At 40.8% G+C, this 115,343-nt stretch carries 116 protein-coding genes, 3 pseudogenes and 3 other annotated features (1 of these 122 running past the window's edge); of the genes and pseudogenes, 13 read left to right on the top strand and 106 right to left on the bottom strand.

Going from position 1 to position 115,343, the window contains the following annotated elements:
• The 25 genes from B7695_RS10015 to ybeY form a co-directional block, all read right to left on the bottom strand.
• Positions 1–164, bottom strand: the start of a protein-coding gene (locus tag B7695_RS10015) for a glycosyltransferase family 4 protein (RefSeq protein ID WP_084891488.1). Its footprint begins 1,162 nt before the window's first position; 164 of the gene's 1,326 nt are visible here — the first part of the coding sequence; it begins with the start codon at positions 162–164; its stop codon lies off the left edge, out of view.
• 15 nt (positions 165–179) lie between these two features.
• On the bottom strand, positions 180–1,223 hold the full coding sequence (cpoA, locus tag B7695_RS10010; RefSeq protein ID WP_239822283.1) for an alpha-galactosylglucosyldiacylglycerol synthase: 1,044 nt from the start codon (positions 1,221–1,223) through the stop codon (positions 180–182).
• A gap of 115 nt (positions 1,224–1,338) precedes the next feature.
• The gene (locus B7695_RS10005) at positions 1,339–1,668 is read right to left on the bottom strand and encodes a metal-sulfur cluster assembly factor (RefSeq protein ID WP_000331929.1); all 330 of its coding nucleotides are present in this window, start codon (positions 1,666–1,668) and stop codon (positions 1,339–1,341) included.
• Positions 1,669–1,682: 14 nt separating this feature from the next.
• Positions 1,683–2,792 carry an RNA polymerase sigma factor RpoD gene (rpoD, locus tag B7695_RS10000; protein WP_000201905.1) on the bottom strand — a complete coding sequence of 370 codons (1,110 nt, stop codon included), beginning with the start codon at positions 2,790–2,792 and terminating at the stop codon, positions 1,683–1,685.
• A gap of 2 nt (positions 2,793–2,794) precedes the next feature.
• Entirely contained in the window at positions 2,795–4,555 is a 1,761-nt protein-coding gene (dnaG, locus tag B7695_RS09995) for a DNA primase (protein ID WP_084891487.1), read from the bottom strand.
• 89 nt (positions 4,556–4,644) lie between these two features.
• A complete protein-coding gene (locus B7695_RS09990; RefSeq protein ID WP_084891485.1) occupies positions 4,645–5,403 on the bottom strand; it encodes an ABC transporter ATP-binding protein in 759 nt (252 codons plus the stop codon).
• Complete coding sequence (locus tag B7695_RS09985) at positions 5,400–6,266, bottom strand: ABC transporter permease (protein WP_084891645.1); 867 nt, start codon at positions 6,264–6,266, stop codon at positions 5,400–5,402. The genes B7695_RS09990 and B7695_RS09985 overlap by 4 nt, the downstream gene beginning before the upstream one ends.
• 75 nt (positions 6,267–6,341) lie before the next feature.
• A complete protein-coding gene (gene trpX / locus B7695_RS09980) occupies positions 6,342–7,337 on the bottom strand; it encodes a tryptophan ABC transporter substrate-binding protein (RefSeq protein ID WP_000792149.1) in 996 nt (331 codons plus the stop codon).
• Positions 7,338–7,447: 110 nt separating this feature from the next.
• Positions 7,448–7,665: a binding site (T-box leader), on the bottom strand.
• 94 nt (positions 7,666–7,759) lie between these two features.
• Positions 7,760–10,456 carry a phosphoenolpyruvate carboxylase gene (gene ppc, locus B7695_RS09975; protein WP_084891483.1) on the bottom strand — a complete coding sequence of 899 codons (2,697 nt, stop codon included), beginning with the start codon at positions 10,454–10,456 and terminating at the stop codon, positions 7,760–7,762.
• A 24-nt stretch (positions 10,457–10,480) separates the two neighbouring features.
• The gene (gene ftsW / locus B7695_RS09970) at positions 10,481–11,704 is read right to left on the bottom strand and encodes a cell division peptidoglycan polymerase FtsW (RefSeq protein WP_084891481.1); all 1,224 of its coding nucleotides are present in this window, start codon (positions 11,702–11,704) and stop codon (positions 10,481–10,483) included.
• Between the two features lie 160 nt (positions 11,705–11,864).
• Positions 11,865–12,803, bottom strand: a complete 939-nt coding sequence (gene prsA / locus B7695_RS09965; RefSeq protein ID WP_084891479.1) for a peptidylprolyl isomerase PrsA — start codon at positions 12,801–12,803, stop codon at positions 11,865–11,867.
• 66 nt (positions 12,804–12,869) lie between these two features.
• Positions 12,870–13,583, bottom strand: coding sequence for an O-methyltransferase (locus B7695_RS09960; protein WP_084891477.1), 714 nt, complete (start codon positions 13,581–13,583; stop codon positions 12,870–12,872).
• A gap of 1 nt (position 13,584) precedes the next feature.
• Positions 13,585–15,387 (bottom strand): oligoendopeptidase F, encoded by a 1,803-nt coding sequence (gene pepF / locus B7695_RS09955; protein WP_084891475.1) that lies wholly within the window; start codon positions 15,385–15,387, stop codon positions 13,585–13,587.
• A gap of 18 nt (positions 15,388–15,405) precedes the next feature.
• The gene (gene coiA, locus B7695_RS09950; protein WP_084891473.1) at positions 15,406–16,359 is read right to left on the bottom strand and encodes a competence protein CoiA; all 954 of its coding nucleotides are present in this window, start codon (positions 16,357–16,359) and stop codon (positions 15,406–15,408) included.
• A gap of 72 nt (positions 16,360–16,431) precedes the next feature.
• The gene (gene tehB / locus B7695_RS09945; RefSeq protein ID WP_084891471.1) at positions 16,432–17,292 is read right to left on the bottom strand and encodes an SAM-dependent methyltransferase TehB; all 861 of its coding nucleotides are present in this window, start codon (positions 17,290–17,292) and stop codon (positions 16,432–16,434) included.
• 19 nt (positions 17,293–17,311) lie between these two features.
• On the bottom strand, positions 17,312–17,779 hold the full coding sequence (gene smpB / locus B7695_RS09940) for an SsrA-binding protein SmpB (protein ID WP_001051750.1): 468 nt from the start codon (positions 17,777–17,779) through the stop codon (positions 17,312–17,314).
• Positions 17,742–20,096 carry a ribonuclease R gene (rnr, locus tag B7695_RS09935; protein ID WP_084891469.1) on the bottom strand — a complete coding sequence of 785 codons (2,355 nt, stop codon included), beginning with the start codon at positions 20,094–20,096 and terminating at the stop codon, positions 17,742–17,744. The genes smpB and rnr overlap by 38 nt, the downstream gene beginning before the upstream one ends.
• 101 nt (positions 20,097–20,197) lie before the next feature.
• Positions 20,198–20,431, bottom strand: a complete 234-nt coding sequence (gene secG / locus B7695_RS09930; protein ID WP_000282517.1) for a preprotein translocase subunit SecG — start codon at positions 20,429–20,431, stop codon at positions 20,198–20,200.
• 39 nt (positions 20,432–20,470) lie between these two features.
• Complete coding sequence (gene rpmG, locus B7695_RS09925) at positions 20,471–20,620, bottom strand: 50S ribosomal protein L33 (protein WP_001809104.1); 150 nt, start codon at positions 20,618–20,620, stop codon at positions 20,471–20,473.
• A complete protein-coding gene (locus tag B7695_RS09920; protein WP_084891467.1) occupies positions 20,620–21,819 on the bottom strand; it encodes a multidrug efflux MFS transporter PmrA in 1,200 nt (399 codons plus the stop codon). Before B7695_RS09920 ends, rpmG begins: the two co-directional genes overlap by 1 nt.
• Positions 21,806–22,411 carry a dephospho-CoA kinase gene (gene coaE, locus B7695_RS09915; RefSeq protein ID WP_084891465.1) on the bottom strand — a complete coding sequence of 202 codons (606 nt, stop codon included), beginning with the start codon at positions 22,409–22,411 and terminating at the stop codon, positions 21,806–21,808. Before coaE ends, B7695_RS09920 begins: the two co-directional genes overlap by 14 nt.
• Entirely contained in the window at positions 22,411–23,235 is an 825-nt protein-coding gene (gene mutM / locus B7695_RS09910; RefSeq protein ID WP_084891463.1) for a DNA-formamidopyrimidine glycosylase, read from the bottom strand. Before mutM ends, coaE begins: the two co-directional genes overlap by 1 nt.
• 48 nt (positions 23,236–23,283) lie before the next feature.
• Positions 23,284–24,183, bottom strand: a complete 900-nt coding sequence (gene era / locus B7695_RS09905; protein ID WP_084891461.1) for a GTPase Era — start codon at positions 24,181–24,183, stop codon at positions 23,284–23,286.
• A gap of 16 nt (positions 24,184–24,199) precedes the next feature.
• Positions 24,200–24,595: a diacylglycerol kinase family protein gene (locus B7695_RS09900; protein WP_084891459.1), complete on the bottom strand. Its 396-nt coding sequence runs from the start codon at positions 24,593–24,595 to the stop codon at positions 24,200–24,202.
• Complete coding sequence (gene ybeY / locus B7695_RS09895) at positions 24,576–25,073, bottom strand: rRNA maturation RNase YbeY (RefSeq protein WP_000275156.1); 498 nt, start codon at positions 25,071–25,073, stop codon at positions 24,576–24,578. Before ybeY ends, B7695_RS09900 begins: the two co-directional genes overlap by 20 nt.
• A gap of 104 nt (positions 25,074–25,177) precedes the next feature.
• On the opposite strand from ybeY, the gene pavA reads away from it, so the two are divergent.
• Positions 25,178–26,833: an Rqc2 family fibronectin-binding protein PavA gene (gene pavA, locus B7695_RS09890; protein WP_084891456.1), complete on the top strand. Its 1,656-nt coding sequence runs from the start codon at positions 25,178–25,180 to the stop codon at positions 26,831–26,833.
• Between the two features lie 60 nt (positions 26,834–26,893).
• Here the strand turns inward: pavA and B7695_RS09885 are convergent, their stop codons facing one another.
• From B7695_RS09885 to B7695_RS09735, 30 genes are all read right to left on the bottom strand, one after another.
• Entirely contained in the window at positions 26,894–28,606 is a 1,713-nt protein-coding gene (locus tag B7695_RS09885) for a glucosaminidase domain-containing protein (RefSeq protein ID WP_084891454.1), read from the bottom strand.
• A gap of 97 nt (positions 28,607–28,703) precedes the next feature.
• Complete coding sequence (locus tag B7695_RS09880; RefSeq protein WP_192855780.1) at positions 28,704–29,690, bottom strand: dihydroorotate dehydrogenase; 987 nt, start codon at positions 29,688–29,690, stop codon at positions 28,704–28,706.
• Positions 29,653–30,453: a dihydroorotate dehydrogenase electron transfer subunit gene (locus B7695_RS09875; protein WP_084891450.1), complete on the bottom strand. Its 801-nt coding sequence runs from the start codon at positions 30,451–30,453 to the stop codon at positions 29,653–29,655. The genes B7695_RS09880 and B7695_RS09875 overlap by 38 nt, the downstream gene beginning before the upstream one ends.
• Positions 30,454–30,701: 248 nt before the next feature.
• Entirely contained in the window at positions 30,702–31,082 is a 381-nt protein-coding gene (gene gloA, locus B7695_RS09870) for a lactoylglutathione lyase (RefSeq protein WP_084891448.1), read from the bottom strand.
• Positions 31,083–31,140: 58 nt separating this feature from the next.
• Positions 31,141–31,500: a 50S ribosomal protein L20 gene (gene rplT, locus B7695_RS09865; RefSeq protein ID WP_000124834.1), complete on the bottom strand. Its 360-nt coding sequence runs from the start codon at positions 31,498–31,500 to the stop codon at positions 31,141–31,143.
• 51 nt (positions 31,501–31,551) lie between these two features.
• Entirely contained in the window at positions 31,552–31,752 is a 201-nt protein-coding gene (rpmI, locus tag B7695_RS09860; protein WP_001125943.1) for a 50S ribosomal protein L35, read from the bottom strand.
• Between the two features lie 32 nt (positions 31,753–31,784).
• Positions 31,785–32,315 carry a translation initiation factor IF-3 gene (gene infC / locus B7695_RS09855; RefSeq protein ID WP_000848180.1) on the bottom strand — a complete coding sequence of 177 codons (531 nt, stop codon included), beginning with the start codon at positions 32,313–32,315 and terminating at the stop codon, positions 31,785–31,787.
• A 15-nt stretch (positions 32,316–32,330) separates the two neighbouring features.
• Positions 32,331–32,462: a sequence feature (ribosomal protein L20 leader region), on the bottom strand.
• Positions 32,463–32,621: 159 nt separating this feature from the next.
• Positions 32,622–33,806: a hypothetical protein gene (locus B7695_RS09850; protein ID WP_084891446.1), complete on the bottom strand. Its 1,185-nt coding sequence runs from the start codon at positions 33,804–33,806 to the stop codon at positions 32,622–32,624.
• Positions 33,807–33,809: 3 nt separating this feature from the next.
• Positions 33,810–34,397 (bottom strand): ATP-binding cassette domain-containing protein, encoded by a 588-nt coding sequence (locus B7695_RS09845; protein WP_084891444.1) that lies wholly within the window; start codon positions 34,395–34,397, stop codon positions 33,810–33,812.
• 20 nt (positions 34,398–34,417) lie between these two features.
• Entirely contained in the window at positions 34,418–34,606 is a 189-nt protein-coding gene (locus B7695_RS11830; RefSeq protein WP_084891442.1) for a hypothetical protein, read from the bottom strand.
• A 178-nt stretch (positions 34,607–34,784) separates the two neighbouring features.
• Positions 34,785–37,025, bottom strand: a complete 2,241-nt coding sequence (locus B7695_RS09835; RefSeq protein WP_084891440.1) for a DNA internalization-related competence protein ComEC/Rec2 — start codon at positions 37,023–37,025, stop codon at positions 34,785–34,787.
• Positions 37,009–37,659, bottom strand: a complete 651-nt coding sequence (locus B7695_RS09830) for a helix-hairpin-helix domain-containing protein (protein ID WP_084891439.1) — start codon at positions 37,657–37,659, stop codon at positions 37,009–37,011. The genes B7695_RS09835 and B7695_RS09830 overlap by 17 nt, the downstream gene beginning before the upstream one ends.
• Before the next feature lie 66 nt (positions 37,660–37,725).
• Positions 37,726–38,295, bottom strand: coding sequence for a GNAT family N-acetyltransferase (locus B7695_RS09825; protein WP_084891437.1), 570 nt, complete (start codon positions 38,293–38,295; stop codon positions 37,726–37,728).
• Between the two features lie 106 nt (positions 38,296–38,401).
• The gene (locus B7695_RS09820) at positions 38,402–39,406 is read right to left on the bottom strand and encodes a PhoH family protein (RefSeq protein WP_050252902.1); all 1,005 of its coding nucleotides are present in this window, start codon (positions 39,404–39,406) and stop codon (positions 38,402–38,404) included.
• 84 nt (positions 39,407–39,490) lie between these two features.
• Positions 39,491–39,706 carry a YozE family protein gene (locus tag B7695_RS09815; RefSeq protein WP_001232084.1) on the bottom strand — a complete coding sequence of 72 codons (216 nt, stop codon included), beginning with the start codon at positions 39,704–39,706 and terminating at the stop codon, positions 39,491–39,493.
• 8 nt (positions 39,707–39,714) lie between these two features.
• Positions 39,715–40,569: an RNA-binding virulence regulatory protein CvfB gene (cvfB, locus tag B7695_RS09810; protein ID WP_084891434.1), complete on the bottom strand. Its 855-nt coding sequence runs from the start codon at positions 40,567–40,569 to the stop codon at positions 39,715–39,717.
• 59 nt (positions 40,570–40,628) lie between these two features.
• Positions 40,629–41,186 (bottom strand): ribosome recycling factor, encoded by a 558-nt coding sequence (gene frr, locus B7695_RS09805; RefSeq protein WP_001262225.1) that lies wholly within the window; start codon positions 41,184–41,186, stop codon positions 40,629–40,631.
• Positions 41,187–41,194: 8 nt separating this feature from the next.
• Positions 41,195–41,932 carry a UMP kinase gene (gene pyrH, locus B7695_RS09800; protein WP_000002996.1) on the bottom strand — a complete coding sequence of 246 codons (738 nt, stop codon included), beginning with the start codon at positions 41,930–41,932 and terminating at the stop codon, positions 41,195–41,197.
• Between the two features lie 83 nt (positions 41,933–42,015).
• Positions 42,016–43,350 carry a methylenetetrahydrofolate--tRNA-(uracil(54)-C(5))-methyltransferase (FADH(2)-oxidizing) TrmFO gene (trmFO, locus tag B7695_RS09795; protein ID WP_084891432.1) on the bottom strand — a complete coding sequence of 445 codons (1,335 nt, stop codon included), beginning with the start codon at positions 43,348–43,350 and terminating at the stop codon, positions 42,016–42,018.
• A 587-nt stretch (positions 43,351–43,937) separates the two neighbouring features.
• Complete coding sequence (gene rsmI / locus B7695_RS09790) at positions 43,938–44,807, bottom strand: 16S rRNA (cytidine(1402)-2'-O)-methyltransferase (RefSeq protein ID WP_084891431.1); 870 nt, start codon at positions 44,805–44,807, stop codon at positions 43,938–43,940.
• Between the two features lie 2 nt (positions 44,808–44,809).
• Positions 44,810–45,127, bottom strand: a complete 318-nt coding sequence (gene yabA, locus B7695_RS09785; RefSeq protein WP_000358227.1) for a DNA replication initiation control protein YabA — start codon at positions 45,125–45,127, stop codon at positions 44,810–44,812.
• A 39-nt stretch (positions 45,128–45,166) separates the two neighbouring features.
• Positions 45,167–46,057 carry a DNA polymerase III subunit delta' gene (locus B7695_RS09780; RefSeq protein WP_084891429.1) on the bottom strand — a complete coding sequence of 297 codons (891 nt, stop codon included), beginning with the start codon at positions 46,055–46,057 and terminating at the stop codon, positions 45,167–45,169.
• The gene (gene tmk / locus B7695_RS09775; protein WP_084891427.1) at positions 46,054–46,692 is read right to left on the bottom strand and encodes a dTMP kinase; all 639 of its coding nucleotides are present in this window, start codon (positions 46,690–46,692) and stop codon (positions 46,054–46,056) included. The genes B7695_RS09780 and tmk overlap by 4 nt, the downstream gene beginning before the upstream one ends.
• Before the next feature lie 228 nt (positions 46,693–46,920).
• Complete coding sequence (gene proC, locus B7695_RS09765; RefSeq protein WP_084891425.1) at positions 46,921–47,718, bottom strand: pyrroline-5-carboxylate reductase; 798 nt, start codon at positions 47,716–47,718, stop codon at positions 46,921–46,923.
• 3 nt (positions 47,719–47,721) lie between these two features.
• Positions 47,722–48,984, bottom strand: coding sequence for a glutamate-5-semialdehyde dehydrogenase (locus B7695_RS09760; protein WP_084891423.1), 1,263 nt, complete (start codon positions 48,982–48,984; stop codon positions 47,722–47,724).
• A 9-nt stretch (positions 48,985–48,993) separates the two neighbouring features.
• The gene (gene proB / locus B7695_RS09755; RefSeq protein WP_239822282.1) at positions 48,994–50,103 is read right to left on the bottom strand and encodes a glutamate 5-kinase; all 1,110 of its coding nucleotides are present in this window, start codon (positions 50,101–50,103) and stop codon (positions 48,994–48,996) included.
• A 100-nt stretch (positions 50,104–50,203) separates the two neighbouring features.
• Positions 50,204–52,099, bottom strand: a complete 1,896-nt coding sequence (locus tag B7695_RS09750) for an MBL fold metallo-hydrolase (protein WP_084891419.1) — start codon at positions 52,097–52,099, stop codon at positions 50,204–50,206.
• A gap of 2 nt (positions 52,100–52,101) precedes the next feature.
• Positions 52,102–52,989, bottom strand: coding sequence for an RluA family pseudouridine synthase (locus tag B7695_RS09745; protein WP_084891417.1), 888 nt, complete (start codon positions 52,987–52,989; stop codon positions 52,102–52,104).
• Complete coding sequence (lspA, locus tag B7695_RS09740) at positions 52,979–53,440, bottom strand: signal peptidase II (RefSeq protein WP_084891415.1); 462 nt, start codon at positions 53,438–53,440, stop codon at positions 52,979–52,981. The genes B7695_RS09745 and lspA overlap by 11 nt, the downstream gene beginning before the upstream one ends.
• Entirely contained in the window at positions 53,437–54,345 is a 909-nt protein-coding gene (locus B7695_RS09735) for a LysR family transcriptional regulator (RefSeq protein WP_084891413.1), read from the bottom strand. Before B7695_RS09735 ends, lspA begins: the two co-directional genes overlap by 4 nt.
• Between B7695_RS09735 and B7695_RS11565 the strand changes: the two are divergent.
• Positions 54,338–54,409, top strand: a pseudogene (locus B7695_RS11565) (AraC family transcriptional regulator); the annotation flags it as partial. The gene B7695_RS09735 and the pseudogene B7695_RS11565 sit on opposite strands and share 8 nt — an antisense overlap.
• Before the next feature lie 116 nt (positions 54,410–54,525).
• Here B7695_RS11565 and rpmA read toward each other — a convergent pair.
• The 4 genes from rpmA to B7695_RS09715 form a co-directional block, all read right to left on the bottom strand.
• On the bottom strand, positions 54,526–54,819 hold the full coding sequence (gene rpmA / locus B7695_RS09730) for a 50S ribosomal protein L27 (RefSeq protein WP_000916509.1): 294 nt from the start codon (positions 54,817–54,819) through the stop codon (positions 54,526–54,528).
• Between the two features lie 16 nt (positions 54,820–54,835).
• Positions 54,836–55,180: a ribosomal-processing cysteine protease Prp gene (locus B7695_RS09725; protein WP_000613694.1), complete on the bottom strand. Its 345-nt coding sequence runs from the start codon at positions 55,178–55,180 to the stop codon at positions 54,836–54,838.
• A 15-nt stretch (positions 55,181–55,195) separates the two neighbouring features.
• Complete coding sequence (gene rplU, locus B7695_RS09720) at positions 55,196–55,510, bottom strand: 50S ribosomal protein L21 (RefSeq protein ID WP_000109141.1); 315 nt, start codon at positions 55,508–55,510, stop codon at positions 55,196–55,198.
• 36 nt (positions 55,511–55,546) lie between these two features.
• Positions 55,547–55,634 (bottom strand) — a sequence feature (ribosomal protein L21 leader region).
• A gap of 58 nt (positions 55,635–55,692) precedes the next feature.
• On the bottom strand, positions 55,693–56,385 hold the full coding sequence (locus B7695_RS09715; protein ID WP_192855779.1) for a YoaK family protein: 693 nt from the start codon (positions 56,383–56,385) through the stop codon (positions 55,693–55,695).
• A 153-nt stretch (positions 56,386–56,538) separates the two neighbouring features.
• Between B7695_RS09715 and B7695_RS09710 the strand changes: the two genes are divergently transcribed.
• Together B7695_RS09710 and B7695_RS09705 are read left to right on the top strand one after the other, a co-directional pair.
• Complete coding sequence (locus tag B7695_RS09710) at positions 56,539–57,516, top strand: Gfo/Idh/MocA family protein (protein WP_084891409.1); 978 nt, start codon at positions 56,539–56,541, stop codon at positions 57,514–57,516.
• The gene (locus tag B7695_RS09705; RefSeq protein ID WP_084891408.1) at positions 57,513–58,595 is read left to right on the top strand and encodes a DEAD/DEAH box helicase; all 1,083 of its coding nucleotides are present in this window, start codon (positions 57,513–57,515) and stop codon (positions 58,593–58,595) included. Before B7695_RS09710 ends, B7695_RS09705 begins: the two co-directional genes overlap by 4 nt.
• 153 nt (positions 58,596–58,748) lie before the next feature.
• Here B7695_RS09705 and tuf read toward each other — a convergent pair whose 3' ends face one another.
• Both tuf and B7695_RS09695 read right to left on the bottom strand, forming a co-directional pair.
• A complete protein-coding gene (gene tuf, locus B7695_RS09700; RefSeq protein ID WP_001040726.1) occupies positions 58,749–59,945 on the bottom strand; it encodes an elongation factor Tu in 1,197 nt (398 codons plus the stop codon).
• 206 nt (positions 59,946–60,151) lie between these two features.
• Positions 60,152–61,261: an AI-2E family transporter gene (locus B7695_RS09695; RefSeq protein WP_084891406.1), complete on the bottom strand. Its 1,110-nt coding sequence runs from the start codon at positions 61,259–61,261 to the stop codon at positions 60,152–60,154.
• Between the two features lie 102 nt (positions 61,262–61,363).
• Here B7695_RS09695 and pbp3 point away from each other — a divergent pair, with 102 nt between their 5' ends.
• Positions 61,364–62,605, top strand: a complete 1,242-nt coding sequence (gene pbp3, locus B7695_RS09690) for a D-alanyl-D-alanine carboxypeptidase PBP3 (protein WP_084891404.1) — start codon at positions 61,364–61,366, stop codon at positions 62,603–62,605.
• A 148-nt stretch (positions 62,606–62,753) separates the two neighbouring features.
• Here pbp3 and B7695_RS09685 read toward each other — a convergent pair whose 3' ends face one another.
• From B7695_RS09685 to B7695_RS09660, 6 genes and pseudogenes are all read right to left on the bottom strand, one after another.
• On the bottom strand, positions 62,754–63,608 hold the full coding sequence (locus B7695_RS09685; protein ID WP_084891402.1) for an NAD(P)H-hydrate dehydratase: 855 nt from the start codon (positions 63,606–63,608) through the stop codon (positions 62,754–62,756).
• 89 nt (positions 63,609–63,697) lie between these two features.
• Complete coding sequence (locus B7695_RS09680; protein WP_084891400.1) at positions 63,698–63,952, bottom strand: hypothetical protein; 255 nt, start codon at positions 63,950–63,952, stop codon at positions 63,698–63,700.
• A 276-nt stretch (positions 63,953–64,228) separates the two neighbouring features.
• Positions 64,229–64,903, bottom strand: a complete 675-nt coding sequence (locus B7695_RS09675) for a DUF6678 family protein (RefSeq protein WP_084891398.1) — start codon at positions 64,901–64,903, stop codon at positions 64,229–64,231.
• A 58-nt stretch (positions 64,904–64,961) separates the two neighbouring features.
• A complete protein-coding gene (locus B7695_RS09670; RefSeq protein WP_001031754.1) occupies positions 64,962–65,246 on the bottom strand; it encodes a DUF2695 domain-containing protein in 285 nt (94 codons plus the stop codon).
• Positions 65,247–65,341: 95 nt separating this feature from the next.
• A complete protein-coding gene (locus B7695_RS11290; protein WP_205008488.1) occupies positions 65,342–65,584 on the bottom strand; it encodes a hypothetical protein in 243 nt (80 codons plus the stop codon).
• A 33-nt stretch (positions 65,585–65,617) separates the two neighbouring features.
• A pseudogene (locus B7695_RS09660) lies at positions 65,618–66,419 on the bottom strand (IS5 family transposase); the annotation flags it as partial.
• A 36-nt stretch (positions 66,420–66,455) separates the two neighbouring features.
• Between B7695_RS09660 and B7695_RS09655 the strand changes: the two are divergent.
• Positions 66,456–66,785: pseudogene (locus tag B7695_RS09655) on the top strand (transposase); the annotation flags it as partial.
• Between the two features lie 345 nt (positions 66,786–67,130).
• On the opposite strand, the gene B7695_RS09645 reads toward B7695_RS09655, so the two are convergent.
• The 3 genes from B7695_RS09645 to B7695_RS09635 all read right to left on the bottom strand — a co-directional run bounded on the left by B7695_RS09645 (position 67,131) and on the right by B7695_RS09635 (position 69,559).
• A complete protein-coding gene (locus tag B7695_RS09645; RefSeq protein WP_192855778.1) occupies positions 67,131–67,988 on the bottom strand; it encodes a bifunctional methylenetetrahydrofolate dehydrogenase/methenyltetrahydrofolate cyclohydrolase in 858 nt (285 codons plus the stop codon).
• Positions 67,989–68,141: 153 nt separating this feature from the next.
• Complete coding sequence (locus tag B7695_RS09640; protein WP_084891393.1) at positions 68,142–68,876, bottom strand: amino acid ABC transporter ATP-binding protein; 735 nt, start codon at positions 68,874–68,876, stop codon at positions 68,142–68,144.
• Positions 68,876–69,559: an amino acid ABC transporter permease gene (locus tag B7695_RS09635; protein ID WP_001011641.1), complete on the bottom strand. Its 684-nt coding sequence runs from the start codon at positions 69,557–69,559 to the stop codon at positions 68,876–68,878. The genes B7695_RS09640 and B7695_RS09635 overlap by 1 nt, the downstream gene beginning before the upstream one ends.
• 190 nt (positions 69,560–69,749) lie before the next feature.
• Here B7695_RS09635 and B7695_RS09630 point away from each other — a divergent pair, with 190 nt between their 5' ends.
• The 4 genes from B7695_RS09630 to B7695_RS09610 all read left to right on the top strand — a co-directional run bounded on the left by B7695_RS09630 (position 69,750) and on the right by B7695_RS09610 (position 73,410).
• The gene (locus B7695_RS09630; RefSeq protein ID WP_000443570.1) at positions 69,750–69,980 is read left to right on the top strand and encodes a DUF1797 family protein; all 231 of its coding nucleotides are present in this window, start codon (positions 69,750–69,752) and stop codon (positions 69,978–69,980) included.
• A 230-nt stretch (positions 69,981–70,210) separates the two neighbouring features.
• Positions 70,211–72,469, top strand: a complete 2,259-nt coding sequence (locus B7695_RS09620) for an ATP-dependent Clp protease ATP-binding subunit (protein WP_084891389.1) — start codon at positions 70,211–70,213, stop codon at positions 72,467–72,469.
• 130 nt (positions 72,470–72,599) lie between these two features.
• Complete coding sequence (locus tag B7695_RS09615) at positions 72,600–73,052, top strand: NUDIX hydrolase (protein ID WP_084891387.1); 453 nt, start codon at positions 72,600–72,602, stop codon at positions 73,050–73,052.
• 58 nt (positions 73,053–73,110) lie between these two features.
• Positions 73,111–73,410, top strand: coding sequence for a DUF1827 family protein (locus B7695_RS09610; protein ID WP_084891385.1), 300 nt, complete (start codon positions 73,111–73,113; stop codon positions 73,408–73,410).
• A gap of 470 nt (positions 73,411–73,880) precedes the next feature.
• Here the strand turns inward: B7695_RS09610 and ezrA are convergent, their stop codons facing one another.
• The 9 genes from ezrA to B7695_RS09560 form a co-directional block, all read right to left on the bottom strand.
• A complete protein-coding gene (ezrA, locus tag B7695_RS09605) occupies positions 73,881–75,608 on the bottom strand; it encodes a septation ring formation regulator EzrA (protein ID WP_084891383.1) in 1,728 nt (575 codons plus the stop codon).
• 78 nt (positions 75,609–75,686) lie between these two features.
• A complete protein-coding gene (gene gyrB / locus B7695_RS09600) occupies positions 75,687–77,633 on the bottom strand; it encodes a DNA topoisomerase (ATP-hydrolyzing) subunit B (RefSeq protein ID WP_084891381.1) in 1,947 nt (648 codons plus the stop codon).
• 14 nt (positions 77,634–77,647) lie between these two features.
• Positions 77,648–78,211 carry an HAD family hydrolase gene (locus B7695_RS09595; protein WP_192855777.1) on the bottom strand — a complete coding sequence of 188 codons (564 nt, stop codon included), beginning with the start codon at positions 78,209–78,211 and terminating at the stop codon, positions 77,648–77,650.
• An 85-nt stretch (positions 78,212–78,296) separates the two neighbouring features.
• Entirely contained in the window at positions 78,297–78,851 is a 555-nt protein-coding gene (locus B7695_RS09590; RefSeq protein ID WP_084891377.1) for a DJ-1 family glyoxalase III, read from the bottom strand.
• Positions 78,852–78,861: 10 nt separating this feature from the next.
• Positions 78,862–80,085, bottom strand: coding sequence for an FtsW/RodA/SpoVE family cell cycle protein (locus B7695_RS09585; protein WP_084891376.1), 1,224 nt, complete (start codon positions 80,083–80,085; stop codon positions 78,862–78,864).
• A gap of 36 nt (positions 80,086–80,121) precedes the next feature.
• Positions 80,122–82,572 (bottom strand): bifunctional DnaQ family exonuclease/ATP-dependent helicase, encoded by a 2,451-nt coding sequence (locus tag B7695_RS09580; RefSeq protein WP_084891374.1) that lies wholly within the window; start codon positions 82,570–82,572, stop codon positions 80,122–80,124.
• Between the two features lie 198 nt (positions 82,573–82,770).
• On the bottom strand, positions 82,771–83,700 hold the full coding sequence (locus tag B7695_RS09575; RefSeq protein ID WP_084891371.1) for a peptidase U32 family protein: 930 nt from the start codon (positions 83,698–83,700) through the stop codon (positions 82,771–82,773).
• A 557-nt stretch (positions 83,701–84,257) separates the two neighbouring features.
• Positions 84,258–85,892 (bottom strand): hypothetical protein, encoded by a 1,635-nt coding sequence (locus B7695_RS09565; RefSeq protein WP_084891369.1) that lies wholly within the window; start codon positions 85,890–85,892, stop codon positions 84,258–84,260.
• Positions 85,873–86,622 (bottom strand): ABC transporter ATP-binding protein, encoded by a 750-nt coding sequence (locus tag B7695_RS09560; RefSeq protein WP_050242125.1) that lies wholly within the window; start codon positions 86,620–86,622, stop codon positions 85,873–85,875. Before B7695_RS09560 ends, B7695_RS09565 begins: the two co-directional genes overlap by 20 nt.
• A 178-nt stretch (positions 86,623–86,800) precedes the next feature.
• Here B7695_RS09560 and B7695_RS09555 point away from each other — a divergent pair, with 178 nt between their 5' ends.
• Complete coding sequence (locus tag B7695_RS09555) at positions 86,801–88,255, top strand: alpha-amylase (protein ID WP_084891367.1); 1,455 nt, start codon at positions 86,801–86,803, stop codon at positions 88,253–88,255.
• Positions 88,256–88,344: 89 nt separating this feature from the next.
• Here B7695_RS09555 and alaS read toward each other — a convergent pair whose 3' ends face one another.
• The 11 genes from alaS to budA form a co-directional block, all read right to left on the bottom strand.
• Positions 88,345–90,963 (bottom strand): alanine--tRNA ligase, encoded by a 2,619-nt coding sequence (gene alaS / locus B7695_RS09550; protein WP_084891365.1) that lies wholly within the window; start codon positions 90,961–90,963, stop codon positions 88,345–88,347.
• Between the two features lie 21 nt (positions 90,964–90,984).
• On the bottom strand, positions 90,985–91,470 hold the full coding sequence (locus B7695_RS09545; protein WP_084891363.1) for an LURP-one-related/scramblase family protein: 486 nt from the start codon (positions 91,468–91,470) through the stop codon (positions 90,985–90,987).
• Between the two features lie 433 nt (positions 91,471–91,903).
• Complete coding sequence (locus B7695_RS09540; RefSeq protein ID WP_049531454.1) at positions 91,904–92,524, bottom strand: tetratricopeptide repeat protein; 621 nt, start codon at positions 92,522–92,524, stop codon at positions 91,904–91,906.
• Between the two features lie 97 nt (positions 92,525–92,621).
• Positions 92,622–92,807, bottom strand: coding sequence for a hypothetical protein (locus B7695_RS11845; protein ID WP_239822281.1), 186 nt, complete (start codon positions 92,805–92,807; stop codon positions 92,622–92,624).
• Between the two features lie 596 nt (positions 92,808–93,403).
• The gene (locus B7695_RS09530) at positions 93,404–94,474 is read right to left on the bottom strand and encodes an ABC transporter substrate-binding protein (RefSeq protein ID WP_050240977.1); all 1,071 of its coding nucleotides are present in this window, start codon (positions 94,472–94,474) and stop codon (positions 93,404–93,406) included.
• Positions 94,471–95,244 carry an ABC transporter permease gene (locus B7695_RS09525; RefSeq protein WP_000712740.1) on the bottom strand — a complete coding sequence of 258 codons (774 nt, stop codon included), beginning with the start codon at positions 95,242–95,244 and terminating at the stop codon, positions 94,471–94,473. Before B7695_RS09525 ends, B7695_RS09530 begins: the two co-directional genes overlap by 4 nt.
• Positions 95,241–96,047, bottom strand: coding sequence for an ABC transporter permease (locus B7695_RS09520; RefSeq protein ID WP_000753801.1), 807 nt, complete (start codon positions 96,045–96,047; stop codon positions 95,241–95,243). The genes B7695_RS09525 and B7695_RS09520 overlap by 4 nt, the downstream gene beginning before the upstream one ends.
• Entirely contained in the window at positions 96,028–97,185 is a 1,158-nt protein-coding gene (locus B7695_RS09515; RefSeq protein WP_000742900.1) for an ABC transporter ATP-binding protein, read from the bottom strand. The genes B7695_RS09520 and B7695_RS09515 overlap by 20 nt, the downstream gene beginning before the upstream one ends.
• 159 nt (positions 97,186–97,344) lie before the next feature.
• Complete coding sequence (gene murB / locus B7695_RS09510) at positions 97,345–98,250, bottom strand: UDP-N-acetylmuramate dehydrogenase (RefSeq protein ID WP_084891361.1); 906 nt, start codon at positions 98,248–98,250, stop codon at positions 97,345–97,347.
• 113 nt (positions 98,251–98,363) lie between these two features.
• Entirely contained in the window at positions 98,364–99,116 is a 753-nt protein-coding gene (locus tag B7695_RS09505; protein WP_084891359.1) for a YhfC family intramembrane metalloprotease, read from the bottom strand.
• A 9-nt stretch (positions 99,117–99,125) separates the two neighbouring features.
• The gene (budA, locus tag B7695_RS09500; protein ID WP_000360314.1) at positions 99,126–99,857 is read right to left on the bottom strand and encodes an acetolactate decarboxylase; all 732 of its coding nucleotides are present in this window, start codon (positions 99,855–99,857) and stop codon (positions 99,126–99,128) included.
• A gap of 24 nt (positions 99,858–99,881) precedes the next feature.
• On the opposite strand from budA, the gene B7695_RS11550 reads away from it, so the two are divergent.
• A complete protein-coding gene (locus B7695_RS11550; RefSeq protein WP_084891357.1) occupies positions 99,882–100,232 on the top strand; it encodes a hypothetical protein in 351 nt (116 codons plus the stop codon).
• Between the two features lie 8 nt (positions 100,233–100,240).
• Entirely contained in the window at positions 100,241–101,512 is a 1,272-nt protein-coding gene (locus B7695_RS09490; RefSeq protein WP_084891355.1) for an aminotransferase-like domain-containing protein, read from the top strand.
• Between the two features lie 20 nt (positions 101,513–101,532).
• Here the strand turns inward: B7695_RS09490 and B7695_RS09485 are convergent, their stop codons facing one another.
• The 16 genes from B7695_RS09485 to B7695_RS09410 form a co-directional block, all read right to left on the bottom strand.
• Positions 101,533–102,348: an ABC transporter substrate-binding protein gene (locus tag B7695_RS09485; RefSeq protein ID WP_084891353.1), complete on the bottom strand. Its 816-nt coding sequence runs from the start codon at positions 102,346–102,348 to the stop codon at positions 101,533–101,535.
• A gap of 157 nt (positions 102,349–102,505) precedes the next feature.
• Positions 102,506–103,159 carry a phosphate signaling complex protein PhoU gene (gene phoU, locus B7695_RS09480; RefSeq protein ID WP_084891351.1) on the bottom strand — a complete coding sequence of 218 codons (654 nt, stop codon included), beginning with the start codon at positions 103,157–103,159 and terminating at the stop codon, positions 102,506–102,508.
• Positions 103,160–103,170: 11 nt separating this feature from the next.
• The gene (gene pstB / locus B7695_RS09475) at positions 103,171–103,929 is read right to left on the bottom strand and encodes a phosphate ABC transporter ATP-binding protein PstB (RefSeq protein ID WP_000133484.1); all 759 of its coding nucleotides are present in this window, start codon (positions 103,927–103,929) and stop codon (positions 103,171–103,173) included.
• A 12-nt stretch (positions 103,930–103,941) separates the two neighbouring features.
• Positions 103,942–104,745 carry a phosphate ABC transporter ATP-binding protein PstB gene (gene pstB / locus B7695_RS09470; protein ID WP_000049848.1) on the bottom strand — a complete coding sequence of 268 codons (804 nt, stop codon included), beginning with the start codon at positions 104,743–104,745 and terminating at the stop codon, positions 103,942–103,944.
• Between the two features lie 10 nt (positions 104,746–104,755).
• On the bottom strand, positions 104,756–105,640 hold the full coding sequence (gene pstA / locus B7695_RS09465; protein ID WP_084891349.1) for a phosphate ABC transporter permease PstA: 885 nt from the start codon (positions 105,638–105,640) through the stop codon (positions 104,756–104,758).
• The gene (gene pstC / locus B7695_RS09460; protein ID WP_001070903.1) at positions 105,630–106,547 is read right to left on the bottom strand and encodes a phosphate ABC transporter permease subunit PstC; all 918 of its coding nucleotides are present in this window, start codon (positions 106,545–106,547) and stop codon (positions 105,630–105,632) included. Before pstC ends, pstA begins: the two co-directional genes overlap by 11 nt.
• Positions 106,547–107,425 (bottom strand): phosphate ABC transporter substrate-binding protein PstS family protein, encoded by an 879-nt coding sequence (locus B7695_RS09455; RefSeq protein WP_084891347.1) that lies wholly within the window; start codon positions 107,423–107,425, stop codon positions 106,547–106,549. Before B7695_RS09455 ends, pstC begins: the two co-directional genes overlap by 1 nt.
• 220 nt (positions 107,426–107,645) lie before the next feature.
• On the bottom strand, positions 107,646–108,950 hold the full coding sequence (locus B7695_RS09450; protein WP_084891345.1) for an RsmF rRNA methyltransferase first C-terminal domain-containing protein: 1,305 nt from the start codon (positions 108,948–108,950) through the stop codon (positions 107,646–107,648).
• Positions 108,951–109,724: an inositol monophosphatase family protein gene (locus tag B7695_RS09445; RefSeq protein ID WP_084891343.1), complete on the bottom strand. Its 774-nt coding sequence runs from the start codon at positions 109,722–109,724 to the stop codon at positions 108,951–108,953.
• On the bottom strand, positions 109,714–109,992 hold the full coding sequence (locus B7695_RS09440) for a UPF0223 family protein (protein WP_084891341.1): 279 nt from the start codon (positions 109,990–109,992) through the stop codon (positions 109,714–109,716). Before B7695_RS09440 ends, B7695_RS09445 begins: the two co-directional genes overlap by 11 nt.
• A complete protein-coding gene (locus tag B7695_RS09435) occupies positions 109,992–110,393 on the bottom strand; it encodes a Spx/MgsR family RNA polymerase-binding regulatory protein (protein WP_000631254.1) in 402 nt (133 codons plus the stop codon). The genes B7695_RS09440 and B7695_RS09435 overlap by 1 nt, the downstream gene beginning before the upstream one ends.
• Positions 110,394–110,604: 211 nt before the next feature.
• A complete protein-coding gene (locus tag B7695_RS09430; protein ID WP_084891339.1) occupies positions 110,605–111,222 on the bottom strand; it encodes a TIGR01906 family membrane protein in 618 nt (205 codons plus the stop codon).
• Positions 111,212–111,985 carry a TIGR01457 family HAD-type hydrolase gene (locus B7695_RS09425; protein WP_084891337.1) on the bottom strand — a complete coding sequence of 258 codons (774 nt, stop codon included), beginning with the start codon at positions 111,983–111,985 and terminating at the stop codon, positions 111,212–111,214. The genes B7695_RS09430 and B7695_RS09425 overlap by 11 nt, the downstream gene beginning before the upstream one ends.
• Positions 111,986–111,995: 10 nt before the next feature.
• On the bottom strand, positions 111,996–112,733 hold the full coding sequence (locus tag B7695_RS09420) for an acyl-[acyl-carrier-protein] thioesterase (protein ID WP_084891335.1): 738 nt from the start codon (positions 112,731–112,733) through the stop codon (positions 111,996–111,998).
• 4 nt (positions 112,734–112,737) lie between these two features.
• Positions 112,738–113,868, bottom strand: coding sequence for a radical SAM family heme chaperone HemW (gene hemW, locus B7695_RS09415; protein WP_084891333.1), 1,131 nt, complete (start codon positions 113,866–113,868; stop codon positions 112,738–112,740).
• 175 nt (positions 113,869–114,043) lie between these two features.
• On the bottom strand, positions 114,044–115,343 hold a 1,300-nt coding region (locus B7695_RS09410), incomplete at its 5' end, for an LPXTG cell wall anchor domain-containing protein (RefSeq protein ID WP_142358889.1).

Genomic DNA, 115,343 nt, shown 5'->3' with positions numbered 1-115,343 from the left:
CGGATAATTTGCCAATCTTCATAACGATTGACATCCTTATCTGTCGTCGTAAAGATAAAAACAGCGTGTCCCTGCTTTTCAAGTTCGGTTTTCAAGGTTCGAATACTGGTCGCAACACCTGAAACCTGAGGAAAATAGGTATCTGTAAATAAACCAATTCGCATAGATTACCTCACTTTTTACTTTCTCCCTAAAGCGGCTTGTTTTTCATAAAAATCCAACCAGATTTGCAACAGATGCTCTTCAGAATACTCTCTGGAAATATTCTTAGCTTTTTCTTTGAGGTCTTTTAAAGCAACAGGATTTGCTTGATATTCCAGAATAGCTTCTTTCATCTCTTCTCTATCTGCTGTCGCCCGATAATTTCCCTCCAAAATTACCTTATAAAGATCCAAATCACGCAACATAATAGGAGCTTCACAACTAGCAGCCTCTAAAATAGTCATAGGGAATAGCTCATTGTAACTAGGTAACAAGAAAAGATCTGCTAGGGCATACAATTCGCGCATTCGCTCTGGCGATACAATACCTGGAAAAATCAAATTTTTAGGGGGATTGTCCATAATTTTCTTGTAACGCTCATAACCATCTGTCATACCACCAAAAGAGAAACCACCGGCCCAGATAAAGGTAATCTGAGGCAATTCCTCAGCCAGACGGATAAAATCGTCAATCCCTTTGCGTTTCTGAACTTGACCAGCACCTACTACGATAAACTGATTGTCACTAAGACCTAGCTCTGTACGCAGTCTCGCTACCTCTTCCTGTGGAAGAGGATGCCATTTTTCCTTGTTGACAAAGTTAGGGATATAGGTCACTTTTTCACGTGGAATACCAGCTGCCACCAAATCCTCAATAAACATAGGATTGACCACCACCAAGTGCTCCATCCGGTTGTAAAAAGAAAATACATAGCGTTTAACAATTCCCTTTAAGAAAAATGGAATTTTCAAACTCCCCTCAAGTGTATCAGGCAAGAAATGCACATAGCCAATTTTCCTTCCTGAGCGTTTCTTTTGGAATGTTGATAAATAATAGGGGAAATCAATTGTATGAAAGTGAGTCACATCTGCCTCTATTGGAAGATTTTCTGTAACAAGCAATTGGTCCTTGGCATCACGGTGAAGAAGACGAACTAATTCACGGTAAGCACCTGAAACTCCTTGTCCTGCTACTTTCTCACTTGAACTCAACATATTGATGCGTAATTTCTTTTTTTCCATAACTACTATTATATCATTTTCTTTGAATAAAATCAGCAAAAGAAAGGAGAGACTAGAGGAAAAGAAGAGGAAATTTCCTCGCTTTTCCAATAATCTCTCACATGCTTTTATTTGTTTACTTAATGCCTAGGGCAATGCGTGCATAGCGACTCATTTTTTCAACGGTCCAGGCTGGATACCAAACCAATTTGACCTCAGTATCCGTTACTTCTGGAACCTCGGTCATAGCATCATAAATCTGATCAGTCAAAAGGTCTGCTAGGGGACAACCCATAGTTGTCAAAGTCATATCAATCTCTGTTTGCCCTGTGTCACCGTCAAAACGAATCTCATAAATTAAACCAAGATTGACAATATCGATTCCCAACTCAGGGTCGATGACTTCTTCCAAGGCTGTTAAAATGCGTGTTTTGATGTTTTCAATTTGCTCTTCTGTATAAGCCATATTCATCCTCACTCTTAGTCTTCAATAAAATCACGAAGCGGTTTGCTGCGACTTGGTTGGCGTAGTTTTCTCAAAGCTTTAGCTTCAATCTGACGGATACGCTCGCGAGTCACGTTAAAGACTTTACCAACATCTTCAAGGGTGCGCATTTTTCCATCATCTAGCCCAAAACGCAGACGTAGAACATTTTCTTCACGGTCTGTAAGAGTATCCAAGACCTCATCCAACTGCTCACGCAAGACGATACGAGTCGTATAATCCACTGGATTTTCAATCACTTCATCTTCGATAAAGTCTCCAAGGTGGCTATCATCCTCTTCACCGATTGGTGTTTCAAGGGATACCGGTTCTTGGGCAATCTTCAAGATTTCACGAACCTTGTCAGGTGTCATATCCATACGTTCAGCGATTTGTTCTGGTGTTGGATCTTGTCCCAATTCTTGAAGGAGATTACGCTGTTCACGAACCAATTTATTGATGGTTTCAACCATGTGAACTGGGATACGGATGGTACGAGCTTGATCTGCAATAGCACGAGTGATAGCCTGACGAATCCACCAAGTTGCGTAAGTTGAAAACTTGAACCCTTTAGAATAGTCAAACTTGTCAACCGCCTTCATCAAGCCCATATTTCCTTCTTGAATCAAGTCAAGGAACTGCATACCGCGTCCAACATAGCGTTTGGCAATAGAAACAACCAAACGAAGGTTGGCTTCCGCAAGACGTTGTTTGGCTTCGATATCGCCAGCTTCAACTGCTAGTGCTAATTCTTTTTCCTCTTCATTGGTCAAAAGAGGAACGACTCCGATTTCTTTCAAGTACATACGGACAGGGTCATTGACCTTAGCCGAAGTTGAACCAATCAAGTCCTCGTCACTGAGTTCTGGTTCTTCTTCAGCACTAAGAACACGCGCACTTGGATTTCCTTCGTTATCTGTGATAGAAATTCCTGCATCTTGAATCCGTTGCAAGAGATCTTCAATTCCATCAGCGTCCAAGGTAAAAGGAACGACAAGACTAGCATTGATTTCATCATCTGTTGCTGTCCCTTTTTGCTTATGATTACGGATAAATTCTGCTACTTGTACGTCAAATGTTGTTACTTCTTTTTGTTTTGTTGCCATTATTACTCCATTCTTCTCTTTTGGGAAATTAAACGTTCCAATTCTTCTAAGGCTGTGTCTGTATCTCCTACATGGCTAGCTTCCTGCACCTTCTTTTTGATTCTCATATTGTCCTGATTCAAGAGAGCCTTGTTTCGAGTCATTTCTACTTCACTTAGTTCCTGAGGTGACATCTCAGCAGGTAAATCCTGAGCTAAGACTTGGTACCAAGCTCTTTCAACTTCCTCTGTCTGTTCTGCTAAAACTTCTGGAGGAAGATTGCCATACTGACCAAGCAAGTCATATAGGACCTGAAATTCAGGAGTGTCAAATGAAAAGTCGTCTCGCAAACGGTAATCGTTCAAAACAAGAGGGGATTCCATCATCCGATAGAGTAAATGGGCTTCTGCTCTCATAATAGCTGATAACTGCTTGGTGACAGGCATAGTGATTTGCGTCGGTCTGGAAATTCCTTCCATTCGATTCTGCCTTTGCGCCTGACGACTCTCATTAACAATCTGCTCAATCTGGGCATAATCAAAGGATGCTAGACTGTCAGCTAAAATATGAATATAGCTGTTTTGAGCAGTGATAGACTTTTCTTGAACAATCAAGGGAGCTATTTTTTCAATAAACTCAATCTGAGCCTGCAGATTTTCACTATTTTCAGGCTTATACTGGTGAATGTAAAACTCAATCGGACTAATACGAGTTTTCGTTAATAGATAGGCCAAATCTTCTGGACCATTTTTTTGTAGATACTCATCCGGATCCAAGTTATCAGGCATGCTGACGATTTGCACAGGTATATCACCAATTTCGTCCAGCGCTTTCAAAGTCGCAGCTTGCCCAGCCTTATCGCCATCGTAAACAAGAACCAACTTCTTGGTTAACCTTTTCAGATGCTCAACATGCTCACGACTCAAGGCTGTTCCCATAGATGCCACAGCGTTTTCGATTCCAGCCCGATAGGCTGCAATAACATCCATGAACCCTTCCATGAGGTAAATCTCACTGGTTTTACCAGAAGATTTTTTTGCCCTATCCATATGATATAATTCGTAACTTTTGTTAAAAATTGCAGTCGATCGGCTATTTTTATACTTAGAAGTTTGTGAATCCGTTTTCTGCCAGATACGACCTGAGAAGGCAATAACCTTTCCTTGGTCATTTGTCAAGGGAAACATAATGCGATTGTGAAAGGTGTCTACAAATTGATTAGCATCCGAGAGATAAAACAGGCCTGAATCCAAGAAATCCTCTTCACGATACTGACCAGACAAACGTTGATGAAGATAGTTGCGTTCTGGAGGTGCTAAACCAATCCGAAAATGCTTGAGCACTTCATCTGTCAAACCACGCTGATAAAGGTAGTTTCTGGCCTCTTCCCCCATGGTCGTTGTCATGAGAATAGCATGATAAAATTTGGCAGCATCTTCGTGCATATCATAAAGAGCTTGGTGGGGTGAAGCTGGCTTCTGTTCACTATAAAGCGGTTTTTCCACCTCTATCCCAACACGCTGACCTAAGATTTGGACAGCCTCCATAAAGGGAACCCCTTGGTACTCCTCGATGAACTTAAAGACATCACCTGAGCGACCACAACCAAAACAGTGGTAAAACTGCTTGTCCTCTACAACGTTGAAAGAAGGTGTTTTTTCACCATGAAAAGGACAGAGCCCTAGATAGTTCCGTCCTGCCTTTTGTAAAGAAATCACATCTCCTATGACTTCCACAATGTTGGCATTGTTTCTGATTTCTTCAATGACTTGTTTGTCAACCATACACAATACCTCCATGTTATCATAGTTTACTTTATATAGTATACTTTATTTCAGAAAAAAAGTAAACCATTTCACTCATTTTCCCTACTTTATTCAAAGAGTTGATAATAATCAGAGATTTTCATTTTTGCTTTTTCTTCTTGTTTCAAATCTTGGATAATTCGTCCTTCTTTCATGACAATCAAGCGATTGCCATACTTAAGAGCATCTTCCATATGGTGGGTAATCATAAGAGCTGTCAGCTGATCTTTCTTGACAAATTCATCTGTCAATTCCATTAAAGCAACACTGGTTTTTGGATCAAGGGCTGCAGTATGCTCGTCCAACAAGAGTAATTCAGGACGCTTCAAGGTTGCCATCAAGAGACTCAGAGCCTGTCTTTGTCCACCTGATAAGAACTCAATCGGTGTATTCAAGTGTTTCTCAAGACCATTTCCCACTTTTTCAATTGTTTTCTGAAATTCATCCTTATAACTAGTCAAGCGTCTTGGGAAGAGTCCACGTTTTTCACCACGAAACTTGGCAATCAAGAGATTTTCAGCCACCGTCATACGAGGAGCTGTCCCCATCTTAGGATCTTGGAAAACACGAGACAGATACTTGGCACGCTTCTCGGGTGAAAACTTGGTAACATCTTCACCCAAAATACGGATTGTTCCACTGGTTAAGGACAAGGTGCCTGCAATGGTGTTAAAGAGAGTTGATTTACCAGCACCATTTCCACCTAATATCGTGATAAAATCCTGTTCAAAAATTTCTAAGGAAACATCATTTAAAATAATCTTTTCTTCATCAAAGCCATTTTTAACAATTTTTGTGGCATTTTTTAATTCTACAATTGCTGTCATTTGGTTAATTTGGCTCCTTTCAAGATTGTTTGCTTAAATGTTGGAATCATGAGGCAGACTGCTAAAATCACGGCACTGTATAGACGGAGGTAACTTGTATTAAAGCCAAGCGCGATAACTGCCCACACTAAGAATTGATAGGCGATAGAACCCACAACGATTGTAACCAAACGCTCTGCCAAGCTCAAACTCTTGAAAATAACTTCTCCAATAATCAAACTTGCAAGCCCCACAACGATAACCCCGATTCCTCGAGATACATCGGCATATCCTTCTTGCTGGGCAATGAGAGCTCCTGCAAGGGCAATTACCCCATTTGATAAGACCAAACCCATGAGCTCCATGCGTCCAGTATGAATTCCAAAACTTCTAGCCATATCAGGATTGTCACCTGTAGCAATGTAAGCTTGTCCGAGTTTAGTGTCCAAGAAAAAGAGCATGAGAGCAATGACAAGACTGACAAAGATAAGACCTGTCAAGAGTTGGTTCAAGTCTGAATCAAAAGGCAAGACATCCTGAATTTGCTTGGTTCCGAGCAATCCTAAATTTGCACGTCCCATAATCAAGAGCATGATAGAGTGACAGGAAGTCATCACCAAAATCCCTGAGAGCAAGGTTGGAATCTTCCCTTTTGTATAAAGAAGGCCTGCTGCCATTCCAGCCAAACAACCTGCTCCTACAGCAACAAGTGTCGCTAAAAAAGGGTTCACGCCTTTGGTTATCAGAGTGACAGCAACAGCTCCGCCAAGAGGGAAGGAACCTTCTGTCGTCATATCTGGAAAGTTTAAAATCCTAAATGTCATAAAGATTCCCAAACCTAAAATAGCCCAGACAAATCCTTGAGAAATAATAGATAATATCATTTGTTTCTTAACCTTTTCTATATGATTTCTATTGTAAAAAATTGGAGGAGATGTCCCCAACTCCTCCATTGTAGATTATTCAATCACTTGTCCTGCTTCTTTTAGAACAGATTCAGGAATCGTAATACCTAGCTCTTGTGCCAATTTTTTGTTGATTACTGACTTACCAGTTGAAAAGACATTGACTGGAGTATCAGCTGGTTTTGCACCTTTCAAGACTTGCGCAATCATTTTACCAGTTGCCACACCAAGGTCGTGTTGGTCAACTACAACGGATGCCAAACCACCTGCTTCTACCATGGCAGTCGCGCTTGGGTAAATCGGTTTTTTAGCTGATTGGTTGCTTGATACAACAGTTGAGAAGGCTGAAGCAATAGTGTTATCAATTGGAACCCAGATAGCATCGACCTTGCTAGTCATAACATTAACTGTTGAAGCAATTTCATTTGTTGAAGGAACTGCAAATGTTTCCACTGTCAAACCTGCTTTTTCAGCAAAAGCCTTAAATTCTTCGACCTGTGTTTTTGAATTGTCTTCGCTACTTGAGTAAAGAGCTCCGATTGTTTTCACATTCGGTGTAAGAGCCTTGATGAGTTCAACTTGTTGCTGAGCTGGATTGTGGTCAGATACCCCTGTAATGTTGCCACCTGGTTTTTTCAAATCTTTGACCAAGTTAGCACCAATTGGGTCTGTAATAGCAGCCATGATAACCGGTAGGTCTTTTGTGGCGCTTGCCAAACCTTGAGCAGCTGGTGTTGCAATACCAACCACAAGGTCATTACCATTTGCAACCAATTGTTTACTCATTGTCGCAACCTTACTTTGGTCACCTTCTGAGTTCATAAAATCGATTTTAACTTGATCATCTTTATATCCTTCTTCTGCAAGTCCATCTTGAATCCCTTTATAAATCAAATCAAGAGATGGATGGCTCACAAACTGAAGAACACCAACTTTGGCAACTTTCTTTTCATTCTTAGCTTCTGGTTTATTCATTGAAGAGTAAATCAAGCTTCCTGCTACTAAGACTGCTAATGCAGCGATAATTCCAATTAAACGTTTATTTTTCATTATATTTTTCCTTTTTAATCCTTTAAAATACTTCACTTATCTAAACAAGCGACGCCATCGTTTTCTTTCCATACTAACCTCCATCAAAAAGTCCTCACACAAAAAACTTGTGTGAGGACGTCGATGCGCGGTACCACCTCAATTATAGGAAATTTCCCTATCGCTCTGTCTCGCAATAACGAGATGCACTGTAAGGTGTGCTCACCGAATTTTTATGATTTCAAATTCTACATAACATTCAGCCCAATTTTCATCATCATCACTTATCTGTTTTCAGCTACCACAGACTCTCTAAAAAGTTTGAATGATTACTTTTCCGAATGGTTAAATTATATCATTTTTCAACTACTTGTCAAGACTCTTTTAGCATTTTTTTGAAATAATCAAAAACTTCCCCTATAGAAAAGAGGAAGCTTTAGGTATCAGCCTGAATTACGCAATCCTGTCGCAATTCCGTTGATGGTTGTATGGATTAATTTTTCTTGATCGCTTGATAATTCTCCTCGGCGTTGACGTTTAATCAACTCCAACTGGATATAGTTGAGGATATTAAAGTAAGGCATACGGTAATCCAAACTTGCTTTTAGATATGGATTTTCAGCTAAAAGTTCATCATATCCTTCGATAGCCAAGATAACTTCCTTGGTAACTTGCCATTCATTTAAAATTGTCTCATAGATTGCTTTTACTTGATCATCTTCACACAGTTTGGCATATTCAAAAGCAATGTTCATATTTGATTTTGACAATACCATGTCGACATTTGAAAGAAGCGACTGGAAGAAAGGCCAATTTTGATACATATCTCGTAGAATAGCGATATTTTCTGGATTCTTATCGATAAATTCTTTGAAACTTGATCCGACACCATACCAGCCAGGGAACATAACACGACTTTGCGACCATGAGAACACCCAAGGAATAGCTCGCAAACCACCGATTTCAGTAATAGTCTTACGAGCGGCTGGGCGAGAACCAATATTAAAGCTTGAAATAGCCTTAATTGGACTTGACTCAAAGAAATAATCATAGAAATGGTCATTACCAAAGACTAAATCACGGTAGATATCATAACTACGGTCCACTACTTGGTCCATAATGGCTTCATATCGATTTGAGGTGTTGGTATCACTCTTCTTCTGCGTAATCATACGGTTAATGGCTGCTGAAACCAGCATTTCAAGGTTATAGTAAGCAGCGTCTTTGTTACCGTATTTATTCCCAATTACTTCACCCTGCTCCGTCAAGCGGATACGATCCTTAATAGACTTGAGCGGTTGAGAGGTGATGGCTTCATAGGTTGGTCCACCACCACGACCGACAGTACCACCACGGCCATGGAAGAAGGTAACCTTAACACCAAATTCATCTCCAATAGCAGTCAATTGTTGTTGAGCCTTGTAGAGGGTCCAACATGATGATAGGTAGCCACCATCTTTATTACTATCAGAGTAGCCAAGCATGATTTCTTGGTAGTTATTGCGCGAAGCAATCCATTTCTTAGCAAGAGGAAGAGAAAGATATTCTCTCATGGTTTCTTCTGAGTGGTCCAAGTCCTCGATTGTTTCAAAGAGAGGAACGATTTGGACACGGGCTCTTTCTTTATCAACTAACCCTACTTCTTTTAGCAAGATAGCCAATTCCAACATGTCTGATACGCTGGTTGCATGTGAAATAATGGTTTGACGAATAACATCATCACCCAACTTATCTTTCAACTTACGAGCAGCTTTAAAGATGGCCAATTCTTTTTCAAGTAACTCTGATTTTTCAACATGAGTGGCAGAAAGAATACGTGGATCTTCTTCTAATTCTTTCAAAAGAAGCTGGCATTTTTCTTCTTCACTTAGTTCGCTATAACGCGAATGAATTCCTGCTGATTTCAAAAGTTCAGCTACACAGGCTTCATGAACACTAGAATCTTGACGCATGTCAATAGATGCCAAATAGAAACCAAAAATTTCAACTGCCTGGATCAACTCAACAAAATCACCAGAAATCAGTGCTTCACCCTTATTTTCCATGAGGGAATCACGAATAGTAATTAAATCCTTATAAAAATCATTGGCTGTTTCATAGCGAGCCCCAACTTCCTTATCCTCAATCAGATAGGTTTTTGTTGCTTGGATTTTTGATTGAATATCAAACAAGGCACGACGATAAAGCTCTTTTTCACGGTAAATAGAATTATCCTTGGATTGACGAGCCATTTCTCTGACTTGCTTGCTCACATTGACAATACTGGTTGAGAGGGAGAATTCACGATAGAGCTGGTAAATCTTTTCATCATAGTAGTTCATGATGACTTCACACTGAGTCATAGCAGATTGTTTCAAGGTATCTGCTGTAACAAAAGGATTCCCATCACGGTCTCCACCAATCCACATTCCCATGGTAATTGGCTTAGGATGTTTCAACTCCAAACCGTGTTTTTTAGCCAGACGCTTGTACTCAGCAGTCAAATGAGGAACAGCCTTCAGGAATGAGCTATTGTAGTATTCCATAACATTCGTGATTTCATTGGTCACTTTCAATTTCTTTTCACGAATCATATCTGTTTGCATGATAATCTCAATGTAACGACGGAGATCATTATGCCATTTTTCCTTATTAATCAAGCCTAATTTCACATCACGATACTTACGCAAGAGGGTATGGATATGGTTGGTCAAATCCAACATACTCTTACGTTGCACTTGTGTTGGGTGAGCTGTCAAAACAGGAACAACATTCAAATGTTCTAAAATTTCAACCGCATTTTCTTTTTCTGCAACCATTTTAATCGTTGCTGATAATTTACCAAGATAATCTTGATCGATATTATTTTGGTGGTTGATTTCATAAGCCAAATCCACGTCTTCTGAAATATTAATCAAGAGGGGCAAGATAGAGAAATAGCGTGAAATATAAGCCATTTCATCATTTGACAGACTAGTAACTAATTGGTTCAAGCCTTGATAATCTTCTTGAGTTGATAATTCCTTCAACTGCATGATTTTTTCAAAAGTTTCTGGAGCAAGCATATTTTTAGTAATATCTTCTAACAATTCTGTTAAAATCAATACTTCTTCTTGCACGACAGCTTTATTACTATAGTTTTCTAATTTTTGAAGAGACATAGGTAATCCTTTCCACTATCAGCTCTACATATAGTGTGATGAGTGAGCTTCTAACTCCTCATATAATTGGGCACGTTTTTCACTTGCATCAATATTTAAGACAAAGGCGATGGCTACAGATAAGACTAGGAGACTGTTACCTCCTTGCGATAAGAAGGGGAAGGTAACTCCTGTTGAGGGAATAATACCAGAAATTCCACCGATATTAACAAAGACCTGTACCAACATCATCCCCCCAACTCCAATCGCCATCATGGAATTAAAGGGATTCTTAGCACGAATTCCTACTAGGATAATTCGCAAAATGAGGAAAAAGACAAGTGCTAAAATCAAGCTGGCACCCACAAATCCAAACTCTTCAATGACAATTGAAAATACAAAGTCTGTATGGGCTTCTGGTAGATAGCCACGTTTTTCGATTGAATTTCCTAAACCTAGACCAAACCAACCACCATTGACCATGGCAAAGTAGGAATTTGCAAGTTGGTGACCTGCTCCTGCCAAATCAGCAAAGGGATTAAAGTAGGCACTGAAACGCTTGGCCACATATCCAAATACTGGAACTTTTAAAAACTTATCAACCCCTATCATATCAATAGCTGTTAAGGAAAGGGCGGAAACGCCAAACAAAAGACCGATAAAGGCTACAAACCAGCGATGAGCAATCCCACTAACTGTGTACATAATCAAGGCAACCAAAGCTAGGATAGTAGCATTCCCCAAATCTGGGAAAATAGCCAAACTTCCTATCATGACCAAGAGGACAAAACGCCAATCATTAAAAGCACGAGGAAGCCATTGATTTTGAGTTAAAACTTGGAAATCATAAACAGCAATTTCATCCTGTTGTTTTGAAAAACGTTGGGCCAAGTACCAGACGATAATAATCTTCAAATACTCAGCTGGCTGAATAGTCAAAGGTCCTACTGATATCCAACCATAGGCTCCATTAACCGGCGTACCAATTAAGCGAGCCAGAGCCAATAGAATTAGCTCAACAAACATAACAATAAATAAAAGTCGTTCTTTTCTTAAAAAATTCAGTTTCAGCTTATATATCAAAGCAATCAATATTAAACTAAAGCCCCAAAACATTCCCTGACTTCGAACTAATTGCAGGGCACTTTTACCTTCTTCGATAAGAATAGCACTGGTTGTAGAATAAACAACAATTAAGCCCAAAATAGATAAAAGCAAATAAGGAACTAGGATAGAATAGTTTAATAGGTGCCTCTTACTAATCTTCATAGTATCACCAATCTAATGAGAACAAAAGAAATTATTCCCAAATTCCGTTTATTTTCTAGTTTTGATTGCTATTATACCATTTTTTCCGAAAGAAAAAAACTCTTACCCTTAAGATAGAAGATTTTCTCATAAGAAAAAGAGCACTTGGCTCTTTTCTGTTTTATTCTTTTGAAGAACTGCTTGAGCTTGAATCTCCACCACCGATATATTGAGTGAAAATATTTTGGAAGGCTTGATCTTTAACCTTGATGTTGGCTGCCTGCAATTCTTTTCCGATAATACTTTGAACAAATGACGCATCATTTTGTTTTTGAGTTAAGATAACAGTTTTTAATTTTTCTTTGTAGTCATCAATATTAGATGATTTTTCTGTTTTCTTAGTGAGTTTTACAATGTAATATTGGCTGCTGTAGGCTTGTGTTCCAGTAACACTAATCACATCAGAAATACCGTTTACATCTAAAGCGAAAGCTGCTTTCTTAACTTGATCTGGTACTTCTGTTGAAGCAGAGTCAAAAGTGATTTCTCCACCGTTCGCTTTGGTTTTTTCATCAGTTGAGTTATCTTTAGCTAATTGAGCAAAGTCTGCATCACTAGCTTTTGCTTTTTCAAGAATTTCTTTGGCCTTGTCTTCATTGTCCAAACGGATAATTTGAGCCGTTACATCTGGAGTGTATTCGTCAAAGGCTTTCTTATAAGCATCATCTGTCAATTCAGCTTCTGCTGCCTTCTTAACTGCCAACTCAACTAATTTACTTGTACGAATTTGAGCTTTACGTGTTTCAAGAGTCATACCTGCTTGTGACAAGACACGTTGGTAGTTATCACCGTATTGTTTTTCTTCCTGAGCTATAGTATCATCGACTTCTTTGTTATCTACTTCTGAGCCATATTGCTTCTCAAATACTTTTTGGATGGTCAAGTTCAACAACACTTGTTGAGCTGAAGGGTTGCTTTTCACTTGCTCATAAAATTGATGTTCAGTGATAACATCTCCTTTCATGCTGATAAGGTCTGCTCCTTCTGAACCTTTCGAACAAGCTGCTAAAGTTGCTACTGATAATAGTGTAATGGCACCTGCCAATAGTTTTTTCTTCATGTCTACTCCTTTGAGATAAGTGTTACCCTATCTATTTTACTATATTTTCTTAAATTTTTCTGAAAATCATTCGCTTTCAGGCAGTTGAACATCTGCTACATTTTTACGAAGCATGAGAATACCGTCCCCCAGAGGTACTAATGTTGCGGTGAGTCCTGGATTGTCTAAGGTTGCATCAAATAGTCTTTGAAGGCCTCTGTATATAGTTCGCTGGCCACGACGGACTTCCATAATATCCTTAGCAACATCACCACCTTGGAAAATATCATCCAAGACAACCACACCTCCAACGTCCAAATGTTTGAGGATTTCTGGCAGAAAGACGATATATTTAGACTTGGCTGAATCCATAAAGACGAAATCATAGGACTCTGTCAGGGTAGATAAGATATCTACCGCATCTCCCTCTAGGAGAGTGATTTGCTTGCGACTGTCAAACTGGGCGAAATTTTCCTTGGCAAATCCAATCATCTCTGGATTGCGGTCAATGGTTGTAATCTTGGCGTTTGGCGCATGTTCCGCCATCAAGAGGGCTGAAAAACCGATAGCCGTCCCAATTTCCAGAATGTTTTTAGGTTGTATGGTTTCCATGAAAAAACGGAAATAAGCAACCGTTTCATGGGGGATGATGGGAATGTTTTCCTTGCGAGCAAAGTCTTCCAATTCTTTCAGGGAACCTGTGACTTGCTTTTGACGCTGACGCATCAAGTCCACAATTTCTTCTTTGACAACAGGACGACGCATGTTATGGTTGGCATTCTTACTATACGATTCAACCATCTTATGCCAATCCTAATTTTTCAACAAGGGCTTCAAACTCATTCAAACGACGTTCAAAGACTGCAAAGGCATCGTTGAGGTAGTCTTCCTTCTCCATATCAACTCCAGCTTTTCTCATGACATTAAGTGGATAATCAGACTTACCTGCCTTGAGGTAGTCGATGTAGCGGTCACGGTCTTCTTGACTACCATGGACAATCTTTTCAGCCAGGGCTGAGGCGGCCGCAAAGCCTGTTGAATATTGATATACATAGTAGTTATAGTAGAAGTGTGGAATGCGAGCCCACTCGTATTGGATTTCAGGATTGTCTTCCTTACTCAAACCATAATACTCTTGGTTCAAGTCTGCGTAAAGTTTATTTAGGAAATCGCTTGTCAAGACTTCCCCATTTTGATCCGCTTGGTGAATGGCGTGTTCAAACTCAGCAAATTGAGTTTGGCGGAAAACTGTCCCACGGAAACCATCTAGGAAGTTATTGAGAATAGCAAAGCGCGTTGCATCATCTTCTACTTCTTCCAATAATTTCTCCGTCAAGATATTTTCATTGGTAGTTGATGCAATCTCAGCCAAGAAGATAGAGTAATCTCCGTAAACATAAGGCTGAGTTTCACGAGTATAGCTTGAATGCATACTGTGGCCTGTTTCATGAACAAGGGTGAAGAGATTGTCCAGATTGTCCTGCCAGTTAAGGAGCATAAAGGCATTGGTATCGTAAGAACCGCCAGAGTAGGCACCTGAACGCTTGCCTTGATTTTCGTAAACATCGATCCAACGCTCACTGAAAGCACGTTTAACACGTCTCAAGTAATCCTCACCCAATACTGCCAAGGCTTCTTCTGCTTTTTTCAAGGCTTCTTGGTAGGTAAAACTATATTCAACAGATGAAAGTGGTGTGTAGACATCGTACATCTTGAGGTCTGAAATCCCCAAAATCTTTGAACGAAGCTCAAGATAGCGATGCAAGAGTGGCAAATGCTTGCGAACTGCTGCTACCAAATTGTCATAAACGCTCTCTGGAACAAAATTCGCCGCTAGGGCTGCATGACGAGCACTCTTGTAGTTACGAACTTTGGCACGGTAGTTTTGCACCTTAACATTGGTTTGCAAGGTTTTGGCATAGGTATGTTGGAATTGTTCATAAGTCGCATAAAGAGCTTGATAAGCACCACGGCGAACCTTACGATTTTTAGACTCCATCAAACGTGTGTAAGTCCCGTGAGATAGCTGAACTTCCTTACCATCATCGTCAAGAACATAAGGGAACACAATATCCGCATTGTCCAAGATAGCGAATGTTTCACTTGCCGAACCAAAGATTTCACCAGCTCCAGCTAATAATTCTTCTTCACGTTGTGAGAGAACATGTTCCTTGCCTTGCAAAAGCTTGTCAAAATAGTGTTGATAAACCTGCAATTTTGGTTGAGCTTCTAAAAAGTCAGCATACTGCTCTTCACTAATTTCCATAAATTCAGGTTCATAGAATGAAAAGGCTTGGTCTAGCTGGCTGTAGAGTGTCATAGCCTTGGCATAGTACTCTTGGTACTTGGCTTCACGTGTATCTTGGTCATTTTTCATATGAGCATAAACGTAAAGCTTCTCCATCTGGCGTTCCATTTCAAGAGAAAATTCAGTGATTTCGAGTAGGCTATCCGCACTATCCAAGAGATGGCCTTCATACTGGGCTACTGTCTCCAATTGTTCTGTTAAATCTTTTAAGGCTTCTTCCCAAGCCTGATCAGTTGGGTAGATCGTTGATAGATCCCATGTATCTTTTTCATTTATTTCATTTCTTTGTAATACCATTAGATTCCTCCATCCTTTCTATTCTACCATATTTTTCAAGAAATATTGCTGATAAAAGGCTGGTGGATAAAGCTTTTGCCAATCATTTTGAGGATTTTCTTGATAATAGGTGTAAAAGTGCTGATAATAGCTATTCAAGTCTTGTTCAATCTGGAAAAATTTGCCCACTAGTGGTCTAATTTGGGGATACCATGCTTTTAGCTCATAAGTCAGGAGATTTTCTCCCTTTTGATAGGCTTCTGCTTGTTCTTTCATCCAAAAAGGATTTTGATAATAGAGTTGTTGCCGGATATAGCGACAGATGTCCTTATCCTCAGAAACCGTAAAATGAGATATTTTTTGTTTCTTATAGGGAAGACGCAATATTTCCAATAAACTACCTTGACCATAGGGAAATTCCTTGATCTGATAATAGAGTTTACCACGTAGATCCTGGTAAATGAGATATTTAAGCCTTAAAACTTGTTTTTCCTTGTCTAATTCCCAAACATAAAAGCCCCTGTTTTGACTGAAATAGAGAAACCCTTGTTGCAGACGGGTTAAGCGGTCTTTGAGCCACAGTTTTTGACCCAGCAACCACAGTACTTGGTAACCCTGACTACGATAGCCCTCACTACGCTCTTTAAGAAGTTTTTGTGGTAAGGGACTACACTGAACTTCTAGAGCTAGATTGCCATTTACAAATACATCTGCAATCTGTTTAAGCTCTGGAAGGGGGTATTCTAATTGTACCTCTGCCTCTTTTTTCAACCAGTGATAGAGAGATTCCTTATTGGCCAGGTGTTCTGGACTTTCATTTTCAAAGGAAAAATCACAGTCTTTTAAAGATTTATGGGCAAAATGGGTTCGGACACTTGGTCCTTGCCGCAAACGGAGCTGACCTCCACAAGCTGGGCAGGTGTATGCTTGCTTCTCAAGCTTATCCTCTAACACATTTACCAACTCTCCCCTAGAATCTCTCGCAACAAACATGATTTCCCTCCTTTTCTATATTATTCGAAAAAAAGAAAAAAGATCAGGAAAATTCCTAATCTTCATTCATGTTTATTTGATTTTCTTAGCTAGCATGGTCGCAAAGCGTAGTTGAATGCGATTGCCATTCTCATCGCGACGGTGCAAATGACCTGGATTTTCATTGTACTTGACCAACTCCCAATCCTTGTAGTAGTCTGCCAATTCTCCTTCTTTAAATGTGAATGGGAAGTTCACTGAGCAAGGATAATCCTCCGTGTCCATGGCACAGACGATAAGATTGTAACCACCGACCGTGGTGTGCTCCTGCATGTTTCGGACAATAGCTGGAATACGATCTGCTTGTAGAAACATGAGAACAACTGTTGAAACGATAAAATCATAGGCTTGTCCAATGCTGGCTGAATTGATATCGTAAAGACCAACAGGCATGTCCAAATCTTCTTGCTCCACAATACTTTGCAAGATTTCAAGAGCCAATTCATTTTGATCAACAGCTGTCACATCAAAGCCTTGCTGGGCCAAAAAGAGGGAATTACGACCCTGACCACAACCCAAATCCAAGGCTTTACCCGGTTTCACTGTCTGCATAGCCTCCAGAACTTCTGAATGAACAGGATTGGTATTGTATTTCTTAGGGAAATAGTCCTCAGGTTTACAATAAAATTCCAAGTACCATTCCACATCGTCTGTGGCAGCCTCCACTCGGTGCCAGGCTTGTGGTTGCGCCATTGGATTGTCTGCTCCTGCTTCAAAGAGATGTTCAGCTAGAACTTCTCCTTCTTCACTCAATTCAATAAACTTGAGGGCTCCTTTTATAACAGTAATCTTGCCCCAAGTCCCGACCTTGGTATTGTGTTTCTGCTGGACAGCTTCAGGCATTGTTTGTTTATTCCACAGTGGCATGCGTTTGTAGGCAACTAGTTTTTCCATTTTCATTCCTCTTTTTATCTTATCGCTGGTTGACAGCTTTCATCACGCGCGCAATATCGCGATTCTGCTCACGTCGTTTGATAGACTCCCGTTTATCATAGTCATGCTTCCCTTTAGCTAAACCTAAAAGGAGTTTAGCGTAACCATCTTTGATATAGACTTTGAGGGGAACCAGTGTCATTCCTGTTCCTTTAGTCTCTTGCTCTAATTTTTGGATTTGTTTCTTATGGAGCAAGAGTTTACGGCGACGTTCTGGTTCTTGGTTCCATATATTGCCCTCTTCGTAAGGCGCGATATGGACATTGCTCAACCAGACTTCTCCATTTTTTACTTGGGCAAAGCCATCCTTGAGATTAATTCGAGCTGCTCGAACGCTCTTGATCTCAGTTCCTGTCAGGACCATTCCTGCCTCTAGCGTATCTACGATTGTATAGTCGTGGCGTGCCTTTTTATTTTGTGCGACGACCTTTCCCTCGCCCTTTGCCATGCTTGGCTCCTTTCTTAGCTACTTCTTTGTAAAAAGATTTCTTTCCTTTTTTCTTTTTATCTTTTTGTGAATGCTTGCGCTTATCATTTGAGCGACCTGACTTTCTCTTGTCTTCCTTCTTATCTGAACGACGATTTGAGCCACGCCCTCTGTCACTACGACTAGACTGTTTCAATCCTTTTTCAATCACATCAAATTCACTTGGAATGTAAGAGAAGTCAATTTCACCTGTCATCTTATCAGCTCTTTCAACGCGAATGCGAATCTGCTGACCTACACGGAAGGTTGTACCCGATTTCTCTCCACGAAGAGTCAAATCCCGCTCATTGAAATGATAAAATTCAGGTAGATTTGTGATGTGAATCAAACCCTCAACCGTGTTTGGCAATTCAACAAAGAGACCGAATTTAACGATACTTGATACAACTGCATCATACTCTTCACCCACGTATTCTTCCATGTACTCAGCCTTTTTCATGGCTTCGACTTCACGCTCAGCCTCAATAGCACGACGCTCACGGTTGGAAGATTGGGTTGCAATCTCTGGAATCACTTGTTCAAAATGCTCTGCTATTTCCTTAGAACGGCCGTAATCCCGAATCATACGGTGAACAAGAAGGTCTGGATAACGACGAATCGGACTGGTAAAGTGAGTGTAATAATCAGCCGCTAGGCCATAGTGACCGTGATTGTGCTCTGAATAGCGAGCCTGCTGCATAGAGCGAAGAAGCATCATGGACAAGACATCTACATAAGGTTCTCCCTCAACAGCACGCATGATGTCTTGAAGTGCCTCCTGACTAATCTCACTGGCAGTCCCATAAATGCGCAAGCCAAAACTAGAAGCATAATCAATAAACTTCTGAACCTTTTCAGCCTTAGGCTCCTCGTGAATTCGATAGATAAAAGGCAAATCCAGCTTGCTAAAATGCTCAGCCACTGTTTCGTTGGCCATCAACATGAAGGACTCAATCATGCGCTCGGCAACACCACGCTGACGAAGAACGATATCAACGGGTTTGCCTTGCTTATCCACTAAAATCTTAGCTTCATTGGTATCGAAATTGAGGGCACCACGTTTCACACGCATGTTTTCTAAAGTTTCATGGAGCTTGGCCATGAGTTCAATACTTGGAACAATTTTATGATATTCTTTTCTCTTTTCTTCATCGCCAGCTAGGATATCATTGACATCGCTATAGGTCATACGAAAACTGGTCTTGATAACTGTTTGTGTAATGGTATAGTTGACCACACGACCATGTTTATCAATCTCCATAATGGCAGACTGGGTCAGGCGGTCAACTTGAGGATTGAGGGAGCAAATTCCATTAGACAGTCGTTCTGGAAGCATTGGAACCACACGGTCTGTCACATAGACAGAAGTCGCACGGTTAAGGGCTTCCTTGTCAAGGACAGAACCTTCGGTCACATAGTAGGAAACATCTGCGATGTGAACACCAAGCTCCAGATTTCCATTTTTCAAGACCTTGATATGCACGGCATCGTCCAAATCCTTCGCGTCAGCACCATCAATGGTAAAGGTAATCTCATCTCTTAGATCCAGACGACCCTCCATATCCTTTTGAGACGGAGCATCAGGCACACTTTCTGCTTCTTTGACAACAGCCTCTGGAAATTCTGAGACAATGTCCATAGACTCCAAAACCTCAAGGACATCAATTCCGACATCTGTTGAATGCCCCACCACATCGAGGACACTAGCGACAAAGAAATCATGTTTCTTGCTTGGGTATTTGTCGATAAAGACCTTGAGAACTTCTGTTCCCTCTAGTTTAAGGGCTGGTTTTTTTACATAAATCGGTTGACTGATTTTCTGATTCTTTGAACGGATGTAGCCAGCATACTTGGGTTTTTCCTGATCTAGAACGATTTGTCCGACAACAGTTGTCAAACTGTGTTCTAGAATATCGATAATTTTTGCTTCTGCTGCTGTTCCCTTGTTGCGGTCAGCTACTTTCTTAATCACGACCTCAACGGTATCACCATCAATAGCATAGTTGACATCGTTTTTTCCTACAAAAAGATCGTCCTCCTCGCCTTCTAGGCTGACAAAGCCAAAGCCATTTTTATGAGCATGGAAAATCCCCTTGAGAGTAATCTCATGTTTTTTCTTGGCTTCCAAGGTCAGACTGCCATCTTCTTCAAAGCGTATCTGATGCTTTCTTTCCATTAAGGACAAGGTTTTAATCAACTCACGAAAATCCTTGGACCCATCTTTTTCCAAGACCTGAGCCAAGTCATTGACAGTTACCTTTCCCTTATCTTGTAAATATTCTTTTATTCTATCTTTCATATTTTCTTTCTAGATTTTTTAATTTTCTTTTACTGTAAAACCTTCTCAAATATCTTTTAAAAATAAAAAGAGGCAAAGACCTAGTCCTGCCCATTATTTTCTTATCTACTTGATAATACCGTCAATGCTAAGGCAATGGCTAGCCAGAAAAAGACTAAAATCCCTGTCAATCGCTGCATTACAGCTTCAAAACCGCGTGCTTTACTGCGTTCAAACAAATCACCTGAGCTGGCATCAAATACATTGCTGGATTGGTTTTTGGTTGGTTGCATGAAAATCGCAATCACAATCACAACAGATAATACTAATAAAATGGTTAATAATAGGTTATACATATCAAACTCCTTAAAATCCCTATTATTTTACCATAAAATCTACTTAGATTCAAGATGTAGGGTTACTTTTCTTTCCTTGGGACAATACTTTAAAACCTCAATCTTGTCTGGATGGGTTTTTGAGTTTTTACTGGTTAGGTAATTGATACTGCCACAAGAGGAGCATTTGAGATTAATTTTTACTCGCACTAGATTTCCTTTACTTTTAATAATGTTCGAAATTGAAGAAGGTTAAAGAGACAACTAAAGGCAACACAAAGGCTTGTCGCATAAAAGACTGCATGGTAGCCAAATTGACCTGCTACTGCAGAACCTGCCATGGGACCAACGACACCGCCCAGATAAAAGAATACCTGATTAAAGGCAAAGACCCTCGAAATACCAGCTTTGGGCGTCATCTTGCTGAGAAGGGCATTAACTCCGGGAATCAAGGCACCGGTTCCCAATCCAAAGAGGAAACGATAGAGGCCTAGTTGAAGGGGGCTAGAAGCATTGGCACAGAGAAGATAGATGATGACTGAATAAAACTGGGCTACAACCAAGAGACGATGATTGCCCACCTTGTCACCTAGCTTGCCCATGACTCCTGCACTCATCATGCTGGAAAAGCCCATACTGGACACAATCAAACCAGATACAAAGAGAAGATTCTCTGTCTGGCCTAAGTCGCGCACATACAGAGCTAAGATAGGGCCGATTGATTGGGCTGAAAATTGGATGACAAAACTAGTCAGAAAGAGGTTGACCAAGAGATAGGGGTATTTAACTGATGTGAATAATTCCTTTGTTGGGATGGCCTTTTCCTTGGCTACTGGTTGAAAATCTTCCTTGATAAAGCAAATAGTCAAAACAGCAGCTAAGAATAGAAAACTACCAACCAGTAAGAAAACAGTACGAATGCCAAATAATTCTGCGATAAATCCCCCGATAAAGGGACCAGTTAGAGTACCTGCAACTACGCCTGTAGACAAAGTACCTAAGGCAGTTCCTGATTTCTCCTTGGGAACCTGACTGGCTATCAAAGCTGTAGCATTAGGAACAAAACCCGCAAATACACCGTTCAGTAAACGAAGAAAGATTAACCAATAGATATTTGGCACAAAGGCCAAACCTCCCATAGTAATGGTCATGGCCAGACCAGCACGAATCATCATGGGCTTTCGACCGTATTTGTCAGCAAGGATACCCCAGATAGGAGAAAAGAGCGCCGCAGAAATGGCAGAGACAGAAATAGCTAAACCTGCATAAAAAGCAGCTTGATCACTCCCTACACCCAGATTTTCCACAAAGATGGGCATAAAAGGCACAACTAAGGAAATACTGGCTCCTGTCAGAAAATTACCAAACCAGGCAATGCGCAGATTATCCTTCCAGTTAATCTCTGTCATCTTGCTTACCTCCCTCAAGCAGGGAGAACACCTGAGTAAGAAGCTGGTCCTGATTTCCATTGTTGTTTAAAACATGGCTGGCCAAATCTTTCTTTTTCTCTAAAGGCCACTGGGCTGCCAGACGAAACTCAGCTTCATCTTTGGACAAGTGGTCCCTTTTCATTAAGCGTTCTACTTGGACATCTCGGTCCACATAGACCAACCAAGTCTCATCAAACCAAGCACTGTAGTCCTGCTCAAAAAGTAGGGGAATATCCATGAAGAAAATCTCTTCTGTCTGAGCAAACTGGTCTCTCAACGTAGCTAGTTCCTCACGGATAATCTCTCCTTGAGTTATCCTAGACCATTCCCGTTCTTCAGGATTTGAAAAGATAAGACTAGCTAGGAGAGGGCGATTAAGTTCTCCGTTTTTTAGAATTATTTCTTGACCAAAGTGCTGGACTAGAGCCTCAAACAGACGACCACCAGGTCTCTGTAGTTGGTGGACAACCGCGTCGGCATCCACCACTTGAAAGCCTTGCTTTCTTAGAAAATTTGTCACAGTTGACTTACCTGAGGAAATTCCCCCAGTGATTCCGATGATTTTTCCCATCAGCCCCTCCTTTGACACTGAGGACAAAAGTGAGTTCCACGTCCGCCTAATTGGATTTTTTCAATGATGGTACCACAGCGTACACATTCTTGGCCAGTCTTATCATAGACCTGATGAAAGTCCTGCATGGTCCCATCTTCCCCAAAGGCATTGGTATAGGTCCGAATGGTGGAACCACCTTTTTCAACAGCCTGTCCCAAAACAGCAATAGTCTGGTCATGAATGGCAGTCGCTTCTTCTGCTGTCAAAGTATGGGAAGGTCTAGCTGGATGAACCTGAGCTCGCCAGAGAACCTCATCCACATAGATATTGCCAAGTCCAGCTACCAAAGTCTGGTCTAGGAGATGGGATTTGATAGGCTTTTTAGACTTGGATAGGGCAGCTTGAAAGACCTGCACATCAAAGTCTTGTTCGCTTGGTTCAGGACCTAATTTTTTAGAAAGAAAGTAGGCTTCCAAAAGGTCAGGCGCCAAGAGTTCCATAGTACCAAACTTGCGAACATCCTCATAAACAAGCGTACCACCATCTTCAAACTGGAAGAAAACATGGGCATGCTTGCGTTCAGGAACCTGGTCCGGATAGTAAAAATACTTGCCCTCCATCCGCAGATGAGAAATCAAGACCTTGTCTGTCAGGTAGAAAAGCAAATATTTGCCCCGACGTCCCATTGACTCGATAATCTGACTAGGCAATTCCCTTTGAAACTCTTCCAAATCCGTCTTAATCATCTTGGGATAACGAATTTCTACACTCGAAATCTTCTTTCCCAAAATCAATTTTTCTAATCCACGACGAACGGTTTCAACCTCAGGTAATTCAGGCATAAATCCTCCTTCTGTAAAAACAAGAAGCAGGCATGAGCCCACCTCTACTTAGTATTCTTTTTCATTATAGCCAAAGTCAGCTAAATCTAGCTTTTTATCGCGCCAGTTTTTCTTGACCTTAACCCATGTTTCTAGGAAGACCTTGTCTCCTAGCATAAGTTCGATATCACGACGGGCCATGCTACCGATTTTCTTAAGCATAGCGCCACCTTTACCGATGATAATCCCTTTTTGGCTATCACGCTCGACCATGATGGTTGCACGGATATGAACCTTGTCTGTCTCATCATCTCGTTTCATAGAATCCACAACTACTGCGACAGAATGCGGAATCTCTTCACGAGTTAGGTGCAAGACTTTCTCGCGAACCATTTCTGAAACCAAGAATCGTTCTGGATGGTCTGTGATTTGATCAGACGGGAAATATTGGAAACCTTCATCTAGATTTTCACTCAAAATATCCACTAGACGAGAGACGTTATTTCCTTGGAGGGCTGAGATTGGAACGATTTCCTTAAAGTCCATCTGATTACGAAAATCATCAATCTGAGACAAAAGCTGGTCAGGATGAACCTTATCAATCTTATTCACCACTAAAATCACTGGAACCTTGGCAGCCTTGAGACGCTCAATAATCATATCGTCCCCCTTACCACGCGCTTCATCAGCAGGCACCATGAAAAGAACGGTATCCACTTCACGAAGGGTGCTATAGGCAGATTCTACCATAAAATCTCCTAGAGCCGTTTTAGGCTTGTGAATCCCTGGCGTATCGATAAAGACGATTTGTTCCTTATCAGTCGTGTAAATTCCCATGATTTTGTTGCGCGTTGTCTGCGCCTTGTCACTCATGATGGCAATCTTTTGCCCCATGACGTGGTTTAAAAAGGTTGACTTCCCAACATTGGGACGTCCTAAAATGGCTACAAAGCCTGATTTAAAAGTCATAATTTCCTCTTACTGTTTAAAATAATAAATCCCAGATTCGTGGGAGAAAAATCAATGCGCCTGTTAAGGCTGCGAAAAGAGAGACCACTAATACCGCGCCAGCCGCCATATCCTTGGCATTTTTAGCCAGCATGGAAAAGTGATAGTGACTGGCCAAATCCACCACATTTTCAATAGCAGAGTTGAAAATCTCAAACGCTACTACCAAGAAAATGCTCAATAGGAGAAAGAGCCATTCGATTCGTGACACCTGAAAAACAAAACCTGCTAGGATGACCACGAGAGCCGTCACTGCATGTTTTCGCATATTGCGTTCTTCCTTGATAGCAGTAAAAATCCCTGTGAGGGCAAATTCTAAACTAGATATCAGGTCACGATTTTTCCATTTTCGTTTATTGTCTTGTGAGTCCATAGGCTGTCAAAATTTCTTCTTGTAAACCGAACATCTCCGCTTCTTCTTCCGGAGTGTAGTGATCATAGCCGTTGATATGTAAAAAGCCGTGTACTGCCAAGAAGCCCATCTCACGCTCAAAGCTATGGCCATATTCCTCGGCCTGCTCATGAGCCTTATCGATAGAGATGAACAATTCCCCAATATAGGCATCAAACTCAGACATCATCTCTGCCAATTCCGGATTTTCAAGCAAATCTTCCTCGTCAAAGGCAATTTCCAACTCTGGCTTATATTCAAGGCTGATAACATCTGTCGGACGGTCTGTGTCACGGTACTCCAGATTGAGTTCATGACTACGTTCATTAGTCACAAAGGTAACTGCCATTTCCTTGTCTTCTTTTCCTAATTTTTGGGCTGCAAATTCCAAAATTTCTTGGGTTTGTTGCAACATTTCTTTTGAAACTTGACCAGTTTCATCTACCATTTCAATATACATGTGCTTCTCGTTTCTCTTTACTTGGCTTTATTATACCACATTTCCATGATTTTATTCTACCTTTTTGATATAATACTATGGAATACAATCACAAGGAGAGAACGATGTCATTTGACGGATTTTTTTTACACCACATGGTTGAGGAATTGCGAAGAGAGTTAGTGAATGGTCGCATTCAGAAAATCAATCAGCCTTTTGAACAAGAGTTGGTCTTGCAAATCCGTAGCAATCGCCAAAGTCATCGCCTACTCCTCTCTGCCCATCCTGTTTTTGGACGCATTCAGCTGACCCAAACAACTTTTGAAAACCCAGCCCAGCCTTCTACCTTTATCATGGTTTTAAGAAAATATTTGCAGGGTGCCCTGATTGAATCGATCGAGCAGATTGAAAATGACCGTATTGTGGAAATGACAGTTTCCAATAAAAACGAGATTGGGGACCATATTCAGGCTACCTTGATTATCGAAATCATGGGCAAACACAGTAATATTCTACTGGTTGATAAAAGTAGCCACAAAATCCTCGAAGTCATTAAACACGTCGGCTTTTCACAAAATAGCTACCGCACCTTGCTTCCTGGGTCGACCTATATCGCTCCGCCAAGTACGGAATCTCTCAATCCTTTTACGATCAAGGATGAAAAGCTCTTTGAAATCCTACAAACACAGGAAACGACAGCTAAAAATCTTCAAAGCCTCTTTCAAGGTCTGGGACGCGATACGGCAAATGAATTGGAAAGGATACTGGTTAGTGAAAAACTTTCCACTTTCCGAAACTTTTTCAATCAAGAAACCAAACCATGCTTGACTGAGACTTCCTTCAGTCCAGTTCCTTTTGCAAATCAAGTGGGAGAGCCTTTTGCAAATCTTTCTGATTTGTTGGACACCTACTATAAGGATAAGGCTGAGCGCGACCGGGTAAAACAGCAAGCCAGTGAACTCATTCGCCGTGTTGAAAATGAACTTCAGAAAAACCGACACAAACTCAAAAAACAGGAAAAAGAGTTACTGGCGACAGACAATGCTGAAGAATTTCGCCAAAAAGGGGAATTGCTGACAACCTTCCTCCACCAAGTGCCTAACGACCAAGACCAGGTTATCCTAGACAACTACTACACCAACCAACCTATCACCATTGCGCTTGATAAGGCTCTAACACCCAACCAGAATGCCCAACGCTATTTTAAACGTTATCAGAAACTCAAAGAAGCGGTCAAATACTTGACTGATCTGATTGAAGAAACCAAGGCAACCATTCTCTATCTGGAAAGTGTGGAGACCGTCCTCAACCAAGCTGGACTAGAAGAAATCGCTGAAATCCGTGAAGAATTGATTCAAACAGGCTTTATTCGTAGAAGACAGCGAGAAAAAATTCAGAAGCGCAAAAAGCCAGAACAATATCTAGCAAGCGATGGCAAAACCATCATCTATGTCGGCCGAAACAACCTTCAAAACGAGGAGCTAACCTTTAAAATGGCCCGCAAGGAGGAACTTTGGTTCCATGCCAAGGACATTCCTGGAAGCCATGTTGTCATCTCAGGAAATCTTGACCCATCCGATGAAGTCAAGACAGACGCGGCAGAACTAGCCGCCTACTTCTCTCAAGGGCGCCTGTCAAATCTGGTTCAGGTAGATATGATTGAAGTCAAGAAACTCAACAAACCAACTGGTGGAAAACCTGGCTTTGTCACTTACACAGGACAAAAGACCCTACGCGTTACACCAGACCCAGAAAAAATCGCATCCATGAAAAAATCCTGATTTTACTTGAAATCAGGATTTTTAACATACTATTTAATCAAATCATATCCAATTATAGGACTAATCTTTGCCACCTAGTTTTTCATTGATTTTCATCATCACACTAGCAATTTTCTCGCCCCAATAAGGGTCTGAAGCATATTCCACATTCATACCAGATGCCTTGTTTCCAAGGAAAATTCTGCCCCTATCGATATAATTTTCCTTAATCCACTTGCTTGCACCTAAAATTCCCTTATCCACATCATCAAATGTCTTGGCAGAAAGGTAAGGGGTCGTATCATAGGCTGTAATTCCAAAGAAATTATTCTTATCTTTGGCAATCTTACTTCGTCCCCAGTCACTTTCTAAGGCACTATGGGCAAGGAGGTAAAGGGCATTGATATGGTAATGTTCTTCGGCTTCCTTAAAAGTAGCTCCCTTGTTTTCCAAGAGACTATTGTCAATATTTAACAGACTAAATACCTTATCCAAGTCTTCAGCACTGTAGTTTGTAGCCTCTGTCAAATCTTTGAAAAGGAAGGGATTCTCAAGCTTAAAACCATCAAAATGCAGCCCATCTGCCGAATAATATTTCTTGCCTACTTCCATATCAGAAAGATGAGAAGCTACTGGGATACTAGCATTCTGAGCCACATAGTGATAAAAACGGTGGCCATCACTCTCATAATAAGGGATAAAGTCCTTACTAGCATCTAGTGCTTGTAAATCTTCTGTTTTCATATAGCCTGACAAACCAGAAACAGTAATAGCTAGGCGCTTGTCATCGCTTTTTCTATCCTTATCTAGCCAGACAACACTACCTTGTGATATATAGGAGAGCTTTTCACCATCTGCATTATAAACATTGGCTGTGACAGGCACTACTTGATAGTAAGCAGCATTTTCATTTGTAGCTTTTCCTCCAAGCCATTTACCATCACTTCCAAGCTGATAATCATCTACTGTCTCATTTTTCGCCATGTAGCCACCGGATTTGAAGTAGTACCAGGCTTGATTTTTAGCATCGTATAACCATTCTTTATCAGCCATTTTTCCATCAGATTTTATATAAAACCAAGATTCCTTATCCCAAATCCATTCATTGGCTGCCATATAGCCACCGGATTTTAGATAATAATAGTGACCATTTTCAAAAATCCATTCTTTCTCAGCATGTTTTCCATTTTCTTTGATGTAAAACCAAGATTGGTATTGTTTGTCAAAAAGCCAACCTTGCTGTACTTTGGCACCACTGGCATTCACATAAGCCTGGTCAATCCACTGACTTGTCAGTAGATAACCACCAGATTTAAAATAATAGTCCTTGCCCTTAATTTGGAGCCATTCTTTCTCTGCGTGTTGTCCATCTGCTTTGATATAAAACCAAGCGTCGTATTGAGAATCATAGACCCAGTCTTCGATTACTTTGGCACCTGTTGCACCAACATAGGAAGTTCCTACCCAAGCATTTCTTTTCATCTTTCCATTTTGGTCAAGATAATAGAGGACTCCCTTATCTTCTACCCATTCTGACTTGGCCATATAGCCACCAGATTTTAGGTAAAAATAGTCGTCACCTTGTTTCATCCATTCGTTTTCAGCATAGTTGGCATCTTCTTTTATATAAAACCAAGATTGATAATGAGCATCAAAAACCCACTCATTCGCTGCTGGACCCCCATCTGCTTTCAGGTATTGTTTTCCTTGCCAAGTACCATCACTGGCCATTACACCCTCTGGACTAGCTAAGAAAAATAGCAGGGCTAAAAAAATAAATCTCAATTTCTTCATTAATTTACTTCCTCTGTTCTTTCTATTTTATTGTATCAAAATTCTCTATAATCAACATTACAAACTGATAAAAAATCAAGAACAGATTGATTGCAGTTTACCTCAGAGACTCTTTTACTTCCTTGCGTAGATCTTCCAGACTGCTAATGCCGTATTTGTCCATGGCTTTTGGCAGATTTTCGATGATATCAGGGCAGGCATATGGATTGGTAAAGTTAGCTGTTCCAACTCCAATAGCAGATGCTCCAGCCAGATACATTTCTAAGGCAGCTTCTGCCGAATCCACTCCCCCCATTCCAATGATAGGCAGGTCTGTTGTTTGAGCTACTTGGCGGATGAGTTTGAGGGCTACTGGAAATACTGCTGGACCAGACATTCCACCTGTTCCATTGGCCAAGATTGGTTTTCTGGTTTTGAGGTCAAAGCGCATTCCAACTAGAGTATTGATCATGGTTAAGCCACTTGCTCCCGCATCTTCTGCAGCTTTTGCGACAGTAACGATATCGGTCACACTAGGGGTTAGTTTGACATAAACTGGTACATCTGATGCCTCTACAGCTGCCTTTACTACATCATAAGCCAAATCTGGGTCTTGACCAATCAAAAGTCCGTGATTACAGTGATCTACGTTGGGACAAGAAATATTGAGCTCAATAGCCTTTACATTATCTGCCTTGGAAATCCCATGAGAAACAGCCGCATATTCTTGTTTTGAAAAACCAGCTACATTGGCAATGATGGGAAGATTTGGATATTCTCTTTCCAACCACGGTAGCTTTTCAGCTAAAACAGCTTCTAAACCAGGATTTTGCAAACCGATTGCATTGAGCATGCCCGCAGGTGTTTCTGCCACCCTTGGAGTTGGATTCCCAAAGCGTGGTTCAAGAGTTGTCGCCTTGATCATAATAGAACCTAAAAGGTCTAAATCATAGTACTTGGCATACTCTTGACCAAAACCAAAACAGCCTGATGCTGGAATAATCGGATTTTTCAAATCCAAGCCTGGTAGAGAAACTTGTAAACGATTTCTAGTCATAATTTTCTCCTTATAATACAACTGTTCCTGTTCGGAAAACAGGGCCATCTTCACAGACCCGTTGGCTGACCGTCTCGCTTTCTGGCACTTTTAGGACGCAGGCATAGCAAGCACCCATCCCACAAGCCATACGGGATTCCAAGGATAGATAGGCTCTTGGATGGTTATAGAAGGTTTGATTGATATACTTCATCATTCCAGGCGCCCCACATGAGTAAACAGCATCAAATTGATTGTCTAAATCCTTGATAACAACAGAAACATTTCCCTTGATGCCATAAGAACCATCATCTGTCGTTACAAAGACTTGACCATATTGAGCTAATTCCGTCTCTAAAATAACAGCATCCTTATTAGCAAAACCAAGGACTGTCACTACTTTCACACCACGCGCATGCAATTCCTTAGCAACCTCAAGCAAGGGCGGAACACCAATCCCCCCACCAACAAGGAGAACCTGACTCTGCTCATCAAGATCAGACAAGTCAAAGCCATTTCCCTGAGGACCCATCACATCAAGAGTATCTCCCTGACTTAAGGTTGAGAAAATAGCGGTCCCAGCTCCTTCAATCCGATAAATGAGATGACACTGCTTCTTAACCTTATCGATAGACGAAATTGAAATAGGGCGACGCAAGAGATGGGCGTCATCAGGCACACGCAGATGAAGAAATTGGCCTGCTCGCATAGCTTCAACCATTTCCCCTTCTAGGACTAATTCAAAGATTTTTGGCGCGATTTCCTCCTGTGCAACCACCTTCATGGTTTCCAAACGAATTGCACCCAAACGTTTCTTACATGTGGGATTCATGACTTTTCCTCCTTAAATTTTAAGGGGACCAGATAAAGAAAAGACCTTGCTAGTGCAAGGCCTCAGTTAAAATCGTACAACACAAGAGAGCACACTCAAAAAGTCTCCTCTAGAAAATTGTACTATTCTTTTATCTGACACCTTGTGAGTCTCTCTGGACTCCCCTTAAAGGTTAAATTTTTATTAGTATACTCTTTCAGATTAAAAAAGTCAAGTAGAAAACGAACATTCTACTTGACTTCACGAGATTATTTTTCACGAATAACTTCGACCTTATATCCATCAGGATCTTTGACAAAGTAATAGTTAGGTGCAGTTCCAGGTAGACCATTTGGCTCAGTCACTTCATAGCCTTTGGCACTGTGCTCTTGGTGAAGAGCCTCAAGATCAGGTGTACTGAGGGCGATATGGGCAAATCCATCTCCAACCACATAAGGACCATGATCGTAGTTATAAGTCAACTCCAACTCATAGTCGTTACCCTCAAGACCTAGATAAACAATCGTGAAGGCATGGTCTGGAAAATCTCTGCGACGCAATTCTTTAAAACCAAAAGCATCTTGATAAAATGCAATTGATTTTTCAAGATTTTCTACTCGCAAGCAAGTGTGTAGCATTTTTGAAGCCATATTTTTCTCCTTTATTTTTAAAAAGACTGGGACAATCCTGTTCCAGTCTTATCTGTTATTATTTACCAAGTTTTGCTTTAGCTGCATCTGCAAGAGCTGTGAAAGCTGCTGCATCGTTAACAGCCAAGTCAGCAAGCATTTTACGGTTAACTTCGATCTCAGCCAATTTCAAACCATGCATCAATTGTGAGTATGAAAGTCCGTTCATACGAGCTGCCGCGTTGATACGAGTGATCCACAATTTGCGGAAGTCACGTTTTTTCTGACGACGGTCACGGTATGCATAGTAGTAAGAGTTCATTACTTGTTCTTTTGCAGTACGGAACAAGATGTGTTTAGCTCCATAGTAACCTTTTGCTAATTTAAGAATACGTTTACGACGTTTGCGTGATACAACGCCACCTTTAACACGTGCCATGTTTTATTTCCTCCAAATATTTCCTAGAATTCTTTACTTACAGTCAAGCTATTATTTCAAGCGAGTAAGCATTGCTTTGATACGTTTGTAATCTCCTGAATGCACCATAGATGCTTTACGAAGATGACGACGTTGTTTCTTAGTTTTTCCGTGGAAACGGTGAGAAGTGTAAGCACGGAAACGTTTAAGTCCACCAGAACCTGTACGTTTGAAACGTTTAGCTGATGCGCGGTGTGTTTTTTGTTTTGGCATGATTTTTTCTCCTTTATTTAACTTTCTGACAATTATTTTTTGTCAGTCGCTGGCGCCAATTGCATGAACATTTGACGTCCATCCATTTTAGCACGTTGTTCGATGATGGCAATATCTTGAGTTGCTTCAGCAAACTCGGCTAAAACTTTTGCACCAATCTCTTTATGGGTAATCATACGACCCTTAAAGCGAATAGATACCTTAACTTTATTTCCTTTTTCAAGGAATTTGCGTGCATTGCGAAGTTTTGTATCAAAGTCACCCTTGTCAATAGTTGGACTTAGACGAACTTCTTTCACAGTAACAACACTTTGTTTTTTACGTTGTTCTTTTTGCTTCTTCTGGTACTCAAATTTGAACTTACCGTAGTCCATAATTTTTGCAACAGGCGGTTTGGCTTGGGGTTGAATCAATACTAGGTCAACATTAGCGTTATCAGCCAAAGCTTGCGCTTCACTGAGTGGCTTGATGCCTAGCTGTTCTCCTTCAAGACCAATCAAGCGAACTTCACGTACACGAATCTCATCATTGATGAATAAGTCTTGCTTTGCTATGGTTTTCACCTCTTTTGTTTTATTAGAGAAAAACAATAGCGGACTCGTAAATATACAAGCCCGCACGTTATGATAGCGTTTCTTAGAAACTTTTCATCCGTAGGGCCAGGCAACTTAATGTCACAAGGCGAGAAGCTCTCACTTCTGCTTTTCTCAACTTTTATATGATACCAAGTTTTCGAACTCTTGTCAAGATAAAAAGTTATTTTTTGAAAAGTTTCTGTTTGTATTTTGGTTTGATTTCCTAATCAAAAAGAGAGAAACAAGTTGATTACCTCTCTATGTTAGTTTTTACTTATTTTCCCTATAGGAAAGCTAGTATCTATTAAAAAATTCTTTTTTCTGTGAACTTCCCCATCTTTCAATAAATAGAATCCCCACTAACAAAAGGATAATCAGGCAAGGAAGTAAGACTAGCCCCATGTCCCAATTTAGATTGACATTATCAATCTGCTTAGGTAATCTTCCAGACAAAATCTCCACTGAACGCAAGTAAGTAAAGGGAATCAGGTGTGCAATCCTCTGAAGAGGCTGAATTGTTTGGATACCAAACAATAAGCCAACAATCCCAATGAGTGAAAGAAAGAGGACAGGCATTTTTTGCTTGAAAAAGTAAGCAAGCAAGTACACTACTTCCACAATGACGATAAAGGCTAAGAAAGCTAATAACAAGCCAGGAAATAACACATCTTGTATCTTTCCAATAGTTACCTCTTGATTCGCTATGCTATAAATCGGGTAGGGATAATCTAACTGTCCAAAACCACTTATCAGACTTCCCGCTAGAAAAGAAAAACCACAGATTCCAATAAACAGCACAGTTACATAGCTCACTCCAACTCCAAGAGAAGACATTGCAAATGTCACTTTTGAAAAAGGATATAACTGAGCTGTATCCAGATGATTTTGATATCTTTCTGCAAATAGTTGCGTTAGCATAAAAATAATAGCAATCACAAATAAGCTTGGGATGATAACCCCTAAAATCCAGACAATCTGATCAATCCCGTGGGTAGGATAATCTAAATTGTGGGCTTTTATGTTCAAGGGATATAAGGCTTGGTAAATCTTTCGCTCGCGGTCAGCCCCCATTTTTAGTTCAGAGCTAGAAGTCGGGCTATTTGATATCCTTTCATAATTCTTCTCTTCATCTTGCCACTGCAAATAGTAGGCTTCTTTCCATCGCCCTTCTTTTAATAAAGTCAGAATTTCTGTCTTTTGAGTCAAATGATTTTTTTGCACGTCTAAAGTATTTTTAGCAATTTGGTATTCCTCCGAGCTGGTGTCAGATATTTGGGAGAGTTTCTCTTCATATTCATTGATGACTCTCTCAATTGCTACAAGACGAGTTTCCAACTCTCCCTCCAAGCTGACTGAGTTTGCAGTCCGACTATTGAAATAAAAGGTAACACCGAGTACAGATACAAATAAAGCTAAGATAATCCAATTTAAGCGACTTTTGAAAACTTTTTTTAATAAAAATAGACCAACATCTTTCATAAACTAAACCTCTTCTATCTTTCCCCGATGAATGGTTACTACTCTATCGCAGACATCAACCAACTCTTCCTTATAGTGGGAACTTAAAAGAACCAGCTGCTCTTGTCTATCGATTTGTGCTAGCCTATCAAAAAACTTCTGTCGATAATACTCATCTAAGCCATTTGTAATCTCATCCATAAGCCAGCATTTCGCCTGACTGAGGAAATACATGGCAATCACCAGGCGTTGCTTCATGCCTAAGGAATACTTACGGATGGGAAGGCTGATATAGTCAGACATTTCCCAATAGGTAATTTCATCCCCCAAGTTCAGCCCTGACTTCCAGATGTTCTTGATCAGGCGAAGATAGTCCATCCCACTTAAGTTTCCATCCAGCCATTCAATACTCTCATAATAAAACAAAGAAGGAGAGACTGCGATATTTCCGCTACTTATAGGAATTAAATTGCTAATGGCACGGAACAGTGTCGTCTTTCCAGAGCCATTTATAGCAAGAATACCATAAATCCTACCCTTTTCAAATGTAAAATCAACATCTTGTAAGATGACTTGTCGCATTTTTAAGGTAACATGAGTAAGCTGCAACATATCTAGCCCTCCTTTTTGGATTAATAGCCTCTGCTGTAGTAGTTTAGTACCTCATAACAATCGTAGTTCCAACCAGAACCAATTTTATATTCAGAATAGCTGTCATAACGATACCATAACAGGGGATTAATATAGTTATATCTCTGGCAATTCATACTAGTCTTATAGTAGGTATCACAATCATACCTATAACTTTTAGTGACTGTCACAGCAGATACACTGGACTAAAAAAGACCAATAGATCATAAACTAACTAATTAAACGGTTTTTGCTAATTTTTAATGATTTTATATCATTAATATTGAAGACGCTTTCATTATATCGTTTTTATCGTTATTATGCAACAGATTTTTAGTTTATTTTACTAATATATAATATTTGTCCTTCCTATCGAACGCTTTCTATTTTCCAACTCCTCCACCCTTTAAAGCGTATAGCTCCTTGCTGGTCAGTTCGGTAAACTTTACTATTGATACCTTCTAGTCGGGTCAAGGTTTCCTGATGGGGGAGTTTCGTTCGATTGTTCTTTCCAACTGAGATGAGAGTAAGCTCTGGTTTGAGCTGTTCTAAAAAAGCTAAACTTGATGATTTTTTAGAACCATGTTGGCTAGCTTTCAAAACATCCACTTCTAGGTCAGGATATTGCCTCAGCAATTCCTTCTCTCCTTTTTCCTCCAAATTTCCTGTAAAAAGAAAGTTTTTATCCAAGAGTTTTCCATACAAAACCAGGGAATCATCGTGTCCTCTATCTCCAATTTTCCTTGGAGATAGGACTTCTAACTGACTTCCAAAAATGGGCAAGTTCTCTCCCATTATCACACTACGTACTTTGGTTTGAGTCGCCTCTAGTTCTGCCACAAATTCCTTCTGTTTCAGACTGCCTTTTGATACTAAAATCTCCCCTACATGGAAAGCCTTGGTTACCTCTAACAAATCTCCAACATACTCCTTGTCCGTGTTAGTCAAAATTAGCTGGTCAATCTTGGCTACTCCTCGACTTTTAAGATAGGGTATCAAGCTTCGCTGGGCATTGCTGGTCGTCGCCTTTTCTTGCCATTTTTCGATTTTCTTATCAGATTCTGCCTTGCCACCTACATCTATGAGAATGGTCTTCCCAGTTACATCCCGTAGGAAAATACTTTCCCCTTGCCCCACATCAAGCATGGTGATTTCATTTTCCAGTGGATACTTGGTAAGGAAAAAGAGACCTGTAATCAATAAGCTCAACACTGCTAGCCTTTTAATGTTTTTCCTCAAATCATAGACCAAAGCCAAGGAAATTAACAATAAAATTAAAAGCCATGCATTGGGTTGTCCAAAGACTAGAGGTCTACTTGCCACCTGTGATACAAAGCGAATCATTCCCTCCAACCATTCAAAAATAAAATTAAGCTGAATGACTGGATAGAGAAAGGAAAGGGCAAATAAGATAGACAAGAGCGGTAAGAAGACCAAGTCAAAAAGAAAGGAAAAGACAAAGGTCAAAAGGATGGACCAAGGTTGAAATTCCGCAAAATAGAAGGATAGAATGGGTAATATTCCCAAAGAAATAACCAGACTTTCTCTAGCAACAGCCTTGAGGCCTTCTCCTTCTTTGCTGGTCATGGTCAAGATAAAAGCATAAGCACATGACAAAACACCTCCCGCCGTCAGGAAAAAGTTGGGCATGATGATAAAGAGGACAAGGACCGTCAAGGCAAAATTATCCAAGCCCTTAACACCATGTTGAGCCAGTAACTTTTGCAAGAGACTGCGAATGACAGAGGCTGAAAATCCAGTCAGGCCTGCATAAATAAGGGAAAAGGGATAAGTCATCCATTTCAACTTTTCTTGGGTCAAGCCCAATCGCAAGAGAAGTTTCTTAAAGCCATCCATGAAAAAACCTACCTGCATCCCCGACAAGGCAAAGAGGTGGATAATTCCTAGACTAGAATAAAGCTCATTCATCTCCTCAAAATCTGTGTCCAGATGTCCTAATAGAAGCCCCGTCATGTAATTGCGCATAGGGTCTGGAAAGTGCGTCTTAATCCAAACCACAGCCTTTCGACGTAAACTGGACAGGTTTTCACCTATATCCCAACTGCCAACCTTTTGAAGTGACTGGATTCTTTTAATATTGAGAGTCTGGTAAATTCCCTGAGTTTTCAGATAGGCTTGGTAGTCAAAGCCACCAAAATTTCTCTGCCCTTCTGGTTCTGATAGTTTTCCTTCTAGTTCTATCTCATGAAGGTCTGTTAAGACTTGAAAGCCTTCTTTCTCCTCCTCAGACTGGAGTTTATAATAGACTTGAAAAATGCGTCCATCAGCCTTACCACGAAAGGATAGACTGTCACCATTGACCTTAATAGTGTCGGGCAGAATCCGTACCCTTTCAACAGAATACGCCAAATTTTGACTTGCTTGACTCTGTTGCCCATTTTGAAAGAGAAACCAGAAGGCAAAGATTCCACAAATCACTAGAACTTTACTAGCAGATTTCCAAGGAAATTGGATAAAGAGACAGACTAGCAGAAAAACGAAACCCAATAAAGCAAGATAGGATGCAGAAAAAATGGCGTAGTAAAGCCATAGCAATAGAAAACTCAGGTAAATGAGGGGAATAGGGATGTTTTTAATACACTGTAACATAGTCTTTTAACTTTTCTATGGTCTTGGCACCAATGCCAGAGACCTTTTTGAGCTCGTCTACTGACTTGAATTTCCCATTTGACTCACGATGGTCGATAATGTCCTGAGCTCGTTTTCCTCCCAGACCCTTGATCTGCTTGAGTTCTTCTAGACTGGCCTTGTTGAGATTGACCTTTTTTGCTTTACTTGTCGAAGAAGCTGTTCCCGAAGCAGTTTGCTGACTAGCCGACTCTTCTCCCTTAGTGGGAACGTAAACCAGAGCCTCGTCACTAACTTTTTGAGCCAGATTGATCGACTTGCTGTCTGCTTGTTCGGTCAATCCACCTGCCTTCTGAACAGCGTCATTGACTCGACTACCTACAGGCAAATCATAAATCCCTGGCGATTTAACAGCCCCCTTCACATCTACTGTGATTAGATCTTGTTCAACAGGTTCTTCCTTTTCTTCCTTCTTCACTTCCTTTTCGGATACCGAATCTTTGGAAACAGCTGCAACTTCAGCCTGCAAGCTACTTTCCTTGACAGGTGTTGGTGGAGCTGGCTTTAGCAGGAAAAATCCGCCGACAAGCAAGCCCAGACCAATACAGATGACAATGATTTTATACTCTTTGATTTTCTCGATAAGTGCTTCCATATATTCTCCTCTCTTAGATTATTCGTAAGAGGAAGAAAAAACAGTTGAAAATGTCTTCTCAACTGTTTATTTATTTGCAAAGTAGTCTTCCTTGGTCAAGACATAATGAACTCTTGTAACAATTCGGCTTTCTTCATGCTGGTCCATACAAGCATATGGTTCTGCATGGGAAAAACGCATGCCTGATTTCTCCATGACCCTTCCAGATGCAGGATTGTCCTTGTCGTATAAAGCAACCAACTTATTCATCCCTATCTTCTCAAAAGCTAGCTCAATCACAGCACGATTGGCTTCTGTCGTCAATCCTTGATTCCAATACTTTTTATTGATAATGTAGCCAATAGCTGCCTTCTTAAGAGCAGGATCAATCTTGTGCAAGTCAATGGTTCCAATAAACTGACCATTGCTTTTTAGTTCTATTCCCCAGCGTCCCAAGGGATTGGTCAAGTAGAACTGAGCAATGTTATTCTTGGTTTCTTCTAAATTTTGATTGGTTGGAAAAGTGTAGCGCGTATTATCCTTGTCCGAGGCATAGGCAAACATTGCTTCTGCATCATCCAAGGTTACAGGTCTAAGCAATAAACGCTCAGTCTCCACTATTGGATACTGAGCTAGTTTTAAAAAGATTGATTCCATAGGATTCCACCACTTGAAACGTTTCTAACTAAGATAAGGATATTGAATGAAATATTTAAAAAGCAAATTTATACTTAGTATTGAGATAACTTTAAGTACAAAAGAACTATCCTTCAGATAGAGGTTGAGGATCTAATTCTTCACTCTCTTCTTTTTTAACTGGAGCTGGTTCATAAGCTCGGATAATCTGAGCGACAACTGGATGGCGAACCACATCCTTAGCTGAAAAATGAACAAAGTCGATTTGGTGAATGTTCTTGAGTTTCTCCTGGGCATCGATCAAACCTGACTTGACATTCCGTGGCAAGTCAATCTGACTGATATCTCCATTGACAATCATCTTAGAATTAAAGCCTAAACGAGTCAAGAACATCTTCATCTGCATGATGGTCGTATTTTGCGCCTCATCGAGAATGACAAAGGCATCATCCAAGGTCCGTCCACGCATGTAGGCAAGAGGTGCAATCTCGATAATTTCACGCTCCATGAGACGAGTTGTTTGGTCTTTGCCAAGAATCTGATACAAGGCATCATAAACAGGGCGAAGGTAAGGATCTACCTTCTCCTTAAGATCACCCGGAAGAAAACCTAGACTCTCTCCTGCTTCCACCGCTGGGCGTGTCAAGATAATCCGCTTAACCTGACCACGTTTAAGAGCTGTCACAGCCAAGGTCACTGCAAGGAAAGTCTTCCCTGTCCCTGCAGGTCCGATTCCAAAGGTCACATCATGCTGTTTGACACTATCCACATAAAGTTTTTGACCCAGTGTTTTGACACGGATAGGCTTCCCTGTATTGTCCTTGATAATTTCTTCTTCATAAAGGGCGACAAACTTGTCAATTTCATCGTTTTTGACCATGCTTATCGCAGTCACCACATCTGGCGTACCAACGGTCATCCCACGATTCACCAAGACCATGAGGGCTTGGATAACTTGACGGGCTTCCTCACAGGCAGTCTCTTCGCCCAAAACCTGCACAATCTCCGTACGAGCATGAATCACCACATCAAGCTCTTCTTCCATCAAACGAAGATGGCGTTCATTGGAACCAAAAAGATGAAACAGGTCGTCTGGATGACTCAGTTGAATGTCAATTGAATGTTCCTTCAAATAAAGAACCTCTCTAATCCTTTTATTTCTTTTTATTATAGCAAAGGGATGGAGAAATTACTAGCCCAAACCCAGTGAATCATGCTAGTGTTCTAAGTATTCTTGCCAGATAGCGTCAAAGTCTCCTAGGTTAAAAGAGAAACTGGCATGTTCCTCTAAAAAGCGACTCACCTCATCAAAATCATCTGTGTGTTTCGGAAATGCTGATTCTTCAAATGCTAGATCTGCCAAGATAGCCTTGGGACTATTGCTTTTAGGATTGCGCTCAGTCATGAGCCAAGTGTAAAATGATTTTCTCATATATCTCCCTAAATCAACTCTGTCCCAAACTGGTCCTGCTTGATTTTACCAGCCTTCATCAAGCCACCGAGCGCTTTCTTGAACTGACCTTTAGAAATGCCAAAAGTTGCTTTGATGTCATCTGGAGATGACTTATCATTTAAGGTCATGAAACCGCCATTGCTTTCCAAGTAAGTCAAAATCATCTGAGCATCATTTTCCAACATTTCAAAGGAACGTGGTTTGAGGGAGAGGTTCAAGGTACGGTCCACTTCACGGAAACCAATAACGCGCGCATCTAAGACTTGACCCAAACGTGGCTCTGCGTAGCGCTCACTTGGATGGATAAAGCCAAGCATGTTATTCTCTGGCAAGTAAACAAAAGTTCCTGACAGCTTGAGGCGGTAAACAATGGCTGGCCAATTTTGGTTCTGCATGTTGTTGTAGGCAGGACGAGCCAGACGTTGGAAATCTTCTTGATAAGCCAAGAGACCCCAGATACGGTCTTTCTTGTCCACTTCAAGACGGATGTAGAGTTGGTCGCCCTTCTTAGGCCAGAGTTCCTTGAGTTCAGGGAGAATATCAAGTGATACTACGACTTCCTTATCGGGCAGACCTGTATCCACAAAGACACCCAAGTCTTTACGAACTTCCGTTACAGTTCCCCAACCAAATTGATCCTGTGTGGCAGTCACTTCTAGAGTTGTCAAGCGGAGTTTTTGCTTCATATCTGTATAAGCAAAACCTTTGACCGTGTCACCTACTATATGCTGACCTTCTTCCTTGGCAAGTGCATAGGTCTGGCCATCCTTTTGCACAAAGTAAAAACGGTCATTTTCATCGATGATGAGTCCAACGATAAAACTTGCAAGATTTGTATTCATATTTCCTTCTTTCGAATAAAACTCAGCCAGCAATGCCAACTGAGTTTTTCTGTTTATTTTTAGACTTCCAAAAGTTCTTTTTCTTTATTAGCAGTCATGTCGTCGATGTGTTTCACAGCATCGTCTGTTACTTTTTGAATATCTTTTTCAAGAGTCTTCAATTCGTCTTCAGTGATTTCTTTTGCTTTTTCTTGTTTCTTAGCTTCATCCATAGCATCACGACGGATATTGCGGACAGCCACTTTAGCATTTTCACCGACCTTCTTCACTTCTTTAGCAAGGTCACGACGAGTTTCTTCTGTAAGAGCTGGGATAACCAAGCGGATTACAGAACCGTCGTTAGCTGGTGTGATACCAAGATCAGAAGCGTTCAAGGCACGCTCGATGTCTTTCAATGAAGACTTGTCAAATGGTGTTACCAACAAAACACGCGCTTCTGGAATCGTAATTGAAGCGATTTGGTTAAGAGGAGTTTCGACTCCATAGTATTCTACATGCACACGGTCAAGCAAGCTTGCATTGGCACGACCGGCACGGATACCACCAAATTCACGAGCAAGTGATTGGTGAGACTGGGTCATTCTCTCTTTAGCTTTTTCAATAATTGCGTTAGCCATATTCTTTCTTATTCCTTTTCTTCTATATTATTTGAAACTGTTGTTCCGATATTTTCACCAAATACGACACGTTTGATGTTGCCTGGTTGGTTCATATTGAAGACAACCAAGTCAATATCGTTATCCATTGAGAGGGTTGAAGCTGTTGAGTCCATGATCCGAAGACCTTTATTGATAACGTCACGGTGAGTCAATTCTTCAAACTTAACGGCTGTCTTGTCCTTCTTAGGATCGGCATTGTAAACACCGTCGACACCATTTTTAGCCATGAGGATAGCATCTGCTTCGATTTCCGCTGCACGAAGTGCTGCTGTTGTATCGGTTGAGAAGTATGGTGAACCAATTCCAGCACCAAAGATAACGATACGGCCTTTTTCAAGGTGACGAAGGGCACGTCCACGGACATAAGGCTCTGCCACTTGTTGCATAGCAATAGCTGTTTGCACACGTGTATCGACACCAACTTGTTGCAATGAATCTGCCATCACAAGAGCATTCATAACAGTCCCAAGCATTCCTGTGTAATCTGCCTGAACGCGGTCCATTCCTGCTTCGGCAGCAGGTTCTCCACGCCAGAGATTTCCTCCACCAATAACAAGGGCAATTTCGATACCTAAGCTATGAACTTCTTGAATCTCTTTTGCGATTGTTTGAACTGTTTGGATATCAATCCCTACGCCACGTTCACCGGCAAGGGCTTCACCTGATAACTTGATTAAAATACGTTTATACTTGGGATTCGCCATTTTCACTCTCCTTCTTTTATCCTACCTATTTTATCACAATTTCTAAGATTTTTATAGTATCATGAGCAATTCTTTCAAAAAAATTAGACTGTTAAAAATTCCTCTAAGTCAGAAAGAGCACGCTCTGCAATTTTTTCATAACGAGCCTTCTTATCACGGATACGTTCGCCTTCCAACTCCTTGATGATTCCAAAATTGACATTCATTGGTTGGAAATGTTTGCTATCTGCATGAGTGATGTAATGAGCTAGACTTCCAATCGCTGTTGTCTCTGGGAAAATAGCCTCGCTTTCTCCCTTGAAAAGACGAGCCGCGTTAATTCCCGCAACTAAGCCTGACGCTGCGGATTCAACATAGCCTTCCACACCAGTCATCTGACCAGCAAAGAAGAGATTTGGTTGTTTCTTAGAACGATAGGTTTGCTCCAGAAGATTTGGTGAATCCATATAAGAATTGCGGTGCATGACACCATAACGAACAAACTCCGCATTTTCAAGACCTGGAATCATTTGAAAGACTCGCTTTTGCTCCCCCCATTTGAGATGGGTTTGGAAACCGACGATATTGTAGAGACTACCAGCCGCATTGTCCTGACGAAGCTGAACCACCGCATAAGGTGTTTTGAATTCTCCATCACGAGGGCCTGTGTAGTCGTCTGGATACTCAAGACCGACTGGTTTCATCGGACCATAAAGCATAGTTTTAATGCCACGTTTGGCCATGACTTCGATTGGCATACAGCCTTCAAAGTACTTTTCTTTTTCAAAAGAATTAAGCGGTGCTTCTTCCGCATTGACTAAGGCTTCATGGAAATCCATAAACTCTTGTTTGGTCATAGGGGCATTTAGGTAGGCAGCTTCTCCCTTGTCATACCGAGACTTGAGATAGACCTTGCTCATATCGATGGTGTTGACGTCGATAATAGGCGCTGCCGCATCGTAGAAATAGAAACCATCGCCGTCATTAAGGGCATGAATCTTTTCAGCCAGGGCATCGCTAGTCAAGGGACCAGTCGCCACAACTGTAATAACATCTGTCGGCAATTCTGTAATTTCATCACGAACCACTTCAATCAAGGGGTGGTTGGCCACTTTTTCGGTCACCATTTGGGAGAAACCATCACGGTCCACCGCAAGGGCTCCTCCAGCGGGAACACGTGTTGCTTCAGCAGATTCCAAGATAATAGAACCCAAGCGACGCATTTCTTCCTTGAGGAGCCCAACAGCATTTGTCAAAGCATCCCCACGCAGGGAATTGGAACAAACCAACTCAGCAAAATTGTCTGTTTTGTGCTGAGGTGTAGGTTTTACACCACGCATTTCATAAAGTTTAACTGGAATACCACGCTCTGCAATTTGGTAGGCTGCTTCAGAACCTGCCAAACCAGCACCGATAACATTGATATAAGATTGAGACACGACACTAATACCTCTTTGGGAGTGTGAAGACAAGATTCACATTGAAAAAGTCCACAGGACTTACTTCGCTCTCGAATTTCTTGGCTCAGGCTGAAAAAGTCCACAGAACTTACTTCGCTTTCGAATTTCTTGGCTCAGGCTGAAAAAGTCCACAGGACTTACTTCGCTTTCGAGTTTCTTGGCTCAGGCTGAAAAAGTCCACAGGACTTACTTCGCTTTCGAGTTTCTTGGCTCAGGCTGAAAAAGTCCACAGGACTTACTTCGCTTTCGAGTTTCTTGGCTCAGGCTGAAAAAGTCCACAGAACTTACTTCGCTTTCGAATTTCTTGGCTCAGGCTGAAAAAGTCCACAGGACTTACTTCGCTTTCGAGTTTCTTGGCTCAGGCTGAAAAAGTCCACAGGACTTACTTCGCTTTCGAGTTTCTTGGCTCAGGCTGAAAAAGTCCACAGGACTTACTTCGCTTTCGAGTTTCTTGGCTCAGGCTGAAAAAGTCCACAGGACTTTTTCACTCCCACAAATCTTTCTATTTTTTCTTCTACTAGTATAACAAAAAAAGGGAAGAAGGCAAACTTCCCTGTTTAGTCGTTTTATTGCTTTTCTTCCCAATCGTGGTAGGCAGCATAGAGCTGGCTTTTATTCCACTGGTAAAACTTAGCAACTTCCTTAATAGCTTGATTTTTCTTCATGCCTTGCTGGATACGAGCTTGGATTTCTAAGAACAAATCTTCCTCGTCCTTTTCCTCCACATCTTGGCTGGCACCTTCAACAATCAGAAGGCATTCTCCCTTGAGTGGTGTTTCAGATATGTTTTCAAGTAGTTCTGAAATCCTGCCTCGTTGGTATTCTTCATAAATTTTGGTCAATTCCCTGACCAAGACGACCGAGCGATCACCGTAGACTTCTAGCATATTTTCCAATGTATCTGCTACACGATGGGGCGATTCGTAGAAAATCTGAGTTTCTGGATAGTCTTTTTTCGAGTCGAAAAATTGCTTTTGCTGGCCTGATTTTCTCGGTAAAAAGCCGTAAAAGATATGTGGCTGTGGCGCTAAACCACTGGCAATCAAGGCAGAAATTCCTGCAGAGGCACCTGGAACAGTGACAACAGCAATTTCTTCCCCAATGGCTGCCTTAACCAAATCATGACCAGGGTCTGAGATACTAGGCAGACCCGCGTCGGATACCTGAGCAATACTTTGCCCTGCTTTCAAGAAACCAATCAAATCAGGAATCTTTTCCTTGGCATTGTGCTCATGAAAACTAATCTGCTTGGTAGAAATGTCAAAATGCTTGAGCAGAAGCCCTGTATTGCGCGTGTCCTCAGCCGCAATCCAGTTCACCTCTTTCAAGGTCTGAATAGCTCGAAAGGTCATATCATCTAAATTGCCAATCGGCGTTGCCACTAGGTACAGCTTGCCGTAGGGAGACTGCCCCTTAAAACTTTTTTGAATCTGCATGCCTACTCCCTGTATAACAACTCGTCACAGAACATACATTCCTCATCCTGCTCTCGACGTTGTCCATAAAAATCATTACATACGTGAAAACCATCTTTATAAATTCGACGGACACTTTCACGAACATGCTTAGCCTTGACAGGAGCGTCTGCTTCCACCTCACCTAAGCGTTCGCGCAACTTACTATTTTCCAAGCGAAGAGCTGTATTTTCCTCTACCAGGCTCTTGAGATTTTTCTTGATGGCTTCCACATCGGCCAAGGTTACCAATAACTGTTGGGAAAAATCATCCAGCGCGTCAAATAATTCTTTTTTATCCATAAAACAGCCCTTTCCTTTCTTTATCATTCATTTTTGAGTTTATATTTCTTTCAAGATCAGATATTCCATGGCATTTTGAAAGCTGACATTAGCCTGCCACATTTTTCTAGCTTCTAGCAAATCTTGTAGAATCACCCTTACTCTTGCTTGTAGGATATCTTGTCCACAGAGAACTTCAAAAATCCGTAAAACCTGATCTTGTTTTTCCTTGTCATCTGCCAAGCTAGCTAGTTTGGCAACTTGCAGATAACTTTCTTTTTTCTTAGCCACTAACCAAGTCAGCAGGCGTTCACTTTCATCGACCAAGGTCCAAAAACCTGCCTGATTAGCCAACTTTTCTGCTTCAGCTCGCGATTGACTAAACTGAGCTAGGAGAGTCGCTTTTTTCTTAACCAGTCCCATTTGTTCTAAGAGCAAGATGAGCTTCTCTTCTTGTTTTTTAAAGTGGAAAATCTGCGTCCGACTGCGGATGGTTGGTAAGATCTTTTCCTCATCGCTGGTCAAGAAGAAAATATAAACCTCACTCTGGGGTTCTTCGATGACCTTGAGCAGAGAATTGGCTGCATTAGGATGCATTTTCTCAGCTTGCTCGATAATAAAGACCTGCTGCTGGCTTTCAATCCCTGCTTGGGAAAATTGTCCCACCAATTCCCGAATGCGTTCTGTCTTAATAACCTGATTGACTGGCTTAATCAAGGTGACATCGGGAAATTCTCCCTGTTCAATCAGCTTACAATTTCGGCATTTCTCACATGGCAACACACCTACTTTATCCGTACAAAAGAGGCTCTTAGCTAAAAATTGCGCCATTTCCAAGCTTCCAAAGAAACCTGAAAAGAGATAGGCATGATTGAGCTGGTCTTGTTCTAGGATACGGACAAAGCGGTCAAACTGATCTGGCTGCCAGACCTTTAGTTGATCTTGTTTCATTTAGCTAATCCCATTCTATCAAATAAGACAGCCTTGGTCGTTTCCACAACTTGGTCCAAAGGAAGACTCGCATCAATCTTGACAATGCGATTTCCTTCTTTTTCCAGGAGAGAAAGATAGCCTTTACGAACTTTTTTATGCAAGTCCAAACCTTCCAAATCCAAACGATTGACCTCGCGGTCACTATTAGCAGCAATACGAGCCAGCCCTTCTTCCACCTCGATGTCAAAATAGAGTGTCAAATCGGGTTTAAGGTCATCTGTCGCAAACTGATTGAGCCAATTAATGGCACCAATGTCCAAACCACGGCCAAATCCCTGATAAGCAAGAGAACTATCGATGAAGCGGTCCATAATGACCAACTTGCCAGCTTCAAGGGCAGGGAGAACTTTTTCCACCAAGTGCTGTCTGCGACTGGCGATATAGAGAAGGAGTTCTGTTTTAGCATCCATCTGAGTATGACTTGGGTCCAAAATCACTTCCCGAATCTTCTCCCCAATCAAGACTCCACCAGGTTCACGAGTCGTCAGCACCTCTACCCCTTTTTCCTCTAGAATTGGGAGCAGAGCCTCTAAAACACTGGTCTTTCCTGCTCCCTCTGGTCCCTCAAGAGAGACTAAAAATCCTTTTGACATGTCTAACTCATTTCTTTTTTACTACTTCTATTCTATCAAAAAAATAGGAGTTTGTGACAATCTTTTTGTCTTCTCATTTCATACTCAATGAAAATCAAAGAGCAAACTAGGAAGCTAGCCGCAAGTTGCTCAAAACACTGTTTTGAGGTTGCAGATGGAAGCTGACGCAGTTTGAAGAGATTTTCGAAGAGTATCAACCACCATAAAAGAGGCAGATAAAACTACCTCTTATTTACCTAATTCTTGTGTTCGTTTGTAGGCTTGATGAACTGCATCCATGACTGTTCCTCGAAAAGCATGCGCTTCTAGACTCGCTACACCAGCGATAGTCGAACCTCCAGGGCTACAAACTTGGTCTTTCAATACTCCAGGATGATCTTGGCTTTCTAAGACCAATTGACCAGCTCCTACCACAGTTTGAGCCGCCATTTTCAATGCTGTCTCTCGTGGCAATCCCGTCTGAACACCTGCATCTGCCAAGGCCTCAATAAAGAGATAGACAAAGGCTGGTCCACAGCCTGCAAGACCTGTCGCTGCGTCGATTAAGCCTTCTCCTAGTTCAACCAAGAGACCAGCCTTGGCTAAAAGCTGACAAAATAGCTCACTGTCCTCAGCCCTGCAATTAGAAGACAAGGCATAACTAATCACTCCTTGCCCGATAGAGGCAGGGGTATTTGGCATCATACGAATAATTCGGTGCTGACTTGGCAGAAAACTAGCCAGTTTTTCCAAGGTCAATCCAGCTGCCATGGAAATCAAAAGAAGGCTTTCTCTTTTTTCAAGGATAGTCTGATATTGAGAAAGCAAGTCTGAAAACTGTGCAGGCTTCACTCCTAGAAAAATCACATCTGCTTCTGCGAATACTTCTTCATTGCTTGAAGCCTGACCACCAAATTCTGCAATGAAAGCATCTACCTTGGCTTGACTACGATTGGCAAGGAGAAGGTCATCACCCGTCTTAGCCTGAAAAACAGACTTAGCCAAACTAGCCCCCATATTCCCCAAACCGATAAATCCGATCTTCATCTCTTACTCCCTTATCTGCCCATCACCAGTAACCACATACTTGTAGCTGGTCAATTCCTTCAAGCCCATTGGACCACGCGCATGCAATTTCTGAGTAGAAATCCCCATTTCACATCCCAGACCAAATTGACCTCCATCGGTGAAACGCGTTGAAGCATTGACATAAACTGCTGCCGAGTCCACTTGGTCTGTAAAGTAAGCAGCAGCTTCAGCACTTTCCGTCACAATAGCATCCGAATGATGGGTACTATGGGTTTCAATATGCTCAACCGCTTCTTCTAAACTGCTAACGACCTTAACCGCTAGGATATAGTCTAAAAACTCGGTGTCAAAGTCTTGGATCTCTGCTGCTTGTCCAGAAATATATCGACTAGCTTTTTCATCTAAACGAAATTGAATCGGTTCAAGTCCAGCTTCTTTTCGATCGACAACTAGCACTTGCTCCAAACGAGGAAGGAAGCTTGCTGCCTTGTCTTCATGAACAAGCAGAACCTCCATGGCATTACAAACAGAAGGACGACTGGTTTTAGCATTGTTGATAATAGAGAGAGCCTTATCTTCATCTGCGTCCTTATCGACATAAACATGAACAATCCCAGTTCCTGTCTCGATAACAGGCACGATAGCATTCTCAACCACTGCATTGATCAAACCAGCCCCCCCACGAGGAATGAGAAGGTCTAGATATCCCTTGGCCTTCATCATAGCATAGCTACTTTCACGGCTAGTATCTTCCACTAGTTGAATCACATCTGGATGAATGGTCGTTGTCTCCAATCCCTTCTTCAAGGCTGTGACAATGGCATGGGCTGTTTGATAGGCATCCTTACCACTACGAAGAACAACTGCATTTCCACTTTTAAGAGCCAAAGCAGCCGCATCAGACGTCACATTTGGACGACTTTCATAGATAATACCGATAACACCCATAGCCACACGTTTCTTTGTGATAACCAAACCATTTTCAAGCTGACTTGTTTCTAAAACTTCACCGATTGGATCTGGTAAAGCAACCACTTCATGAATCCCAATTGCCATCGCTTCTATACGTCCTGCATCCAAATAAAGACGATCCAACATAACATCCGAGATTTTCCCCTTGGCCGCTTCCATATCGAGGGCATTTGCCGTTAAAATCTCCTCAGTAGCTGCTAATAAGTAATCAGCCATGGCTAGCAAGGCTTGGTTTTTCACTGCTTCACTAGCAGTGTTGATCGATTTTTTAACAGACTGTACCTGTTCAAATTGTTCTTGTGTACTTACCATAGTTTACCTCTAAAATTCTGTAAAGAGTAGTTGGATTTCAGGAGTAATGGAAATCCAGTCATCACGGTGAATCAAGACACCCTTGGCTTTTTGAGAACGCAACATATCCTCCAGAGCAGATGCTCCAAATTGTACGCGTCCTTTTCCAAGTGATTTCCCACTTTCCTTGTCAAATACTGTCACAATATCACCGTAAGAAAAGGCGCCTTCTGCTTCAACAACACCAGATAAAAGGAGACTCTTGCCATGTTGAGAGAGAGCTTCTGCAGCCCCTTTATCAACCCAAATAGAACCTTGTCTCTGAGCATAAAAGGCCAGCCATTGTTTCTGGGTACGAAGTCCCTTCTCTTGAGCAACAAAGTAGGAACCATCATTGGTCTCCTCCGCTGCCTCAATTATAGCATCTGACTTCAAGGATGAGCAGATATAAACAGGAACTCCTGATTCTGTCGCAATAGTTGCAGCTTTGATTTTGGTTAGCATGCCTCCAGTCCCATTTGACGAGCCAGCTCCACCAGCCATATCAATAATCTCACGATTGATAGTCTCGATTTTCTCCAAACGTTTGGCAGTTGGGTCTGAATTAGGATTTCCAGTATAAAGACCGTCCACATCTGTCAAGAGGACCAAAAGATCTGCTTGTACCATGGCCGCTACCTGTGCACTCAGAGTATCATTGTCGCCAACCTTGAGCTCATCAATAACAACACTGTCATTCTCATTGATGATAGGAATTGCCCCACGGCTAAGTAGAACTGACAAAGCCTGATGGGCATTTTTATAACGGCGCTTATCCACAAAATCATCCTGAGTCAGCAAGATTTGTGCAGAAACGATTTGGCGCAAGAGAAGATTGGTCGTGTATTCTTCCAACAAAAGCCCTTGCCCTACCGCTGCTGAAGCCTGTTTATCAGCAATCTTAGTCGGACGCTTTTTAAATCCTAAGGCTCCAAAACCAGCAGCAATGGCACCTGACGACACCAAAATCAATTCATGACCAGCCTCGTGCAGCATAGCCAACTGCTGGGTAATAGCCTTTACCTTACTACGTGATAAACTTCCATCCTCATTTGTCAGAGAGGAAGTCCCCACCTTAAAGACAATCCGTTTGTATTTCATAGTCTCACTCCGATTCTTCATATTTATCCATTATAACATGAATGGCAGGAAATAGAAAAGAGTTGATAGGAAAAAGAAGGCCCTAAAACCTTCTTTTTTACTACTGTTCTGATTCCGATTTGTTTGCTCTCGTTTCAGAGCTTTGTGAAGTTGAAGAAGTCAAATCTTGACTAGTTGAAGAACTTGTAATACTTTCGTGTTGACTCGTTTCTTTATTTTCAAGATCCTTTTTCACTACTTCACTAGATTCTTTAATTTCTGAATTACTTGTGACTTTAGTTGTAACAGATTTCTCTACCGGAACATCCACTAACCAGACACCACTTGAATCAACAGTATAGCCTTCTGGTGTCTTACCATTCACAAGTAATTGACCATTTTCTTTCAAGAAGTACCATTTATCCTTGTCTTTAATCCAACCAACAGCTCGCGAACCATCTTCCTTGTAGAAATACCAATCATTTGCCTTTTTAAGCCAGCCTTGCTTCATAGCTCCTGATTCTTCTAGATAGTAATGATGACCAGAAACTTCTATCTCGCCTGTCTTCATGATACCAGTAGAATCCATATAGTACCAGGTTTCTTTATCTTTTACCCAGCCCGTTTTCATTTCCCCTGATTGGGCAAAGTAATACCATTGCCCCTTATATTGAAGCCAACCTGTCTTCATAGAGCCATCAACATCCAAATAATACCACTGTTCTTTATCTTGAATCCAACCAATTTCCATCTGGTTTTCTTTGTTGAAATAATACCAGATTCCAGCGATTTTCTTCCAATTTTTAGCAGCAGCACCAGAGTCTGTCAAATAGAACCAACGATTGTTCCATTTTTTCCATTGATTATATAGCAGGATTCCCCTCTGATTAAAATAGTACCATTCACCTTCAATTTCATTCCAACCGACAGCATACTCTCCTGTAGAATCAGGCGCTTGATACCACCAGTTTCCATAAGCACTTTTATGCCAACCAGCTTGAAAACTTGGAATCGGCTTGTAGGATGTTGAAATATTGACAAAACCGTCTTTTCGAATATCAAAAACTGTCGCATCATAGTCTTTGCTGGCTGCGTTTATATGTTGAATTCCCATTGATTCAAGCCAGCTAATATATTCCCTATTTATTTCTTCACCGCTATCATACGAACCAATTGGTGAGGAAGAAGTTTGAACAATTATCTCAGGAGACAAATTTCTTATAAAATTTTTTGTATTAGAATTTTTTGTATCTAAATGATGATTAAACTTCATCAAATCAACTTTTCCAATGAGAGAACCGTACTTGTCTTCTGCTCCATGAACATTATCTAAGTCGCCCCCAAGATAAATTTTCTTGCCATTGACTTTTACTACACTAATCAAGGAATTGGAATTATCATCCCAAACAGGTTTAAGATTTCCATTCTCATCATATTCATTTTCATAATTATAGAGCTGAATATCCATGTCCCCAAACTGAAAATGAGCATCTCCTTGTGTGATGTTTTGAATCACTGAAACACCTTTTTCTGCGGCAGTCTGTAAAACCTTATCATAGCCATACAGATTATCCCAAAGACGTTTAGGCTTAGTAATACGATTATCACTATATTTCTTAAGATAGACTCGGTCAACTGGATAGGTAGACAGTAATTCATCAACATTTCCAATATGGTCACTGTGGGTATGTGTTACCAAAATAAAATCAAGCTTTGGGACACCCAATTCCTTCAAACGACGAAAGACACGATCTGTTAGAACATGCTTATAAGTGGTATTGATACCCTGTCTCCATGGATAACGAGAATCACTGCCGTCTGGGAAATCATAATCCTCTCCTGTATCCACCATGGCAAAATGTCCATTGCTTTCAAGAATAATCGCATCACTGCCACCTTCATGAACATTTATAAAGTGAATTTTATTTCCTGAACTTTCTTGAGCTTGAACATTTCCATACCATGACAAGCCTAAAAAAGCGCCCACAAGTGCTAAACTAGTTAATTTCTTTTTCATTCTTACTTCCTCAGTCTCTCTAATGTTTCCTTAAATATCTCTGGGATATCTGCTGTAAATTCCAAAATCTCACCTGTTCTCGGATGAGTAAAACCTAAAGTCTTGGCATGAAGAAATTGCCCATGCCCTTTCAGAGTCTTACGTGGACCATAGACCTCATCACCAGCAACTGGATGGCCAATATAAGCCATGTGAACACGGATTTGATGAGTACGCCCTGTCTCCAGTTGCAACTCTACTAAGCTATAATCACCAAAGCGTTCTAAAACGTGGAAACGAGTCACTGCAGGCTTCCCTTTAGCAGTCACAGCCTGTTTCTTACGATCTTTTTCACTACGACCAATCGGAGCTTCAATCACACCACGATCATTGGGCAGATTTCCATGAACAATCGCCCAATATTTACGGAGAGACTTTTTATCCTTGAGTTCTTGGGCAAGTGCTAGATGCGCCTCATCGTTTTTAGCAATCATGAGCAGACCTGACGTATCCTTATCAATACGGTGAACAATTCCTGGACGCAGAACCCCATTGATACCAGACAAGTCCTTAATATGATACATAAGAGCATTTACTAGGGTTCCACTAGTATGACCAGCACTCGGATGCACAACCATGCCCTGAGGTTTGTTAACGACAGCCACATCCTCATCTTGGTAGACTATTTCTAGCGGAATATCCTCAGCCACATACTCTAAGACCTCTGGCTCTGGCACATGATAAGTGACGACATCACCCTCTTGGACTGTGTATTTAGCTTTCTTGACTTGACCATTGACCAAGACCTGACCTGATTTGATCTGTTCATTCGCTAGACTGCGTGATAATTCTGTCAAATCGGACAAAGCCTTATCTAGACGCAGGCCACCAGTTTCAATTTTAATTTCCATTTATTTCCTCTTTTAGCATTGCAATCAATAAAATAATCACTCCAACCGTCAGATAGCTATCCGCTACATTGAAAATTGCAAAATTAATAAAGTCTAAGTGAAACATATCCACAACAAAGCCCTGACTGACCCTGTCAATAAAGTTTCCAAGACCACCTGCAATAATCAAGGTCAAACCCAAGACCATCCAGAATGAGTCCTCCATGTGTTTATGTAGATACCAAATGGCACCTACCACGACAACCAGGGTAATGACAGCGAATAAGAACTGCTGATCTTGTAACATCGAAAAGGCTGCCCCTCGATTTTGCAGGTAGGTCAAGCTAACGAAATTGGGAATCCAAGAGCGCACTTCACCCAGTGGAATCTGCTGGACGATATAGGATTTTACCAACTGATCCAGCCCAATCAAAAGCAGTACAATGACTGCCACTATTCCTCTTTTTTTCATGATTTCCTCTTCTGATTAAAATATTCTTGCATGACTTCTACGAAAAGATTCCCAGCTTGACTAAGCTCCACTTCCTCACGTTTAACATAGACCATGCGATTATCTAGTTCATCCTTGAGACGAATAACTGTAATGCCATTAACACTATCACTATCTAAAAATCCAGAACCAGTCGCATAAGCATCCGTCCGCTCCAAAATACCATTCAAGGTAGCACGGTCTGTCACATTAAACATCTGTGAGCTCGCACTGGTATCAACAAAATTCTCTGAATAATAAAGATACTCATCTTTTTCTTGAGTGAAACGAACCGTTGGTAGGTCCGCTAAATCCTCCATGACCAATTCCTCTTTCTGGGCTAAAGGATGCCCCTCACGGAGATAAATATGGGTATGGAAGGGAATCAATTCAATGACCTCAAGGCCTAGCTTTTCAACCCGTTGCATGATCCCCTTTTTATTTTGATTGTTAAGGTAGATAATCCCAATCTCACTATGCCCTTGCGCCACTTCATCTAAAATTTGAACAGTAGTTGATTCAAAAATACGGAAGTTCTTATAGTCAGGATAGCGCTCTGAAAAGGCCGTAATGGTTGGTGGCAAGAAGTCATAGTGCTGACTGGCAATGGAAAATTCATCCTTTTCTTCCTCAGGATTTGCATACTGATTTTGAAAAATATCAAATCCTTTAACCAATTCTTGCGCTTTTTCATAGAATTCCATACCACGACGAGTCAAGAAAGTCCCTGAGCTGGTCCGACGGAAAATCTTAAAGCCCAACTCTTTTTCCAAATCACGAACAGAAATGGACAGACTCGGCTGACTAACATACATCTTTTCAGCAGCTTCACGGAAAGTACCGCTATTGGCAATGGCAACAACATAGCGTAATTGTTGAATGTTCATCTTCTACCCCCAACTTCTCTATCTTTTCATTATACCATATTTTAGAAGTTTTCCATCGAAGAAAAATAATGTCACTCATAAAACTCAGCTACACTAAGAACGAAAAAATCATGGGTACCAAAACAAAAAAACAGGCTCTCCGAAAACTCGGAAAGCCTTATTTCAAGCCGTTTTTAGGCATTATTTTGCGATTGGGTAAACAGAAACTTGTTTTTTATCGCGTCCTTTACGTTCAAAGCGTACTACGCCTTCAACTTTAGCGAACAAAGTATCGTCTCCACCACGTCCAACGTTCACACCTGGATAGATGTGTGTACCACGTTGACGGTAAAGGATAGATCCACCTGTTACAGTTTGTCCATCAGCTGCTTTAGCTCCAAGACGTTTTGCTTGTGAATCACGTCCGTTTGATGTAGAACCTCCACCTTTTTTGTGGGCGAAAAGTTGCAAGTTGTTAAGAGTCATTTTTAACATAATGTTTTCCTCCGTGTTAGTTTTCTGTGATAACTCTGGTTTGGACGAACTCAGAAGAGTTCTCCGATAAGTTTGCCATACCTAAGAAAAATGATTCAAAGAATAACTGGGTCATTTCTCTCTGGTGTGAAGGAAGATCTTTTGGTATTTCAACCATCAGATAGCCACCTTCATCTTCGTTTAATTCTAGGATTGGTTCATAGCCTGCAAATTTTTCAATAGAATTGATAAAGTTAATGGCAAGCGTAGAAACCGATGCACACACGACATCAAAGCCGTATTCGCCACTCTCGGCGTGTCCAGTAATTTCCGCACTCCTCAGCTCGCCATCTTCGGCTCTCTCAAAGACTGCTTGTATCATGTGTTCTCCTTAAAATTAAGCGTTGATTGCGTTGATGACAACTTTTGTATATGGTTGACGGTGACCTTGTTTACGGTGACTACCTTTTTTAGGTTTGTACTTGTAAGTAACAACTTTCTTTTGTTTTCCTTGTTTTTCAACAGTTCCAACTACAGTAGCTCCAGCAACAAGTGGAGTTCCGACAACAGTGTTTTCACCACCAACAAGAACAACTTCGTTAAAAGTAACTTCTTGACCAGCTTCAACGTTCAATTTTTCAACGTAAACTGCTTGACCAACTTCAACTTTAACTTGTTTTCCGCCAGTTTTGATAATTGCGTATGTGCTCATTATGCACCTCCTATGATTTTTATGGGTTTCCCCGATTTTTTTGTGAAGACTCGCCTAGCATCGTGGGACAAACCACTTAAACTTGAATAATCAAGCAACGATGTTCGTGCGGTTGCACAGGATCGTGCATAGTCAACTCTTCAAGTATAGCATATCTCCTATTTTCTTACAAGTAATAACACCTAAAATGAAGCTTTTTCTTTTACTTTTTTCCGCCACGAGGCAAAAAGCATGCTAATGTAAAAAATACTCATCATAATAGGAACACCAAGAATGGTCTTTTCATGATAGAAAATCGTCAAATAAGCCGAAAAGACAACACCAAGGACAAAACTACTAAGCAGGCTTACAAAGATAATCCCTTCACGTAAAAAAGGAGTGTGCTTGGTTCGGAAATAATCTCCAAAAGCTAGCATTGTTCGTTTGATATTCCCTGTCATAAAGGCATTATTGTAGGCAATACCCGAAACCTCACCAAAAGCAGTTGTCACCAAGCCCATACAAAAGGCTAATGGCGGTACTAGATAGATATTATCTACAGTTTGCGGCACAAAACCAATAATGATTGATAAGATTGCCAAAGGAATCAGTGACAGAATTGGCTTTTTCACAATTCTCAATTTTTCCTTATAAACAGTTAATAAAAAGACCCCCATCATAAAAGCTAGCAAGGTGAGAACCTTGTCCCTAACATCTGAAACATTATTTTGAATTAATTCTACTGAAAGAAAAACGACATTCCCAGTTTGTCCAGCTACAAGAGTGTTCCCTCGCACAATAAACGTATAGGCATCTACATAACCTGCACAAAAAGTCAAAAAAAGCGCTAGCCTCTTAGACTGACGTGATATTTTTCTTATAGGTAATAACCTCATTTTCCCTCCTATTTCATTTACTCATCTCATTATTGTACTACTTTCTTTGGAAAAGGCCTAGTAGCTTATTTGAAATTTTTTCTCCTCTGTTGGATAGTCAAGTCTATCTATGTTATAATGAAAGAAGGACTTAAAATTGGAAAAGGAGTATTTATGCTAAAATTAGGTGTCATCGGAACAGGCGCTATTAGCCACCACTTCATAGAAGCAGCCCATACCAGCGGAGAATACCAACTGGTCGCAGTCTATTCTAGGAAACTTGAAACTGCAGCAACCTTTGCTTCTCGCTATCAGGATATCCAACTCTTTGATCAAGTAGAGGACTTCTTCAAGAGCTCCTTTGATGTGGTCTATATTGCCAGTCCAAACTCCTTGCATTTTGCTCAGGCAAAAGCTGCATTGTCTGCAGGTAAACATGTCATTCTTGAAAAGCCAGCTGTCACTCAGCCACAAGAATGGCTAGATTTGGTTCAAACAGCTGAAAAAAATCACTGTTTTATCTTTGAAGCAGCTCGCAATTACCATGAAAAAGCTTTCACTATCATCAAAAACTTTTTAGCAGACAAGCAAATTTTGGGAGCAGATTTCAACTATGCCAAGTATTCTTCCAAAATGCCAGATTTGTTAGCTGGACTGACACAAAATGTTTTTTCAGATCGTTTTGCTGGTGGAGCGCTTATGGATTTGGGGATTTATCCTCTCTACGCTGCCGTTCGTCTCTTTGGAAAGGCTGAGGACGCGACCTACATGGCTCAACAGCTTGACAATAGCATTGACCTAAATGGAGACGGAATTCTCTTCTACCCTGACTTTCAAGTTCATATCAAGGCTGGGAAAAACATCACTTCCAATCTCCCCTGCGAGATTTATACGACAGATGGTACCTTGACCCTCAACACCATCGAACATGTCAGCTCGGCTATTTTTACCGACCACCAAGGCAATCAAATCCAACTCCCTAGCCAACAGGCTCCTCATACGATGACTGAGGAAGTCGCTGCATTTGCACACATGATCCAGCAACCAGATCTGAATCTCTACCAAACTTGGCTGGAAGATGCAAGTTCAGTTCATGAGCTACTATATACTATGCGCCAGACTGCTGGCATTAGATTTGAGGCAGAAAAATGAAAACCAAACTACCAACTGAATGGCAAGAACTGAGTGACCAACTCGGTTTCCAGGAATTCACCCCCATTCAAACTCAACTATTTGAGCCCCTTCTTGCTGGAGAAAACCTCCTAGGAGTGAGCCCAACAGGAACTGGTAAGACCCTAGCTTACCTCCTACCAAGTCTTCTCAGACTACAAAAGAAAAAAGCGCAGCAACTCTTGATTCTAGCACCAAATACGGAGCTTGCTGGACAGATTTTTGATGTATGTAAAACGTGGGCAGACGCTATCGGCTTAACTGCCCAACTCTTCTTATCAGGTTCGAGTCAGAAACGCCAGATTGAACGCCTAAAAAAAGGACCAGAAATTCTGATTGGAACCCCTGGTCGTATCTTTGAGTTGATTAAATTGAAAAAAATCAAGATGATGAATGTGGAAACCATCATCCTGGATGAATTCGATCAATTGCTAGATGATTCTCAGATACACTTTGTCGAGAAAATTACTCACTACGCACCTCGTGACCACCAACTTGTCTATATGAGTGCGACAACCAAGTTTGACCAAGAAAAGATTGCGCAGAACACACGTACCATTGATCTTTCTGACCAAAAATTGGACAACATCCAACATTTCTATATGCAGGTAGATCAACGTCACCGAGTGGATATGCTACGAAAACTAGCTCATGTAGAGGATTTCCGAGGTCTGGTCTTCTTTAACAGCCTATCAGACCTTGGAAGCGCAGAAGAAAAATTACAGTATCGGGATATCTTGGCTGTTTCTCTAGCTAGTGATGTCAATGTCAAATTTAGAAAAGTCATCTTAGAAAAGTTTAAAGACAAGCAACTAACCCTGCTTCTTGCAACTGACCTTCTGGCTCGTGGAATTGATATCGATAGCCTCGAATGTGTTGTAAACTTTGATGTCCCTAGGGATATCGAAACTTACACTCACCGCGCTGGCCGTACAGGTCGCATGGGCAAGGAAGGTTATGTTATCACTCTCGTCACCCATCCAGAAGAAATCAAAAAACTCAAAAAGTTTGCAAGCGTACGTGAAATTGTCCTAAAAAATCAAGAACTCTATATCAAATAAAGCTCTGTTTGCTCTATGCCCATCAAGTGTATAGAGCTTTTTTATGTAAATAATTCTTCAATTTTAGTTCAATATCCGAAAAAAAGAACCTTGCAATGCAAGATTCTTTTAGTGTCTGACTTAAATAATTGTTCTTCTGGGAACTAAATCGAATTAAGCTTCGATTTCTGTAACCATACCTGAACCAACAGTACGTCCACCCTCACGGATAGAGAATGTAGTACCTTGTTCTACGGCGATTGGGTGGATCAACTCAACGTCGATTGTCACGTTATCACCAGGCATTACCATTTCAGTACCTGCTGGAAGTTCGATTGAACCTGTAACGTCAGTAGTACGGAAGTAGAATTGTGGACGGTAGTTGTTGAAGAATGGAGTGTGACGTCCACCTTCTTCTTTAGTAAGGATGTAAACTTCACCTTTGAATTTAGTGTGTGGGTTGATTGAACCTGGTTTAGCGATAACTTGTCCACGTTCGATTTCATCACGTTGAACACCACGAAGAAGGACACCTACGTTATCTCCGGCAAGACCTTCGTCAAGTTGTTTACGGAACATTTCAACACCAGTAACAACTGCTTTTTGAGTTTCTTCTTTGATACCAACGATTTCGATTTCGTCGTTGACTTTAACGATACCACGGTCGATACGTCCTGAAGCAACTGTACCACGTCCAGTGATTGAGAATACGTCTTCGACTGGAAGAAGCAATGGTTTGTCAGTGTCACGTTCTGGTTCTGGGATGTACTCATCAACTGTGTTCATCAATTCCATAACGATGTCTTCGTATTTAGTGTCACCTTCAAGGGCTTTAAGAGCTGAACCTTGGATAACTGGAAGATCGTCACCTGGGAAGTCGTATTCTGACAATAGGTCACGGATTTCCATTTCAACCAATTCAAGCAATTCTTCGTCGTCAACCAAGTCAACTTTGTTCATGAAGACGATAAGGTGTTTAACACCAACCTGACGTGAAAGAAGGATGTGTTCACGAGTTTGTGGCATTGGTCCGTCAGTTGAAGCTACTACAAGGATAGCTCCGTCCATTTGAGCAGCACCAGTGATCATGTTTTTAACGTAGTCCGCGTGTCCTGGAGCGTCGATGTGAGCGTAGTGACGTTTTTCAGTTTCGTACTCAACGTGCGCAGTGTTGATAGTGATACCGCGTTCGCGTTCTTCTGGAGCAGCATCGATAGACGCATAGTCTTTAGGTTGGTTAACTGATGAAGGCAAGCGACGTGCCAAAACAGTTGTGATAGCTGCAGTTAGGGTAGTTTTACCGTGGTCAACGTGTCCGATAGTACCAATGTTAACGTGTGGTTTACTACGATCGTATTTTTCTTTTGCCATTTGAGTAAAAGCCTCCAATAAAATATATTTTATAGATAGACAGTAGGCAATACAGTCTAACTTTCCTTACTATTTTATCAAATTTCAGCTAAATTGCAAGTGTTTTACAAAGTTTTTGTGAATTATTCTTAATCGGCTAATCTAAATGGCACTTCTACTCCTATCACTTCTTTAATGAAAAAGAAAAATCAGGAATTTCCTGACTTTTACTTAGCTAATTCTCTTTCTCGTTCTTTCATTGTTTTATGGTTTTCATACAAACGTGATAAGAACTTAGAAATTTCTTTTAAAATAGAATAGGTTGGTACTGCGACAATCATGCCAATGACCCCATAGATATTGCTTGATAACAAAAGTAATACTAAAATTGTTATTGGATGGACTTTCATCACGCCACCAACGATTCGAGGGTAGAGGATATTCCCATCCACTTGTTGAATGATTAGCATATAAACAACTGCAATTAGCATTCTATGAGGATCCGTAAAGACATTGGCGATAATCATTGGAATCAAGCCAATACTTGGTCCTACATAAGGAATGAGATTGGCCAATCCCGAAAAGATGGCAAAGACTAAAGCATATTTTAAACCGATAACGCTATATCCGATAAAGGCCAAACAACCGATAATAATAGCATCAATTGCGACTCCACTAATGTATCGAGCAATTGTCACATTCAAATTTTTTAGCAGACCTGCAATATGCAACTTATCTCTCTTTAAAACAGTGCGCTCAAGCATCGGTAAAAATTTATGACCATCTAACAAAAAATAAACCAAAAATACAGGGGTCATAATAATAATCAAAACGGTACTAAAGAGAGCTGATAGGACACTTCCAACACTATTGGTAACGCTATTTAGGATATTTTGTAAAATATCTACATAGGATAAATTTAACTGTTGAATAGTCGCTTGAATATCCAAATTTTGAAAGGCTGGATAAGTAGATAAATCCACAATCAAATCTTGTAAACGACTATAGATAGTCTGACTAGTCGCAATCAAGCTGGTCAACTGATTAACCAAAATCGGTAAGAGATAGACTACCCCAATGACAAGCCCCCAAACCAAAGCACACAAGGTTAGTAGAATACCAATGATACGATTAATTTTGAAATACTTTTGTAAAAAATTTACAATAGGATTGGTCAAATAATATAAAAAACCACCTAGAAGAAAAGGAATCATGATGGTGTTTGCGACGCTTACAAAAGGCGTGATAATAGCCCCCATCTCTCTCCATAAATAAAAAATGATTGTTACTAATAAAATCTCACTGGTCCAAAAAAATAATTTATTCTTACGAAACATGAGCTACCTCCATTCATCTATTTTACCATACTTTCAAAAAAGCTTCTTTCTTCTATCATGAAACTGGGAATATTTTTTTCTTTATGTTAGAATAAACTTACTATGAAAAAAATCATTTTAACTCTCTTAAGTCTATTCGTAATTGGGTCAGCATCTACTGTTGCTGCCCAAGATTTTAATATTGCTGCTAAACATGCGATTGCTGTTGAGGCCAATACTGGTAAAATTCTATATGAAAAAGATGCAACGCAACCTGTCGAAATTGCTTCTATTACAAAACTACTGACAGTCTACCTTGTTTATGATGCATTAGATAAAGGAACAATCACTTTATCAACTCCAGTATATATTTCTGATTATCCTTATAAACTAACAACAAATTCCGAAGCAAGCAACGTCCCTATGGAAGCACGTAATTATACCGTCGAACAACTACTAGAAGCAACACTAGTATCTAGTGCTAACAGTGCAGCCATTGCTCTAGCTGAGAAAATTGCTGGCTCAGAAAAAGATTTCGTCGATATGATGCGCGCTAAACTCCTGGAATGGGGAATTCAGGATGCCACTGTTGTCAATACGACAGGTCTTAACAATGAGACTCTAGGGGATAACATTTACCCAGGCTCTAAAAAAGATGATGAAAACAAGCTCAGTGCTTATGATGTTGCTATCGTTGCTCGCAATCTCATCAAAAAGTACCCACAAGTCTTGGAAATAACGAAAAAACCTTCTTCTACTTTTTCTGGAATGACAATCACTTCGACCAACTACATGTTAGAAGGTATGCCTGCTTATCGAGGTGGTTTTGATGGCCTTAAAACAGGAACAACAGATAAGGCTGGGGAGTCTTTTGTTGGTACTACTGTCGAAAAAGGCATGAGGGTTATCACAGTTGTTTTAAATGCAGATCATCAAGACAATAATCCCTACGCTCGCTTTACAGCTACATCTTCCCTAATGGATTATATTTCTTCTACATTTACACTTCGCAAAATCGTTCAGCAAGGCGATGCCTATCAAGATAGCAAAGTCCCTGTACAAGATGGAAAAGAAGATACGGTAACTGCAGTGGCCCCAGAGGATATCTATCTAATTGAACGTGGTGGGAATCAATCTTCTCAATCTGTTCAATTTACACCTGATTCTAAAGCAATCCTCGCACCGCTTGAAGCTGGAACAGTGGTTGGCCATTTGACTTACGAAGACAAGGATTTGATTGGTCAAGGTTACATTACCACAGAACGTCCTAGTTTCGAAATGGTAGCAGAAAAGAAAGTTGAAAAAGCCTTCTTCTTAAAAGTTTGGTGGAATCAGTTTATCCGATTTATCAACGAGAAATTATAAAACATACTGAGCAAAAGATTGCTCCAAAATAGAGACAAACCAAAAAGGTTTTAAAGTCAAAAACGCATAATATCAGGTATTAAAAAAAACTTGATATTATGCGTTTTATTGTGGTAATATTTACTTCGTTTTCTCCTAAAATTGAATTTTATCCCAGTCTTTTTTGAGATATTTTATTCATTACTTTAGGAAGACAATTACTAATTTCCGTCGGCAAGACCACATAATGTTCTTGAGCTAATTCTTGGGCTATGGCTGAATGAAGATGAGTCGCTACGCTTACACGCTCGTAGAGACTGGCCTGTCGGAATTGGCCTGCAAATCCTGCAATCATTCCAGCCAGAGTATCTCCCATTCCCCCAGTCGCCTGATAGGGACCGCCAACCTGTAACTGGTAATAATCAGATTGGCCAGCTTGCCAAATACGAGTAGCTGTACCTTTCTCTACCAAAATTGTTCCTTGAGGGAAGGAAGTTAGGGCACTAGCCGTTGCATCTTCGTTTTGCTTTTCAATCGTAATTCCAGACAGTTTTTCCCACTCCTTTTGGTGGGGAGTTAGGATAAGCTGGTTAGATGGAAATGACAAACTTGTTCTAGCAAGAATGGTCAGGGCACCACCATCTACAATCAAAATCTGATTTTGGCTTAAATTAAGAAAGACTTGTTTTACTAGATTTTCTCCAAAAACATCGTCTCGTAAACCAGGCCCCAGCAAGACAACTTCTGCCTTCTCTAATTGCTCTTTTAACAATTGCTGGTCTTGAAGAGAAAAGGCCATAGCCTCAGGTAAATGACTGTGCAAAGCTGGGATATTTTCCCTGTCCGTTCCAACTGTCACCAAACCAGCTCCACTTTTAACAGCTGCCAAAGTAGCCATGATGATGGCACCACCATAAGGATAAGTCCCACCAAGCAACAGCAGACGACCGTAGTCTCCTTTATGACTTGTACGAGAACGTTCAATAATAACTTTTTCTAGTAAGGTTTGATCAATCACTTTCATCCTTTTTTCCTCTCGCTTTTATTATACAACAAAAAGGAGGCGCAGACCTCCTTATTAAAAATTTAAAATTTAAAATTTATATTTAGTTACTAATCCAACAAAATGGGATTTGTTCTTAAGCACATAATGTATTCTTCGATTTTTCTCTCCAGCTCATCTTTATTTTCTTCCAAGGCAGGATAAAACCCTGTAACTCCGTATCCAATCATTTTGTACAGAGCGATAAGGTGGTAACTATTTTCCGATTTTTTATTTACTATATCAGATTCATTTGCAATCTCTTCCATATTGCATAGTTTCTCAAAAGTTTGTCTGTTTGCAATTTTTTGATAAGACTTCCACATTTCCTCTTCTGTTTTATCGCTTCGGTTAGGCGTTTACCAGGCCTTTTTCATTTGTGATATCCAAATATTTTTATAATCCTTGCTGCTAAAACTTATCAGTGATAACAACACATTCTTCCCAAAAGCTATACAAAAAAATTATATTTAAAAACTAATTCATAGCCTAACCGCACCTCATATTTATAGTCGGATATTTTAATATAAAGAGGAGTATCACAACAAACTATTCTATTTAATGGAACAATTACCCCTTTAACTTCTAATTTTCAATTTTCATTATCTATACCCAAAAATAATAAAACATTTTTCAATATCATCATATTCATAAGGAATACTAAATTTATTAAGCATACACTCTATTTCTGTTTTTTTATCAGTAACACATATCTTTGGCTCAATTAAACGTCCTTGACCAAGAACTTTCTCAAATTTACTTCTAATTTTAAACCATTCAACAATTCTCATATTCATATGAAAAAAATGTTCATCAGTATCAATCGTCCAATACACGCTAGGCTCTTCTTCATCAAAAAACGTCTTATATTGTATCGGGATATCTCTCATGTTCTCCATGATGGAATCTATTAGTTCTTTCCATTTTGTATTGTTCATAAAAGAGGTTAGATTTCTTTCTTCAAGAACCTGTTTAATTTTTTCTTTTTCAGTTTTTTTGTTGTTATATTTCCCATTTTCAATTTCGTCTATAATGTGTTGCATTACAGATAACGCTCTATCATCTATTCTTTGATAAACATAAGATGGCGATATACATTGTTTATCTCTTTGTACATAATACCACCCGTAATGCACCCAACCAGTAACTATAAAATGGAAATCTCCCTCCCAACTTATATCGAAATAAATTCTATCTTCATCATTAGAACTACTTATTTTGATAACTCCACTTCTCGGATTTAGTTTTTCACATAAAATATCATTTATTAGTTTCATCTATCACTATTTTTCCTTACACCTTCAAATTTACCGGTCTGTTTCTAATACAAACATTTTATTCTTCAAACTTTTCCTCAACATTAAAAATCACTTCACAATCGCAACCAGCACCATTTTCTCGCAAAAATTCTATAACCTTTTCAATATCCGCATTTTTATCTTTCAAAAACTCATTTGTTAAAGAAAAATCGTGATTACACTCTACCGTTTCTGATTTATCATTTAGATAATCAAATAATTCATAAAATAATTTCTTTTCCATCGGTAAGTTCTCTTCAAATTCTTCCATTTGTTTGACTTGATATTCTTGTAACAATTTTCTCTTCTCAAATTTGTTCATGAGCTTTTCTCCTTTATTAAATTGTTTTTTTTTAATCATTTATTTTTTTACGTTATACACCATATCTCCGATGTTCCAAACATACATAATTGCCGTCACTGGTCGTTTCCCTCTTCCCGCAGCCATCCTGTATATGTAGTTGTGTTGCCATAATAGCCTTCAATAATGATTTCAAATTCTGAGTCTGTATATTCATCCATAAATTGTTGTAAACCAATAGAATTTCCATTGAAACGTCCTTCACCCACGATTTTGTTAAATATCAATACATCGCACAGGTCGATATCACATTTTTTAAAACATATTTCACCAGGGTATGATCTTTTTTCACCTTCCACAAATTCATATATTTTATTAGACTTCCTACAAAACTAAAATCCTAGTTCACGGTTGATAATAGCAGCAACTAAATTCATTCGTAATTCGAAGCGTTTACGATAATTTCGATAGGTTGTTGAGAACATTTTAAACGTTTTTACTTTGGTAAAAATATTCTCAACCTTGATTCTTTCTTTAGATAGCGCATGGTTATAGGCTTTATCTTCAAGAGTTAGGGGCTTAAGTTTGCTTGATTTCCTCGGAGTTTGCGCTTGTGAATACATCTTCATGAGTCCTTGATAATCACTGTCAGCCAAGATTTTACCAGCTTGTCCGATATTTATACGACTCATTTTGAACAACTTCATATCGTGGCAATAGTTCACCGCAATATCCAAAGAAACAATTCTCCCTTGGCTTGTGACAATCGCCTGAACCTTCATAGCATGGCATTTCTTTTTACCAGAATAATTCTCTAATTGTTTTTTTAGGACAATTGATTTTTACCTCTGTTGCATCCACAATCACCGTATTCTCAGCACTAAGGTGAGTTTTTGAAATCGTAAAACCACTTTAAAGAAGAATCACTTCAACCCATTGACTCCGACGAGTTAAGTTGCTTTCGTGAATTCCAAAATCAGCCGCAATTTGTTCATAAGTGCGGTATTCTCGCGTGTATTGAAGAGTGGCCATAAGAAGGTCTTCTAGGCTTAATTTAGGTTTTCGTCCACCTTTTTCGTGTTTAAGTTGATAAGCTGTTTTTAACACAGCTAACATCTCTTCAAAAGTAGTACGCTGAACACCAACAAGGCGCTTAAACCGAACATCAGTTAATTGTTTACTTGCTTCATAATTCTATTGTATCATATTTTTGTTTCGTAGGAAGTCTAGTGGATGAACGCCTTTTTAGAAGAGCTTTCACAAGTTTATCCAGATGATTATCTTTTATTTGTCATAGACAATGCTATATGGCATAAATCAAGTACCTTAAAGATTCCGACTAATATTGGCTTTACCTTTATTCCTCCATACACACCAGAGATGAACCCCATTGAATAAGTGTGGAAAGAGATTCGTAAACGTGGATTTAAGAATAAAGCCTTTCGAACTTTGGAAGATGTCATGAAGCAACTTCAAGATGTCATACAAGGACTGGATAAGGAAATGATAAAGTCCATCGTTAATCGACGATGGACTAGAATGCTTTTTGAAAACAGATGAGTATAAGTTAGAACAAGGAAAACATTACAATGTAGCCATCATTTACCTTGCAAAAAAACTTATCAGAATGCTGTTTTATCTTCTCAAAAACGAGCTCCCCTTTGACGAACAAAAAGTGATGTAACTTCTGAATTTGACACAGGATTACCTTTGAAAAAATGGATTTTTTCAAGGGATTTTTGACGTGCTCTAAAATCAGCAAATTTGAAACAAGAAATATTTTAGATAAAACTATTGACTTTTCTTATAGTTTATCTTTTTTAATCTTATATCTAAAATTTAATATTCATTTCTGCCATTTCAGATATAGCTATAGAAAATACACTCTATTCAGAGATTTTTCTCTTATTTGCTATCCAATGTCCGAAGTGCTGCCTGATAAGTTTGCTCCATCAGCATAGTAATGGTCATAGGGCCGACACCTCCAGGGACTGGCGTAATATGGCTAGCAAGTGGGGCAACTGCCTCATAATCCACATCCCCACAGAGCTTACCATTTTCATCACGATTCATCCCAACGTCAATGACTACCGCACCTGGTTTGACAAAGTCAGGAGTCACAAATTTAGCACGACCGATTGCGACCACCAGAATATCTGCTTTAGCAGCAACCTTGGCAAGATTATGGGTGCGTGAGTGAGTCAAAGTCACTGTTGCATTCTTGGCCAAAAGAAGCTGGGCCATGGGCTTTCCAACGATATTGGAACGACCGATGACGACCGCATTTTTACCTTCCAAATCAATCCCATATTCATGAAACATTTCCATAATTCCTGCAGGTGTCGAAGGAATCATGACTGGATGTCCAGACCAAAGGCGTCCCATATTTAGAGGATGGAAACCATCCACATCCTTTTCTGGGTCAATGGCCAACAAAACCGCCTCTTCATCAATGTGTTTTGGTAATGGCAACTGGACCAAAATCCCATGCCAAGCTGGATCCTGATTATATTTAGCAATCAGGTCTAACAATTTCTCTTGAGTAATGGTCTCTGGAACTCGCACTACTTCGCTACGGAAACCAGCCGCAAGAGCTGACCTCTCCTTGTTGCGAACGTAGACTTGGCTGGCTGTATTGTCCCCAACCAAAATCACTACCAAACCAGGCACTAGACCTGTTTCTTCCTTTAATTTTGCAGTCTTTTCAGCCAACTGTCCCTGCAATTTGGCCGCTAAAGCTTTCCCATCAATAATCTGTGTCATATCACTTCTCTTTTCTTTCAAATATCTTCCATTATACCAAAAACTGCCAACACCCTCTAACACTTCTTTCCTAGGCAATCCTATAGTTTCAAACTATAAGAAAAAGCTCGGGTCGAGCTTTTCACTAATCTTGTCTTGAAATTTTAAAATAGATTATAAAACCTTACTCAAGAAGTCTTTAGTCCGTTGTTCTTGGGTTTGTTCAAAAATCTGCTCTGGTGTTCCGTCTTCAACAACCACACCGTCTGCCATAAAGATAACACGGTCTGCCACCTCACGGGCAAATCCCATCTCATGTGTTACGATAACCATAGTCATCCCTGACTTGGCAAGGTCTTGCATAACAGCCAACACCTCACCTACCATTTCAGGGTCCAAGGCAGAGGTTGGCTCGTCAAAGAGCAAAACATCTGGTTCCATAGCCAACCCACGCGCAATGGCAATCCGTTGTTGCTGGCCACCTGACAAACTCTGTGGATAAGCGTCTGCCTTATCTGGCAAACCAACTTTTTCCAACAGCTCTTGGGCTCTCTTCTCTGCAATTGCCTTGCTTTCACCTTTGGTCTTGATAGGTGACAAGGTGATATTTTCCATCACAGTCATATTAGGAAAGAGGTTAAATTGTTGGAAAACCATGCCCATCTTCTCACGCATGGCAAACAGGTCATTCTTCTTGTCCGTAATATCGACTCCCTCAAAGATAACCTTCCCCTTAGTTGCTTCTTCCAACAAATTCATAGAGCGAAGCAAGGTAGATTTCCCGCTCCCCGAAGGACCGATGATAACGACAACTTCTCCTCTTTTAATTTCGAGGTTGATGCCCTTCAATACTTCATTCTTTCCAAATGATTTATGTAAATTTTCAATTTTTATCAAGGTTTCTGTCATTATTTCTTATCTCCTTGTCCCATACGTTTTTCAAAAGCCTTCAAGGCTACGGTCAAAATAGAGGTCATAATCAAGTAGTAAAAGGCTGCAAATAAAAGTGGTGTTAAAGGTAGATAGGTTGTTGTGGAAACTGTTGTAGCCCCATTCCACAACTCCATAACCCCAATAGCTGATAAGAGGGAGCTGTCCTTGATAATGGTGATAAATTCGTTCCCCAAGGCTGGCAAGATATTTTTGATAGCTTGTGGCAAAATCACATAGCGCATCGCATTTTTAGGACGAATCCCTAAAGAATAGGCCGCCTCTAGCTGACCTTTTGGAACCGCATTAATCCCAGCACGAACAGTCTCAGAAACATAAGCACCACTGTTCATAGAGATAATCAAAATCCCTGGAATCAGACGAGAAAAATCAACACCTAAAATTCCAACCTGAATAGTCGGAGCATTGATGTGCATAAGGGCAAAGGCAATCATAATCTGAACCATCATCGGTGTCCCACGGAAAATCCAAACGTACAAGTTGGCCAGCCAAACAAGCGGTTTAAACTTTGAACGTTGCCCAAAAGCCAAGACAACACCCAAAATGGTTCCCAAAAAGACAACACAGATAGAAATGAGAACCGTCACGACAGCCCCATAGTTAAAATAAGGTAAATACTTAGGTAAAAAAGAAAAATTCATAGTCACACTGCTTTCTAAAATAGAATACTGTATGATTATAACATGTATTGAATTAAAATTCAAACCTTTTATCCGATTTATTCAAAAAAACTTTAAGCTGGTAGAATTAGCGAGAAATCTTAGTTTTTTCTAGTCAAGTTGGCCTCCTTTATGGTAAAATAGTAACGATAAGAAATGAAGGAGAATCAAAATGGAATCACATTTGGTTAGAATCATCAACCGCCTTGAAGCAATGGCAAAAGACGGCGGAAATTTAAAACGTAATTTTGAACGCGAAGGAGTTGTTGTTGCAGAAGTTGCATACAGCCACGACGAAGAAAATGGATCAATCTTTACCCTTCGTGATGTAGAAGCTCGCGAAACTTATACGTTTGACAGCATTGACTTGATTGCAATGGAGATTTACGAACTCCTTTACTAATACAAAACAAGCTGGGATTACACCCTGCATGTCTAACCAAAATCCTTTTTGTCTCACAAATAGGATTTTTTTATAGTCCAAATCCACGAAGATTTTCATTGTAACAACTTCTCAAAGCTGCAATCTTTTTACTTGCTTTACACCCCAATCCTGTTATAATGAGAGTATAGAAATTTGACTATTTTTGACCATTAAACAGGTCAGGCTAAAGAAAGAAATGAGGTAGATGTATGCTTTGTCAAAACTGTAAAATCAATGACTCAACAATTCATCTTTATACCAATCTTAATGGAAAGCAAAAACAAATTGACCTCTGTCAAAACTGCTATAAGATTATCAAGACAGATCCTAACAATAGCCTCTTTAAAGGTATGACGGATCTGAACAATCGTGACTTTGATCCTTTTGGTGATTTCTTCAATGATCTAAACAATTTCAGACCTTCTAACAACACTCCTCCTACTCCCCCAACCCAATCAGGTGGAGGTTATGGTGGAAATGGCGGTTATGGTTCCCAAAATCGTGGATCTGCTCAAACTCCGCCTCCAAGCCAAGAAAAAGGCCTGCTAGAAGAATTTGGTATCAATGTAACTGAGATTGCTCGTCGTGGCGATATCGACCCCGTTATTGGACGCGATGATGAGATTATTCGTGTCATCGAGATTCTCAATCGTAGAACCAAGAATAATCCTGTTCTTATCGGTGAACCTGGTGTCGGAAAAACGGCCGTTGTCGAAGGTCTAGCTCAGAAAATAGTTGATGGCAATGTTCCACATAAACTCCAAGGTAAACAAGTCATACGTCTGGATGTAGTTAGCCTGGTTCAAGGAACGGGTATCCGTGGACAATTTGAAGAACGTATGCAAAAGCTCATGGAAGAAATTCGCAAACGTGAGGATATCATCCTCTTTATCGATGAAATCCATGAAATTGTCGGTGCTGGTTCTGCGGGCGATGGCAATATGGATGCAGGAAATATCCTCAAACCAGCCCTTGCCCGTGGTGAACTGCAACTGGTCGGCGCTACTACCCTTAATGAATACCGTATCATTGAAAAGGATGCTGCCCTAGAGCGTCGAATGCAGCCTGTCAAAGTCGATGAACCAACAGTGGAAGAAACAATCACTATCCTCAAAGGAATTCAAAAGAAATACGAAGACTACCACCACGTTCAGTATACCGATGCTGCGATTGAAGCAGCTGCAACTCTTTCCAATCGCTACATCCAAGATCGCTTCTTACCTGACAAGGCCATTGACCTCCTAGATGAAGCTGGTTCTAAGATGAACTTGACCTTGAATTTTGTAGATCCTAAAGTGATCGATCAGCGCTTGATTGAGGCTGAAAATCTCAAATCTCAAGCTACACGAGAGGAAGATTTTGAGAAGGCGGCTTATTTCCGCGACCAGATTGCCAAGTATAAGGAAATGCAAAAGAAAAAGGTCACAGACCAGGATACTCCTATCATCAGTGAGAAAACCATTGAGCACATTATCGAGCAGAAAACCAATATTCCTGTTGGCGATTTGAAAGAGAAAGAACAATCTCAACTCATCCATCTAGCCGAAGATCTCAAGTCTCATGTTATTGGACAGGATGATGCTGTCGATAAGATTGCCAAGGCTATTCGCCGGAATCGTGTCGGTCTCGGTACGCCTAACCGCCCAATCGGAAGCTTCCTCTTCGTCGGACCAACTGGGGTCGGTAAGACAGAACTTTCCAAACAATTAGCTATCGAACTCTTTGGTTCTGCTGATAGCATGATTCGCTTTGACATGAGCGAATACATGGAAAAACACAGCGTAGCTAAGTTGGTCGGTGCCCCTCCAGGTTATGTTGGCTACGATGAGGCTGGGCAATTAACTGAAAAAGTTCGCCGCAATCCATATTCTCTTATTCTCTTGGATGAAGTAGAGAAAGCCCATCCAGATGTTATGCACATGTTCCTCCAGGTCTTGGACGATGGTCGTTTGACAGATGGGCAAGGACGTACCGTTAGCTTCAAGGATGCCATCATCATCATGACTTCAAATGCAGGTACAGGTAAGGCAGAAGCCAGCGTTGGATTTGGGGCTGCTAGAGAAGGACGTACCAACTCTGTTCTCGGTGAACTCGGTAACTTCTTTAGCCCAGAGTTTATGAACCGTTTTGATGGCATTATCGAATTTAAGGCTCTCAGCAAAGATAACCTCCTTCAGATTGTCGAGCTTATGCTAGCAGACGTTAACAAACGTCTTTATAGCAACAACATTCATCTCGATGTGACTGACAAGGTCAAGGAAAAGTTGGTTGACCTAGGTTATGATCCAAAAATGGGAGCACGCCCACTTCGTCGTACTATTCAAGACTATATTGAGGACGCAATCACTGACTACTACCTTGAAAATCCAAGCGAAAAAGACCTCAAGGCAGTTATGACCAGCAAGGGCAAGATTCAAATCAAATCTGCCAAAAAAGCTGAAGTGAAAACTTCTGAAACAGAAAAATAAATTCTATAAAAAAGGAGTAGAAAGTGAAATGTTTCTGCTTCTTTTTTACTAAAATAACTGTAATTTCTTGACAGCTTGCCCTTTGTCCATTATGATAATAATAACGATACTAGATAATGAGGAAAATGCAATGGCAAACCCAACTTTCGGAGAAAAAAAAGCGAATACAGACTATGTTGCACGCTATGGAGTGTATGCAGTTATCCCTGACGCTGAACAAAAACAAATAGTTTTAGTTCAAGCTCCTAATGGTGCTTGGTTCTTACCAGGTGGCGAAATTGAAGCAGGGGAAAATCATCAGGAAGCCCTAAAACGCGAATTGATTGAAGAGCTTGGATTCACAGCTGAAATTGGTGTCTATTACGGACAAGCTGACGAATATTTCTACTCTCGTCACCGTGATACCTACTACTACAATCCTGCCTACCTCTATGAAGCTACTTCTTTCAAGGAAGTTCAAAAACCACTAGAAGACTTTAATCATATTGCCTGGTTCCCTATCGACGAGGCTATTAAAAATCTTAAACGTGGTAGCCATAAATGGGCCATCCAATCTTGGAAAAAACAGCATAAGATTGACTAAACCAAGCTACTTTATCCAAAAAGTGCTATAATAGAATTAGAAAATCGGAGGAAATATTATGAAGCTTATCAATACGACAAACTCACACTCGCAACTTGTAAAAGGCCAGCTAGAGAGTACAGATGCAACCCTTGTTGAGGTCTATTCTGCTGGAAATACAGATGTTATTTTTACCCAAGCTCCGCTTCACTATGAAATCCTCATCTCAAATAAACACCGTGCTATTCGAGAAACTGAAATCGAAGCCATCCAAGAGTTTTTCTTGAAACGTAAAATTGATAAGGACTCTATTGATGATGCCAATATCAAAACACTCTACTCAGAAAAATTAATTGGGATTTCGATTCCAACCAAGTAAAGAAGTTGAGTAAAAACTCGATTCAAGAAAAAGTCCAGTAAGTCTTTCCATAATAAAACGCATAGTAGCAAGTTTTTCTACACCTGTATTATGCGTTTTTATAATTTTGAAGTCTATTGCTAATCAATGAAAAATCAAAGAGCAAACTAGGCAGCTAGGCAATAGTTTCTCAAAGTACAGATTTAAAGCTACAGATAATACTGACGAAGTCACTTCAAAGCACTGTTTTGAGGTGGGGGATAGAGAGGATCGGAAAAAATGAAGTAATACTCAATGAAAATCAAAGAGCAAACTAGAAAGCTAGCCACAGGTTGCTCAAAGCATAACTTTGAAGCTGCAGATAAAACTGACGAAAGCAATGGCATATATAAGGCAAGGTGAAGCTGACGTGGTTTGAAGAGATTTTTGATGAGTATTACTATAAAAAAGATTTGATTCTGCTTCTCACACAATCAAATCTTTTTATTATTTTAGAAACGAATTGTTTCACGTGTTTTCTCATATGAGGTAACAAAGCGGTTGGTTACACCAGGCTCTGCCACTTCCAATGCTTGAGAAATCTTGTCAAATGAAGCGCGATAATCAAATTCTTTTTCAAAAATATCTAAAGCTTCATTAAAGGCTTCTTGAATGCGTTCATCAAATGAGCGGTAGCGGTTAGAATATTGCAATAGTTGTTCTGTCAAGGTTGCATACTGTACAATATTATAAGTTTCCGCCTCAAGCTCCTCCATATCCTTCGTTGCAATTTCAAGAATACGGTTAACCGATTCTATATTGACTAAGTTTTGCTCTAATTCAGCCATTAGATCTTCCGTATTATTACTTGCTGTAAAGAATAACTTCAAGAAAGTTTGTGGAATACCAGGTAGGTTCCGTTTTTCCATATATCTCTTAATTGTATGGAGACGATTAACATATACATTTGCTTTTTGACGTGCATTGATATCATCTTTCTCAACTCGTGCAAGACGCTCACTAACTGAAATCTGTTCATCTTCAATCTCTTTAAGATTTTCCTGTAAAGATTCAAGATTTTCTTCAAGAATTGAATATGCTTGAGTTGGTTCATCTTGATTTGAAGTTGCCTCAATAATAGCAGTCTCAAAACTTTCTAATTCGGACTGTAAACGACGAACATGACTTGCATCCGATTCAGAAAGTAAATAACTTTTACTCAAACGCTCAATGTCTTCTATCAATAAAGCATTATTTTCCTTCATGTGTTGAAGATAAGTAGGAAGTGTTGCTACTAAACCTTCTACTACTTTCTGTGCCGCAATTTCTCTTGTAAAGATATCATAAAGTGCATTAATCTCTTCTTGGATTTGAGTATTTTCGTACTCTGCATTATCCAATTCTAGTTTCGCAATATTCTCATGATTTTTCTTGAGAGCTTCATAAAGCAGTTGGAAACGCGCTTCAATATCTGTCTCAGAAAAATGATAATTAGCATCTAAAAGCTTACGGTAGCCATCTTCTAAATCTTCCAGCTGATCAGGTAGGTCTTTAGATAATGTTGCTACAATTGCTGGTATACGATCAACAATATGCGTTAAAGCCAAGATATGATTTTCAGCATTATCCAAAATCACAGCAGCTTCTACTGGGTCACCTGACGAATTTAAAGTTACAAACTGAGAAAACTCGGATTGGATATTTTCCAATTGTTTTTCAATTTCAGACAAACCTTGGCCATATTCTTCAGAATGATCAGCAACTCGGTGTTGCAACTCTTCAAACAAGTCCAAGGTATGAAGAACACGTCCACTATTTTTAGACTCTTGTTTCTCCAAGTCTGCCAAGGCATTGCGAATTGCCGCAATATCTTCTTCAATCAAGGTAATTTGACTCTCGATTTGATCAATTTGATGACTCGCTTTGAAAAAACGGAATGAGTTATTGTATCCTTCTGCCTCGAAAAGATTATTTTCAATATCGGCAAAAGAATTAAGAGATAAATCAACCCATTTTTGATTCCATTCACGGAAAGTCACCTGACTTTGTCCAATCAAGTGCATATTTTTTACTGCTTCGACCTCATCATTAACAGGAAGATTATAGAGCTGTTCTTTTCTTTCTTCAAGACCTGTTAATCTACTTACGTTTCGCTTGCGTAGAAAAATAGCTGCCACATAAGCCAGAATCAAAATGACTGCAATCGCAACCATTAGATAAATTAGTTGTCCATTAGACATATTAAACTCCTTTTATACTAGAAACAATCGTAATGATTATATCATATTTTTTAAACCATGGGAACCATTTCCCATTTTTTAAACGTCAAGTGTACTATAGACAGCATTTTCTTCGATAAATTCACGACGAGGCTCTACTCTATCCCCCATCAACATATCAAAGATTTTATCTGCTTCCGCAGCATCATCCACAGAAACTCTAGCCATCAAACGGTGTTCGGGATCCATAGTTGTTTCCCACAACTGGTGATCATCCATCTCACCCAAACCTTTATAACGCTGAATGGTTGGTTTGGCACGACCTTCACTGTGGCGTGCTAAGGCTTCTTGGAGTTTAATTTCTTGATCTGCCCCTGGCTGGATATATTCTTTAATCTCGCTTCCAACCTTGACTCCATAAATTGGTGGTTGGGCAATATAAACATAACCAGCTTCTAGGATTGGTTTCATATAACGATAAATCAAGGTTAAAAGGAGGGTACGAATATGAGCTCCATCGACATCGGCATCGGTCATCAAAACGAGTTTTTGGTAACGGGCTTTCGAAACATCAAATTCTGCTCCAAATCCTGTTCCCATCGCTGTGAAAAGACTACGAATTTCTTCGTTAGCTAGAATCTTATCCATACTTGCCTTTTCAACATTCAAAATCTTACCGCGAATTGGAAGGATAGCCTGAAACTCACGGTTACGACCAGATTTGGCTGATCCACCAGCTGAATCTCCTTCGACGATGAAGAGTTCTGTTTCAGCAGGATTGTTAGAAGAACAGTCTGCTAGTTTCCCTGGAAGGTTGGAAATTTCCAAACCAGATTTTTTACGAGTGACTTCACGCGCACGCTTGGCAGCCACACGAGCCTTGGCAGCTAAGATCCCTTTCTCCACGATGCGCTTGGCGATCTGTGGATTTTCCATTAAGAAATCAGAGAAGGCATCGCTGAAAAGACGATTGGTAATCTTGACCACTTCACTGTTCCCAAGTTTGGTCTTTGTTTGTCCTTCAAACTGCGGATTTGGATGCTTAACTGAGATAACTGCAGTTAATCCTTCGCGAACATCTTCCCCTGTTAAATTGTCTTCATTATCTTTCAGTAACTTATTCTTACGAGCATAATCGTTGATAACACGTGTCAAGGCTGTACGGAAACCTTGTTCATGCGTTCCGCCTTCATGTGTATGAATATTATTGGCGAAACTCATGACATTTTCATGGTAACCAGTTGTGTACTGCATGGCTACCTCAACTGTGATATCATCCATCTCACCGTCTGTATAGATTGGTGTATCAAAGATTACATCCTTGTTCTCGTTGATATATTCAACGTAGCTAGCAATCCCACCTTCATAATGGTAATGCTTGGTTTGTTCCAAACCTTGGCGCTTATCTGTAATGGAGATTTGAAGACCGCGATTTAGAAAGGCCAACTCTTGAATCCGTTTATTTAATTTATCAAAATCAAAGGTTGTTGTCTCCGTAAAGATTTCTGGGTCTGGTGTGAAGTGAACCGTTGTTCCAGTTTTATCCGTATCTCCAACTACTTCAAGATCTGCGACAACATGACCACGACGGTATTCTTGGTAGTGAATCTTACCATTTTTGTGGACATGAACATCTAATTGAGTAGAAAGAGCATTAACTACTGAAGACCCCACTCCGTGAAGACCACCTGAGACCTTATATCCGCCACCGCCAAATTTTCCTCCAGCGTGAAGGACTGTAAAGACAGTCTCAACGGCAGGTCGACCTGTTTTTTCCTGAATATCGACTGGGATACCACGCCCATCATCGACAACAGTAATCGAATCATCTGGCTCAATAAAAACTTGAATATGGCTGGCAAATCCTGCCAAGGCCTCATCAATTGAGTTATCAACAATTTCCCAGACTAGATGGTGAAGACCTTCTTTTGAGGTTGACCCGATATACATCCCTGGACGCATACGAACAGCCTCTAAGCCCTCTAAAACTTGAATTTGACTGGCATCATAATCCTGTGCCTGCAGATTTTTGATTTCTTCTGTCATCTTATTCCTTTTTCTTACATGTCTAATACTTGTCTTAAATTCACGATACTGGTAAACAAGTGGGTAGCTAGTCCTGCAGCTTGCCCGGCTTCGATATCAATCGGTCGATCACCAATTACAAGACCAGAGTTAATCTGATACTTTTCTCTTAAATAAATCATGGACTCAGGGTTTGGTTTTCTCTTAAAGCCCGAGTTAGAAGTCACCACTTCTGTAAAATAAGCTGCTATAGAGGTTTTTTCTAAAATTTCCAAGACTTGATTATTTCGATGAGAAACCAAAAAATGACGGCCACCTTGATTGGAGATATCTTTCAATAAATCAGAAACTCCATCAAATAAAATCGGGTGTTCAAGCTCTCTGGCTTCATTTTTCTTATACTTTTCTAAAAAATTCTCTAAGTTGGGAGCGAATATCTCAATCGCAAAATCAGTAGAAACCTTTAAAGCCTGATAGACACTGTCATGGTCTTGTGTGATGCCATACAATGCCAATGTTTCAACAAATGCAGCTGTTGAAGTTTCATAATTATCCAGTAAAGTTCCACCTAAATCCCAGATATAATCGTGATATTTCATACCCTTCATTATAGCATTTTTTTATGAAAAAAGCGATGATTTCCCTGAGTTTTCCACATAAAAAAACGAGAGTTTGACTCCCGTTTTACTGATTTTTACCAAAGACATCTCGATAGAGCATTCCTGTTCGTAAACTCTCTGCGTCTCCTCCTAGTTGGTCCACCAACTCGTAGGCAAAGGCAAGGGCTGTAGAGGGACCTCGACTGGTTGTCAAATGACCATCTACCACTACTGTTTCCTTGACATATTGACCATCAAGGATTTGCTCTTGAACGCCATCATAGCAAGTGTACTGCTTATTTTTCAATAGCCCTGCTTGATTGAGGGCAATTGGCGCCGCACAAATAGCTGCCAGTTTCTTCCCCTCTTGCTCGAAGCTTTGCAACTCTTGAATCAAGGCCTGATTATCACGTAAATGTGCAGAACCAGGCATCCCTCCAGGAAGAACAATCATGTCATAGTCTGATAAATCACCCTCAAAGACACGATCTGCTCTTACTTGGATTGCGTGCGAACCTGTCACTTGCTCTTCAAAACCAACCATATCACAAGTGATATTGGCACGACGCAAAACATCCACAACTGTCAAAGCTTCAATTTCTTCAAAGCCCTGAGCTAACATAACGGCTACTTTAACCATGATTTTCTCCTTATTTGATTCGTTTTAATACAACCTTTTTTCGCTTGAATCTGACTTTTCCACTCTTTTCTTCAGCTAGATTGGTTTGATAACTCATCGATAGAAGCAAGCCAACACCGATCAAGTTACTGATAATAGCCGATCCTCCTTGCGAAATAAAAGGCAAGGGAATCCCAGTCAAAGGAAGCAAGCCCGTCACAGCACCGATATTCTCAAAGATGTGGAAGAGCAACATCATAATCAAACCTGTAGAAATATAGGTGTAGAACTGGTTATTTGATTTAAGAGTAATCTTCAACATACGGTAAATCAGCATGAGGTAAAGAGCAATAACAAGGACAGAGCCAATAAAGCCAAAATCTTCTGCGATAACCGTGAAAATCATATCCGACTCACGAACTGGAATAAGCAGATTCGAAGCATTAAAACCTTGACCAAATAAGCCACCGCTCCCAATGGCAATCTGCCCTTGAGCCTGTTGGTAAGTGGTTGTTTGGGCAAAGTCGAATGGATTGAGCCAAGCCAAGATACGATTGATTTGGTAGGTCGGCATCCCCAATTGATGGAGAAAAGCCCGACCACCCTGACTGATAAAAATGGCTAAGAAGCCAGCAACTCCTGTTACAGCAGTCACAAATACTGGAATAATAATTTTCCAAGAAACTCCTGATAGTAAGACGATTCCTGAGAAAATGGCTACAAAAACCAAAGCCGTCCCCAAGTCACTTTGAAGTGCCAAAAGAACTAGGACTGGAATGGTAAAGACAATCATCCAAAAAATTAATAAAAAGTCCAGCGGAACTGTGCGTCTCCATTCCTTATGTTTTTTTGTAAACTGGACAATGACACGGGCCAACATGAGGATATAGGATATCTTCATAAATTCTGACGGTTGGAATAGGGTAATTCCATTTATTGATACCCAGTTTTTGGCACCCGTTGATGCAACTAGGCTTGGATTATAAAAGACGATTGGCAAGACCATGAGTCCCAAGCCTAAAATATACAGAAAGGGGGTCACTTTCCAAAGAAATTCTGTATTAAAGAGCATGACGATAAAACCAATCACAAGCCCCAAGGCGATCCAGGCGACCTGCTGCCCTAAAATGGGCAAAATATTATTTGGATAATCATGACTAACAGCTATATAGATAGCCACCACGCCAATAACCAGTAGAAAAAATACTGGCAAGAGCAAACTATAATCGACTCTAGAGTCGAGAGAACGTTTCATATATACTAACCTTATACTTTCATACAATACTATTTATCAAAGTTCATTTAAAAATTTATCAACAGCCTCATCAACTTCGGATCGAGAGACGGTTTTAACAGTCGCTTCTTTTGCTAGAGAAGTCACAATTTGTTTGCCATATCTCTTTCCGACAATTCTCCTATCCAAAATAAGAGTTAAGGAACGTTGGTGTTCGCGTCTCATACTTCTTCCCAAAGCTTGTTTTAAACGAATAATAGCCATCGGCAATTGATAATCATAAAAGGCATTTTTCCCTTCTTGATTCAGTTCCTGATTGATCTTTTTCGTCAAGGGCTCTTGGGGATTTTGGAAAGGAAGTCTTGGTACAACTTGAAGCACAAAAGGATGACTTGAAAAGTCAACTCCCTCCCAGAAACTTGCTGCACCAAGCAGGATTTGTTGTTCTCCTTTTTCAAAGCGTTTCTTCAGTTGATGAACATCGCCATTTTTATACTGGGCCAGATGGCTAACTGGAAGTAAATCCGATACTGCTAGAAGCATGTCTTTAGCAGTAAAGAGAACTAAAATCGGTTGCTGAAAAGCTTGAACATCCATCAGCAAATCAGATACCTCTTTGGCGTAGACTTCTAAGGAAGTTTCTGTTACTAGAGGAAAATCTTTGACCAAGACCACTTCTTGATCCTGTTTTTTACCAGCTTCAACCTTGACAAATTTAGCTTCGGGATAGCCTAACAGGTCTGCCAAAGAAACTCTCTGACTAATCTCAAGAGTGGCCGACACTCCCAAGACTTGGCATGAATCAGGCACTAAGGAAGATAGAAGAATACGGCCTGATTTCGTAGAAGAAATCTGAATTTTCTTTTGACTCGTTTCAGTTGCTTCAAGCCAGTAATCACCTTCAGTCGTAAAATAGCGAACCAGTTCCTCAAAGCCTTCTACTTCTAATTCTGAAAAATACTGGTGGAGATTGACCAGAGAATCTAAGATATTTTTCTTAGATTTTCCAGACTGAAATTGTTCTATCAAGTAGAGGCACTCAAAGCGAATACTTTCTAGTATTCGTTGTTGAACCCTGTTTTCTTCTCCTACTAAAGCCTTATCAATCAAATCGACAATAGACTGGATATCGTAGGTCTCTTGAAGCAGATTTTCTAGAGCTAACAAAATCTTTTGAACTTCATCAATAATCAATAAACAGTCACTGACGAATTCAGGATTATCTTCAAGTCTGGTTACAAGATAGGCATGATTGGTCACTAAAAGCTTGCAGGTTTGTGCCCTTTCTTGACTACGTTTCCAAAAATCTTCCGTCACAAATAAGCTTTGAGATGATAAATTTCCGTCATGACGAAGATATGTTAGAAAATGTTGGTAACGGTAGAGTTGCCCGATTTCATCCAAATCCCCTGTCTCTGTCTCAGTCAGCCAGACCAAGAGTTGCATTTTAAAGCGTCTAAATAAGCGATTTTCATCACTTTCCTGCAAGGAACGATAAAAGGCATCCAACTTCAGATAATTGTGTGGTCCCTTTAAACTATGAATATCTATATGGAACACTTCCTTGAGGCATTTACCTTCTTCTTCCATGATTTGATTTTGAAGAATCTTTGTCGGAACACTAAGAACAATTTGACGCTCTTTTACTTGGGACAAAGCGGGTAAGAGATAACCATAAGTTTTCCCAATTCCTGTCGGCGCTTGAATTAATGAGACAGGCTCATCTTTCAATAGCAAGCCAACCTCTTTAGCAAAATTTTCTTGCTCCTCCCTCACTTCAAGGTTCAACAGAGAAATATTCTTAGAAAAATCTTGAGATAATTTTCGTGGCTCATTTGGGGTTGCAGGTTTCTTGAAATATAGTCCTTGAACTTGGACCAAGTCTGGTGAACTCAGGATAGATTGGTTGCGATAAATTTCTTCAATAACCAGGTAGGACTCATATAGGAGGGCGTCAGCCATTTCCAGCAAGCGTTCCAAGAGACCTTTCGGAAGCTGGGCCATCTTTTCTCGTAAAAATAAGAGGAATTCCGCAGTAGCTTGGGCATCTGAAAGGGCTGTGTGGGCGTGTTTTAGAGGAATTCCTAATTCCTGACACAAAATCGGCAAACTATATTTTTCCAGTTCTGGGAAAAAGACTTGTGCCAATTCGACCGTGTCAACACGAGGATTTCTTAGTTCATAGCCTTCAAAAAATAAATTTTCCGCCAAAAGATTGGCATCAAACTGAACATTGTGGGCTACAAAAATCCCATCCTCCACCAAGTCAAAGATTTTTCTGGCAACTTGCGAAAAATCAGGTGCTTGCGCCAGACGTTGATCTGTCAATCCTGTCAGTTCTTTGATATGAGCATCTAAGGGTTCATGTGGATTGACATCCGTCGTATAGTGATCGACGATTTTTCCGTCCTCAATCACGACAATTCCCACTTGGATAATTTTAGCCTTACTACCTGTGCTAGTTGCCTCTAAATCAACCACAACATAGCGATTACCAATCGTTTTCATTATAAAAAATTATACCAAAAAAAGGGCCATTTGGCACCTGCAAACATAGGATAATTTTCAAACTCGAGAAGGTCACTTTTCTGAAAAATCCCAGTAAACAGAGCATCCTAGCCTACTTATTTTTTGAAAATATTGGAGAATAAGAAAAATTGAGAGAAGAAATGTTTGCATCTTCCTTCTCTCAACTATCCATTTACTTTATTTAACCATGTCAGGATCGTAGTCATAAAATCCTGTATCAAGGAAACGGTTTCTAGGGTGTAACTTGCGAACTTCTTCATCTAGCAAGAAGGCTTGGTCATGGCTAAAGTTACCCTCTTGGATCAAGCTACGCGCTTGGATAAAGAGTTTTGCAATCTCGACAAAGTTCTGACCAGGTGTGTAGAGCCCTTCTAGTTTCCAGTGAGTAAAGCCATGCTCTACCAATTCTGTCAATTTTGTCATCAAATCAAGGTCATTGTTGGCAAAGATGTGGGTACCATGATTATCTTCAAAAATGGAATAGTGGCTCTCTGGGTCACTTGGCTCAGCCAAGAAAAGGTCACGCTTGCGGGTCTTTTCATCATCGATATGCGTAAAGTTATAGTAGTTTTGCAAGAGCGGACGTTTAGAATGGTGAATCACACTAGCACCATACACCAAAACTTCGGCAGGAATTTCCAAAATCTCTGGCATTTTGAAAAGTTCAGCTGATGGAATTTCACGCGCCAAAACAGCCTCAGATGCGCCAGCCTTTTGTCCCCAGAAGTTAATCTGACGACTGCTTGTTACCATGGTTGAAGCATCGTAGATGGTTTTAAAGGAATAACCATCGCGATTGACCACATAAAAGACACCTGCATCCCCAATCGTAATGTAGTCTGTCTTGATTTCTTCCAAGAAATCTAAGAAAGGCTTGATACGGTCCATCATATCTTGGTGCATGAGGGCGTTAACCGCAACGATCAATTCCTTACCAGCATCATGAACCAGCTTAGCGATTTCACGCAATTGGTCATAACTAAAGATTGTTGGCAGACGAAGGCCAAAATCTTTCTCACCGACATAGATACGGTCTACGCCAGCTTCGAGCAGTTGTTCAACTTGTTCAATACTTTCAGCAGTTGCTGTAATGATAATCTTTTCCATAAGAAAAATTATACCACATTTCTCCAAAATCAGCCAAGACTTATCAGAGTTTTACAAATAGGAATTATTTCAGTAACTTCCACTTGACTCACCAAAGTGGAAATTAGTCTAATACTCTTCAAACCACGTCAGCTTTATCTGCAACCTCAAAGCGGTGCTTTGAGCAACCTGAGGCTAGCTTCCTAGTTTGCTCTTTGATTTTCATTGAGTATAAAACAGATTTTTATAAGAATAACTAGATAAAGGTAAACCCGGAAATATAAGAGAGCTCGCCAGTAACAATGATTTTGTATGCTATCCATAAATAGCAAACATCTCAAGCTCCATTAACCTTCAAAACATCATAGATAAAATCTAGTCCAAAATTTAAGCAATTGATGCTATAGGATTTATATGTTGTTATAAATTTCTAGTCGTTTTTTGTTATGATAAGAAAAATGGCATAGAAAAACGAGTATCTCCATCTACGGAAATACTCGTTTTTTGATAGTTAGAAGTAGTTTTTTGCTCAGCTTCATTTCTTTTTATAAAATTTATCAAGCAAGCGACCAACTATCTCATCTTTTTTCTATTTCTGCCAATATGCGTGACAGGTAGTAATGATAGCTAAAAATAGCAAGAGCAAGCAAGAGGATAAGAACTCCTACTCCCAAGCTGACGGCAAGGATAGTAGAGAGAGACTGAACCAAGAATAAGCTCCCTATTACAAGGGCCATCAAGATTGCACTATAAACCAAAATCAAAACAATTGCTACTATACGATTTGAACGGTTCACCAAGTCCGTAATACTACTCCAATTGGTTGACAGATTTTTCACGTCCTTAAAGTAATGGTGGCAAGAAAGGATGACACTGGCAAGGATCCATGCCACAAGGAGGTAAATCATCGAAAGGATGGGCAAGCCTAGATATAGAGAAAGGCCAAGTAAAGTCAGAACTGGTAAAAAGGACTGGACAGCAAATATAATCCAAAATTTCACTTTCACATAACGAGCAAAGTCAAAGGGTAAACTCTTAAGAAAATCAACATTTTCCCTCTCCAAGGACAAGGCAATTGAATGCAGGCTGGTGATATTGTTATTGACAACTGCTATAAACACTCCTATAAAAAACAAGGGTAACCAGTATGGAGGATGAATGTCTGGAACTATCTGAGAATCTCGGATTTTGGAAATCAGACCAATCATCATGAGATAAGGAAGGAAAGCACTTGTAAAAAGCACTGTAACCACGCCAGTCCCCTGTCCCAAGAGGGTGAGGTGGTAGCGTAAAACCATGCGGAAAAATCCCTTTTTAGTAGTTGAAATTCTCTCCTTGCTGCGACGTTCTTTTTTGACCTTCTCCTCACTATTAAGCAGGATAACGTCATAAAAACGAGGAAGGACCTTCTTTTTGGTCAGATAAAGCAGGAAGAGAGTTAGTCCTATCCAAGCTAGCAGACCCAGTATGGCTTCAGTCGAAAAAGGGTCCACTGCTATTTTGTAAAAGATATGAAGAGGATAAAGGAGAAATGGAATGTCTCTAACTTTGTCAACAATACTTCCAAAAGTCGACTGTAGAAAGAGGACAAATATTAAAGGTATGAGAACCCCTATCCCAATCATCACATTCGAAAAAATAGACTGATACTTTCTGAAGACCCTAGTCTGAGCCAAGAAATGTACTGCCACTACCATCACTAAAGTAACAGAGACAAATAATAAGGCCAAGGACAGCAGCATCAAAGGCAAGCCCAGCCAAAGAGAAGGAGCTAGCCTAATATAGAGGACTAGAAAATAAGCTAGGATTGGTACAATTCCAGCTAGAGCTGGCAAGAGAACAGACAGTCCTTTAGCAATTATAATCTCTGATTCTTTAAAGGCATAGGGCCTATACGATGCCAAGTCCTTACTCTCATAAAAGACATTGTAAAATGCAGTGAAAGAAGTTGAAAAGGAAAGCACCAGTAAAATAGCAACCATGCTACTAAAAAAACTTGGCATTTCCTCAAAAGGAAAACGAAAGGCTATATTTATAAACATGAAAAGCATCAAGAGACTAGAAAAAATGTAAGAACTTAGGACTCTAGCGGAAACATTTACTTTTTTCCCAGGATTCTTAGCCTGCTTCTTTCGTAGATTAGCCAGATTAGCTTCTTGAGATGAATAGAGGATATTGATATCAACTAATTTTTTAATGACCTTGAGACGCATCTGAAACCTCCTCTTTTCTACCAGCAAGGCTAAGGTAGATGCTTTCCAAAGACTGGTCTGGGTGGTCTTTTCTCAAGTCCTCCACGCTACCACAATAAATCAAATGTCCCTTTTTCAAAATGGCAATCCGATCACAGACTTGCTCAGCTACCTCTAAGACATGGGTTGAAAATAAGACCGTCTTGCCTTTTTGTGCATGCTCCTTCATCATTTGCTTCAAATCAAAGGCAGCCTGGGGATCCAAACCAGTCAAGGGTTCGTCCAAGACCCAAATATCAGGATCAGACAAGAGTGCCCCGATGACAAAGACTTTCTGACGCATTCCGTGAGAAAGGGTTTCAATAACCTGATAGCGGTTTTCAGCAAAATCAAAAACACTCAATAGCCTAGCTAGACTAGCCTCCAAGTCAGAGCTAGTCAGATCATAGGATGAGGCGATCAATTCCCAAAATTCATTGGCCGTTAAGCGTAAAAATAAGTCAGGCGAGTCTGCTACGTAGCCAATCTTACGTTTAATAGCCAAGCGATTTTCCGATAACTCCTGACCATCTACCAAAATACGACCACTGCTGGGCGAAATGATACTGACTAAGGATTTTATGGTGGTCGATTTCCCAGCACCATTATGGCCAATCAAGCCCATAATCTCCCCATTTTCAATCTGCAAATTGAGATTGCTCAAAGCCTCTTTATCACCATACAACTTACTAACATTTTGAAATTCAATCATGGGATGACTCCTATCTTTATCTATATTACATACTATTATACTAGCACTTTGATACAAAAAAATCAATACTTTATTTTAAGTAGTTAAAATAGTTTCCTTCTATTTTATGCAAACGTTGGCGCTAACCAATACTTTATGATAGAATAAAGAACAAGATTGACAAGTAAGAGGAAACATCATGCAAAATCAAACACTCATGCAATACTTTGAATGGTATCTGCCCCACGATGGTCAGCACTGGACTCGTCTGGCTGAAGATGCTCCACACCTAGCTCATCTGGGGATTAGCCACGTCTGGATGCCACCAGCTTTTAAGGCAACCAATGAAAAAGATGTCGGCTATGGGGTCTATGACTTATTCGACCTAGGAGAGTTTAACCAAAAAGGTACTATCCGCACCAAGTATGGTTTCAAAGAAGACTATCTTCAAGCTATTCAAACCCTAAAAGCACAGGGAATCCAACCTATGGCCGATGTAGTTCTCAACCACAAGGCTGCTGCCGATCACAGGGAAGCCTTTCAGGTTATCGAAGTTGATCCTGTAGACCGTACAGTTGAACTTGGAGAACCCTTCACCATCAATGGCTGGACTAGCTTTACCTTCGATGGTCGCCAAGATACCTACAATGACTTCCACTGGCACTGGTACCACTTCACAGGTACAGACTACGATGCCAAACGCCGTAAGTCTGGGATTTATCTGATCCAAGGAGACAACAAGGGCTGGGCCAACGAGGAATTGGTCGATAACGAAAACGGTAACTACGACTACCTCATGTATGCCGACCTAGACTTTAAACATCCTGAAGTTATCAAAAATATCTATGACTGGGCTGACTGGTTCATGGAGACGACTGGTGTAGCTGGTTTCCGCTTGGATGCCGTTAAGCACATTGACTCCTTCTTTATGCGTAATTTCATCCGTGATATGAAGGAAAAATATGGTGAGGATTTCTATGTGTTCGGTGAATTTTGGAATCCAGACAAGGAAGCCAATCTGGACTATCTTGAAAAAACGGAAGAACGCTTTGACCTTGTCGATGTTCGTCTCCACCTGAATCTCTTTGATGCTAGCCGAGCAGGTTCCAACTACGACCTTCGTGGTATTTTTACAGATAGCTTGGTTAAACTCAAGCCTGACAAGGCTGTGACTTTTGTCGACAACCACGATACACAACGAGGTCAGGCTCTTGAGTCTACCGTTGAAGAATGGTTCAAACCAGCAGCCTATGCCCTCATTCTGTTACGCCAAAATGGCCTTCCATGTGTCTTTTACGGCGACTACTATGGGATTTCAGGGCAGTATGCTCAACAAGATTTCAAAGAAGTCCTTGACCGCCTCCTAACCATCCGAAAAGATTTGGCCTATGGAGAACAAAATGACTACTTTGACCATGCTAACTGTATCGGTTGGGTACGTTCAGGTGCTGAACATCAATCCCCAATCGCAGTCCTTATCTCAAATGACCAAGAAAACAGCAAGTCAATGTTTGTCGGCCAAGAATGGGCTAACCAAACCTTCGTTGACTTACTTGGAAACCACCAAAGTCAAGTTACAATCGATGAGGAAGGTTATGGACAATTCCCAGTCTCAGCTAGATCCGTAAGTGTCTGGGCAGCCAATACAATCTAATAGTTCATAATATTCAAGCCAGATCCAATCAGATTTGGCTTTTTTGTATTCACAAAAAGACCTACCCAAATGGATAGATCTTTACTTGATTACAATTTACCTGCTACGGCATCCAACAATTCTTGGATTTTAGCTTGGTTGCTTCCTCCTGCCATGGCCATGTCTGGTTTACCACCACCACGTCCATCTACGATTGGTGCTAATTCTTTGACAAGGTTTCCTGCATGAAGGTCTTTTGTCTTGCTTGCTACAAGGACATTGACTTTGTCACCGATAGCAGCAACTAGGACAAGAAGATCAGAGTAGTCTTTTTGTTTCCAGTTATCTGCAAATGTACGAAGGGCACCTGCGTCAGATACAGAAACTTGACTAGCAATGTAACGGTGACCATTGACTTCCTTCACATCCTTGAAGATATCGCCTGCAGCAGCCGCTGCGGCTTTTTCTTTCAACTCAGCATTTTCTTTTTGCAATTGACGAAGTTGTTCTTGAAGTCCTTCTACCTTGTGAGGTACTTCTTTAAGTTGAGGTGCTTTCAAGGTTGCTGCGACTGCTTTAAGAGCATCTTCTTGTTCACGGTAGGCTTCAAAGGCTTCCTTACCAGTCACTGCCAAGATACGGCGAGTTCCTGATCCAATCCCTTCTTCTTTGACAATCTTGAAGAGACCAATTTCAGAAGTGTTGCCAACGTGGGTACCACCACAAAGCTCGATAGAGTAGTCACCGATAGTAACAACACGGACTTCCTTGCCGTATTTCTCACCAAAGAGAGCCATAGCTCCCATTTCTTTGGCAGTGTCAATATCCGTTTCAACTGTCTTCACTTCAAGAGCTTCCCAGATTTTCTCGTTGACTTGCTGCTCAATCGCACGCAATTCTTCAGCAGTCACTGCTTGGAAGTGGGTAAAGTCAAAGCGAAGGAATTCAACTTCGTTAAGAGATCCTGCTTGTGTCGCATGGTTTCCAAGAATGTTGTGAAGGGCAGCGTGAAGCAAGTGAGTCGCAGTGTGGTTTTTCATAACACGGTGACGACGATTTGTATCAATTGCCAAGGTATATTCCTGATTCAAGGCAAGCGGTGCAAGAACTTCAACCGTATGAAGGGCTTGTCCATTCGGAGCTTTTTGAACATTTGTCACAGTAGCCACGACCTTACCTGACTCATTCAAGATTTGTCCGTGGTCAGCGACCTGTCCACCCATTTCAGCATAGAATGGCGTTTCCGCAAAGATAAGTGAGGCAGTTCCTTCTGATACAGCTTCTACTTCTGCATTGTCAGCCACGATAGCCACCAATTTAGAAGACAATTGGCTAGCATTGTAGTTGAAGACACTTTCTACAGTGATGTTTTGAAGGGTTTCATTTTGCATACCCATTGAGCCACCCTTAACAGCTGACGCACGCGCACGTTCTTGCTGTTCTTTCATGGCGGCTTCAAATCCTTCACGGTCTACAGTCATACCAGCCTCTTCAGCGATTTCTTCAGTCAATTCAACTGGGAATCCATAAGTGTCATAAAGTTTGAATACATCTGAACCAGCAATGACAGATTGACCTTTTTCTTTCAAGTCAGCTACAATGCCTTGGGCAAAGTGTTGACCAGAGTGAAGGGTACGGGCAAATGACTCTTCCTCGCTCTTAACGATTTTTTCGATAAAGTCACGTTTTTCAAGCACTTCTGGGTAGTAGCTTTCCATGATTTTTCCAACGGTTGGAACGAGTTTGTAAAGGAAAGGCTCGTTGATTCCCAATTTTTGACCGTGCATAGACGCACGACGGAGGAGACGACGAAGGACATAACCACGGCCTTCATTTCCTGGAAGGGCACCATCACCGATAGCAAATGAAAGTGAACGGATGTGGTCAGCGATGACCTTAAAGCTCATGTTGTCGCCATCTTGGTCATAAACCTTACCAGACAATTTCTCCACTTCACGAATGATTGGCATGAAGAGGTCTGTTTCAAAGTTTGTCTTAGCACCTTGGATAACCGCAACCAAACGCTCCAAACCAGCGCCCGTATCAATGTTCTTGTGTGGCAATTCCTTGTACTCGCTACGAGGAACAGCAGGGTCTGCGTTAAATTGTGACAAAACGATGTTCCAGATTTCAATATAACGGTCGTTTTCAATATCTTCTGCAAGCAGGCGAAGACCGATATTTTCTGGGTCAAAGGCTTCCCCACGGTCAAAGAAGATTTCTGTATCTGGTCCAGAAGGTCCAGCACCGATTTCCCAGAAGTTATCCTCGATTGGAATCAAGTGACTTGGATCCACTCCCACTTCAATCCAGCGGTTGTAAGAATCTTTATCATCTGGATAGTAGGTCATGTAAAGTTTTTCAGCAGGGAAGTCAAACCATTCAGGGCTTGTCAAAAGCTCATAAGCCCAAGTGATGGCTTCGTCACGGAAGTAATCCCCGATAGAGAAGTTCCCCAACATTTCAAACATAGTATGGTGACGTGCAGTCTTCCCTACGTTCTCGATGTCGTTGGTACGGATGGCCTTTTGGGCATTGGTAATACGTGGATTTTCAGGAATAATAGTCCCGTCAAAGTATTTCTTAAGGGTTGCTACCCCAGAGTTAATCCACAATAGAGTTGGGTCATTTACAGGAACCAAGCTCACTGATGGTTCTACTGAGTGACCTTTGGTCGCCCAGAAATCAAGCCACATTTGGCGTACTTGTGCACTAGATAGTTGTTTCATATTGTCTCCTTATTTACTTGTTTAATGTGATTGGCTTTCCAGCATTTCCACATAGTCAATCGCGACACAAAGGGAAATGACTAGGTCTGCATAAGCGTCCTCAAGAACCGTTACAGTATAGGTAGAGGTCAAATGGAAGAGTTCCTTCTTAATTTCTGCAATCATCTGATCGCGATCATCCAGCAATTTGAAATTCAAATCCCAGATATTACCCTCGATACGAAGCCCTAGATTATCAAACTCATACTTATCTCGCCAGAAGGTCAACTTCTTACGAATGACAAAACTCGAGCCATCCCGAAGCTGAATCTCAAAACGAGGAAGCAAGGTCAAGATTTCTTTACTGATCTGACTGACCTGTTCACCATTAGCATCATATATGGTAAAGGTTTTAGGAATCTTAAAAAATGATCCCTCTACCTGATAGGCGATTTCTCCCCTGTCATCCTTGATAGCGAAGCGTTCGCCACCAAGACGAAACTTTTGTTTGACAAGAAATGTTTTCATCAACACCTCCAAAAATCAAAAGACAAGCTCATATCACGAAGGGCGAAAAACCGCGGTACCACCTTCATTCAATGAACTTGTCATTCTCTTGTTCTTATGCAATTGTATGATTGAGTAGCATGACTTCCTAGCTTAGATGGCTCGCAGCACCGCCACTTCTCTGGACTAAGACAACTGAAAATCAATTCTCAACTTTCTTATTATAACGTTTTTTTAAGCTTGCGTCAACTGGAAATCATCTCCGTTGAATCAGAGCAATTTCCTGTATCTTTGATTACTCTTTCAGGAGAACAAAATTAGCCAATATAATTGTTGATATTAAACAAATCCAAAATAACATATCACTCTCTCGCTTTAATATTATCTAGACTGTCAATTGCATATCTACATTCTTTAAGATAAAGCAAACTAATAACAAAATCTAAATTTAAAATCATTCATTAATCAATTCCTCAATTTCCTTTATCCCTTCAAATTCTCCAACACTTTCGAAAAGTTCTATAGCTCGTTTGAAATGTGTGTTGGATAATTCCGTATCTTCCAAGGCTAAATAGATTTCACCTAACCCTCTATAGCTACAAGCTTGAGAAATTACATCATCAGTCTCTAAAGATTGTTCCAATGACAGATTCATGAATGTAAGAGCCTCATCAAGATTGTTTAATTTAAATCTCACATAGCCCTGTTCGTAATTATTCACAGCTTTCTTTAGATTATCATTTGGAAAATGCTCTTCAACTATCTTCTCTTCATCTTCAATAAGTTTTAAAGCCTTATGAAAATCCCCCTGATCTCTGTAGATCATAGCTAATTGATGTAAGCCAATGTGTTCATTTTCTTTATCTTCATTTTGTTGAGCCAATAAAATGTATTTCTCAAAGATATGGGTACATGAAGCATAGTCTTTTTCTGCCAATAATAAATACCCCATCAGATTTAATAGGCTAAAATCTGTACAGGTATCAATGGAAAAATCTTGTTCAACCAACTTTTTAGCTTCTGATGTTTTTCCCTCCAGAAACAAGTCCCAAGCTGTATCAATTTTAGAGTCCATCTATTTCCCCCTTCAACTACAAACAACCTTCATAAAATAGAATCACTCAACAAGAATATACTATTCTCTATCTATTGAGGCTTAATCTTATAAACCATTAATCTGCATTAAAATAATCATAAACCTCTTTAAAGAGAGTCGGCAATATTCCTTGCTCTTCTTTGTCTAAATTATATTCAGAAACTAGCTCATCCATATAGTCAAATACAGTGAAATGTTTTTTTATTCCATTCATAACAAGCGCAAATTTCAAATCATTAAGTTTATCTTTTAACTTCTTCATATCAATTCTAGTGATTGGATGAGAAATACCATCTAGAGTACTATAAATCGTTTTTCCTAGTAAATAATCTGTCGTGGTATCAAATAATTTTGCTAATTTGACGACGGCGTCTAAATTAGGCTCTAAAGTTCCATTCTCCCAACGAAAATAAGTACCTTGTTATACACCAATCATCTCAGAAATTTGTACCTGAGTTAACTTCTTGATCTTTCTCAGTTCCTTAAGACGAGCTCCAAAAGAATCATTATTAAACATTGTATCCTCTTAAATATTCTAAACGGTACAAAACGGAATTATTCCATAAGGAATATTTATTTGAAGATTAAAGATTCTATTGAGAATATTATAGCATAAAAGGAGGTAAAAGCGTATGTAGCTAGTAGTCAATTTTAAAAATTTTAATGAAGGAGATAGAATTCAACAAATAAAAAAATCTTGAAATAAATGCGCCGTTATTTCACTTATCACTATTTTTATCCTCAATTTTCATATTACTAAACACAGCAACTATTATAGAAAAAGTTACCGTTACAAAAATTGCCTTTTACATAAAAAAACGAACCAGCTTGACTGGTTCGTTTCATAACTGCTAGCTCCTACTTCCGATACATTTTAAACTGTAGGAAGAGGTCGCTATATTTTCCTGTCCATTTATGGTCAAATTTCTCATAAACTTCTAGGTGTTTCATGGTTTCAGCATCAGGATAGAAGGCCTTGTCTTCTTTTTTCTCCTCTGGGAGCAATTCCTTAGCTGGTAGGTTTGGTGTTGAATAGCCGACATACTCCGCATTTTTAAGAGCATTTTCGGGTTTCAACATAAAGTTGATAAAGGCATAGGCTGCGTCTTGGTTTTTAACTGTTTTGGGAATGACCATATTGTCAAACCAAAGGTTGCTGGCCTCTGTCGGTACCACATAGCGTAGATTTTCATTTTTTTCTAGCATTTGGCTGGCTTCCCCTGAAAAGGTCACGCCTATAGCAGCGTTGTTCTGAATCATGTAGCCCTTCATCTCGTCGGCAACGATGGCCTTGATATTTGGAGTCAACTTGTAGAGTTTGTCTACTGTCTCTTCTAACTGCTGGGAATCCTTGGAGTTGAGGCTGTAGCCAAGAGAGTTAAGCCCTAGTCCCAATACCTCACGCGCCCCATCAAAGAGCATGATAGAGTTCTTATACTCTGGCTTCCAGAGATCATCCCAATGCTCAGGCGCTTCATCTACCATAGTTTCATTGTAGACAATTCCCAAGGTTCCCCAGAAGTAAGGGATGGAAAATTTATTGCCTGGGTCAAAGGACTGGTTGAGGAACTCTGGTCCGATATTTTCAAGACCTTCAAGTTTTGAATAATCAAGCGGAACCAAGAGGTCTTCGTCCTTCATCTTGTTGATCATGTATTCACTTGGGATGGCAATGTCGTAGGTCGTTCCACCCTGCTTGATCTTGGTATACATGGCTTCGTTGGAGTCAAAGGTCTCATACTGGACTTGGATGCCTGTTTCTTCTGTGAATTGCTCCAAGAGTTCAGGATCGATATAGTCCCCCCAGTTGTAAATGACCAGTTTTTGACTATCTCGGCTATTGATTTTACTATCTAGATGCGTCGCAATTCCCCATAAGACGAGAATAATGGCTACAATTCCTGCTAAAAATGAATAGAGTTTTTTCATGCTTGCTCCTCCTTCTCACGTGAGATAAAGTAATATCCAACCACTAGGATAATACTAAAGAGAAAGACAAGGGCAGACAGGGCATTGATTTCAAGCGAAATCCCTTTACGAGCACGAGAGTAAATTTCGACTGACAGGGTTGAAAAGCCATTTCCCGTTACGAAGAAGGTCACGGCAAAGTCATCTAGCGAATAGGTGAAGGCCATGAAATAACCAGCAATGATAGACGGAGTCAGGTAAGGAAGCATAATTTCCTTGAACATCTGAAATTGACTGGCACCAAGGTCATAGGCCGCATGAATCATGTCGCCATTCATTTCCTTAAGACGTGGCAAGACCATCAAGACCACGATAGGAATGGAGAAGGCCACGTGACTAGATAGAACGGTCAAAAAGCCAAGTGAAAACTTGAGTTGGGTAAAGAGAATCAAGAAGCTGGCACCAATCATAACATCAGGCGCAACCATGAGGATATTATTGAGTGAAAGAAAGGCTTCTTGGTATTTCTTACGAGACTGGTAAATATAAATAGCTCCAAAAGTCCCGATAATGGTCGCAATCAAGGCTGACAGGAAGGCCAAGAAAAAGGTCTGAGTCACAATCAACATGAGACGACCATCGCCAAACATAGTTTTAAAATGACTCAGGCTAAAGCCTGTAAAGCTATTCATGTCATTGCCTGCGTTAAAGGCATAGCCAATCAGGTAAAAGATTGGCAGGTAGAGGACAAGAAAGACCAGTCCCAGATAAAGGTTGGCAAATTTTTTCATCGTTCTCTCCTTTCCTTGGTCACCCACATGGTGATGAACATAGTCAGGATGAGAATCACACCGATGGTTGAACCCATACCGTAATTGTCATTGGTCAGGAAGTTTTGCTCAATAGCTGTCCCCAAGGTGATAACGCGGTTTCCACCAATCAAACGTGTCAGCATGAAGAGACTCAAACTTGGGATAAAGACTGATTGTACCCCACTTCTCACTCCATTCATAGACAGTGGGAAGATGACATGTCGGAAGGTTTCCCACTTGGTCGCACCTAGATCATAGCTGGCATTGATGAGATTGTTATCCATATCGTCTAAGACATTGAAAATGGGCAAAATCATAAAAGGAAGCTCGATATAGCTTGCGACAAAGATAAAGGAGAAATCGGTAAAGAGCAACTGCTGTGAACCGATTCCGATAAATTCCAAGAATTGGTTAATAGAGCCATTTTGACCAAAAATCCCAATAAAGGCATAGGCCTTGAGGAGCAGATTGATCCAGGTTGGCAAGATAATCAGCATGAGCCAGAGTTGACGGTGCTTGAGACGGGTCAAAAAGAGGGCTGTCGGATAGCTGATAAGCAGGGTTACAAAGGTCACAATTCCTGCATAAAGCACTGAGTTGAAACTCATCTTTAGATAGGTCAAGTTTTGTGATGCAAAGTAGGATTTATAGTTTTCTAAACTGAACTGGCCTTCAATATTGAAAAAGGATTGACCGAAAATCAAGACCAAGGGTGCCAATACAAAGAGTGCAATCCAAAGCATATAGGGCACTACAAAGAGTTTAGAGCTTGTTTTCTTCATCTCTCTCCTCCTCGATTGCATTGATCAGACCTGCTTCTTGCTCTTCAATTTCCACGTATTCTTCGATACGGGCATCGAACTCTTCCTCGGTTTCGTTGAGACGCATGATGTGGATGTCTTCTGGTTCAAAGTCCAGACCGATTTCCTCACCCACGATGGCCTTACGAGTCGAGTGGATCATCCATTCATTTCCAAGTTCGTCATAGGCGATAATTTCATAGTGAACCCCACGGAAGAGCTGGGTATCGACCTTAACTTGGAGCTTGCCTTCTTCAGGAAGGGTAATCCGCAAGTCCTCTGGACGAATAACAACCTCAACAGGTTCATTTGGCTTCATCCCACCATCGACCGCTTCAAAGCGTTTGCCGTTAAACTCAACCAAGTAGTCCTCAATCATGGTACCTGGCAAGATGTTTGACTCGCCGATAAAGGTAGCAACAAAGTGGTTGATTGGCTCATCGTAGATATCCACAGGAGTTCCAGACTGGACAATCTCGCCATCATTCATGACAAAAATCCAGTCACTCATAGCCAGGGCTTCTTCCTGATCGTGAGTGACAAAGACAAAGGTAATGCCCAAGCGTTGTTGCAGTTCACGTAGTTCGTACTGCATATCTGTTCGTAATTTTAAGTCCAGCGCTGACAAGGGCTCGTCCAACAAAACCACACGGGGTTGGTTGATGATGGCACGGGCAATAGCCACACGCTGACGTTGTCCTCCAGAGAGTTTTCGAATGGAACGTTTTTCGTAACCTTCCAACTGAACCATCTTGAGAACTTCCGCTACACGCTGCTCGATTTCTTTCTTATCAATTTTACGCAAGCGAAGTGGAAAGGCAACATTTTCAAACACATTCATATGTGGAAACAAGGCATAGGATTGGAAGACAGTATGAACGTCTCGCTTGTTGGTTGGGATGTCATTGATACGAACACCGTCCAGCAAAATATCTCCTGTCGTCGCATCCAGTAAACCTGCAATAATGTTTAGGATGGTTGATTTTCCTGAACCAGATGCGCCTAGAAGGGTATAAAATTTCCCTTCTTCCAACTCAAAGTTGATATCTTTGAGAACCTTGGTGTTGCTGTCTTCAAAAACTTTTGAGACGTTTTTGAATTCAATAATTGGTTTTTTCAATTGTCATTTATTCCTTCTTTTTCATAGATTAACAGATCAGGGCTCTGTCAGGCCGCCACTACCTCTTGCAGAGTGTAAAACCACCTGCATACATCTGCACTAACGATAGGCTTTCACCCCCTTGCCATGACATAGCAGCAGCTTTCCAACTACAGCTTCCTACTTGCTTTCACCCAAGATACGAACTTCTCTCTCAAGAGTAACGCCAGAGTGTTCCTTGACTTTTTCAATCACAGACTCAATCAAGTCTTCGTAGTCTTTAGCCGTTCCGTCAGCAACATTAATCATAAATCCTGCGTGTTTTTCTGAGACTTCTACTCCACCAATACGATAGCCTTTCAAGCCAGCTTCTGAAATTAACTGACCTGCAAAATGTCCTACTGGACGCTTAAAGACCGAACCACAAGATGGATATTCTAAAGGTTGCTTGAGTTCACGTAGATGCGTCAAGCGATCCATTTCTTGCTTGATAACCTGATGGGTTCCTGGGGCTAGGGCAAATTTAGCTGACAAGACAACTGCACCAGACTCCTGAATGGCTGAATGGCGGTAACCAAAAGCCAAGTCCTTGACAGACAGGGTTTCGATTTCTCCATCCTTGGTCAAGACCTTACAAGACTGCAAGATGTGAGCAATCTCGCCACCATAGGCACCCGCATTCATAAAGACAGCACCACCGACACTTCCAGGAATGCCACAAGCAAACTCAAAGCCAGTCAAACTATGACGGAGGGCAATGCGAGTTGTTTCAATCAAGTTGGCACCAGCTTCAGCTTCAATGGTATAGCCATCAACGGAAACGTTATTAAGCTTGTCACACAAGATGACAAATCCACGAATCCCACCGTCACGAACAATGATGTTGCTGGCATTCCCAAGAACCATCCAAGGGATATTTTCTTGATTGGCAAATTTAACAATGCGCGCCAACTCAAAACGATTTCGTGGAAAGACCAAATAATCGGCCTCTCCACCTACTTTTGTATAACTATAGCTATGCAAGGGTTCCTTAAAACGGATATCAATTCCTTCTAAGATTTCAAGCATTTTTTCTCTTACAGACATGTCACTCTTCCTTTTACAAAATTCATTCCATTATACCATTTTTAGAGACATTTGACGACCATAAAAAGACCTTGTTTGGATTTTGCATAAGAAAAAGAGGTTTCCCCCTTTTCTTATGATTTTTTACAAAAGATTGCCTTTGTTCCATAGGCAACCAGAACAAGTTCAAGTGCTAGGACAACTTCCACCAAGACAGGACTTGTCAGCCAACCAACTTGGACTAGAGATGGTGCTAGGTCAAAGAAGGCATGTAGGCCATAGGCTGCTAGGAGATAAATCCATTTCTTCTGGCGAACAGCTTGGTAAACCCAAACAGTCAAGAGTAATTGGAAACCTAGGGCCAAGATTCTCTCAAAACCAAGCAAATAAATCTGCCAGACTGATAGCGACTGAATAGTTTTCAACATATTTTCAGACAGCAATTGCATGACCTGTGGATTCTGAGTTTGAACTGCCGAAAGAACTATGTAGAGATTGACGAGGCTAGTAAGACCTAGGAAAATCAACTCCAAGCCACCATGCCCCAGTCCATAGGCTAAAGCGTCTGCCTTTTCCAAACTTCTCTTTTTCTCCAACCATTTGAAGAAAACAAGACGAGCTGTTTCCTCAAAAAATGCTGCCATGGCTAGGCCATAGATGATATAGACAAGCGGATGGTCTTGCAAGAGGGCAATACTACCGTCTTTTTGAGGATGCAAAACCAAGATATGCACCAGTTTTTCTAAAATCTGTGAAGAGACAAAGAAGGCAACAGCCCCCAAGCCCAAGACAGCTAGATTAATCTGGTGTTTCTTTTTGGCATACCAAATGCTTCCTATCAAGAAAGCCAGCAACAGCAACATGGTAATGATAATATGAATGGTCATTTTCTTCTCCTATTCCGCCTTTTCAATATCTTTTTTCATCTCGTCAACATTGAACTTAGCAAACAAGTATTGACGATCTTGGACTGGGAAACGTTGGTCCAACTGGTCAACTGCTCCCACCTCGATAATCCCTTCCTTGATGACAAAGTCCATGACATGTCCACCGAAGGTCAAATCATCTGAAATGAAGTGCAGATGGTAGCCTGCCACACTAACCCCATGGAAAATCTCAGGCGTCCAGAAACCAACGATGGTTCCCGCCACATTGTCACGACTATATTCCGGTTGATGGGTTGCGACCTCAGCAAACTTGGTATCTGGTGTCGACTTGGGAATCATGCGTACATGCATATGCGAAAATTCCCCCCGAATCTTGATAGAGCGGAAAAGATTTTCCCCATCATAATAAGACTCAATTCGCTCTTCCAATTCCTTGTCCGTCATCTCAAAGCGCTGGCGGAAAATGACCTCTGCCTGATGAGGTACCACTGCTGCGTAAGGAATAAGGGCATCTGGTGACACTTCTACAATTTCCGGTTGCTCTCCTGAGCCTTTGGCCTGATAGGCCTTGCCATCCAATACAATCAATTCCCCATCAATAGAATCCAAGGTTCCCAAACCAAGGTCACCATGCTCTAGCAATTCTCCCACTGTCATGGTACCACCATAAAGGCCAGCCATCAAGGCTCCAAGGGTATTGTATTGAAATAATTTCACTGGTTCCTGCACGTTCTTATCCATTCACTTTCTTGTCTGTTATACTCAATGAAAATCAAAGGTCAAACTAGGAAGCGAGCTACAGGTTGCTCAAAGCACTGCTTTGAGGTTGTAGATAAGACTGACGAAGTCAGCTCAAAACACTGCTTTGAGGTTGTAGATAAGACTGACGAAGTCAGCTCAAAACACTGTTTTGAGGTTGTGGATAAAACTGACGAAGTCAGTAACCATATCTACAGCAAGGCGAAGCTGACGTGGTTTGAAGAGATTTTCGAAGAGTATTATTCTATAAATGTTACTCCTAAGTATACCACATTTACCCCTAGATGTGAACGAGAGAAACACTCTAGACATTGCCAAGAAGGAAAAAAAAGGGTACAATGTAACAAAATCAAGTGAGGTCTGGAATGAAGAAACAAAGCAAGTACCAAGAGGTCGTTTCCTATCTGAAAAATGGCATCGAGTCTGGACGCTTTCCGACGGGTAGTCGCCTGCCTTCTATCCGTCAACTGAGCCTTGACTTCCACTGTAGCAAGGATACTGTCCAACGAGCCCTGTTGGAATTACGGCACGAACAATACCTCTATGCCAAGCCCCATAGTGGTTACTATGTCCTAGAACAAGGGCAACACCAGGATCTAGAAATCGAAGTCACTGACGAACATGCCAGTGCCTATGACGATTTCCGACTCTGTGTCAATGAAACCTTGATTGGCCGGGAAAACTACCTCTTCAACTACTATGATAACCAAGAAGGATTAGAAGACCTAAGACAGTCCATTCATAAACTCCTCTTTGACCAAGCCCTCTACTGCAAGGCAGACCAACTGGTATTGACTTCTGGAACCCAACAAGCCTTGTTTATCCTCTCTCAAATTTCCTTTCCTAGTCAAGCTAAGGAAATCTTGGTGGAACAGCCGACCTACCATCGGATGAATCGCCTCTTGATTGCTCAAGGTCTGGATTATCAAACGATCGAACGAGGCATAGCTGGGATTGACATGGAGGAATTGGAAGGCCATTTCAAAACAGGAAAAATTAAGTTTTTCTATACCATTCCTCGTTTTCACTATCCTCTGGGACATTCCTATTCAGAGCAGGACAAACGGGCTATTCTTGACTTAGCTGCCAAGTATGGAATCTATATCGTAGAGGACGACTATCTGGGGGATTTGGACTCTAAAAAGGGCCAGACCTTCCACTATCTAGATACAGAGGAGCGCGTCATTTATATCAAGTCCTTCTCAACCAGCCTCTTTCCAGCCCTGCGGATAACAGCACTCATCCTTCCAAATGCTATCAAGGAATCCTTTGTGGCCTACAAAAATATCCTAGATTACGATAGCAACCTCATCATGCAAAAGGCCTTATCACTCTATATCGACAGTCAATTATTTGAAAAAAATCGGCTAGCTCGCTTGAACAATCAAGAAACTTACCAGAAGCAAATCGAGAAAAGTTTAACCACAACTCCTTGTCCCCTCCCTCACTTTCCCCTACACGATGGTTTATTACTAGACCTGAGACAGTATCCTAAAATTGCTAGTCTCAAACACAGTCAGCTGAAATTGGACTTCTTTGAGGAGGCTTACTTGGATGCCTGCCCTTATCAATTTGCCAAGGTGTCCTTAGAGAATCTGGAAAAGGTTTTAAACTATTTAAAAGCAGAATTGGAATGACTTCCAACTCTGCTTTTTTCTTATTGTTCAACTTCTGTTAAGGTTGCCGCTTTTTCAAGATATTTTTGGTAGGTACCGTCATCCTTGAGTTTTTGGATGACCTTGTCCACCACTTCTTTCAAATCAGCACTATTTTTTCTAAGGGCAACTGCATTAGCTTCGCCATCCTTCATCTTCAAGCTGACAGTTGCGACAGCTAGGTCTGCATTTTTAGCAGCATAGCTAAGGGCAACTGGCTCATCCATGTGAACAGCATCAACTTTTCCAGCCTGCAATTCATTAACTGCTTCACCCATATTAGCTAGGGAAGTCAATTGAGCTTTTGGCAATTGTTCCTTGACCATAGCTTCTGGAACAGTCCCTTTTTGGGCTGCAATATTAGCACTTTCAAGGCTAGTTAAATCCTTGTATTTTTCTACATCAGCCTTACGAACCAAGAAACTAATCTTGTTTTCATAGTAAGGGATTGAAAAGTCAAAGACTTCTTTTCTCTCGTCAGTAGCGCTAATTCCCGCAACTGCTAGATCAGCCTTACCAGTTTGAAGACTGGTCAAGACGTTGTCAAAACTCATGCTTGAAATTTCTAACTTCACCCCAAGTTCATCAGCGATAGCTTGAGCCATATCAATATCCGCACCGACTACCTGGTTTTTTCCGTCAACTAAAGATTGAAATTCAAAAGGTGCATAGTCAGGACTGGTCGCCACAACTAATTTCCCCTTTTGCTTAATGGCTTCAACAGCTGACTGAGAACCATTAGAACCCGACTGGCAAGCTACTAAAAAGAAACTTGCAAGAAAACTACATAAAACAAATATCCATTTTTTTGATTTCATAAATAAACAACCTCTCTATTAATTTTGTATAATTATAACGCTATTCAAGTTGCTTGTCAAGTGTTTTTTGAATTTTTATCTTAAAAATATTTTTTTCATTCAAGAAAAGGAGCTATCTGTTGATTTCAAGCTCCTTTTTATACAGGATGAACCTGCTTTATAGTTCGACAATCTTACCTGTTTCAAAGTAAACAACCCATTCACAGATATTCTTGGCATAGTCTCCAATACGTTCCAAGAAGGCAATCACTTGGAAATAATCACGACCTGTAACAATGGCATCAGGATTTTTCTTGATTTCTTCTGTAGCCAAGTCACGAATGCTATCAAAGTAATGGTTGATTTTTTCGTCCATAGCTGCTACTTCATAGGCCTGATCCACTGAACCATTCAGATAGAGTTCCAGGGCTGCTTCAACGAAATTCTTGACATCGCGCCCCATTCTCTTGATTTCTTCTTCAACCGCTGGGATGCGTTGCTCCCCCTTCATACGAATTGCCGCTTTAGCAATAGAAACAGCATGGTCCCCCATACGTTCCAAGTCAGATACAGCCTTGAGAACTGTTAAAACGGTGCGTAGGTCTTGAGAAACCGGTTGTTGAAGGGCAATCATTTCAAATGATTTCTTCTCCAATTTCACTTCGTATTCGTTTACTTCTACATCGTCTTCGATGACTTCCTTGGCCAAATCACGGTCATGCGTAACAAAGGCACGCACTGTACGATTGATTTGGGATAGCACTTCTTGTCCCATAGCATAGAACTGGTTGTGCAATTTCTCTAAATCTTCCTCAAATTGAGAACGTAACATCATTTATCTCCTTATCCAAATTTTCCTGAAATATAATCTTCTGTTTCCTTGTGTTGTGGGTTGAGGAACATCTTCTTGGTATCGTTAAACTCAATCAAATCTCCATCTAGGAAAAATCCTGTCTTGTCAGATATACGAGAGGCTTGTTGCATGGAACGCGTAACCAAGAGCATGGTGTATTTATCTTTTAGACCATACAAGGTTTCCTCAATCTTACCGGCCGAGATAGGGTCCAAGGCTGAAGTCGGTTCATCCAAGAGAATGATTTTAGGACTGGTTGCCAAGACACGGGCAACGCAGACACGTTGCTGTTGTCCACCTGAAAGCCCGATAGCTGAATCATGCAGGCGATCCTTGACCTCATCCCAGATAGAAGCACGCTGCAAGGCTTTTTCTACCGCTTCATCCAGAACCTGCTTATCCTTCACTCCATTGATACGAAGTCCGTAAACAACATTTTCGTAGATAGACATAGGGAAGGGGTTTGGTTGTTGGAAAACCATTCCGATTTCCTTACGCAATTCAACTGTATCTGTACGTGGGCTGTAAATATTGTGACCGTTGTAAACCACCGAACCAGTTGTGGTCACCTCTGGATTGAGATCCCCCATGCGGTTGATAGCCTTGAGGAGAGTTGACTTCCCTGATCCAGATGGACCAATCAAGGCTGTAATTTCCTTAGGTTGGAAAGATAGAGAAACACTATTCAAGGCCTTTTTTTGATTGTAGTAAACGGACAGGTCTGACACCTGTAAAATCGCTTCTGTCATACTGTTTCCTTTCTATCCAAAGTGTCCTGTTACGTAGTCATTGGTTGACTGTAGTTTGGCATTTTGGAAAATATTAGAGGTCTTATCATACTCAATCAAGTCACCCAAGTAGAAAAACCCTGTGTAATCACTAGCACGCGCAGCCTGCTGCATACTGTGGGTCACGATGATGATGGTAAAATCCTTCTTCAACTCCAACATGGTTTCTTCAAGTTGAGCAGTCGCAATCGGATCCAAGGCTGATGCCGGCTCATCCATCAAGAGAATATCTGGTTTAACAGAGATAGCACGAGCGATACAGAGACGTTGCTGCTGACCACCTGATAGGGTCAAGGCTGACTTGTGCAAATCGTCTTTGACCTGGTCCCAAAGGGCAGCCTGACGGAGAGAAGTTTCCACAATTTCATCCAAGACTTGCTTGTCCTTAACCCCTGCACGTTCATGGGCAAAAGTGATATTGCGATAGATAGACTTGGCAAAGGGATTTGGGCGTTGGAAGACCATTCCAATGTGCTTACGCATTTCATAAACGTTGATTTCTGGACGGTTGACATCAATCCCTTGATAGAGGATTTGACCTGTTACCTTGGCAATATCAATGGTATCATTCATACGGTTGAGACTGCGAAGATAGGTTGATTTTCCTGAACCAGAAGGGCCAATTAAGGCCGTAATTTTATTTTTTTCAAATTGCATATCGATGCCCTTGATGGATTCATTTTTACCGTAGTAAACATGTAAATCCTTAGTAGAGAGGGCCACTTTCTCTTCAGGAAAGGTGATGATATGCTTTTCATCCCAATTATATTTTGACATGGCTTCTCCTTTAGGCAGCAGTTAATTTCTTATGTAGGTAGCTTCCGAGTTTACGGGCTCCAAAGTTAAAGATGAGGATAAAGATGAGGAGCACGGCTGCAGAACCTGCTGATACGATAGTTCCATCTGGAATGGTTCCTTCACTATTAACTTTCCAGATATGGACAGCCAAGGTTTCTGCTTGACGGAAGATAGAGATTGGGCTGGTCACACTGAGAATATTCCAGTTAGACCAGTCCAGAGCTGGAGCGGATTGTCCTGCTGTATAGATAAGAGCAGCAGCCTCACCAAAGATGCGACCAGAAGCTAAGACAACCCCAGTTACAATCCCTGGAAGAGCTTCTGGAATGACCACATGGACCACTGTCTCCCAACGAGAAATCCCAAGGGCTAGACCAGCCTCACGCTGCGTATGGTGAACGTGTTTCAAACTGTCCTCAACATTACGAGTCATCTGAGGCAGGTTAAAGACCGTCAAGGCCAAGGCACCTGAAATGATTGAAAATCCATACTCAAACTGAACTACAAAGATCAAGTAACCAAAGAGACCCACAACCACTGATGGGAGTGAAGACAAGATTTCAATACAGGTTCTGACAAAATTGGTCACAGGACCTTTTTTGGCATATTCAGCTAGGAAAATCCCAGCTCCCATAGACAAGGGTACAGAGATAATCAAGGTAATGACCAAAAGGAAGAAGGAATTATAGAGCTGAATTCCGATTCCTCCACCTGCTTGGTAAGAAGATGATTTGCCAGTCAAGAAAGACCAAGAGATGTGGGGCAAACCACGAACCAAGATATAAAGAATCAATGATGCCAAGATGGCAACAATAATTCCTGCGATCGTATAGAGGACAGCTGTTGCAATTTTATCTAATTTCTTAGCGTGCATAGTTTTTCTTTCCTCTTTCTTTCGTAATCAATTTAATCACACTGTTGAAGGCCAAACTCATCAAGAGCAAGACTAAGGCCAGAGACCAGAGAACGTTATTATCAACTGTTCCCATAACGGTATTTCCGATACCCATGGTCAACACAGAGGTCAAGGTTGCAGCAGGTGTTGTCAATGAAGTTGGGACAACAGCTGAGTTTCCGACCACCATCTGAATAGCCAGAGCCTCACCAAAGGCACGTGCCATTCCAAAGACCACTGCTGTAAAAATCCCTGAACGCGCTGCCTTCAAGGTCACACGCCAGATGGTTTGCCAACGAGTGGCCCCCATAGCCAAACTAGCTTCGCGGTAGTGACGAGGCACCGCACGCAAACTGTCCGTTGTCATAAAGGTTACCGTCGGTAAAATCATGACAAAGAGAACAAAAATCCCTGACAAAATCCCAAAACCAGTTCCACCAAAGACACTTCGGACAAAGGGAACTACGACCTGCAAACCGATAAATCCATACACGACTGAAGGAATCCCAACTAGCAATTCAATAGCTGGTTGCAAGATTCTAGCACCTTTTGGTGAAACCTCGGTCATAAAGACTGCCGCACCAATGGCAAAAGGAGTTGCGATAAGGGCTGATAGGATTGTGACAATAAAGGAACCCAAAATCATGGGAAGGGCACCAAATTGTTTACCTGAAGGATTCCAAGTTTGGCCAAAAAGGAAATCAAAGATATTGACCCCATTGACAAAGAAGGTCGACAGACCTTTTTGGGCTACGAAAATCAAAATCATGGCCACAATGATGACAATCAAAGACAGACAGGCAAAGGTCAAGCCTTTTCCTAGTTTCTCTAGACGAGAGTTCTTTGAGGGAGAAAGTAATTTTTTAGCTAATTCTTCTTGATTCATTAGTGACTCCCTTCTAGTGCTGTCACCGTTCCTACAGCATCTTTTTCAACCTTCATTTCCTTGACAGAAATATAGCCCATTCCCTTAACGATTCCACTTTGCGCTTCATCTGAGAGGACAAAGTTGAGAAATTCTGCCACCAATTCATTGGGCTTACCTAGGGTGTACATGTGTTCATAAGACCACAAAGGCCAGTTATTGCTTGTAACATTTTCTGCAATCGGCTCATAGCCATTCAACTTCATGCGTTTAACTGAGTCATCTACATAGGCAAAGGCTAGGTAAGAAATGGCTCCTGGTGTCTGGGAAACAATGTTTTTGACCATCCCATTTGAATCCTGTTCTTGACTCTGCACGGCAGATTGACCATCCATGACAACACTATCAAAGGTTGCACGCGAACCAGAACTTGCCGCGCGGTTGATAATGGAAATGGCTAGGTCTTTCCCACCGACTTCTTTCCAGTTGGTTACTTGACCTGTGAAGATGCTACGGAGTTGTTCTGTTGTCAGATTTTCAACGTCAACTTCCTTGTTTACAATCACTGCCAAGCCCGCTACGGCTACCTTATGGTCCACTAGAGCGGAGGCGTTGATACCGTCTTTTTCCTCAGCGAATACGTCTGAATTTCCTACATCAACAGCTCCAGACTGAACCTGAGACAAACCTGTACCAGATCCTCCACCTTGGACGTTGACTGTTTTTCCAACGTGCATAGAGCCGAATTCATCTGCTGCTGCTTCGACCAAAGGCTGAAGAGCCGTTGAACCAACAGCTGTCATGGATTCTCCACGATCAATCCAGCTAGCACATCCCACCAAAGAACCTGCCAGCAAGAGAGCTGCAAGGGATAGAGCGAGTTTTTTCCTTTTTTTCACTGTTTTTCTCCTTGAAAATAATGGTGAATGCTGTGAATTTTTTCAACTATTTATTTATGTTTTTCTTTTGAAAATTGGGAGCCAACTGACGTTGCTAGCTTGGTTTTACTAGAAATTTGCTCAGTTGCCTTCTCTACCAATTTTGACTTAAAATGAAAGACAATTTGAAAAAAATCCATACTTCCACTATAACATAGACAAGCTACTTTGACTAGCATTTTCACTTGAATCTGAGGCCTTTTGGAAAATAATTTTTCAAAACATTTCCCGTCACCTTAGCAAAGCCCAACCCATTGCCTTGAACCAAAACTTGGTACCAACCATTTGGCAGACTTTCTGCCAGCTGAACAGTTTCTCCAGCCACATACTTTACAAATTCCTCTTGGTCAATTTCAACCGACTGCTTGACCTGACTTGGTTTCAAGGCTAGACCAAGAGCAAAACTAGGCTCAAAGCGTTTCTTCTTAAAGGTCCCTAGATGCAGTCCATTCCGAGCAATCTTGAGTTTTCCTAAATCTGGCAAAAGTTCTGGCAGGAGATAGAGTTGGTCACCAAAAGTCTGCAAGATTCCCCTTAGATTGTCCTTCAAATGTTTTTGGGCAAATTCCTGCCACAAAGTAACTTGTTCTCGGCTGAGATTGCTCTTACTTGTCTTAAATTTAGGGGCTGGATTTTCACCTTTAAATTGTAAATGTGCGACAAACTGACCCTCTCCCTTAAAATGATGAGGGTACATACGAGCCGTTTCTGGCAAGTCAATACCAGCTACCATTCCATTGATATGCTCTACTTGCAGCAAATCAAAATCATACTCTTCCAGCAACCAATTGACAATCTCTTCGTTTTCCTCAGGTGCCCAGGTACAGGTTGAATAAACCAAGCGACCACCTTCAGCTAGCATGGTTACTGCATCTTCCAGAATTTCTTTTTGCAAGTTAGCGCATTGACTTGGATAATCTAAGCTCCAATAGTCCATAGCATCTGGTTGCTTACGGAACATCCCTTCACCAGAGCAAGGGGCATCAAGGACAATGAGGTCAAAATAGCCCTTAAAAACTTTGGCCAAGCGGTCAGCAGATTCATTGGTCACCACAACATTTGTCGCTCCAAAACGCTCCATGTTTTCTACCAAAATCTTGGCCCGTTTGCTTGAAATTTCATTGGAAACAAGGAGACCCTCCCCTGCTAGATAGGCTGCCAGCTGAGTTGATTTGCCACCCGGTGCAGCAGCCAAATCCAAGACCTTCATACCAGGACTGGGCTGAGCTACCTGAGCAACCATCTGGGCAGCGGGTTCTTGCGAATAAACCAAACCAGTAGCATGCTCAGGCGATTTCCCTGAAACCTTCCCATAGTGGCCCCAAGGAGTTTGAGGAATGGCATCAGAAAAGGAAACTGGCGCTTCTTTTAAAGGATTGACCCGAAAAGCCGAAACCGCTTCCTCCTCAAAAGAGGCAAGAAAATCTCTTGCCTCATCTCCTAGTATCTCTTCATATTTTTCAACAAATCCTTCTGGAAGTTGCATTTAAGTTCTTTTCCTTTCGTAAATATAGGACTGAATTTCCTCCTGCATCTCAAGAGGTAGCATCATGACCGGCTGTCTGGTTTGAAAATCAAGCGGTTGACCAGATAGGGTCACAACCCGATAGCCCAGACTTTCCCCTAAAATACTAGCCGCAGCATAATCCCATGGTTGCAGATAGGTGACATAGGTCAACAAACGCCCTGACAAAATCTTGGCAAAACTAATGGCCGCACTCCCATAGACACGAACACCGAGGACCGCTCGACCCAAATCAGCCAAGCCCCATTCATTGGTTTCCAGCATACCACTATTCCCTGCAATGAGAAAATCTCCAAGTGGTTTTGCTTTAAAGGGAGCTAGGGGCTTATCATTTAGACAAACTGGAAACTTACCACCACCGTGATAACAATCCCCTTTGACCACATCATAAATTAGGCTAAATTGCCCTTGACCATTCTCAAAATAAGCCATCATGACAGCAAAATCTTCCTGCTGGGCTACAAAATTATTGGTCCCATCAATGGGATCAATGACCCAAACCTTGCCCTCTTGAACCGAGGCTCGCAGACAACCTTCTTCAGCACAAATCTTATCCTCAGGATAACGGGACAAAATCTCACCAACCAATAGTTCCTGAACTTCCTTGTCCAGTCTGGTCACCAAATCTGTTGGAGAGGTCTTGGTCTCAACACACAAGTCTTCCTGCATATGGTCAAGGATGTACTGGCCTGCTTTCTTAATTAGCTCTTTAGCAAATTCAAACTTACTTTCCAAGAGAAATCTTTCCTTCCCCTTTTTCCTTAGCCGCCTGAACTGCTCGGTAAAGCGAATAACCACTCACTGTTTCAAATTCTCGTCCCAAACGTTTCTCTTCACTCTTGCTTGGCACAACCAACTTGAATCCCTTATAGGAGTCCAGTAGCTTTCTAGCCTCTACCTTGCCTTCATAGGCAGCTTCAACATCATTAAAAAAAGAAAGCACTGAAGCAAGTTCTTCAGTGCTCCACGACAAATCTAGTGGGTAACTATACTGTTTGTTCATTAACTAATACCAGCTCTCATTCTTGCTTCTTTTAGTTCTTGCTTACGGTAACTACGAGGGAGAAAAGCACGAATCTCATCTTCATTAAAGCCGATTTGCATGCGTTTGGCATCGATAATAATGGGACGACGCAAAAGACTAGGATACTGCTCAATCAAATGAAGCAATTCTGATACCGAAATACTTTCTACATCAATATCTAATTTTTGAAAAATTTTTGAACGAGTTGAAATGATGTCATCAGTACCATTTTCGGTCAAGGAAAGGATGTGTTGCAATTCTTTTCTTGTTAAAGGACTGGTCATAATATTGTGCTCCTCAAAGGGCACCTTATGTTTTTCTAACCAGGCCTTTGCCTTACGACATGAAGTACAGCTCGGTGATAGAAATAGTGTAATCATGCTTTTCTCTTCTTATCTATACTTTGCTAATTCTATTATACAAAAAAATAAAGCGCTTGACTAGGGATTTTTAGAAAAAAAGCCTATTTTTTCAAGAAAAATAGACTGTTTGCGAACGATTAATACATTTCTGAATTAGTTAATTCAATCTTAACGATAGTTTCGAATTACATACCTAATTTATACATGTAAAATAAGAACATCTTTCGTTTCACTTCCTACGACTTTTCAGATACAGATAGCCAAAGAAGCTCTCATAGAGGGCAAAAAAGAGGAGGAAGGCATGAAGGAAGAAGGTCTCTGGCAAAATCAGAATCACTGGATCCTTGGCTGGATCAAAAAGCCAGGTATCATCTCCCACAAAGAGAATTTGATGGAAAAGAGTAAAGAATTGGTCAAAACCAATCAACACTCCCCCAAGCCCAATCAGCACAGGCAAGACTACTAGAGTCAAAAGCCCCTTACTGAATAGAGATAAAAATCCCTTTTTCACAATCTTATTGGCAAAGAAATAGAAGCTTGGTAGTGTCACAAGGGCAATAAATTGAACTAGATGAAAGAGATTTTTCACAACCGCAAAGTGGTGCAGACCAGCTGCTGACGAACGAAAATCTGGCATCTCTAAGACTTGGCTAAATGGATTGGTCAGGTAATCCATCAAGATATGAAAGTTATATTGAATGGTTTCGGGTTTTAAATAGACCCTATCCGTTAAACTTAACCACTGAATTTCCAGCGGATAAAAAATCCAAGCCAAATAAATGGTCAGAAGGATAGAAAGAGAGAGGAGAAAGAGCATAGAGCTCCAAAAGGTCAGTTTAGTTTTCATCAAAGTTCCACTCCGCAAGGCTAGAAACCACATGAGTCGGTGCGATTGGCAGGTCTGCCACTTCTTCTGCCTTGGTAAAACCTGTCGTCACCAAGAGCGTTGGAATGCTATTGTCAATCCCTGCTCGAATATCAGTCAAATAATTGTCCCCAACCATGATTAATTCTTCACGTTCCAAACCTAAGTGCTCAACCGCCTTGTCCATAATGATGGCATTTGGTTTCCCAATATAAACAGGCTTCACTCGTGTTGCCACTTCAAGAAGGGTAATCAGTGAACCAGCACCTGGCAAAAGACCGCGTTCTGTCGGAATGTTGAGGTCAGGGTTGGTTCCGATAAAGTGGGCACCCTTTTGGATAGCAAGAGTTGCTGTCGCAAATTTTTCATAGTCGACTTGCCAGTCCAGTCCTACTACTACATAGGCTGGATTTTCCTTGTCTTCGACATATCCAGCCGCCTTAATGGCTTCCTTGAGCCCGGTTTCTCCGATAACATAGACCGTCTTTTCAAGCCCCAAGTCGTTCATATAGTCGATAGTCGCCAAAGTCGCTGTGTAGACAGTCGATAGAGGCGTATCGATATTAAAATTCTGAGCCAACATCTCCTGAACACTCTCTGGAGTGCGGGTTGTATTGTTGGTCACAAAGAGATAGGGAATGTCCCGCTTTTGCAATTCATGGACAAAAGCCTCTCCTGCCGGAATTCGGTCTTTCCCCTTATAAATGGTTCCATCTAAATCAATTAAATAGCCTTTATATTTCATCTATTTCTCCCTAATCCTTTTTTATTTCTTGCCAAGTGATAATAGCCTGTGCATTGGTAGCCCCGTCGCTTGTAATTTCATGCTTGCTTTCCAGTCCAGACCGTTCAACAGCCGATGTAATCACCCCACCTGGTCGAACTTCCTTGACATACTTGAGGTTGATTTTCTTGGGAATATATTGGGTCAAAAAGTCCGCTCCCATGACCTCAAAAATCCAGTCCAAGTATTTACTGTTATTGACATGGCCATTCATATCCAAGTCATAAAAACGAACATGGTAATCCTTGCTGATCGGCTCTTCCAAGGACTCATACTTTGGTCCACGGATGAGCTTTTTATTAAATTCAGACTGGTAAGGAGCCACAATCTCTGGTTCGACAGCATGGACTTTTCGACTGTCGCGATCCATGAGAACAAAGGTCGCCATCATGTGGATGAGTTCCTGACCTGCTTCATCATAAATGGTAAAGCGACGGTAACAAAAGAGTCGATTGTAGCTCAAAGCTTCCGTTTCGATGGTGATTTCTTCCGCAAAACGAGGCAAACGAGCCACCTCAATATCATAATCTGTGATAATCCAGACCAGATTATAGTTTTCCAAAATGGCCTTATCACTAACACCCAGTTCAATCGACTGCATCCCTGAAACTTGCAGGGAAAGCAAAATCACATCTGGAAGCTTGATATGACCGTTCATATCAGCCATATCAAAAGGAATTTTCATTTTCATTTGATAAGTTAAGCCCATCATCCTACTCCAAAATAAATCGTTCTGCTACGGTGTCTCCCAAAAAGAGACCTCTTTTTGTCATGCGAACTCGGTCATTCTCTATTTGTATGAGACCTTGTTGAACCAAGTCCTTGACAATTTCTCCATAAAGTCCATCAAAAGACCGTCCAAATTTTTCTTCAAATCGCGCCATGGAGACTCCTGATTTCTTACGGAGGCCCAAGAACATTTCCTCTTCCATTTGCTCCTTTTGACTCAGGTGCTCTTCTGTGATACGAGCATTGCCTTCCTCAACCGCATTAAGATAATGACGAATGGGACCATGATTTTTATAGCGAATACCATTGACATAGCCAGATGCTCCAGCACCGATGCCATAGTATTCAGCATTGTCCCAGTACATGAGATTGTGGCGACTTTCAAAACCAGGCTTTGAGAAATTGGAAATCTCATAATGTTCAAAACCTGCTCGCTCCAGCTCTGCGATGATATATTCAAACATCTCAGCTTCCAATTCCTCCTTAGGCAGAGGCAATTTCCCTCGTCGCATACGGTTCATAAAGACCGTATGATTTTCCAAAATCAAGCTATACAAACTCATATGGGGAATGTCCAGCCAAATGGCCTTAGCCACATTTTCCTTGACCTGCTCCATGGTCTGACCAGGCAGTGCATAAATCAAATCAATAGAGATATTGTCAAAACCAGCCAGTTTCAGACGGTCGATATTTTCATAAATATCCTTCTCCAAATGACTGCGCCCAATCTTTTTCAGCATCTTATCATCAAAGGTCTGCACACCTAGCGAAACACGATTGACAGCTGAGTTCTTCAAAACAGCAATCTTATCCGCATCCAAGTCACCTGGATTGGCTTCAATGGTCAACTCCTCTAAGACAGACAAGTCCAAGTTTTTAGTCAATCCATCCAATAACACTTCCAGTTGCGAAGCTGACAGGGCTGTTGGTGTTCCACCACCTATATAGAGGGTTCTCAACTTTTGAATATCATAAGATTGAAACTCTTCTAACAGATGTTCCAAATAACTATCTACCGGCTGATTCTTGATAAAAACTTTCGAAAAATCACAATAATAACAAATCTGGGTACAAAATGGGATGTGCACATAGGCTGACGTTGGTTTGTTCTGCATAGTCTTATTATACCACAAAAAGCGAACAATACTCAGAATTCCGTTTAACAAAATCCTAGCATTGTTCGCTTTCTTTATATAATCATTCTTTGTATTTTATGACTAACACGATTCCCAGAACCAATCTAGTTTGTCTTTACAATACAAAAGAATGAATGTTCATTTGACTAAATTTTTAGTCTTCTTTTTTCTTGCGAGCTACAAGTCCAAATCCACTCAATAGTCCAAGAAGTCCTAGAGATGCAAGAGTCGCATTTGATTCTGTTCCTGTATTTGGCAATACATTTTGAGAATCATTTGACTTAGCTCCATTATCAACAGCAGTCTTAGTATCTACCTTATCTGCATTCGGCGTAACTGCATTTGGAGTTGGAGTAGCTGGTGCAGGTGTATCTTGACCAGAACCTCCATTAGTGTCAGGTTTGACTGGTGTATCAGGTGTCACTGGTGCAACTGGAATTGTATCTGTTGGTGTTGCTGGTGTTACCTTAGCTGGAGTTTCTACTGGAACTTCTACAGCTGGTTTTCCTGGTTCAGTAATCTTAGCTGTTCCTGGTACCTTACCGTCTGGTAAGTCACTGTTTGGTACTTTACCTTTACCGTTTTCACCGATTGTGACTGGGATTAGCTTACCATCTTTACCTGGAATTTCTACCGTAGTTCCTGGTGGGAATGTTGAGCCATCTGGTTTCTTCGGTGTTACTGTAACGTCACCTGTCTTAGGATCTTGTTCAACATCTACTGTTGGTGTCTTACGAGCTGGTGTTGTTACATCTACTGGTTGTGATGGTTTCTTGTTCGGTTCGGTTACCGTTCCTTTTCCTGGGACATCTTTCTTAGGAAGCTTGTCATTTGGTACTTCACCTGAACCATTGTCGCCAATTGTGACAGTGATTGGTGTATTGTTTTCACCTGGAATCACTACCTTGCTGCCTGATGGGTATGTTGAACCATCTGGTTTCTTAGGCGTTACAACTGCATCACCATTTGGTTTGCGTGTGATTTCAATCTCACTTGGTGTTTCAGTTGTTGGTGTTGCTGGTGTTACCTTAGCTGGAGTTTCTACTGGAACTTCCACAGCTGGTTTTCCTGGTTCAGTAATCTTAGCTGTTCCTGGTACCTTACCGTCTGGTAATTCACTGTTTGGTACTTTACCTTTTCCATCTTCTCCTATTGTTACTGTGATTGGCTTGTCACCTTTACCTGGAATTTCTACTACTGTTCCTGGTGGGTAGATTGAGCCATCTGGTTTCTTCGGTATCACTGTAACATCACCAGTCTTAGGATCTTGTTCCAACTCTACGGTTGGAGTTACTTTAGCTGGGGTTGTTACATCCACTGGTTGTGATGGTTTCTTGTTCGGTTCGGTTACTGTTCCTGTTCCTGGGACATCTTTCTTAGGAAGCTTGTCATTTGGTACTTCACCTGAACCATTGTCGCCAATTGTGACAGTGATTGGTGTATTGTTTTCACCC

Source organism: Streptococcus mitis, assembly GCF_002096845.1.
Classification (GTDB): domain Bacteria; phylum Bacillota; class Bacilli; order Lactobacillales; family Streptococcaceae; genus Streptococcus; species Streptococcus mitis_A.
Note: the sequence above shows the minus strand (reverse complement) of the source record. Positions and strands in the feature narration are given on the sequence as shown.

Coding starts and splice junctions, on each gene's coding strand:
- proC (WP_084891425.1), bottom strand. CDS start 47,718: ATGAAGATCGGATTTATCGGTTTGGGGAATATGGGGGCTAGTTTGGCT.
- smpB (WP_001051750.1), bottom strand. CDS start 17,779: ATGGCAAAGGGCGAGGGAAAGGTCGTCGCACAAAATAAAAAGGCACGC.
- rplU (WP_000109141.1), bottom strand. CDS start 55,510: ATGAGCACATACGCAATTATCAAAACTGGCGGAAAACAAGTTAAAGTT.
- B7695_RS09530 (WP_050240977.1), bottom strand. CDS start 94,474: ATGAAAAAACTCTATTCATTTTTAGCAGGAATTGTAGCCATTATTCTC.
- rpmA (WP_000916509.1), bottom strand. CDS start 54,819: ATGTTAAAAATGACTCTTAACAACTTGCAACTTTTCGCCCACAAAAAA.
- B7695_RS09875 (WP_084891450.1), bottom strand. CDS start 30,453: ATGAATCCCACATGTAAGAAACGTTTGGGTGCAATTCGTTTGGAAACC.
- secG (WP_000282517.1), bottom strand. CDS start 20,431: ATGTATAACCTATTATTAACCATTTTATTAGTATTATCTGTTGTGATT.
- B7695_RS09960 (WP_084891477.1), bottom strand. CDS start 13,583: ATGGTTGAATCGTATAGTAAGAATGCCAACCATAACATGCGTCGTCCT.
- prsA (WP_084891479.1), bottom strand. CDS start 12,803: ATGAAGAAAAAACTATTGGCAGGTGCCATTACACTATTATCAGTAGCA.
- era (WP_084891461.1), bottom strand. CDS start 24,183: ATGACTTTTAAATCAGGCTTTGTAGCCATTTTAGGACGTCCCAATGTT.
- coaE (WP_084891465.1), bottom strand. CDS start 22,411: ATGGGAAAAATCATCGGAATCACTGGGGGAATTTCCTCAGGTAAGTCA.
- ftsW (WP_084891481.1), bottom strand. CDS start 11,704: ATGAAGATTAGTAAGAGGCACCTATTAAACTATTCTATCCTAGTTCCT.
- trpX (WP_000792149.1), bottom strand. CDS start 7,337: ATGAAAAATAAACGTTTAATTGGAATTATCGCTGCATTAGCAGTCTTA.
- B7695_RS09715 (WP_192855779.1), bottom strand. CDS start 56,385: ATGAGGTTATTACCTATAAGAAAAATATCACGTCAGTCTAAGAGGCTA.
- B7695_RS09575 (WP_084891371.1), bottom strand. CDS start 83,700: ATGGAAAAGATTATCATTACAGCAACTGCTGAAAGTATTGAACAAGTT.
- rsmI (WP_084891431.1), bottom strand. CDS start 44,807: ATGCAGATTCAAAAAAGTTTTAAGGGGCAGTCTCCCTACGGCAAGCTG.
- gloA (WP_084891448.1), bottom strand. CDS start 31,082: ATGGCTTCAAAAATGCTACACACTTGCTTGCGAGTAGAAAATCTTGAA.
- B7695_RS09620 (WP_084891389.1), top strand. CDS start 70,211: ATGCTTTGTCAAAACTGTAAAATCAATGACTCAACAATTCATCTTTAT.
- B7695_RS09580 (WP_084891374.1), bottom strand. CDS start 82,572: ATGAAAACGATTGGTAATCGCTATGTTGTGGTTGATTTAGAGGCAACT.
- cpoA (WP_239822283.1), bottom strand. CDS start 1,223: ATGGAAAAAAAGAAATTACGCATCAATATGTTGAGTTCAAGTGAGAAA.
- pstB (WP_000049848.1), bottom strand. CDS start 104,745: ATGTCAAAATATAATTGGGATGAAAAGCATATCATCACCTTTCCTGAA.
- B7695_RS09760 (WP_084891423.1), bottom strand. CDS start 48,984: ATGGTAAGTACACAAGAACAATTTGAACAGGTACAGTCTGTTAAAAAA.
- B7695_RS09630 (WP_000443570.1), top strand. CDS start 69,750: ATGGAATCACATTTGGTTAGAATCATCAACCGCCTTGAAGCAATGGCA.
- B7695_RS09635 (WP_001011641.1), bottom strand. CDS start 69,559: ATGAATTTTTCTTTTTTACCTAAGTATTTACCTTATTTTAACTATGGG.
- B7695_RS09645 (WP_192855778.1), bottom strand. CDS start 67,988: ATGACACAGATTATTGATGGGAAAGCTTTAGCGGCCAAATTGCAGGGA.
- B7695_RS09490 (WP_084891355.1), top strand. CDS start 100,241: ATGAAGAAACAAAGCAAGTACCAAGAGGTCGTTTCCTATCTGAAAAAT.
- B7695_RS09780 (WP_084891429.1), bottom strand. CDS start 46,057: ATGAAACAAGATCAACTAAAGGTCTGGCAGCCAGATCAGTTTGACCGC.
- B7695_RS09440 (WP_084891341.1), bottom strand. CDS start 109,992: ATGAACAAACAGTATAGTTACCCACTAGATTTGTCGTGGAGCACTGAA.
- pavA (WP_084891456.1), top strand. CDS start 25,178: ATGTCATTTGACGGATTTTTTTTACACCACATGGTTGAGGAATTGCGA.
- B7695_RS09450 (WP_084891345.1), bottom strand. CDS start 108,950: ATGCAACTTCCAGAAGGATTTGTTGAAAAATATGAAGAGATACTAGGA.
- B7695_RS09520 (WP_000753801.1), bottom strand. CDS start 96,047: ATGAAGAAAACAAGCTCTAAACTCTTTGTAGTGCCCTATATGCTTTGG.
- B7695_RS09420 (WP_084891335.1), bottom strand. CDS start 112,733: ATGGGCTTAACTTATCAAATGAAAATGAAAATTCCTTTTGATATGGCT.
- B7695_RS09540 (WP_049531454.1), bottom strand. CDS start 92,524: ATGGACTCTAAAATTGATACAGCTTGGGACTTGTTTCTGGAGGGAAAA.
- pepF (WP_084891475.1), bottom strand. CDS start 15,387: ATGGTATTACAAAGAAATGAAATAAATGAAAAAGATACATGGGATCTA.
- rpoD (WP_000201905.1), bottom strand. CDS start 2,792: ATGGCAACAAAACAAAAAGAAGTAACAACATTTGACGTACAAGTAGCA.
- alaS (WP_084891365.1), bottom strand. CDS start 90,963: ATGAAACAACTATCTAGTGCACAAGTACGCCAAATGTGGCTTGATTTC.
- B7695_RS10005 (WP_000331929.1), bottom strand. CDS start 1,668: ATGGCTTATACAGAAGAGCAAATTGAAAACATCAAAACACGCATTTTA.
- budA (WP_000360314.1), bottom strand. CDS start 99,857: ATGGATAAGAACGTGCAGGAACCAGTGAAATTATTTCAATACAATACC.
- B7695_RS09725 (WP_000613694.1), bottom strand. CDS start 55,180: ATGATACAAGCAGTCTTTGAGAGAGCCGAAGATGGCGAGCTGAGGAGT.
- tmk (WP_084891427.1), bottom strand. CDS start 46,692: ATGTCAAAAGGATTTTTAGTCTCTCTTGAGGGACCAGAGGGAGCAGGA.
- tuf (WP_001040726.1), bottom strand. CDS start 59,945: ATGGCAAAAGAAAAATACGATCGTAGTAAACCACACGTTAACATTGGT.
- B7695_RS09920 (WP_084891467.1), bottom strand. CDS start 21,819: ATGACAGAGATTAACTGGAAGGATAATCTGCGCATTGCCTGGTTTGGT.
- B7695_RS09880 (WP_192855780.1), bottom strand. CDS start 29,690: ATGGCCCTGTTTTCCGAACAGGAACAGTTGTATTATAAGGAGAAAATT.
- ybeY (WP_000275156.1), bottom strand. CDS start 25,073: ATGTATATTGAAATGGTAGATGAAACTGGTCAAGTTTCAAAAGAAATG.
- B7695_RS09830 (WP_084891439.1), bottom strand. CDS start 37,659: ATGGAAGCACTTATCGAGAAAATCAAAGAGTATAAAATCATTGTCATC.
- B7695_RS09590 (WP_084891377.1), bottom strand. CDS start 78,851: ATGGTTAAAGTAGCCGTTATGTTAGCTCAGGGCTTTGAAGAAATTGAA.
- B7695_RS09560 (WP_050242125.1), bottom strand. CDS start 86,622: ATGATTGAATTTCAAAATGTTAGTAAGTTGTATGGTGATAAAGAGGCT.
- B7695_RS09985 (WP_084891645.1), bottom strand. CDS start 6,266: ATGATATTATCTATTATTTCTCAAGGATTTGTCTGGGCTATTTTAGGT.
- ezrA (WP_084891383.1), bottom strand. CDS start 75,608: ATGTCTAATGGACAACTAATTTATCTAATGGTTGCGATTGCAGTCATT.
- B7695_RS09640 (WP_084891393.1), bottom strand. CDS start 68,876: ATGACAGAAACCTTGATAAAAATTGAAAATTTACATAAATCATTTGGA.
- B7695_RS09815 (WP_001232084.1), bottom strand. CDS start 39,706: ATGAGAAAATCATTTTACACTTGGCTCATGACTGAGCGCAATCCTAAA.
- rnr (WP_084891469.1), bottom strand. CDS start 20,096: ATGAAAGATAGAATAAAAGAATATTTACAAGATAAGGGAAAGGTAACT.
- B7695_RS09505 (WP_084891359.1), bottom strand. CDS start 99,116: ATGACCATTCATATTATCATTACCATGTTGCTGTTGCTGGCTTTCTTG.
- cvfB (WP_084891434.1), bottom strand. CDS start 40,569: ATGAATACAAATCTTGCAAGTTTTATCGTTGGACTCATCATCGATGAA.
- B7695_RS09900 (WP_084891459.1), bottom strand. CDS start 24,595: ATGGACTCACAAGACAATAAACGAAAATGGAAAAATCGTGACCTGATA.
- B7695_RS09595 (WP_192855777.1), bottom strand. CDS start 78,211: ATGAAATATCACGATTATATCTGGGATTTAGGTGGAACTTTACTGGAT.
- B7695_RS09705 (WP_084891408.1), top strand. CDS start 57,513: ATGAAAACCAAACTACCAACTGAATGGCAAGAACTGAGTGACCAACTC.
- B7695_RS09850 (WP_084891446.1), bottom strand. CDS start 33,806: ATGAAAGATGTTGGTCTATTTTTATTAAAAAAAGTTTTCAAAAGTCGC.
- pstB (WP_000133484.1), bottom strand. CDS start 103,929: ATGACAGAAGCGATTTTACAGGTGTCAGACCTGTCCGTTTACTACAAT.
- mutM (WP_084891463.1), bottom strand. CDS start 23,235: ATGCCTGAATTACCTGAGGTTGAAACCGTTCGTCGTGGATTAGAAAAA.
- B7695_RS09555 (WP_084891367.1), top strand. CDS start 86,801: ATGCAAAATCAAACACTCATGCAATACTTTGAATGGTATCTGCCCCAC.
- B7695_RS09685 (WP_084891402.1), bottom strand. CDS start 63,608: ATGAAAGTGATTGATCAAACCTTACTAGAAAAAGTTATTATTGAACGT.
- B7695_RS09845 (WP_084891444.1), bottom strand. CDS start 34,397: ATGTTGCAGCTTACTCATGTTACCTTAAAAATGCGACAAGTCATCTTA.
- phoU (WP_084891351.1), bottom strand. CDS start 103,159: ATGTTACGTTCTCAATTTGAGGAAGATTTAGAGAAATTGCACAACCAG.
- gyrB (WP_084891381.1), bottom strand. CDS start 77,633: ATGACAGAAGAAATCAAAAATCTGCAGGCACAGGATTATGATGCCAGT.
- B7695_RS09825 (WP_084891437.1), bottom strand. CDS start 38,295: ATGGAATCAATCTTTTTAAAACTAGCTCAGTATCCAATAGTGGAGACT.
- B7695_RS09680 (WP_084891400.1), bottom strand. CDS start 63,952: ATGTGGAAGTCTTATCAAAAAATTGCAAACAGACAAACTTTTGAGAAA.
- B7695_RS11550 (WP_084891357.1), top strand. CDS start 99,882: ATGAAAATCAAAGGTCAAACTAGGAAGCGAGCTACAGGTTGCTCAAAG.
- B7695_RS09835 (WP_084891440.1), bottom strand. CDS start 37,025: ATGTTACAGTGTATTAAAAACATCCCTATTCCCCTCATTTACCTGAGT.
- pstA (WP_084891349.1), bottom strand. CDS start 105,640: ATGCACGCTAAGAAATTAGATAAAATTGCAACAGCTGTCCTCTATACG.
- B7695_RS09430 (WP_084891339.1), bottom strand. CDS start 111,222: ATGAAAACTAAACTGACCTTTTGGAGCTCTATGCTCTTTCTCCTCTCT.
- B7695_RS09545 (WP_084891363.1), bottom strand. CDS start 91,470: ATGAAAACATTTCTTGTCAAACAAAAGTTTCGTCTTGGTGGCGAACGC.
- coiA (WP_084891473.1), bottom strand. CDS start 16,359: ATGTTTGTTGCGAGAGATTCTAGGGGAGAGTTGGTAAATGTGTTAGAG.
- dnaG (WP_084891487.1), bottom strand. CDS start 4,555: ATGGTTGACAAACAAGTCATTGAAGAAATCAGAAACAATGCCAACATT.
- frr (WP_001262225.1), bottom strand. CDS start 41,186: ATGGCTAACGCAATTATTGAAAAAGCTAAAGAGAGAATGACCCAGTCT.
- B7695_RS09525 (WP_000712740.1), bottom strand. CDS start 95,244: ATGAAAAAATTTGCCAACCTTTATCTGGGACTGGTCTTTCTTGTCCTC.
- B7695_RS09885 (WP_084891454.1), bottom strand. CDS start 28,606: ATGAAGAAATTGAGATTTATTTTTTTAGCCCTGCTATTTTTCTTAGCT.
- B7695_RS09695 (WP_084891406.1), bottom strand. CDS start 61,261: ATGTTTCGTAAGAATAAATTATTTTTTTGGACCAGTGAGATTTTATTA.
- B7695_RS09585 (WP_084891376.1), bottom strand. CDS start 80,085: ATGAAACGTTCTCTCGACTCTAGAGTCGATTATAGTTTGCTCTTGCCA.
- B7695_RS09990 (WP_084891485.1), bottom strand. CDS start 5,403: ATGACAGCAATTGTAGAATTAAAAAATGCCACAAAAATTGTTAAAAAT.
- B7695_RS09670 (WP_001031754.1), bottom strand. CDS start 65,246: ATGAACAAATTTGAGAAGAGAAAATTGTTACAAGAATATCAAGTCAAA.
- proB (WP_239822282.1), bottom strand. CDS start 50,103: ATGAAATACAAACGGATTGTCTTTAAGGTGGGGACTTCCTCTCTGACA.
- tehB (WP_084891471.1), bottom strand. CDS start 17,292: ATGGAAAAACTAGTTGCCTACAAACGCATGCCACTGTGGAATAAACAA.
- hemW (WP_084891333.1), bottom strand. CDS start 113,868: ATGCAGAACAAACCAACGTCAGCCTATGTGCACATCCCATTTTGTACC.
- yabA (WP_000358227.1), bottom strand. CDS start 45,127: ATGGATAAAAAAGAATTATTTGACGCGCTGGATGATTTTTCCCAACAG.
- ppc (WP_084891483.1), bottom strand. CDS start 10,456: ATGTCTCTTCAAAAATTAGAAAACTATAGTAATAAAGCTGTCGTGCAA.
- rpmI (WP_001125943.1), bottom strand. CDS start 31,752: ATGCCAAAACAAAAAACACACCGCGCATCAGCTAAACGTTTCAAACGT.
- lspA (WP_084891415.1), bottom strand. CDS start 53,440: ATGAAAAAAAGAGGAATAGTGGCAGTCATTGTACTGCTTTTGATTGGG.
- B7695_RS09565 (WP_084891369.1), bottom strand. CDS start 85,892: ATGCGTCTCAAGGTCATTAAAAAATTAGTTGATATCAATATCCTCTAT.
- pyrH (WP_000002996.1), bottom strand. CDS start 41,932: ATGGCGAATCCCAAGTATAAACGTATTTTAATCAAGTTATCAGGTGAA.
- B7695_RS09675 (WP_084891398.1), bottom strand. CDS start 64,903: ATGAAACTAATAAATGATATTTTATGTGAAAAACTAAATCCGAGAAGT.
- B7695_RS09610 (WP_084891385.1), top strand. CDS start 73,111: ATGAAGCTTATCAATACGACAAACTCACACTCGCAACTTGTAAAAGGC.
- B7695_RS09735 (WP_084891413.1), bottom strand. CDS start 54,345: ATGAACATTCAACAATTACGCTATGTTGTTGCCATTGCCAATAGCGGT.
- B7695_RS09615 (WP_084891387.1), top strand. CDS start 72,600: ATGGCAAACCCAACTTTCGGAGAAAAAAAAGCGAATACAGACTATGTT.
- B7695_RS09435 (WP_000631254.1), bottom strand. CDS start 110,393: ATGATTACACTATTTCTATCACCGAGCTGTACTTCATGTCGTAAGGCA.
- B7695_RS09485 (WP_084891353.1), bottom strand. CDS start 102,348: ATGAAATCAAAAAAATGGATATTTGTTTTATGTAGTTTTCTTGCAAGT.
- pbp3 (WP_084891404.1), top strand. CDS start 61,364: ATGAAAAAAATCATTTTAACTCTCTTAAGTCTATTCGTAATTGGGTCA.
- B7695_RS09745 (WP_084891417.1), bottom strand. CDS start 52,989: ATGGAAATTAAAATTGAAACTGGTGGCCTGCGTCTAGATAAGGCTTTG.
- B7695_RS09425 (WP_084891337.1), bottom strand. CDS start 111,985: ATGAAATATAAAGGCTATTTAATTGATTTAGATGGAACCATTTATAAG.
- pstC (WP_001070903.1), bottom strand. CDS start 106,547: ATGAATCAAGAAGAATTAGCTAAAAAATTACTTTCTCCCTCAAAGAAC.
- B7695_RS09750 (WP_084891419.1), bottom strand. CDS start 52,099: ATGAAAAAGAAATTAACTAGTTTAGCACTTGTGGGCGCTTTTTTAGGC.
- murB (WP_084891361.1), bottom strand. CDS start 98,250: ATGTCTGTAAGAGAAAAAATGCTTGAAATCTTAGAAGGAATTGATATC.
- B7695_RS11845 (WP_239822281.1), bottom strand. CDS start 92,807: ATGAAGAAGTTAAAAGATAAACTTAATGATTTGAAATTTGCGCTTGTT.
- B7695_RS09710 (WP_084891409.1), top strand. CDS start 56,539: ATGCTAAAATTAGGTGTCATCGGAACAGGCGCTATTAGCCACCACTTC.
- rplT (WP_000124834.1), bottom strand. CDS start 31,500: ATGGCACGTGTTAAAGGTGGCGTTGTATCACGCAAACGTCGTAAACGT.